Below are 111,887 nucleotides of genomic sequence, written 5' to 3' on the forward strand. Positions count from 1 at the left end.
GCTCTACGGCGCGCAGACGCAGCGCGCGGTGGAGAACTTCCCGATCTCGGGCAAGGGCCTGGAATCCACCCAGATCGCCGCACTCGCCCGGATCAAGAAGGCGGCAGCCCTGGCGAACAAGGAGCTCGGCACTCTCGATGCCGCGATCGCCGACGCGATCGCCGCCGCCGCCGACCAGGTCGCGTCCGGCGCGCACGACGGCGAGTTCCCGGTCGACACGTACCAGACCGGCTCCGGCACGTCCTCGAACATGAACATGAACGAGGTGCTCGCCACTCTCGCGACCGGCATCCTGGGCTCGCCGGTACACCCGAACGACCACGTGAACGCGTCGCAGTCCTCCAACGACGTCTTCCCGACCTCGGTGCACATCGCCGTCACCCAGGCGCTCATCGACACGCTCATCCCGTCGCTGGACCACCTCGCCGTCGCGCTGGAGGCCAAGGCGCAGCTGTGGAAGGACGCGGTGAAGTCCGGTCGCACGCACCTCATGGATGCGACGCCCGTCACCCTCGGCCAGGAGTTCGGCGGATACGCCCGCCAGGTGCGCCTCGGCATCGAGCGCGTGCAGTCGGCGCTCCCCCGCGTCGCCGAGGTCCCGCTGGGCGGCACCGCCACCGGCACCGGCATCAACACACCGCTCGGCTTCCCGCAGAAGGTCATCGCGCTGCTCGCCGCCGAGACGGAGCTGCCCATCACGGAGGCGAAGGATCACTTCGAGGCGCAGGCCAACCGTGACGGGCTCGTCGAGGCGTCCGGAGCCCTGCGCACCATCGCGGTGTCGCTGACGAAGATCAACAACGACCTGCGCTGGATGGGATCCGGGCCCAACACGGGTCTCGGCGAGCTGCACATCCCCGACCTTCAGCCCGGCTCCTCGATCATGCCCGGCAAGGTCAACCCGGTCGTTCCCGAGGCCGTGCTGATGGTCTGCGCCCGCGTGATCGGCAACGACGCGACCGTGGCGTGGGCCGGTGCCTCCGGCGCCTTCGAGCTCAACGTCGCGATCCCCGTCATGGGCACGGCTCTGCTCGAGTCGATCCGTCTGCTCGCGAACGCCTCGCGCGTGCTCGCGGACAAGACGATCGACGGCCTCCAGGCGAACACCGAGCGCGCCGCCGCATTCGCTGGCATGAGCCCGTCGATCGTCACCCCGCTGAACAAGCTCATCGGCTACGAAGCCGCCGCCAAGATCGCCAAGCACGCGGTCGCCAAGGGCATCACGGTGCGCGATGCCGTGATCGACCTCGGCTACGTCGAGCGCGGCGAGCTCACCGAGCAGCAGCTGGACGAGAAGCTCGACCTGCTGAGCATGACCCACCCGGGCTGACCCCCGCGGCCACCACTTCGGGGGCCGACACGCCACTTGTCGGACGTTAACCGCCTTTCGGTCCGACATCTGGCGTGTCGGCCCCCGTTCTGTTCGCAGCACGTCCCCTGCACAACGAACGTTCACAGCGTCTTGTCCACAGATCCCGCACAGACGGGCAGCCGCGGCTCCGCGCCCTGATCGAGGCGCGGCATGCTGTCGCCATGAACCCGCAACTGCTCCTCGACCACCTCGGCGGAATCGCCCACGGAACAACCCTCCAGAAGAACGGCGTCAGCCGGCCGCGACTGACGCAGGCGGTGCGGAAAGGCGAGGTGGAGCGCCTCCGGCCAGGCTTGTACGCCGCGGTCGGCGCGGACCAGGAGGCGCGTGACGCGGCGCTCCACGGCGGAGCATTGACCTGCGCCGCTGCCCTGCGCGCCCACGGAATCTGGGTTCTGACCGATGACGCGCGGCCGCACGTCTGGGTGGGACGGCGAGGCCGCGTCCACGAGCACAGCGGATGCCGTTGTGTCAGCCACTTCTTCCGGGGCGAGGTTCCCGTCGGGCTCGTCGACGTCGAGACCGCGCTGGCGCACCTGCACCGTTGCGAAGGCGACGAATCGTTCTTCGCTTCGCTGGAGTCAGCGCTGCGGTTGCGCAAGCTCTCACGCGCCGCGAGACTCCGCCTGCGTGGATCGCTTCCCGCGTACGCGCGCTGGCTGGTCGACTTCGCACGCGACGATGCGGACAGCGGGCTCGAATCGATCCTTCGTCTGCGCCTGCATTTCATCGGACTGATGCTTGCGACACAAGTGATGCTGGTCGGCGTCGGCATAGTGGACTTCGTGATCGACGGACGCCTGATCCTCGAAGTGGACGGCAAGGCGAACCACGACGGCGGATCGAAGCGGCATAAGGATCTCGTGCGGGATGCCGCGGCATCCGCTCTCGGGTACGAGACTCTCCGATTCGACTATGCGCAGATCATCTTCGACTGGCCGACTGTGCGCGCCGCGATCCTCGCCGGGATCGTCCGCGTGCGCGAACACGCGTGACGAGACAACGGGGGCCGACACGCCAGATGTCGGACCGTTCGTGAAGAAACGTCCGACAAGTGGCGTGTCGGCCCCCGAAGTGATGGGCAACGGGTCAGCTGAGCTCGCCGCCCTCCAGCAGCTCGGTCACGAGCGCTGCGATCGCCGAGCGCTCGGAGCGCATCAGCGTCACGTGTCCGAACAGGTCGTGACCCTTGAGCGTCTCGATCACGCTCGCGACGCCGTCGTGACGACCGACGCGCAGGTTGTCGCGCTGTCCGACGTCGTGGGTGAGCACGACACGGGAGTTCTGCCCCATCCGGCTCAGGACCGTCAGCAGGACGTTGCGCTCGAGCGACTGCGCCTCGTCCACGATCACGAAGGCGTCGTGCAGCGAGCGGCCGCGGATGTGCGTCAGCGGCAGCACCTCGAGCAGCCCGCGGTCCACGACCTCTTCCAGCACGTTGCCCGAGACCACGGAGCCGAGCGTGTCGAACACCGCCTGTCCCCAGGGGCCCATCTTCTCGCCCTGGTCGCCGGGGAGGTAGCCGAGCTCCTGACCGCCGACCGCGAACAGCGGGCGGAAGACGATGATCTTCTTCTGCTGCTGGCGCTCGAGCACCGCTTCCAGACCGGCGCAGAGCGCGAGCGCCGACTTCCCCGTGCCGGCACGTCCGCCGAGCGAGACGATGCCGACGTCCGGGTCGAGCAGCAGGTCGATCGCGATGCGCTGCTCGGCAGAGCGGCCGTGCATGCCGAAGACCTCGCGGTCGCCGCGCACGAGCTTGTACTCGCCGTCGCTCGTGACCCGCCCGAGAGCGGATCCGCGTTCGGAGTGGATGATCAGGCCGGTGTTCACGGGCAGCCCGATGGCCTCCTCGCTGGTTCCGACCTCGCTCTCGTACAGGTCGCTCATCTCGTCGCCCGACAGGTCCAGCGTCGAGATCCCGGTCCACCCGGAATCGACGGCCTGCTCGGCGAGGTACTCCTCCGCCCGCAGCCCGAGCGAAGCCGCCTTGACGCGCATCGGCAGGTCCTTGGAGACGATCGTGACATCTTCCCCGCCCTGTGACAGGTGCATCGCGACCGAGAGGATGCGGCTGTCGTTGTCGCCGAGCCGGATGCCGCTGGGCAGGATGTCTCCGCTGGTGTTGTTCAGCTCGACGCGGAAGGTGCCGCCCTCGCCGATGGGCACCGGGAAGTCCAGCCGCTCGTGCTCGATGCGCAGCTCGTCGAGATGGCGCAGCGCCTGCCGCGCGAAGTAGCCGATCTCCGGATCATGCCTTTTGCCCTCGAGTTCGGTGATCACGACCACCGGAAGGACGATCGAATGCTCGGCGAACCGGAAGAACGCCTGCGGATCGCTCAGCAGGACCGAGGTGTCGAGCACGTAGGTCCGCAGATCCGTTGCCGGCTGCTCCTCGGTGCTCTTGCGGGACTGCTGCTGCGCTGTACGTGTGGTCACGACCCACTCCCGACCCGGGACTGTCTCCCGGCTATTGCCTCGAGTCGACCTGGGCCACGAGTCGCGTACCTGAAGGCCGACTCGACCGGGCACCGTGCCCGATGCCTAGAAGGTACGACCGTGGAGCGGCATCCGACGCGCTCGACACGCGAAAGGCACGTTACGCGCTGGTGAACTTCTCGTTGCCGGCGGATGCGATCGCGTCGTCCAGCATCCGGAGGGTGTCGGCCGTGGTCCCCGCGTGCGGAGCCACGCGCACGGCGTCTCCGCGCGTCGTCGCGACGACGCCGGCGTTCACGAGCGCCGCGGACAGCGGCGCGGGGTGCTCGGGTGCCAGGGTCACGATGCCGGCGCGCCGTGCGCGTTCCCTGGGACTGCGGACCGGGATGCCGTGGCGATCCGCGATCTCCAGGATCGCGTCGACGTGCTCGGCGACCGCCTGTTCGATCCGAGCGACGCCGGCGTCGCGCACGTCGCCGAGTCCGACGGCCAGCCGCGCGACGGCGAGCTGATCGGGTCCGTTCACGGTGTAGGCGCTGGCATCGGATGCCGGGGCCGGCAGCTCGTCGACCGGCAGCGGACCTCCGACGCCGCCGAAGCCCGACAGCACGGGAGCGATCCGCTCGCGTGCGGCGGCGGAGAACCGTGCGAACCCGGTGCCGCGCCCGGCGCGGAGCCACTTGTAGCCATGACCCACCACGACGTCGGCGACGGAGTAGTCGTCCTCGACGATTCCGAGGGACTGCACGGCATCCACGATCAGCAGTCGATCCGGCCCGATCGCCTCGCGCAGGGCGGCCAGATCCGCACGGAAACCGGTGCGGAAGTCGACGTGGCTCACCGCGAGGGCGGTGACCTCGTCATCCAGCGCATCGGCGACGGCATCCGGCGTCACGTGGCCGCCATGCGGATCGATCCAGCGCGCCGCCAGTTCGCCGTGCGAGGCGTGCGCTGCCCGTTCCAGGGTGAGGGTGATGCTGGGGAATTCCGCGCGCGACGCGATCACCTCGCCGCCGAGGCCGAAGAACGCGTGCATGAGACCGTATGTCGCGGATGGCTGCACGGTGAGTTCCGTCGCGGGAACACCGAGAAGTTCGGCCGCGGTCTCCTTGGCCTGCGCGATCCGATCCGCCACCAGGGCGAGCGATGACGGGCGTCCGCTGCCGAGCAGATCGGCGTCGGCGAACACTTCTGCCCGCACGGAGGGCGACAACGGACCGTTCGCGGCCCAGTTCAGGTACCCGGGCTCCACGTCGAACGTGGCGAGGAAGTCTTCGAAAGCGCTCACCGGCTCATCCTGCCACGTGGACGCGCCGCGCGTCAGCGGCCGAACCGCCGGTCGCGTCCGGCGTAGTCGCGGATCGCGCGCAGGAAGTCGATCTCGCGCAGGTCGGGTCCGAGCGCTTCGACGAAGTAGAACTCGCTGTGCGCGCTCTGCCACAGCAGGAAGTCGCTCAGCCGCTGCTCGCCGCTCGTGCGGATCACGAGGTCGGGATCCGGCTGCCCTGTCGTATACAGGTGCTCGCCGATCATCTCCGGAGTCAGTTGGGATGCCAGGTCCTCGAGTGTTCCGCCCGAGGCGTTGTGCTGCGCGATGATGCTGCGCACGGCGTCGACGATCTCATTGCGTCCGCCGTAGCCGACCGCGAGATTGACGTGCAGCCCCGTGTGGTCCTTCGTGCGCTGCTCGGCATCCGCGAGGACGCGGGCCAGCTCGGCTGGAAGGATGTCAGCGCGCCCGACATGCTTGACGCGCCAGTTCGGCTCGCGTGAGAGCGCGTCGGCGAGTTCGGCGATGATCTCGATGAGATCGGCGATCTCGTTCGAGTCGCGCTTGAGCAGGTTGTCGCTGGAGAGCAGGTAGAGCGAGACGACCGGGATGCCGATCTCATCGCACCACCCCAGGAACTCCCGCATCTTCGCGGCCCCGGCGCGATGCCCGTCCGCGGGTGAGCCGAGCCCGAGCTGTCTGGCCCAGCGACGATTGCCGTCGATCATCATCGCGACGTGATGAGGAACCGGCGCCGCCTCGAGCTGCCTGCGCAGACGCCGGCCGTACAGCCGGTACAGCGGCCCCCGGCCTTCGCTCGCGCGTGCGTTCACGTCCCTACGCTACCGTGCTCGCCCTTGTTCAGCGCTGTGCGATCGCCCAGTGTATGTACTGCTCGCGGAATGGATCGCGGCCTAGAGTGAGCACGTGAGCAGACGCGCAGCCAAGACCCCCGACGTCCCCCAGCTGCCGTTGCTCGACGCCGCGGCGGTCGATGCCGACGTCGAGATCAAGCCGACCTGGCGGGGCTGGATCCATGCCGCGACGTTCCCCGTCGCGATCGCCGCCGGCATCGTTCTGATCGTGCTGGCGCAGGGCGCGCCGGCGAAGTGGTCGGCGGCGGTGTTCATGGCCACCTCTCTGCTCCTGTTCGGCAATTCTGCGCTCTATCACCGCTTCAACTGGGGTCCGAAGACCAAGATCGTGCTGAAGCGCATCGATCACGCGAACATCCTGCTGCTGATCGCCGGGACCTACACGCCGCTCGCGACGCTCGCGCTCGAACCGGAGAAGGGCGTGCTGCTGCTCTCACTGGTGTGGAGCGGCGCGCTGCTCGGCATCCTGTTCCGCGTCTTCTGGATCAACGCACCGCGCTGGCTGTACGTCGCGCTCTACCTGCTGCTGGGATGGGCTGCTGTGATGTACATGCCCGACCTGCTCAGAGCGAACGTCGCCATGATGATCCTCGTGATCGTCGGGGGCCTGCTGTACACCGGCGGCGCGATCGTCTACGCGCTGAAGAAACCGAACCCGTGGCCGGGGCACTTCGGGTTCCACGAGATCTTCCACGTCTGCACCGTGCTCGCGTTCCTGTGCCACTGGACCGCTTGCCTGCTGATCGCCCTGCAGCCGTACTCCCCTTCACTGGGTCTGCCCGGCTGAGCAGGCCCGCCCGGCTGAGCAGGCCCGCCCGGCTGAGCAGGCCCGCCCGGCTGATCGGCGCCCCCGGACACCGCGCGTAACACGATGTGAACTCCGGCCTTCGGCGGGATACCGTCGGGCCGGGCCCGATCCCGGCAATTGACCACAGAAGGAGAACACCATGGCCGAAGTCGAGAGCTTCACGCTCGATCACACCGCCGTCCACGCACCCTACGTGCGCCTGATCGCCACCGAGCGCGGCCCGAAGGGCGACGCGATCTCGAACTTCGACGTGCGCTTCGTGCAGCCGAACGAGGGCGAGATCCCCACCGCCGGCCTGCACACGATCGAGCACCTCCTCGCCAGCGTCCTGCGCGACCACCTGGACGGCGTCATCGACATCTCCCCCTTCGGATGCCGCACCGGATTCCACCTCATCACCTGGGGCGAGCCATCGGTCGCCGATGTCGTGTCGGCCATCAAGGCCGGGCTCGAGTTCATCGCCGAGAAGGCGGAGTGGGATGATGTCCCCGGCGTGTCCGCCGTCGAGTGCGGCAACTATCGCGACCACAGCCTGCACAGCGCGCGCGAGTGGTCCAAGCGCATCCTCGAGCAGGGCATCAGCCTCGACGCCTTCACCCGCACGGGAGTCTGAGTGTTCGACGAGCTCCGCGGTCGCGTCGTCCTCGTCACCGGCGGCGCGAGCGGCATCGGCGCCGGGATCGTCGACGCCTTCACCAGCGAGGGCTCCACGGTCATCAGCGCCGATCTGTCGCTGCCCGACGGGCTGCAGCACGACACGCAGGGCAGGTGGACCGTCCGTCTGGACGTGACGGACGAGGATGCCGTGGCCGCCGTCGTCTCAGAGATCGCCACACGCCTGGGCACGATCGACACGGTGGTGACGGCGGCGGGGACGTCGACGCTCGGCTTCGCGACCGAGACGACGTCGGCGCAGTGGGACCTCAACCTCGACGTCAACGCCAAGGGGTCCTTCCTCGTCGCCAAGCACGTCGCGGCGCGTCTGGTGGGCGAGGGGCGGACGGGCCGCATCGTCTTCATCTCGTCCCAGGCGGGCAAGAACGGGTATCGCGGCATGACCGCCTATGTCGCCTCGAAGCACGCGGTCCTCGGCGTCACGAAGACGATGGCGACCGAGCTCGCGGCGCACGGCATCACCGTGAATGCGATCTGCCCCGGGATCATCGAGACGCCGATGAAGCATCGCGAACGCATCGAGGGCGGAGCGATCCGCGGCATGACAGCGGACGAGGTGGCCGTGGAAGACCGCTCGCAGGTGCCGCTCGGGCGGACCGGGACACCCGAGGACGTCGCCGGTGTCGCGCTGTTCCTCGCCAGCGACCTGGCGGGCTACCTGACGGGCCAGGGCATCAACGTCACCGGCGGGATGACGATGCACTGAGCCGTGCAGCCATCAGGGCTTCGGGTCGCCGTCGTCGCTCTCGACGTCCGAATCGGCTTCCCGCTGCGCGGTGTCGGCTTCGGCTTCGCGCGCGGCCGCCTCTTCGGCGTCCAGCTCCTCGCGGACCTCTTCGCGATAGCGGACCTTGCGGATGCGGCGGTTCATGTCCCAGATCAGCAGCACGACCGCGATGAGCACGACGACGATCGCCGCGAACCCGACGAAACCGGGAGTCACATCGTCCGGATTCACCGTCATCGAAGGAGTCGGCATCGGGGTGTCTGAGCCGAACAGAACCAGCATGTGGCCGCCTTTCGTGCGCAGGTCGCATAACCTGTAGAGACCAGCCTAACGATCGAAAGACGCGCCCCGTGACGACCGCCCAGGAACTCGATGCCCGCTACGGACGCACCCGTCGACGTCGGCTGCCGTGGATCGTCGGCATCGTGCTCGCCGCGGTCGTCGTGGCGTACTTCGGATGGTCGACGATCACGCAGTCGATGAACTCCGTCGATGCGGACGATCTCGGATTCGAGGTGACGGATCAGTACGCCGTCGAGGTCCGGTTCCAGGTGAGCGGGGTGGCCGGGAAGGACATCGCCTGCGCCATCGAGGCGCTCGACGAGGAGTTCGGCGTGGTGGGCTGGAAGATCGTCGAGATCCCGGCATCCGAGCAGCACAGCAGGGCGATCACCGAGCAGGTGCGCACCGTCGCGGAGGCGACCACGGGTTTGGTCAACTCCTGCTGGGTCGCATAGACTCGCCTCAGACAACTGACGCCCCGGCACGATCGCCGGGGCGTCTTGGCATATCCCCGGTGCGCTCTGAAGGGCGCTGAACAAAGGAGCACGCTGTGTCCACAGACGCTCAGGTCCCGTTCCTCACGCAGGAAGCCTACGATCGACTCGTCGCCGAGCTCGAGCACCTCTCCACGGTCGGTCGCGAAGAGATCGCGAAGCGCATCGAAGCCGCACGCGAAGAGGGCGACCTCAAGGAGAACGGCGGCTACCACGCCGCCAAGGACGAGCAGGGCAAGCAGGAGGCGCGCATCCGCACGCTCGAGCAGCTGCTGAAGACGGCGAAGGTCGGCGAGGCTCCGGCCAGCCGCGGCATCGTCGAACCGGGAACCGTCGTCACCGCTCTCGTCGCCGGCGGCGAAGAGGTCTTCCTCCTCGGCAGCCGCGAGATCGCGGTCGGCAGCGACCTCGACGTCTACAGCGAGGCCAGCCCGCTCGGCCAGGCCATCCTCGGCCTCAAGGTCGGCGAGAAGACCAGCTACGAGGCTCCCAACGGCCGCGCGATCTCGGTCGAGATCACGGGTGTGGAGACGTACGCGGGTTGACCTGTTCGGGCCTAGTCCGGAACGACGATCGGGTCGTAACCGGCGCCGCGGAGCGTGTCGAGCGTGAGCTCGGTGTGCTCCGCGCCGCGCGTCTCGATGCTCAGCTGCAGGACGACCTCGTTGATCTGCAGTCCCTGGCCATGGCGGGTGTGCAGCACTTCCATGACGTTCGCGCCGGCCTGCGAGACGAGCTCGGAGACGCGCGCGAGCTGACCGGGGCGGTCGGGCAGCGGGATGCGGATCGTGAGGTAGCGTCCGGACGCCGCGAGACCGTGCGCCACGACCCGCTGCAACAGCAGGGGGTCGATGTTGCCGCCGGACAGCACGGCCATGGTCGTGCCGGTCGCCCGGATCTTGCCCGCCAGGATCGCGGCGACCCCGACTGCTCCCGCCGGCTCCACGACGACCTTCGCCTGCTCGAGCAGCACCAGCAGCGCACGGGCGATGTCGTCGTCGCTCACCGTGACGACCTCGTCGACGAGATCCTGGATGATCTCGAACGGCACTGCGCCGGGCTCGGCGACCAGGATGCCGTCGGCGATCGTGGGACGCGTCTCGATCGCCACGCGGTGGCCCGCATCGAGAGACGCGACGGTGGCTGCCGCGTTCTCGGCCTGGACGCCGATGATCCGGACGGTGCGTCCGGATTCGGCGGCCTTCGCCTTGATGGCCGACGCGATGCCGGCGATGAGCCCTCCCCCACCGATGCCGACGAGCACGGTGTCGAGGTCGGGCGCATCCTCGAGCAGCTCGAGTCCGAGCGTCCCCTGCCCGATCACGACGTCGCGATGATCGAAGGGGTGGATCATCACGGCACCGGTGCGCTCGGCGAACTCGGCGGCCAGCCGCAGCGATGTCGCGACGGTCTCGCCTTCGAGCACGACCTCGGCGCCGTATCCGCGCGTCGCGAGGAGCTTCGGCACCGGGACGCCGAGCGGCATGAAGATCGTGGCGGGGATCCCGAGCGCCTGCGCGGCCAGCGCCACGCCCTGGGCGTGGTTGCCCGCTGATGCCGCGACGACGCCACGGGCGCGCTCCTCGGCCGTCAGACGCGACAGCCGGTGCGCGGCTCCGCGGATCTTGAACGACCCGGTGCGCTGCAGGTTCTCCATCTTCAGCAGGACGGGTGCGCCGAACATGTCCGTCAGGGCTCGAGAGGGCAGGGTCGGAGTGTGTGTGATCACACCCGCCAGGCCCTGCGCGGCCTCTTCGAACTCGGCCAGGCTGGGGGCTGTGCTCATTGAATCCTCCGTCGCCGCTCGCGCGGCACTGTACTCCAGATCAGGTCTCCATGCGGATCATCGCCGGTGCGCCACGACCCGCTGCTGAGAGTCACGGCGACGACGTTGACGAATGCGGCCAGCGGCACTGCGAACAGGGCCCCGGGGATGCCGGCGATCATCGTGCCGCCGGCGACGACGAGCACGACGGCGAGCGGGTGCACCTTGACGGCCGAGCCCATCAGAATGGGCTGCAGGATGTGGCCCTCGATCTGCTGGACGCCGAGAACGACAACCAGCATCCAGAAGGCGATCCACGGGCCGTTGTAGACGAGGGCGAGGAACACCGCGACAGTGCCCGTGACCACGGCTCCGACGATCGGCACGAACGCGCCGAGGAAGACGAGGACGGCCACGGGGATCGCGAGCGGAACGCCGAGCAGAAAGGCGCCGAGGCCGATGCCGACCGCGTCGATCGTGGCCACGAGCAGCTGAGTTCTGGCATAGTTCACGACGGTGTTCCAGCCGTTGCTCGCCGCAGCCGCAGCCGCCGGCCGAGCACCGCGCGGGAAGATCTTGAGCGCCCAGCGCCAGATGCCCGCACCATCGGCGAGCAGGCAGATCAGGATGAACAGCGCGAGCACGGCACCGGTCACGACGTGGCCGGCCGTGGTGCCGATCGCGAGCGCACCCGACCACAGCAGGTCGACCTGCTGCTGGAGGAACGCGAAAGCCTGATCGATGTACGCCTGGATCTCGGCGGGCGAGAGATGCAGCGGGCCGTCGATGAGGTACTGGCGCAGCCGGTCGACGGAGGCGGCCGTGCTGTCGCGGACCTGCGCCCACTGGAGCGTCACCTGCCAGATCACGAGCCAGAGCAGGCCGGCGACGATCGCGAGCGTGCCGATCATGGCGATCACGATGGCCAGCCATCGCGGCACGCGGTGCCTGAGCATCCAGCCGACGGCCGGTGAGAGCAGAGCCGAGATCAGGATCGCGATCAGCAGCGGGATGACGAGCAGCTTCAACTGGATGACGACCCAGATGATCACGCCGGCGGCCGCCGCGATCAGCAGCAGGCGCCAGGCGTACGCGGCGGTGACCCGCAGACCGAACGGCACGGCCCGGCCGGTGTCCGTGCTGACGGTGCGGTCCGTCGGCATGCCGCCCCACAGAAGGTCCCGCTTGCGGGGGCGCTTCTCGTCGGTCATCCCGTCAGTCTACGCGCGGCGGTGTCCGACCCCGACGCTACGCTGACCCACGTGTCAGAGATTCTCAGCGCCACCCAGGCCCGGCGCATGGCGCTGGGCGCACAGGGCTTCACCCGGCGGCGGCCGGCGACCGTCACCGCGCGTCACGTGCACACCGCGATGGAGCGGATGGGCGTGCTGCAGATCGACTCGGTGAACGTGTTCGTCCGTTCGCACCACATGCCGCTGTACTCGCGACTCGGACCCTACGACCCGGCTCTGTTCGAGCGCATCTTCCACGCGCGCACCACCCACTACGTCGAATACCTCGCGCACGAGGCGACCTTCATCCCGGCATCCGATTGGGGCCTGTGGGACTTCCGGATGACGGACTTCCGGCGGCGCTGGGAACGCGACCCCGACTCCTGGCTCAACAGCAACCAGCGCACGATCGCCTGGGTCAAAGGCGAGCTGCGCACACGCGGGCCGCTGCGACCGGCCGACCTGCGCGAAGATGCACCGCGCGAACGAGGCACCTGGTGGGACTGGGACGATGTCAAGCTGGCGCTGGAGCACCTCTGGCGCACCGGAGACGTCGCCATCAGCGGGCGTCGGGGATTCGAGCGCAGCTACGCGCTGGCCGAACAGGTCATCCCCGCCGAGGTGCTCGCCCGCCCGATCGCTCGTGACGACGCGTTCCGCGAGCTGGTGCGCCGCGCGGCACGATCCTCAGGCGTCGCGACCGAGTCGGATCTCGCCGACTACCACCGGCTGCGCGACCGCCCAGGGGTCCGCCAGGCGATCACAGACCTCGTGGACACCGGAGAACTCGTCCCGGTCACCGTGCGCGGGTGGGAGCGCGCGGGGCGTCCGCTGCCGACGTGGCGGCACCGGGATGCCGTGCTCCCCCGCCGTGTCGAGACGGCGGCGCTGCTGACCCCGTTCGACCCGGTCGTGTGGTTCCGCGATCGCGCGCTTCGCGCGTTCGAGCTCGACTACCGGATCGAGATCTACGTGCCGGCGCACAAGCGCCGCTACGGCTACTACTCTCTGCCGGTGCTCGTGGACGACCGCATCGCCGCCAGGGTCGATCTCAAGGCCGATCGCGCGGCGTCCGCGCTGCGCGTGCAGTCCGCGTGGTGGGAGCCGGCAGCTCGGCCGGCGGATGCCGTGGCGATCGCCGAGGAGCTCGCCCGCGCGGCATCCTGGCAGGGCCTGGAGCGCATCACGGTATCCGGCTGGGGCGATGCGACGGATGCCGTGGCGGACGCCCTGAAGGCGATCGGCGGCGTCGCCTCAGACCGGCATGAGCACGAGCGGGAGGCCGCGTCCTAGAACTGCACGCGGGGCGGCTCGGAGATCGTCGTACCGTCGGCGACCTCGAAGAACTCGCGCTCGCTGAATCCGAGTCCGCGCGCGAAGAGGTTGTTCGGGAACACCTTGATCTTCGTGTTCAGTTCGCGAACGCCGCCGTTGTAGAACCGGCGCGCGGCCTGGATCTTGTCCTCCGTGTCGACGAGCGCGTGCTGCACCTGGAGGAAGTTCTGGCTGGCCTGCAGCTGCGGATACGCCTCGGCGACGGCGAACAGACTCTTGAGCGCCTGCTGCAGATGACCCTCGGCGATCCCCGCCTCACCGGGGCCGGACGCCGACAGCGTCTCGGCGCGGGCGCGCGTCACGTTCTCGAACACGGCCTTCTCGTGGGAGGCGTAGCCCTTGACCGATTCGATGAGATTCGGGATGAGATCGGCCCGGCGCTTGAGCTGGACGGTGATGCCGCTCCACGCCTCGTCCACACGGACATTCAGCTGCACGAGGGAGTTGTAGGTCGCCCATAGGTAGATGCCGACGATCACGATGACACCGACGACGATCAGTACCGGCACAAGCCATTCCCACATGGGAGGCCACCCCTTCCGCAGATTTCCTTCATCCTAGTCGGGCAGTCTGCGCATCGACTGGACGACGCTCAGTCTCCGAGCACTCGTCGCAGGTGCCGGTTCCCGAACCGGCGCTCGGGGTCCAAGCGGTCGCGCACGGCCAGGAAGTCGTCGAACCGTGGATACCTCGTGCGCAGCTGCGCGGCATCCAGCGTGTGCAGCTTGCCCCAGTGCGGGCGTCCTCCGTGGTGGAGGAGGACGTCTTCGACGGCGTTGAAGTACTCGGTCGGATCGGCGCGCCAGTACCGGTGCACGGCGATGTAGCCGGTAGCGCGACCGTGCGCCGTCGACAGCCAGAGGTCGTCCTCCGCGGCGAAGCGCACCTCGATCGGGAACTCGATCCGCCACCCGCGGCGGGCGATCAGCTCGCGCACCGCCCGGAATGCCGGGACGACGTTCTCGGCCGGCAGCGCGTACTCCATCTCGCGGAAGCGCACGGCCCTGCGCTGCGTGAACACGGCATGCGAACGGTCGGTGTACTCGCGATCGCCGGTGAGCTGGACGGCGAGGCGGTTGAAACGCGGCGTGATCGCCGGTGCGACCTGCCCGGCGGCGCACACGGCTCGATAGACGGTGTTCGACAGCAGCGTCTCATCGACCCAGCGCCCGAGCGCCGGCAGCGGCTGACGCCGGGTGGACTCCGGCATCCGCTCCTGGCGCTTGGCGAGCGCCACCTCCGTGTGCGGGAACCAGTAGAACTCGAAGTGGTCGAACGCGGCGACGCGATCGGCGAGCGTGGCCAGCACGTCCTCGAGCGGCGCGGGCTCGTCGATGGCGTGCACCACGAAGGCCGGGACGCACTGCAGGGTGACCTCCACGAGGATGCCGAGGGCACCGAGTCCCAGCGCGATCGCCGGGAGGAGGTCGGCGTTCTCGGTCTCGCTGACCCGGAGGAATTCTCCCGCCGCGGTGATCACGACCGCGGCGACGACCTGCGTCGCGATACCGCCGAAGCGAGCGCCTGTGCCGTGCGTACCGGTGGAGATGGCGCCCGAGATCGATTGGCGGTCGATGTCGCCGAGGTTCTCCATCGCCAGGCCGAACGGCGCCAGCAACGCCGGAATCCGGTGCAGTCGGGTCCCGGCGAGGAAGGTGGCGCGCCCGGTGCCGGGATCCGCGGAGATCAGGCCCTGCAGGTCACCCAGGTCCAGGAGCACGCCGGGGGCGACCGCGATGCCGGTGAAGCTGTGCCCGGCGCCGACCGCCTTGATCGGGAGGTCCTGCGCCACTGCGGCCTGGACCGCGCGCTGGACCCCTTCGGGCGACCGCGGTCGCTCCACACGGCTCGGGGTGACGGACGCCGAACGTGCCCAGTTCTGCCAGCTGCCACCGAGTCGTGTCACAGGAATGCCTTTCCCTCGCCGCGGTAGGTGCGCAGCTCGTCGATCACCGCGTCGCCGGACACGAGGTGATACGCGTCGATCCGTTCGGCCGGCTCACCACTTTTGGCGTGGCGGAACCAGACGCGATCGCCGATGCCCAGCGCAGCCGCCGCTCGTCCCTGCAACGGGGTCTGCACTTCTCCGGCCGCTTCCCTCGGCATCGTGTGCAGCCCGGACGGCCAGACCGGTCGCGGCTGCCGCGAGGCGACGGCCGGCCCGGAGGCGATCCATCCGCCGCCGAGGACCGTGACGATGTCGGCGGTGGGCCGGCGAACGACGTCGAAGGCGAATGCGGATGCCGGGGCCGGCTGGAACGAGCGGTAGCCGTCGAACAGGTGCCCGCCCAGCAGACCGCTGCCCGCGGTCGCCTCTGTGACGGACTCGTCGCTGCCGGTGAACTCGAGCGATCCGGTCCCGCCGCCGTTGAGGAACTCGAGCGGGGCGATGTCGAGCAGAGCGGTGGCGATCGCGGCTCGGCGGTGGCGCAGCTCCTCGCGCGAGCGCGCCTGGGCGAAGCGGATCACCGGTGCGTCGGGGCCGGCATCGTCGCCCTGCCCGGCGATCTGGGCTTCGTACATCTGCAGCCCGACCAGGCGGAAGCCGTCGCGCTGGACGATGGTCCGAGCGAAGCGGGCGACGTCGTCTGCGGTGAACAGCGGCGACCGGCGCACGCCGATGTGGCCCAGGGCGGCGGAACGCCAGGATGCGTCCGCATCGATCGCCACTCGGATCTCGGCACGCGCGTGCGGAGCCGCGACCGCGTCGATGAAGTCCAGGTGCGCGGGATCGTCGACCATGAGCGTCACGCGGGATGCCGCGAGTTCGTCCTGCGCGAGGCGCACGATGGCGTCCCGATCGACGCTCGGGTAGCCGACGACGATGTCGTCGTGGGTTTCGGCGAGCCAGAGCGCTTCGTCGAGCGTGAACGCGAGGATGCCGCGGTATCCTGGGATCCTCAGCACCGCGTCGAGGACGGCGCGGACGCGGACCGATTTCGATGCGACACGGATCGGGATGCCGCCGGCGCGCACGAGCAGATCCATGGCGTTGTGGCGCAGCGCATCGACGTCGATGACCGCGACGGGTGCGGGCAGGTGCGCGGTGACCTCGCTCAGGCGCGGCCACCAGCGCGCGGGATCCTCCCACGCGCGTGGGGAGGCGGTCGTCGGGCCGTCGATCAGATCGAGCACTCCCCCACCTTATGACGTCGTCGCCGGTGGCCGCCGTTAGGCTGAACCGAAAGCCCCCGTAGCCCAATCGGCAGAGGCAGGCGACTTAAACTCGCCTCAGTCTGGGTTCGAGTCCCAGCGGGGGCACAGTCATGTCGCGGGGCCCCGCCGGCGGAAACGAGGAAGGCCCCGTTCCGGAGAACGGGGCCTTCCTCGTGACATCACTTGGCGGCATTCGCCTTCTTGGCGGCGGGCTTGCGTGCCGGAGCCTTCTTGACGGACTTGTCGTCGGCGGCGTCGTCAGCGACCTTCTCAGCCTTGGCCGGAGCCTTCTCCGCCTTGGCGGGAGCGGCCGCGGCGGCGGGCGCAGCGTCTGCAGCGGGACGCGGACGCGACGCGAACTCCTCGAAGAACGCGCGCGGCTGCTGCACCTTCTCGAGGTTCACGATGTCGCGGTCGAGCCACAGGTTGTGCCACCAGCCCCACAGCACGCGCCACTTGCGCTCCCACGTCGGCATCGCAAGACCGTGGTACCCGCGGTGCGCGACCCAGGCGACGAAGCCCTTGAGCGCAAGCTTGCCGGACTGGAAGACTCCGGTGCCGAGGCCGAGGCCGGCGACCGCACCGAGGTTCTTGTGGATGTAGTCCACCGGAGCTTCGCCGCGCAGCGTCGCGACGAGGTTCTTGGCGAGGCGCTTGGCCTGACGGACGGCGTGCTGGGCGTTCGGCACGCAGAACCCGCCGACGCCGCCACCGGTGAGGTCGGGAACGGCCGAGACGTCACCGGCGGTCCAGGCACCCTCGACGACGTTGCCGTCGGCATCCACCACGCGCAGGTCCGCCTGGGCACGGATGCGACCGCGCTCCTCGACGGGAAGGTCACCCGCGCGAACGACCTGCGGGTTGGCCATGACGCCGGCGGTCCACACGATGATGTCGGTGGGGATGACCTGTCCGGTGGAGAGCTCGACGTTGCCGTCGACGGCGCCGGTGACCTGGGTGTCCAGGTGCACGTTGGCGCCGCGCTTGGCGAGGTCCTTCAGCACCCATTCGCTGGTGGGCAGCGAGACCTCGGGCATGATGCGCCCCATGGCCTCGATGAGGTGGAAGTGCGTCTCGTCGAACGTGAGCTGCGGGTAGCGCTTGAGAAGCGCGGACGCGAACGAACGCAGTTCCGCGAACGTCTCGATGCCGGCGAAGCCACCACCGACGACGACGACCGTGAGCAGTCGCTCGCGCTCGGGCCCTGCCGGGAGAGCCGCCGCACGATCGAAGTTCGACAGGAGCTTGTCGCGCACCCAGACGGCCTCTTCGATCGACTTCATGCCGATCGCGTTGTCCGCGATGCCGGGGATCGGGAACGTGCGGGAAACGGAACCGGCCGTCACGACGATCTGATCGTAGGCGAACTCGTACGAGTCGCCGTCCGCTGGCGTGATCGTCGCGACCTTGTTCGCGTGATCGATCTGGGTCACCTTGGCTGCGACGACGTTCGTGCGCTTCAGGTGCCGACGCGTCGACACCACCGCGTGACGCGGCTCGATCGAGCCGGCCGCCACTTCGGGCAGGAACGGAAGGTACGTCATGTAGGGCAGCGGGTCGACCATGGTGACCTCGGCCTCGCCCTTGCGAAGGTGCTTCTCGAGCTTCCACGCCGTGTAGAAACCCGCGTAGCCACCGCCGACGATCAGAATCTTGGGCACAGTGCTGTTCTCAACCACAGAGGGGGAACTCCTTGTCAGGGGGCAGGCGTGCGCTGCGCGCGCGCCGATCGGATACGCCGGGCAGCTGCGGTGACGCCTAGCGCAACCAGGATACCAGGGACCGTGAACATGATCAGCGGCAGGGTACCGTACAGCAGAGTCTGGGCACTGGGAAGAAGCGGAGAACCGGCCTCGCTGGGCGGGTCGGCGGCCGGCAGCGGGTCCACGGCGACGGGTCCGATCGTCGGCGTCGGCTGCGGAACGGTCTCGGCCCGCCGGAACACCCTGATCCATTCCTCGAGATCAGCCGCAGGGTCGGCGTCGACCGACGCGACCGGAGCGGTCACCGCGGCGTTCGCGTCGATGAGACCGTATCCGTACAGCGGATCGGGGACCCGGTCGACGCCCTCCACGGGGATGGCGGTCTTCAGGATCCGGTTGATGACGTTGCCCGCGCTGAGATCCGGATGAGCGGCCCTGACCAGGGCGGCGACACCGGCCACGATCGGCGCCGCGCCGCTGGTGCCGTCCCACTCGGCCATCCGGCCGTCGGCCGAGATCCCGAGAAGTCCCTCGCTCGGGGCGGAGATGCCGATGGTGATGCCCTGCGTCGATGCCTCGACGCTCGCTTCGCCGTGCTGGTTGACGCCGCCGACGGTGAGGACGCCGGGGATCGTGGCCGGGGCGCCGACGATCGACGTGCCGCTGCCCCGGTTGCCTGCCGCCACGACGACGACGACGTCGTGCTCGAACGCGTAGAGGAACGCGTCGTCCCAGCTGCCGTCCCAATCCAACGTGTTCGTCGTGAAGGAGAGGTTGATGACATCGGCACCGTGGTCGACCGCCCAACGCATCGCGTTCGCGATCTGCTCCGTGAACGGCACGGCGGCCGAGGCACCGAAATTGACGGAGATCGACAGCAGTTCGGCCTCCGGTGCGACCCCGATCATGCCCGTGCCATCGGCCTCCGGGCGCGCGGCGGCCAGCGACGCGACCCACGAGCCGTGATTGATGTCGATCGTTCCGACCGGAGTGCGTCCGTCCTCCGTGCCGGTTCCCGAGACATCGGTACCGCCGGAGACGGCGTCGCGGAAGGCGGGAGGCCCCTGCGCGATGCCCGTGTCGATCACCGCGATCTTCACCCCTTCGCCGCGTGTGGTCTTCCAGGCGTCATGAACGCGTGCGCCGTCGAGCCAGTACTCGGCGGCTCGGATCGGGTCGATCGGCTTCTCGACGGTCGGCGAGGGGGTCGGTGTCGGAGTCTCGGCCGGCGGCGTTGCTGCGCCAGTGAGCAGGACGGATGCCGCGATCACCGCGAGCGCGGCGATGCTGCTGGGCATCCTGCGACGTCTCATGCGATCGCAGCCCCCGGCTGCTCGCACTGGCACCGCTCGGGAGACCAGCTCGAGCGCGCCAGCGCGGCGTCGCCGATCGGGTTGACGCCAGGGCCGGCTGCCAGCGCGTGCCCGGCGAGGGCATGCAGACACTTCACGCGCGTCGGCATTCCGCCGGCGGAGATGCCGTCGATCTCGGCGACCTCGCCGAACTGCGCCCGGTCCTGGAGATACGCGGCGTGCGCTGCGTGATAGGCATCCGCGATGGCCTCGTCCTCATCGAGCAGGGCGGCCAGTTCCGGCATCACCTGCGTGGCCTCCAGCGTCGACATGGCTGCCGTGGCGGCCGGATGCGTCAGATAGTAGAACGTCGGGAACGGCGAGCCGTCTGGCAGCCGAGGCGACGTGGCGACGACCGTGGGATTGCCGCAGACGCATCGTGCGGCGATGCCGACGACCCCGCGAACGGGGCGTCCGAGCTGAGCCGACAGCACGTCGATCTCCGCAGGAGTGGGCAGGGCGAAAGGCGGTGTCGTCACCTCACCAGCGTACGGGAGGTGCGCCTGAACGAAGGCTCTACTCGCCCTCGGCCGCCGTCTGCGCGAGACCAGCCGCGGCGATCGTGCGCAGCAGCTGCGGCATCCAGTCCGAAGCGCTCTCCTCGAGTTCGGCGCTGACCGGCTTCTGCTCCTTGGGCAGAGCGGAAGCGTCCAGATCGTTGTCGATGAGATAGACGACTTCACCAGGCTTGACGTAGTAGAGCCGCTCGCGCGCCTGGGTCGTGATGTACGCGGGATCCTCCCAGCGCTGCTGTTCGAGCTCGAGGTCGGCGATCTCCTCCTTGGAGAGCTGAACGGCCTGCTCGAGGGCGGCGATCTGCTGACGCTGTTCGATGTACGTGCCAAGGGTGGGCATGAGAACCCACGCTCCCAGGACGACGAGCGAGAGCATGATCACCGAGAATGCGGACAGCCGGATCCCGGATGCCCATTCGCGCACGTCCACCGTGCGCGGGGACGACGAAGGGGAGGCCGCTCGTCTGGACATGGCCTCCCCTTCGCTCGTTGATCAGTCGGTGCGCAGGCTCACGCGGTGAAACGCGGGAACGCGGAGCGTCCGGCGAAGACCGCGGCGTCGCCGAGTTCCTCTTCGATGCGCAGAAGCTGATTGTACTTCGCGACGCGCTCGCTGCGAGCAGGAGCGCCGGCCTTGATCTGCCCGGAATTGGTCGCGACGACGAGGTCGGCGATCGTGGTGTCCTCGGTCTCGCCCGAACGGTGCGAGAGCATCGCCGTGTAGCCGGAGCGCTGAGCCAGGCTCACCGCGTCGAACGTCTCGGTGAGCGTGCCGATCTGGTTGACCTTGACCAGCAGCGAGTTCGCGACGCCGCGCTGGATGCCGTCGGCGAGACGCTCCGGGTTGGTGACGAACAGGTCGTCGCCGACCAGCTGCACCTTGGAGCCGAGAGCCTCGGTGAGGTGCTTCCAGTTGTCCCAGTCGTCCTCGGCGAGCGCGTCCTCGATCGTGACGATCGGGAAGTCGTTGACCAGGCCCACGTAGTACTCGGTCAGCGCCGCGGCATCCCAGTCCTTGTTGTCCAGGCGGTACACGCCGTCCTTGAAGAACTCGGTCGCGGCGACGTCCAGGCCGAGGGCGATCTCGGTGCCCGGCGTGAAACCGGCCTTCTCGATCGCCTTGACCAGGAAGTCCAGGCCCTCGCGGTTGCTGGGCAGGTCGGGGGCGAAGCCGCCCTCGTCTCCCAGGCCGGTCGCGTACCCGGCTGCCTTGAGCTCGCTGCGCAGCACATGGTAGGTCTCGACGCCCCAGCGGAGCGCCTCGGAGTAGGTCTCGGCGCCGATCGGTGCGAGGAAGAACTCCTGCATGTCGATGCCGTTGTCGGCGTGCTCGCCGCCGTTGATGACGTTGAACAGCGGAACGGGCAGGACGTGCGCGTTCGGTCCGCCGAGGTAGCGGAACAGCGGGAGGTCGGCGCTGTCGGCCGCGGCCTTGGCGACGGCCAGGCTGACGCCGAGGATGGCGTTGGCGCCCACGCGCTTCTTGTTCTCGGTGCCGTCGGTCTCGATGAGGATCTCGTCGACGATGCGCTGCTCGCTCGCCTCGACGCCTTCGATGGCCGGGCCGAGCTCGTCGAGGACTGCCTCGACGGCCTTCAGCACGCCCTTCCCGCCGTAGCGGCTCTTGTCGCCATCGCGGAGTTCGTATGCTTCGAACGCACCGGTGGATGCGCCGGAGGGGACGGCAGCGCGCTGCACGATGCCGTCATCGAGGAGCACCTCCACCTCGACGGTCGGGTTGCCCCGCGAGTCGAGAATCTCGCGTGCGCCTACAGCCTCGATCAATGCCACGAATGTGCTCCTTGCTCAGAGAAAAGGTTGTGGTGGAGCGTCGTCGATCCGCCGCCAGTCTAGCCCGCGGCGTCTCGGGCGCCGAAGCCGTTTCAGACCACGACGGCGATGGCCACGCCGTCCCAGCCCTTGAGGCCGACGGTCTGCAGCGCGGTCGCATCGAAACGGGGGTCCTCCCCCAGCATCCGCAGCCCGTCCCGGGTGCCGATGACGCGCGGATCCGCGGTGTCGTCATTCGCGATCTCGCCCTCGCGGCCGATGTTGTCCACGACGATGACGGTGCCCTTCCGGCCGAGCCGGGCGGCCCAGTCGAGGTAGATCGTGTTGGATTCCTTGTCGGCGTCGATGAAGACGAGATCGAACGGCTCCGTGCCGTCCAGACTCGGCAGCACCTCGGCGCCGCGACCGACGCGGATCTCGACCCGATCCCCCACTCCGGCGGCATCCAGATTCCGACGTGCCACCGCGGCGTTCGCGGACTCCGCCTCGACCGTGACCACGCTGCCTTCCGGACCGACTCCGCGCGCGAGCCAGATCGTCGAGTAGCCGCCGAGCGTCCCGATCTCGAGGACGCGACGCGCTCCGCTGAGGCGGACGAGCAGGTTCAGCAGCTTGCCGCTGACCGGCGCCACCTCGATGTCGGGGAGCCCGGCGGCGCGCTGAGCGGCGAGCGCGGCATCCAGCGTCGGGTCGGGACCCACGAGCAGATCGGCGAGGTAGGCGTCGGCGATGCGCCAGTTCTGGGGGTTCGATTCGGCCATGCCCTCAGCCAACTCGGCGGCGCCTCCGACGTCAAGGCATCCGGCCGATCACGCCAGATCAGCCGCCGTCGGAACGACGACGCCGTAGATGTCGCCGATCGTCGCGAGCGCGCTGTGATGCAGCTGCTCCGCCGAGACGCCGGCGACCGTGGTCTGCAGCGGACGAGTCGCACAGGCCTCCGCGACGACGGTCGGCGCGTTGCCGCGGAGGAATGCGCCCTCCGCGGTGAAGGTGACGCACATGTGCGTCATGAAGCCGATGACGATCACGTTCGTGTTGCCTGCGGCGTCCACGCGCTCGCCGAGATCGGTGCCGACGAACGAGTTCGGAGCAGTCTTGATCACGACCTGCTCGCCCTCGATGGGGGCGACCTTCGGATGGATCTCGCCGATCTCATCGCGGATGTCGTATGCCGAGCCCTCTCCGCCGTCGTGCTGGATGTGGATGATCGTCGTGCCGGCGGCGCGTGCCCGTGCGAGGAGGTCGGCGGCCGCATCCAACGCGGGCTCCCAGCCGTCGAGTTCCATCACGCCGCGCGTGTAGGTGTTCTGGTAGTCGACCAGCAGCAGGGTCGCGTCGGCGAGCGACGCGGGTGTCTGGTCGAGGCCGTTGAGGTCGCGCAGTGTGGTCGCGGGCATGAGGTTCCTTCCGAATGCGCCACCACGGGTTCGGCGGCAGAATCCACGCTACGGACCGCTGCTAATGTCGTCAACGACGTGTAACCTGCAGAAACCGACATCACGGGAACGGAGACAGACATGATCGAACGCCTGGTCCTCGTTGCCCTCTTCGATCAGGTCGATCTGCTCGACGTCACGGGACCTGCGGAGGTCTTCGAGCTCGTGCAGCGCGAAATGGACGAGCCGAGCGGCTACCGGGTCGCGCTGGCGGCGGAGAGCCTGGATGCCATCACGACGTCCGCCGGTGTGCGGATTCTGCCCGATGTGACGTTCGCCTCCGTCGCGGATCGCAGCATCGACACACTCATCGTGCCCGGTGCCGTGTCGCTCGGGCCCCAGCGCGATGTGCGGGCGGTCACCGACCCGGCGGTCGTCGATTGGGTCCGCCGGCTCGCAGCGAACACCCGCCGCGTGGCCTCGGTGTGCGTCGGAGCGCACGTCCTGGCCGATGCCGGGCTGCTGGCAGGCAAGCGCGCCACCACGCACTGGACGACGTCCGCCCAGCTCGCAGCCGAGCATCCCGACGTGATGGTCGACGCGGATCCGATCTTCATCCGCGATGGCGACGTATGGACGGGAGCCGGTCTGACCGCGTGTCTCGACCTGTCACTGGCGCTCGTCGCCGACGATTTCGGGCAGGAGCTCGCTCTGCGCGTGGCACGCCAGCTGGTCATGTACCTCAAGCGGCCGGGCGGTCAGAGTCAGTTCAGCGTGCCGCTGCAGCACGTGTCGACGAGTCGCCGCGTGGACGATGTGCGTCACTACATCACGACCCACCTGTCGGAGCCGCTCACAGTGCCGCACCTGGCCGAGCACCTGCATCTCAGCGACCGGCAGCTCACCCGCATCTTCGCGGCGGAGCTGGGCACGACCCCGGCCGCCTACGTCGAATCCGCTCGCGTCGAAGCCGCCCGCAATCATCTCGAAGCCGGCGACGACACGCTCGAGCGCGTGGCGCAGACGAACGGGTTCGGCACGGTCGACACGCTCAACAGGGCCTTCCGCCGACGCCTGAACACCACGCCCGCCGAGTACCGGAGCAGATTCCGCACCCGATGAGGATGCCGGTCTACTGCTCTCGCCGAGGCGAGAGCAGACGCCCCGGTGCGCCATCCAGCTCCGGCTGATTCCGGAACTGGCCGGTCAGGAGGAGCGCGACGATCACAAGGGCGCACGCGATCCATCCGGCGACGCCGAGAGGACCTGCCAGCGCCATGTCGAAGCTCGTCCCGGCGGCGTACACCAGACCCACCAGGGCGCCGGCGGCGTTCATCGCGCCGTGCGCGAAGACGGCCGGCCACACGGATGCCGACCTCAGGCGCAGCCAGCCGAGGAGGACACCCCACGCCACGCACCCGCCGACCATGAACAGCACGCCGGTGACGTCGGTGCGGCCGAAGTTGTATCCGAGCAGGATCACCGGCGCGTGCCACAGCCCCCAGATCGCCCCGCTGATGAGCAGAGCGGGCCACGTGCCGTACTGGCGCAGCGCCGGCACCAGGAAACCGCGCCACCCGAGCTCCTCGCCGAACGCCATCACAGCGTTGATCGTCGCCGCCGCGAACGGGATCGCGATCAGCTGAGACGCGATCACCAGCCCGGCAGGCGGCACCGGGACCCCATCAGGGAGGGAGGCCTCGAGCGTCTCGCTGAATCCGGAGAACTCGCCGAGGTCGAGCTGCACCCATCCGATCGCCGCCGCGACGACGATCGACAGGGCGATCACGACGATCGGACCGAACAACCCGATCACGCTCAGCCAGATGACGCGCTTCGCCGGACGCAACGGCCAGATGCCGAGGAAGCGCAGCCGCTCCCCCTTCGGCACCGGCCGGAGCACCAGGATCACGAGCACGGCGGCGAGCGCCGGCGTGAACATCATCACGGAGATGAGCACGCCCGCGAGCGGATGGTTCAGGCCGTCGCCCAGCCAGAGCGGCAGGGCGACGAGCCAGGCCAGACCGCAGGCCAGCACGACGAACGCGATCGTCGCGGTCAGCGGGATCCGGTTCCGCGTGCTGTCCTGCCCTGCGCTCATGATGCGTCTCCTGTCGTACGACGGGATGCCGCGGCATCCACGTATGCCTGCAGCAGTGCGGCGGCCTGTTCCGCACCGTCGATCGTGACGACGAACGTGCGCTTGCCTGGGCGCACGATCTCGATCGCCGGGCCCTGGTGCATGACGATGCCGGTGCGCCCGTCCAGGGAGATGCGCCAGCCCCATCCGCCGAACTCGCCGAACGGCGAGATCTCCACAGCCCGCGCGGACTCGATCTCGGCGAGCGGAATGTTCGTGCGCGGCACGCCGAGCAGCGATCTCGCAGCGAAACCCTCGGGGGTGATGCGCACCCGGAAGGCAGCCGTTGCCGGAAGCGCGACCAGGATGATCAGCATGATCCCGGCGCTGATCCACGCGGCTGACCCACCGCTGAGCGCAAGGGCGAAGGTGAGAGCGGTGACCAGGACGAGCGCTGCGCCCATGACGATCAACGGCGTACGCGGCATCGTCGTCGTTCCCACCCAGACGACGCGTTCGCCCTCTGCGACGTCGACCCGATGAGTCGGCTCGAGCGCGCGCTCCGGCGCGGCCGTGACGGCGGGCTGCGCGAACCACGCGGCCGCACCCGCGACCACGAGGACCGCGAACCCGAGCGCGACGACCCACCACACGTCGCCGACCGCCGAGGCATCCGACAGCCCGCGCTGGGGACCGACGGAACCGAGTGTCAGCACCAGCGCGAAGGCCGACATCCCGGCAGCCATCGCCCCCATGAACCGCGCGGTCGCACCCCAGTGCGCTCCCACACCCGCCAGCGTGACGACCGCCATGAACGCCGGCAGCACGAGGCCGACGCCCAGCAGGATCCAGACGTAGGCAGCCGGTGGACCGAATCCATCGGGTCCGGACTCGCCCCAGTGCGTCACGACGGGATCCGGGAGCTGCGGCATCCATGACCACAGCACGACCAGACCGATCGCGACGAGGACGAGCGGCACGATGATCGACACGATCAGGAACCGGATCCGCGCGCGACGCAGCTGTGCCGGTGGCGTGCGGGTGATGTCGTGCTCGGTCATGGGCGCTTCTCCATTCGAGGGCGGTCGGAGACGGCGGACGTCACGATCGCGGCGAGCGTCTCGGTCGAGACGCCGAGTGCGCCGGCTCTGGCGACCAGATCGGCGACGTCCTTGGCGAGTTCTGCCAACGGCGCCGCCGAGGCCGCGACGACCGCTCCTCGGCCGCGTCGCAGGTCGACCAGACCTTCTTCGCGCAGCTGCTGGTACGCATGCAGGACCGTGTGCAGGTTGATGTCGAGCGTCTCCGACACCTCGCGCGCCGACGGCAGCCGGTCGCCGGGGACCACGGATCCCGTCAGGATGTCGGAGCGCACAGAAGCGGCGACCTGCTCGAAGAGCGGTCGCGAACTGTTCGCGTCGATCCTGATCAGCATGAGCCTCCGATTTTCTACTAATTCTACTTGAACTAGAACAGTTGTAGCAAGCGTCCAGTCACTTTGTCCGTGCGCACGACGTCGGCCACACTGATCGACATGAAGGTCACTCCCCGCCGCCTCGCGATCGGAATGAGCCTGTGGGCGCCGAACCTCTTCAGCGGCATCCGCATCCGACGATTCAGCGATGACTGGACGCACGCCACGGTCGAACTGCACGTGAATCTCATCACGCGCAACTACGTCAAGACGGCGTTCGGCGGCTCGATGTCGGCGATGACGGATCCGTACTTCTTCATGCTCGTGATGCACCAGCTCGGCCGGGACTACGTCGTGTGGGACACCCGCGGCGAGATCGAATTCCTCAAGCCGGGGCGCGGTGTCCTCACCGCGGAGTTCCACGTCTCGAAGGAGCGCGCCGAGGAGATCCGCGCGCGGGCGCACGGCGGAGCCAAGGTGCTGGAGTGGTTCGAGACGGTCATCACGGACCGCGAAGGAGACATCGTCGCCAAGGTGCGCCGCGAGGTCTACATCCGCGAGAAGAAGCGCGTCACGACGGCGCGCGGCACGGATCGTTAACCGCAGGGTGGCACGATGATGCTGTGCCTCTCGCCCGACGCCTGACCCTCGCCGACGCCACCGCGATCGGGCTCGGATCGATGATCGGGGCGGGCGTGTTCGCCGTGTGGGCGCCGGCACTGGGAGCGGCCGGTTCCGGCATCCTCATCGCCCTCGCGGTCGCGGCCGTGGTCGCGTACTGCAATGCGACCAGCTCGGCGCAGCTCGCCGCGGTTCATCCGGTCGCGGGCGGGACGTACGCCTACGCGCGTGCCGAGATCGGCCCGTGGACGGGCTTCATCGCCGGATGGTGCTTCGTCATCGGCAAGATCGCCAGCTGCGCGGCGATGGCGTTGACCTTCGCGTCGTACGCGGCGCCGGCCGGCTGGGAGCGCCCCGTCGCCGTTGCGGCCGTCGCAGCCCTCGCCACCGTGAACTGCTTCGGCGTGACCCGCACCGCGCTGGCCACCCGCGCACTCGTGGTGCTGTCGCTGCTCGGCCTCGCGGCCGTCGTGGCCGCTGGTGTCGGCGGCGCACCGCACGCGCCTGCGCCCCTCGCCGACGCCACGGCGTACGGCGTGCTCCAGGGTGCCGGGCTGCTCTTCTTCGCCTTCGCCGGCTATGCCCGCATCGCCACGATGGGCGAGGAGGTGATCGACCCGGAGCGCACGATCCCGCGCGCGATCGTGCTCGCGCTCGGCGGCGCCGTGGTCGTCTACGTCGCGGTCGGGCTCACGGTGCTGTTCGTGCTGGGTGCGGATGCCGTGGCGAGCGCCGCGCCGCTCGCCGACGTCGTCCGAGCCGTCGGGTGGGAATGGGCGGAGCCGGTCGTTCGCGTGGCGGCGTCCGCGGCATCCCTCGGCGCCCTGCTCGCACTGCAGACCGGCATCGGGCGCACGACCCTCGCCATGGCGCGCGAAGCCGACCTCCCCCGCGGGCTGGCCGTCGTCGACGAGCGCCGGCAGGTGCCGCAGCGGGCGGAGATCGCCGTCGCGGCCATCGTGATCGCGATCGTGCTGATCGCGGATCTGCGCGGATCGATCGGCTTCTCCTCCTTCGGAGTGCTGCTGTACTACCTGATCGCGAACGCTGCGGCGTTCCGACAATCCGCGGATGTGCGGCGCTACCCGCGGTGGTTGCAGGCGCTCGGGGTCGCCGGATGCCTTCTGCTCCTGAGCACCCTGCCAGTGGTCGCGTCACTGATCGGCACCATCGTCGTGCTCGCCGGAATCGGGTATCGGATGCTGCGGCTGCGCCGCCTCGCTCACTAGCGCGAGCGGCAGTGCTCGCCCTCGATCGCCAGCGCGAGCGTGGTCCGTGCGGGACGCTGCTCCTCGATGAGGAGGATCGTCCCTGGACGCCGAACGGTAGGACGACGGCGTGAAACCGAGCACGGCACGGAAATCGTTGGTCAGGTGCGCGTGATCGGCATATCCGAGCTCGGCTGCGAGCGTCGCGAGGTCGATATCCGGATGCTCGCGCACGCGCTGCGCCGCCTCTTGCAGTCGACGGCGCCGGATCATCGCCGCGGGTGACAACCCGACGTACCTGTGGGCCAGTCGCTGCATCGTGCGCACCGACACGGACAGCCTTTCGGCGGCATCCTCATCGCGGAGGATCGCCGCATCCGACATCAGCATCGCCGCCATCGCGTTCGCGTCGAGCGCTCCCGGACTCGGCGTGCCGACGCGATCGACGAGCCAGTCGGCGAACACGGCGGTCGCGCGTGCGCGCCCGCCCTCCCCCATCTCCTGGACGACGTCGCGATGCAGATCAGGAGCATCGAACGTGCGAGATCCGTCCCGCAGCGCGCTCGGCTCATCGATGAGTGCCGCAACCGCCGCCGGTTTCAGCAGGGCTCCGATGGCCCAACCCCGACCGGTGAGGTCGCGGTGAGACGCACGAGTGGTGGGGCCGACGAGTTCGACGCCACCGGCGTCGACGACGAGATTGAGAGCAGGGTAGGCGACGACGTGCTGGCGCGACGTCCGCCCCGGTTCGATGTTCCATTCCGGGATCCAGAACCACTCGACGAAGTCCGCGGCAGCCGCCGGGGGCGCAAGACGGTGGAACTCCGGCATCCGTGCCGGATACAGCACTCCGCGGCGCGCATCGATCACTCTCGACACCATAGGGCCCGACGCCGACATCGTGTCGCGAATCTCCAAGCGTCGGCACCGCCGGCATCCGTAGCGTCGAAGACATGACGAACACAGGACTCACTGGAGCACACACCACGAACGGTCGCCCGAACAACGCGACCTCCCTCACCCCCTTCCTCGCCATCCCCCGTGCCGGAGACGCGATCGCGTTCTACCGCGACGTATTCGGCGCGACCGTGATCGACGTCACGGAGATGGGCGGCGTCGTCGTCCACGCGGACCTCGACTTCGGACTCGGTCTGCTGCAGATCGGCGAGCCGACGCCCGACTACCACCTCGTTCCGCCGCCTGCCGGCGAGGACGACTGCTACTCGCTCGGGCTCTACGTCACCGACGTCGATGCGATCGTCGAGGCGGCCACCGCAGCCGGCGCCGTCGTCCGCGAGGCGCCCGCCGACTTCGTGTCCGGGGACCGGTTCGCGTCGATCCGCGACCCGTTCGGCGTGCGCTGGTCGATCATGTCGCGTGTTGAGGACCTCTCCCCCGCCGAGAGCGCTCGACGCGTCGAGGAGTGGGCGGCGAGCTTCACCGCCGAGACCGCAGCGCCGTGACGACCGCGGGCAGCAGAGCCTCGGCCGTCCGACGATAGCCCGTCGCCGAGGGGTGGAACCGGTCGAGGCTGAACATCTCGTCGGGTTCGGCGTGGAACGTCGGCCCGACGAGATGCCGCAGATCGACGGGAACGGCGCCCGTCCGCCACGCGACGCGGGTCTGCTCCGCAGCAAGGCGACGCGACATCCTCGACAGCAGGGCGCGCAACGGCTGCGGCACGGGCCGCAGCGTCCCGAGGTCAGGACAGGTGCCGACCACGACCGGCGTCCCGGCATCCTGAAGCCGGAGGATGGCGCGCTCGAGCTGGGCGGATGCCGTCGACGCCGGAACCAGATGCGTCACGTCGTTGCCGCCCACGACGATCACGGCGACGTCGGCTCGATACTCGGAGGGAAGGCTGTCGAGCTGATGCTCGAGCGCGGACGACTCCGAGCCGACCACCGCAGCCGTGTGCAGCCGAACCGGTTGCTGCAGCTCCCACGCCACGGCCTTCGCGATGCGTCCGCCCAGGGTCTGCTTGCGATGTTCGGCACCGAGACCGGCTGCCAGAGAGTCACCGAGCACGACGAGCTCGACCGCATCGCCCGGGAGCGAGCTCCGCCACACCCGGTCCGCATCGATCGACTGCTCGCCCAGCGGCTTGCCGATCCGGCGCCGGGCGATGGCCGCTTGCCTGGCCAGGAGGATCCGGATGCCGAGAGCGCATCCGACCACGACGGACGCCAGGATCGTCGCGAAGCGCAGGCGTGTCACGGAAGCAGTCAAGCCCGAAGAAGTGAACCGCGGGTTACGGCCGGGCGTCCCGCAAAGAGCGGGAACGGTCAGCTGAGCGGCTTGACCTCGAGCGACCCGGCGGCCGCCCCGGTCGCCACGATGGCGAAGCCCGTGTAACCGTCGGCGGACGAGCGCTCCAGCAGCGCCTTCAGGTTCTTCGTGCGGCGTTCGAGCCGAACCCTCGACCCGGCGGCGATGAGCGCCGACTTGTGCGCCGCGAGCTCGGACACCGGAACATGGTCGTCGTGCACGAGGACGATGGCCGCGGCATCCGCGTCCTCCGCGACCTCGACGAGGTCCACCAGACGCTCGAAGCCGAGCGAGAACCCGACAGCCGAAACCTGCTGGCCGAGGAAGCGCCCGATCATGCCGTCGTAGCGTCCGCCGCCGCCCAGCGAGTATGGCACCGACGGGTGCGCGAGCTCGAAGATCGTGCCCGTGTAGTAGCCCATGCCGCGGACGAGGAACGGGTCGAACACCAGCGGGATCTCCGCCCCCTCGGCGGCCGATCCCGCCGCGGCCCCGGCCGCGACGGCCCCGCCGATGCCGACCAGGTGCTGGACGATCTCGTCCGGCGCTCCTTCTGGCAGCCCCTTGCGGATCTGCCGCTCGCCATAGGGGATGTACTCGCGCGTCTGGGGACGCCGCAGGAAGGCCTCGAACGCATCGACAGCGGAGGCCGTGGCCTCGCGCTCCCGCAGTTCGGCGACGATCCCGTCCGGACCGATCTTGTCGAGCTTGTCGATCGTGATCAGCACACCAGGGCGCTCCTCGGCGGCGAAGCCGAACGCATCCAGCATCCAGTCCAGAGCGCGTCGGTCGTTGATGCGGATGCTCGCATCCGAGAGGCCGAGAGCCGAAACGGCATCCAGCGAAGCCACGAGCAGTTCGGCCTCGGCGCGCGATGAGTCGTCGCCCATGATGTCGATGTCGCACTGCACGAACTGGCGGTAGCGACCCTTCTGCGGACGTTCCGCTCGCCATACCGATCCGATCTGGATCGAGCGGAAGACCGTGGGCAGCTGCGCCCGGTTCGAGGCGTAGAACCGGGCCAACGGCACTGTCAGGTCGTAGCGCAGCCCGAGATCCGACAGCGCGGCAGGGTCGTCCGCCGCCGCGCGGATGCCGTCGGCATCCAGTCCGCGGCGCAGGATGTTGTACGAGAGCTTCTCGTTGTCGCCGCCGATTCCGGCATGCAGCCGGTCGTACTCCTCGACGACGGGCGTCTCGATCTCGTCGAAGCCGTGCGCGCGGTAGCGGTCTCGGATGACGGAGAGGACGCGCTCACGGCGGGCCTTGTCGGCGGGGAGGATGTCGCGCATGCCGCGCGGCGGGTTCACGGTAGCCACCCGACGATTCTTCCAGGTCTGCGAGACGGCGTGCGTCAGTCGTCGACTCTGCGCTGTTCGATCAGCGCGGCGGTCATGTCGTTGAGCAGTCGTGCCACGGCGTCCAGATCCGCGTCCCGAGGGGCGACGGCTGCGATCGCGTCCGCCCATCCGTCCCGCAGACGCCGAAGATTCTCCGCAGCCAACGGCGTCGATCGGACGACGACGGCCCGACCGTCGCCGCCGTCGTGCTCACGTGTGACCAGACCCTTGGTCTCGAGCCCTCGTAGTGCCGTCGACAGGTTCGACCGTTGCAGGCCCAGTCGATCGGCCAGCTCACTGGGGGCGATCCCGCCCGCGCGGTCGATCACGCGCAGGGCGAGCCGCTCGTTGAGGGTGAGCGGGATCACGTCGTCGTAGCGATGCCGGAACTCGATCTCGCGACCGAGAGCGAGCACGCCGTCGGCCAGATCCGCCAGAGCCGCCCGTCTCGCCACCATTCCTCCATCGTAGATCCGGATTCGACATATGATTCTAGTTATATTACTATAACTACTCGTGACGACTCTCCGCGATCCCTCCACCGACTCCATCCCGACCACCCGTGCCGCTCTGACCACGGGGCTGCTCGGCATCCTCGCCCTGCTCTCGGCGGTCGCGCCGTTCGCGACCGACCTGTACCTGCCAGCCTTCCCGGCGATCGCGGCCGACCTCGGCACGGATGCCACCGGCGTGCAGCTGACCCTCACCGCGTTCCTCGTCGGCATCGCGGTCGGGCAGCTGGTGTTCGGACCGCTCTCCGACCGTTTCGGACGCCGCCCGCTGCTGCTCATCGGTGCGATCGTGTTCGTCGCCGCCAGCGCCGCGACCGTGTTCGCGCCCACACTCGAGGTGCTGATCGCCGCGCGCGTGCTGCAGGGCCTCTCGGGGGCCGCCGGCATGGTGCTCGGACGCGCCGTGATCTCGGACCTCGCGGTGGGTCCGGCCGCCGCGCGCGCCATGAGCTTGATGATGATCGTCGGAGGCGTCGCACCCGTCGTCGCGCCGCTGGTCGGCGGAGCCATCGCCGAGCCGCTCGGTTGGCGCGGTGTCCTGGCCGTGGTGCTCGGCATCGCGGTCGTCGTGCTCGTCGCCGTGGCAACCGGCATCCGCGAGACGCTCCCCCGCGAACGCCGCGCTGAACTCGCCGTCCTGAAGCGCGCGACCGGATCCCCGCTGCGCGCGCTGCTGTCTCGCGAGTACATCGGGTACACCCTGACGTTCGCCTTCGCCTTCACCGTGATGATGGGCTACATCTCCGCGTCGCCGTTCCTGTACCAGAGCATGATGGGGCTGAACGAGCTGCAGTACGGATTGCTGTTCGGCGCCAACGCGCTGGCGCTCATGGTCACGAGCGCCGTCTCGGCGAAGCTCGTCGAACGCGTCGCGCCGCGTCGCCTGATCGCGATCGGACTCGTCGCTCTGGGCGTCGGCGTGGCCGCGTTCCTGGCACTGGTCATGGCCGGCTCGCCTGTCTGGATGCTGGCCGTCGCCGTGTTCGTCATCGTCGCGTCACTCGGATTCGTGTTCGGCAACGCGACGGCCCTTGCGCTCGGCGCGGTCCCCGGCGCCGCCGGAAGCGCGTCCGCCGTGCTGGGCGCCCTGCAGTTCGGCCTGGCCGCTGCGGTGTCCCCTCTGGTGAGCATCGGCGGCGAGAACGACGCCATGCCCCTCGCGATCGTCATGACGGTCGCGACGGTCATCGCGGTGGGCGCGTTCCTGTCGTCCCGGCGCGGCTGACCCGGCATCCGCCGTGCCGGATCCCGGATAGTTCCGCGTCGTGACGGCGTGTCCTGGCTGCGACGCGCCGCGACACTCGCGAACCGTCTGGGATTCGGCACGGCGACGCCACTGGCGTCCTACCGCGATGAGACGGCGTGGTGGGACCGTGCAGCCGACGCCTGACCTCACGCCAGGAACTGTCCTCTGGATATGCCCCGACGCGACGGTCGGTCATGAGCAGAGCGGCCGTCGTCCGGCGGTGGTCGTCGCGGGCGCTCGCTACCTCGACGTCGTCGAATCCATGGCGATCATCGTTCCGGTCACCTCGACGGATCGCGGGCAGGTCAGGGCAGTGGCGCGCTCTCAGCTGCACGGCCATCTCGGACAGGCCGACGATGACGTGCTCGAACGGATCCGCCACTGGCTGCGCAAGTTCCTCGACCTGTAGCGGCACGGTGTGAGGTTCTTTCCTAGGCTGAGGCCATGCCCGTCGAAGATTCCGCCCGACCCATTCTGGCCGCACTCGCGAACCAGACGGCGCGCGACGCGTTCGCGAGAGTCGTGCTGGGCGAGTCACTGGAACACCCGACCGCCGCACAGCGTCGGGCGCTCACGCAGCTCGACGCCGCGGGCCTCATCTGCACGGTGGGCGACGGCTGGACGATCGACGAAGCCCACCTGCGTCGGCTGCTCCAGTCCGGAGCGCGCCCGCGACCGAAGTCCGGACCCGAGCGCTTTCTCACGTCGGACGGACGAATTGCTCGATATCCGTCGCAGCACCACGAGCGCGTGGAGTTCCTGACGTTCATCGCACCGCGCGCGATCCAGGCACACGAGACGCTGACCGAGGCCGAGATCAACGATCGCCTGTCGCTGCTCACCGCGGATGTTGCGCTGCTGCGCCGGATGCTGGTCGATTACCAGGTGCTCGACCGCGACCCGGCCGGGACGAACTACCGGCTGATGGCGTAGACCTCAGGCGGACTCGGCAACGCGGACCTCGTTCTCCAGGACGCGGATGCGTTCGCGGAGCGCTCGTTCGGCATCCCAGCCGTTGGCGCGCGCCTGCGAGACCAAGGCGAGCAGGGCATCGCCGAGTTCGGCTTCGGATGCCGGGAGTGCAGGCTCTTCAGCAGAACCGCGCTTCGACTCGCTCCGCTCGCTCAACGAACGGGGGCCGGCGGGCTCGGCGAGAACCGACGCCGCCCGCCCCAGCACCTTCTGGGCCCTGGCCAGCGACGGCATCCCGCTCGGAACGCCGTCCAGCACGCTGGTGCGCTCGTGCTTCTCCGCCGCCTTGGCCGCGTTCCAGTGCACGAGCACCTCCTCCGGCGTCGTGGCGACCGCGTTAGCGAACACGTGAGGATGCCGGCGCACCATCTTCTCCGTCAGCGTGCGCGCGACGTCGTCGATGTCGAACGGATCGTCCGGGTCCTGAGCCGCGATCGCGGAGTGGAACAGCACCTGCCAGAGCAGGTCGCCGAGCTCCTCACGCAGTTCCGCACGATCGCCGACCTCGACCGCGTCGATCACCTCGTGCGATTCCTCGATGAGATACGGGACGAGGTCCCGGTGGGTGATCTGCTGCGACCACACGCAGCGCTCGCGCACGGCCCGCATCGTCTCGGCCGCGTCCCGCAGCGCGTCGCTCATCGCAGCTCCCTCACTCGGCATCCGGAACAGCATCCGACGGGGCATCCGAATCCGCGCCCGACGCGGCATCCGGACCGGCGTGACGGCGGTACCAGGCCGCCCGCAGCGAGACGACGACTCCGGACAGCACCAGCGCGATGAGCGATCCGACCAGAACACCGAGGATCGCCTGATCGCGCAGGCCCCGATCGTCCGCGAACGCGAGGTTGGCGAGCAGCAGGGACACGGTGAAGCCGATGCCGCCCAGCGTGCCGGCCGCAAGGAGGTCCGGGAGCCTGAGCGCCGGCGGGCCGCCGCTCGAACCGACCCGCATCGCCAGCCAGCCGAACACCCCGATGCCGATGATCTTGCCGATCGGCAGCGCGAACGCGATGCCGAAAAACGCCGGCGAGAACTCCGACGGCGAGACCGCCGGGATGACGACGAACGCGGCGGTGAACGCGAAGACCGGCAGAATGCCCCCGTTCACGGTCGGCTCCAGCGCGTACCGGATCCGCATCGACGGCGCCTGGGCGACCGCGAGCCCGAGCATCACGCCGGCGATCGTGGCATGGACGCCCGATGCGGCGACGAGCCCCCACACGACCACTCCGACGATCCCCATCGCCACGCCGATGACGACCTGGTTGCGCTCGCCGAGCTGTCGGCTCAGGATGCCGAAGGCCAGGACGCCGACGAGTGCGAGCAGCAGCAGGAGCCAGTTCAGGTCGTGCGCGAAGAGGACCGCGATGAAGATGATCCCGATGATGTCGTCGAGGATCGCCAGCGCCAGCAGGAAGACCCGCACAGCCGACGGCAGACCGCGTCCGAACACGGCCAGCACGCCGAGCGCGAAGGCGATGTCCGTCGCCGTCGGGATCGGCCAGCCGGATGCCGTCTCCGGCGCGCCCGCGATCGTGAGGTAGATCACGATCGGCACGAGCACCCCACCGGCGGCGGCGATCGCGGGCTGCAGGGCCTTGCGCAACGAGTTCAACTCGCCGCCGGTGAGCTCGTACTGCAGTTCCATCGCGACGACGAAGAAGAAGATCGCCAGCAGCCCGTCGGAGATCCAGTGCTCGACAGACAGATCCAAGCCCGTCCCCGGAACCGGGATGTGCACACCGAGCACCGCTGCGATCGCGTCGTGCGCGATGGTGTTGGCGAGCAGGAGGCCGAGTCCTGCCGCTGCGAGCAGCAGGATCGCGGGGAACTGCGCCGAGCGCAGCGGATTGCGTGACGATGTCATCAGGTCCACCGTATCGAGCGCGTTAATGCTGTGTCACGCGGTCAGGGGTGGCCTTCGCTCCGGGATACGCTCGAATCATGTCTCCCGAGCCCACTCCCACGGAAGCCATTCGCGTCATCGGCCGCTTCGAAGCAGGCCAGGGCATCCCCGAATCCATGCGCGCTGACGTCCGCATGCTCGGCGCCCTGCTCGGCCAGGTGCTGCGCGAATCCGGCACCCCCGGCCTGTTCGAGGACGTCGAGCGACTGCGCCTCGCGACGATCCAGGCCTACGACGACGAGAGCGCCGAGGCGTTCGAGCGTGCGGCATCCATCGCCGATTCCTTCTCGATCGACCGTGCCGACGAGGTGGCGCGCGCGTTCACCGCCTACTTCCACCTCGTCAACCTCGCCGAGGAGCATCAGCGCGTGCGCGTGCTGCGCGAACGCGCCGGCCAGCCCGGTCGAGAGGGCGCGGCGGACACGGTCGCGACCGCGTACGCGCAGCTGCGCCGCGAGGTGGGCGACGCCGAAGCCGAGCGCCGCCTCGCCGGGCTCCGCTTCCACCCCGTCTTCACCGCCCATCCGACCGAGGCGCGCCGCCGCGCGGTGTCGACCAGCATCCGCCGGCTGTCCGACCTCCTCACCCAGCACGACTCCGCGAGCGAGGACGGCGCCGAACAGCGCCGCGCCCGTCGCCGGATGCTGGAGGAGATCGACACTCTCTGGCGCACGGCCCCGCTGCGCGCTCAGAAGCCGACGCCGGTCGACGAGGTCCGCACGGTCATGAGCGTGTTCGACGAGACGCTCTTCACGACCGTCCCGCACGTGTACCGCCGCATCGACGACGCCCTGCGCGGCGAGGAATCCGGTGCCAGCGCGCCCGTCGTCCCCGCGTTCGTCCGCGTCGGCTCATGGGTCGGCGGCGACCGCGACGGCAACCCGTTCGTCACGGCATCCGTCACGCGCGAGGCAGCGCAGATCGCATCCGACCACGTCCTGCAGGGGCTCGAGCGCGCTCTCACCCGCATCGGTCGCACTCTGACGCTGGATGCCGAGAGCACCCCGGTCTCCCCCGCGGCGGCAGCGCTGTGGGACGCCTTCGCCGCGGCGGAGCCCGAGGCCGCCGCCGACATCTCGACGCGCTCGCCCGATGAGCCGCACCGTCGCCTGCTGCTGCTGCTCGCACGTCGTGTCGCCGCGAAGCGCGCCGGCGTCGCCGGAGGTTACACGCATCCGGACGAGCTGCTCGCCGATCTGCGCACGGTGCAGGATTCGCTCATCGCCGCAGGGTCGCGCCGCCACGCGTTCGGCGGCGTGCAGCACCTGATCTGGCAGGTCGAGACCTACGGCTTCCACCTCACCGAACTCGAGGTGCGTCAGCACTCGCAGGTGCACCGACAGGCGCTGGCCGAACTGGATGCCGGAGGCGAGCGCAGCGAGAAGACGATCGAAGTGCTCGACGTCTTCCACGCGATCGCCGAGATCCAGCGCGAGTACGGCCCCCGCGCGGCCGGCCGCTACGTCGTATCGTTCACGCAGTCGGCCGAGGATCTCGCCAACGTTCACCGCCTCGCCCGCTACGCGCTCGGAGACGATGCGCCCGTGCTCGATGTCGTGCCGCTGTTCGAGACGTTCGCCGACCTGCAGGCGGCCCCGGCGATCCTCGCCGAGACCGTCGAGTTCCCGGAGTTCCGCACGCGCATGCTCGAGACGGGAAACCGCCTCGAGGTGATGCTCGGATACTCCGACTCGTCGAAGGACGTCGGTCCGGTCGCGGCGAACCTCGCGCTCTACGAGGCGCAGCAGAAGATCGCGCAGTGGGCGCAGGACTCCCGGATCGAACTGACCCTGTTCCACGGCCGCGGCGGCGCCCTCGGGCGCGGGGGCGGACCCGCGAACTCGGCGATCCTCGCCCAGCCGCCGCACTCCGTCGACGGGCGCTTCAAGCTCACCGAGCAGGGCGAGGTCATCTTCGCGCGCTACGGTGAGCCCGCGATCGCGATGCGCCACATCGATCAGGTCGCCGCCGCCACGCTGCTGGCCTCCTCCCCCAGTGTCGAGCAGCGCACCAGCGGCGCCGCCGAGCGTTTCGCCCCGATCGCCGCGACGATGGACACCGCCTCCCGCGCCCGCTTCTTCGAACTCGTGCACGCGGAGGGCTTCGCGCCCTGGTTCGGCACGGTGACGCCGCTGGAGGAGATCGGACTGCTCGCCCTCGGCTCGCGCCCGGCGCGACGCGGCCTGTCGGTCGAGTCCCTCGAGGACCTGCGCGCCATCCCGTGGGTGTTCGCCTGGACCCAGGCGCGCATCAACCTGGCCGGCTGGTTCGGTCTCGGCACCGCGCTCGAAGCCGTCGGCGACGAGGCTCTGCTCACCGCGGCCTACCGCGAGTGGCCGCTGCTGCACACGATGATCGACAACGTCGCGATGAGCCTGGCCAAGACCGACGAGCGCATCGCACGTCGATACCTCGCGCTCGGCGACCGCGACGACCTCGCCCAGCTGGTGCTGGACGAGCTCGCTCTCACCCGCGAATGGGTCATCCGCCTCACCGGCGGCTCAGGGCTGCTCGTGAACAAGCCGATCCTGCAGCGGGCCGTGCAGTTGCGCAGCCCCTACGTCGACGCTCTCTCGCTGCTCCAGCTGCGTGCGCTGCGCGAGCTGCGCGCGGGCTCCGAATCGGCGACCGGATCCGGAGCGGATGCCGAACAGCAGCGTCTCCTGCTGCTGTCCGTATCCGGGGTGGCGGCCGGCCTGCAGAACACCGGGTGACCCCGGCGTCAGCCTCACAATGCGCGTCGCGCTAAAGTGAGAACTCGTGTGCCCGACCGGCGCCTTCTCACGCGACACGATCGCCTCACCCGCATCCCCATAAAGAAAGCCGTTCCCCGCGTGACCGCAACTGACTTCCATCCCCTTGCCGACTCCGTTCAGCCCGTCTTCGACACCGTCCAGACGCGCAGCCCGTACGAGCCGGAGTTCCAGCAGGCCGTGCACGAGGTCCTGCACTCGATCGGCCCCGTGCTCGAGCGGAACCCCGAGTACGCAGACGCCGGGATCGCGGAGCGCATCGTCGAACCCGAACGCCAGATCATGTTCCGCGTCCCGTGGGTCGATGATGCGGGCAAGCTGCAGGTCAACCGCGGCTATCGCATCCAGTTCTCGTCGGTCCTCGGCCCGTACAAGGGCGGACTGCGCTTCCACCCCTCGGTGAACCTGTCGATCATCAAGTTCCTCGGGTTCGAGCAGATCTTCAAGAACGCGCTCACCGGCCAGGGCATCGGCGGCGCCAAGGGCGGCAGCGACTTCGACCCGCACGGCCGCTCGGATGCCGAGATCATGCGGTTCTGCCAGTCGTTCATGAGCGAACTGTGGCGTCACCTGGGCGAGCACACCGACGTCCCCGCGGGTGACATCGGCGTCGGCGGCCGTGAGATCGGCTACCTGTTCGGCACGTACCGCAAGATCACGAACCGCCACGAGTCCGGCATGTTCACCGGCAAGGGAACCGGCTGGGGCGGCGCCGAAGTGCGCACCGAGGCCACCGGGTACGGCGCGGTGTTCTTCGCCGAGGAGATGCTGGCTGTCAAGGGCGATTCGTTCGAGGGCAAGCGCGTCGGCGTCTCGGGTTCGGGAAACGTCGCGATCTACGCGATCCAGAAGGCCACGCAGCTGGGAGCGAAGCCGGTCACGGCATCCGATTCCTCCGGCTACGTCGTCGACGACGCGGGCATCGATCTGGATCTGCTGCGGCAGATCAAGGAGGTCGAACGCGGACGCATCGTGGAGTACGCCCGGCGGCGCCCCGGCGCGCGCTTCGTCGAGGGCGGTCGCGTCTGGGAGGTTCCGGTCGACATCGCGATCCCGTCCGCGACGCAGAACGAGCTCGAGTTGGCCGACGCGGAGGCGCTCATCGCGAACGGCGTCCGCGCCGTATCCGAGGGAGCGAACATGCCGTGCCTGCCCGAGGCCGTCGCGGCGTTCCAGTCCGCCGGTGTCCTGTTCGCCCCCGGCAAAGCGGCCAACGCCGGTGGCGTGGCGACCTCCGCGCTCGAGATGAGCCAGAACGCCTCGCGTCAGCGCTGGGCCTTCGCTGACAGCGAGCGCAAGCTGCGCGAGATCATGGGCGACATCCACCGGGCGTCCTTCGAGGCCTCGGAGCGCTACGGCGTCCCTGGCGATTACGTGGCCGGCGCGAACATCGCCGGTTTCGAACGGGTGGCGGCGGCGATGCTCGCACAGGGAGTCATCTGATCCGCACCCACTGAGCACCCGGCCGCGAGGCCGGGTGCTTCTTTTTGCCCTGATTCTTTCTACATCGTTGTACACATCGTCTACATCGTTGTAGATTGACGTTGACGGCCGCATCGGCGTTGACCGCGGCATCCGTCCATCCCGTCCATCGTCGAACTGGAGACACCCATGACGCGACGCCCCCGCGCGCGCCGAGCCCTTGCTGCCCTGGCGCTGAGCACGACGTCCCTTCTCGCCGCCGGCGCCCTGTGCGCTCCGGCAGCGATCGCCGCTCAGCCCGCCGATCCGCCCACGCCGACGTTCCAGGACGTCACCGTGCACGACCCGTCGATCATCGAAGCGGACGGCGACATCTGGGCGTTCGGGTCGCACGGCGCATCCGCGCACACCGAAGACCTCATGTCGTGGGAGCAGCACACCCTCGATCTGTCGCAGAACCCCGACAACGCACTGTTCGAGGACGTCTACACCGAACTCGCCGAGACGTTCACGTGGGCGAAGAGCTCGACGCTCTGGGCCTCCGACGTCATCCAGCTTCCGGATGGCCGTTTCGCGATGTACTACAACGCATGCGAGGGCTCGTCCCCCCGTTCAGCGCTCGGGATCGCGACCAGCGACTCCGTCGACGGCCCGTACGAGAACCAGGGCATCCTGCTGAAGTCCGGCATGGAGGGCGAGAGCGAGAACCCCGGCGAGATCTATGACGCCCGCATCCACGCGAACACCGTCGACCCCGACGCGTTCTACGACGCCGACGGCGACCTATGGATGGTGTACGGCTCGTACTCCGGCGGCATCTTCATCCTGAAGATGGATGCCGAGACCGGCGAGCCACTCCCGGGCCAGGGGTACGGCACCCACCTCGTCGGCGGGAACCACAGCCGCATCGAGGCTCCGACGATCCAGTACGACGCCGAGTCCGGCTACTACTACCTCTACCTGTCGTTCGGCGGGCTCGACGCCTCGGGCGGCTACGACGTGCGCGTCGCGCGCTCGAAGACTCCGGACGGCCCGTACCTGGATGCCCAGGGCAATGACATGGCGGATGCGAAGGCGGATCCGTCGCTGCCGCTGTTCGACGACGTCTCGATCCAGCCGTACGGCGTCAAGCTCATGGGCGGTCATCTGTTCACCCGCGAGCTCGGCGATCCCGGCACCGGCCTGGGCACCGGCTACGTTTCGCCCGGGCACACCTCCTGGTACCAGGACCCCGAGACCGGGCGCATGTTCATGGTGTTCCACGCACGCTTCCCCGGCACTGGCGAACTGCACGAGGTGCGCGTGCACCAGATGTGGATCAACGAACAGGGCTGGCCGGTCGTCTCGCCGATGCGGTACGCGGGTGAGACCGCTGGCAAGGTCAAGCGAGGCGACGTCGTCGGCACGTGGCAGCTCGTCGACATGGGCCACGACATCACGGCGACCGCCGCGACCTCGCAGGACATCAGCCTCGAGAAGAACGGCCGGATCTCGGGCGCGGTCGAAGGACGCTGGAAGCTGACCGGTCAGCACACCGCAACTCTGCAGATCGACGGCGACGAGTACGCCGGAGTGTTCGCGCCGGTCTGGGATCCCGACCTCGAAGAGTGGTCGACCGGACTGACCGCCGTCTCAGACGAGGGCGTCACCCTGTGGGGCCGGCAGAGCGTCGAGCTCACCGGCGCCGCCGCCGTGGACGCGGTCGTCGCCGATCTCGAACTCGGCGACACGAGCGCCGTGACGATCGACCTCGATCTGCCGTCCTCCGGCACGGGCGGCACCACGATCACGTGGGCGTCATCCGACGAAGCCGTGGTCACCGCTGACGGCACCGTCACACGCCCCGCCGTCGGCGAAGCCGACACGACCGCGATCCTGACCGCCACGATCACGAACGGCTCAGCGTCGGAACAGGTGCCGTTCGACATCACGGTGCTCGCCCGCACCCCCGGCGTGCTCGCCGGCGCATGGTCGTTCGAGAACGGGCTCGCCGACGCGCACAGCGCGTTCCCGGATGCCGTGGCGACCGGGAACCGTCTCGACGCGCCCGCGACCTCTCCGGCGGCGTTCGCGGCCGACGGCGTCTCCGGCAGTGCGCTTCACCTCGACGGAACCTCCGGTGTACGCCTGCCGGACGATCTGGTGCAGGGGACGTCGTACTCGGTCGGCCTCTGGCTGCGCCCGGAGCAGCTGACGGCGTACACGTCAGCGTTCTTCGCGGCGGGCAGCTCGACGAACTGGCTGAGCCTGCTGCCGAAGGGCCACAGCGGTGTCGGCGGATCGGCCATGCTGTGGGCCGGCAGCGAGCAGTGGTACGACGCCGGAACGGGACGGTTCCTGCCGACCGGCGAGTGGTCGCACGTCGCGTTCGTGGTCGACGGCACCGCGGCATCCGTCTACGTCGATGGCGAGCTGACCTATGAGGGAACCGGCTTCGGCGATGTCCTGTCCGGCGAGGACAACGTCTTCTCGATCGGCGTGAACTGGTGGGATGTCCCCTTCCAGGGCGACGTCGACGAACTCACGGTGTGGAGCTCGGCGCTCTCCCCGGAGGACGTCGCGGAGCTCGCCACGCGCTGACGCCGCGGGCCGAATTCCAGACGCCTCCGGCCCGCACCGGCGTGTCGCCCCCGAGACACGCCGGTGCGGAGTCGCACCCTCCGGGATTCCGCACGGGCGTCAGCGGACCCGGACGCCGTCCTTCCACACCCCTGCCACGAGCGGGACCCCCGGTCGGTAGGCCAGATGGATGCTGGTGGGCGCGTCGAGCAGCACGAGATCGGCCCGCATTCCCGGCGCGACGGATCCGATGTCATCGCGCCGCAGCGCCTTCGCACCACCGGCCGTCGCCGCCCGCACCGCCTCGGTCGGCGTCATCCCCATGTCGCGCACGGCGACGGCGATGCAGAACGCCATCGAGCTGGTGAAGCTCGATCCGGGGTTGGTGTCGCACGCGAGAGCCACGGTGACGCCGGCGTCGATGAGACGGCGCGCGTCCGGGTACGGCTGGCGCGTGGAGAACTCCACCCCGGGCAGGAGCGTCAGCACCGTGTCGGATGCTGCGAGGGCCGCGACATCCTCCTCGGTGAGGTACGTGCCATGATCCACAGACGCCGCACCCAGCTCGACCGCGAGGCGCACCCCCTCGCTCGGACCCAGCTGGCCGGCATGCACGCGCGGCATGAGGCCTCGCGCGATGCCCGCCTCCAGCACGCGACCCGACTGCGCGACGGTGAACGCTCCGGTCTCGCAGAACACGTCGATCCAGCGCGAGTGCGGGGCCGCGGCATCCAGCATCGGGCCGACCACGAGGTCGACGTACTCGTCAGCGCGCCCCTCGTACTCGGCGGGCACGACATGCGCTCCGAGGAAGGTGACTTCGGGCGTGACCTCGGCGGCGAGACGGACGAGCCGCTCCTCGTCCGCGACGCTCAGGCCGTAGCCGCTCTTGATCTCGACCGTCGTGGTGCCCTGGGTGAACATCTCGTCGAGGAATCCGCGCAGCCGTGCACGCAATTCGTCATCCGTGGCCGCACGTGTCGCTGCGACCGTGGCGCGGATGCCGCCCGCGGCATACTTCTGCCCGGCCATGCGCGCCTCGAACTCGGCGGCGCGGTCGCCGGCGAACACGAGGTGGCTGTGGCTGTCCACGAATCCGGGGATGACCGCCCGTCCGGCGGCATCCACGACGTCATGGTTCTCTGAGCCTGTCGAAGGGGACGGCACATCGGCGGCCGATCCCACCCAGGCGATACGATCGCCGTCGAGCAGGACGGCGGCGGCGCGCAGCGGGCCGTCGCCGACGTTGGTCGTCAGCTCGCCGATGTTCGTGATGAGCGTGCTCACAGCATCGGCACCTTCAGGCCGCGCTCGCGGGCGATGTCACGGGCGTGCTCGTAACCGGCATCCACATGCCGCATGACCCCGGTGCCTGGGTCGTTCGTGAGCACCCGCGTGAGCTTCTCGGCGGCGAGCACCGAGCCGTCTGCGACGGTCACCTGTCCGGCGTGGATCGAGCGGCCGATGCCGACGCCGCCGCCGTGGTGCAGAGACACCCACGAAGCGCCGGATGCCGTGTTCAGCAAGGCGTTCAGCAGCGGCCAGTCGGCGATCGCATCCGAGCCGTCCTTCATGGCCTCGGTCTCGCGGTACGGCGACGCCACGGATCCCGCATCGAGGTGATCACGGCCGATGACGATCGGCGCGGACAGCTCACCCGAGGCCACCATCTCGTTGAACTTCAGTCCGGCGAGATGACGTTCCTGGTAGCCGAGCCAGCAGATCCGGGCGGGCAGGCCCTCGAAGTGGACCTTCTCGCCGGCCTTGTCGAGCCAGCGGTGCAGCGCGGCGTCCTCCGGGAAGAGCTCGGCGATCGCACGGTCGGTCCTGCGGATGTCCTCCGGATCTCCCGAGAGCGCCGCCCAGCGGAACGGTCCGCGGCCCTCCTCGAACTGCGGGCGGATGTACGCCGGCACGAATCCGGGGAACGCGAAGGCCCGCTCGAACCCACCGAGCTGCGCCTCCGCTCGGATCGAGTTGCCGTAGTCGAAGACGGCGGCCCCGGCATCCTGGAACGCGACCATCGCCGCCACGTGCGCGGCCATGGATTCGCGGGCTCGTCGGGTGAACTCCTCCGGATCCCTGGATGCCTCGGCCTTCCAGTCCTCGAACGCGACGCCGAGCGGCAGGTAGGCGAGCGGGTCGTGCGCGCTCGTCTGGTCGGTGACGATGTCAATCGGCACACCACGGCGCAGGAGCTCGGGGAAGACCTCGGCGGCATTGCCGACGACTCCGACGGACAGAGCCTCGCCGGCATCCTTGGCGGCGAGGACGCGTGCGAGACCGGCATCCAGATCGGTCGTGTACTCGTCCAGGTAGCCGTGTGCGACCCGGCGCGCGAGACGGGACTCGTCCACGTCGACGATCAGCACGGCGCCGTCGTTCATCGTGACGGCGAGCGGCTGAGCGCCGCCCATGCCGCCGGCGCCGCCGGTCAGGGTCAGCGTGCCCTGGAGCGACTCGCGGCCGAGCGAGCGGGCCACGGCGGCGAAGGTCTCGTAGGTGCCCTGGAGGATGCCCTGCGTGCCGATGTAGATCCAGCTGCCCGCGGTCATCTGGCCGTACATGATGAGCCCGAGTTCCTCGAGCCGGCGGAACTCGGGCCAGTTCGCCCAGTCTCCGACGAGGTTGGAGTTCGCGATGAGCACCCGAGGCGCCCACTCGTGCGTGCGGAACACGCCGACCGGCTTTCCGGACTGCACGAGCAGCGTCTCGTCCGGCTCCAGCTCGTCGAGGGTACGGACGATCGCGTCGTACGCCTCCCAGCTGCGGGCCGCGCGTCCGGTACCGCCGTAGACGACGAGATCCTCCGGGTGCTCGGCGACCTCGGGATCGAGGTTGTTCATCAGCATCCGCTTGGCGGCTTCGGCGCCCCAGCTCTTGGCGGTGCGCTGGTTGCCGCGCGGTGCCCTGATCTCACGAGACATGTGCGTGCTCCTCTGCAGTGCGGGCGACGGCGCCCGATCGGACGAGTTCGGTGACGGCCTCCATGTCCGGCGACAGGAAGCGATCGGGACCGGGTCCCCCCGCGACGGTGCGCACGAGATCACGCACCGCCCCGGTCGCGGGTCCCGCCGCAAGCGGCGCACGCAGGTCGAGCGCACGGGCGCCGGTGAGGATCTCGATCGCGAGCACGCGGGTCAGCCCGTCGATCGAGCGGCGCAGCTTGCGCGCCGCCGACCAGCCCATCGAGACGTGGTCCTCCTGCATCGCGGACGATGGGATGGAGTCGACGGATGCCGGGACGGCCAGGCGCTTGAGTTCGGACACGATGCCGGCGGAGGCGTACTGCGCGATCATGAGCCCGGAATCGACGCCGACCTCGTGTGCGAGGAACGGCGGGAGGCCGTGGCTGCGGGCGGGGTCGAGGGCGCGGTCGGTGCGGCGCTCCGAGACGCTGGCGACATCGGCGACGGAGATCGCGAGGAAGTCGAGTACCGCGGCGACCGGCGCGCCGTGGAAGTTGCCGTTCGACTCGATCCGCCCGTCGAGGGTGATCACCGGGTTGTCGATGACGCTGGCGAGCTCGCGCGCCGCGATGGTGCCGGCGTAGGCGACGGTGTCGCGCGCGGCGCCGTGCACCTGCGGGGAGCAGCGCAGCGAGTAGGCATCCTGGACGCGGCCGTCCTCCGGGCCCTTGTGGCTCGCGACGATCGGGGAGGCGGCGAGGAACGCCCGCAGGTTCGCGGCGGACGCCGCCTGCCCGGACTGCGGGCGCAGTGCCATGAGGTCGGCGGCGAACACGGCATCCGTTCCGAGCTGGCTCTCCACCGACATCGCTGCGGCGACGTCGGCCGTGGTCAGCAGGACGTCCAGGTCGTGCAGCGCGAGCGCCAGCATCCCGAGCATCCCGTCGGTGCCGTTGATGAGTGCCAGCCCCTCCTTCTCCTCCAGGACCAGCGGCGCGATACCGGCGGCGGCGAGGGCCTCGGATGCCGGGACGAGACCGGCGTCGGTGCGCACGTCGCCCTCCCCCATCGCGGCGAGCGCGATGTGCGCGAGCGGGGCGAGATCGCCCGAGCAGCCGAGCGAACCGTATTCGCGGACGACGGGGACGATCCCGGCGTTCAGAACGTCGGCATAGGTCTCCGCCACGACGGGACGAACGCCGGTGCGGCCGGAGGCGAGGGTCTGCAGGCGCAGCAGCTGGAGGCCCCGGACGACCTCGCGCTCGACTTCGGCCCCCGTGCCGGCGGCGTGCGAGCGGATCAGGCTCGCCTGCAGCTGCCGGCGGCGGTCGGCGGCGATGAAGGTCGTCGCGAGCGCACCGAATCCGGTCGAGACGCCGTAGTGCGGGTGCGGGTCAGCGGCGAGCGCGTCGACGATGCCGCGGGACTCGGCGATGCGGTCGAGAGCCGCAGAGTCGAGTTCGACCTGGACTCCGTGGCGGGCGACGGCGACGACCTCGGCGACGGACAGCGGCTCGCGGCCGACGATAACGGGAGGATGCGCACTCATGATCCTGATTCCACACCTCGCGAGGGCCGTGCGACAGCGGTTCGTGAGAGGATCTGTCTGTGATCCCAGACACTGGCGGTGATCGCCCGCAGGTGCCCGCGGCGGATCAGACGCTGCGGATCCTCCGCCATCTCGCCGGGCGCCCCGCTCCCGTCGCGGCATCCGCGATCGCCCGCGAGCTGGACCTGCCGCGCTCGACCGTCTACCACCTGCTCACGACCCTCGCGGCGCACGGGTTCGTGCTGCATCTGCGTGAGGAGCGCCGCTGGAGTCTCGGCACCGCCGCGTCCGAACTCGCCGGCGGCTTCGCACGGCAGCAGCCTCTGGCACGACTCGGGCGGCCGCTCGTGGGCGCCCTGGCGGACCTGCTGGGCGAGAGCACGCACCTCGCGGTCATGAGCGGGTCGGACGTCGTCTACATCGTCGAGGAGCGCGCTCCGCGCCGGCCGGCCCTGGTGAGCGAGGTCGGCGTTCGACTGCCCGCGCACCTCACCGCGACCGGGCGCGCCATGCTCGCCGCGCTCCCCCGTGGGCAGGTGCGGGCTCTCTACCCCGACCGATCCGCCTTCGCGACGCGGATCGATACCGCTCCCTCCAGCCCTGGCGAACTGCGCGAGCTGCTGCGCGCGGTTCGGGCGCGCGGCCATGCCGTCGAGAACGGCGAGGTGACGCCGGGTCTCCGCTCTGTCGGCGCCGCGGTGCACGACGCCTCCGGATGGCCGATCGCTGCGGTCGCGGCGACCTGGTCGACGGACGGAGGGCCCGAGGAGCAGGTCGCCGCAACCGCCGTCGCCGCGACGGCGTCCGCATTGGAACGTCGTCTGCGGCGATGAGGCCGTCGTTCGACTCAGCCGGACGCGCCCTTGCGCGGCTTGAGGAACGCGGCCGGCTCCTGCTTATCGCGCTTGGCCGCTCTCTTCTCCTTCAGAGACAGCTTCGGCGCCTTCTTCCCGTCGCGTGCGTGCGGTGACTTGCCTGACATGTGAACTCGCTTCCCCTTCTTTCGGCTGGCGGGTGTAACCACCGACCATAGCCGGTTGCCCGAGGAAGTCAAATTTCTCGCTGAACGGGAAATTTTCTGCATGGATCCGCGCATCCGGTGCCGCTCGGAACTGTGATCGGGAGCACGTCCTGGCTGGCGTAGCGTGCGGCCATGACAGCACAGACGCACGAATGGTGGCAGGACGGCCCGGTCTTCTCGACGGCGCGTCGCGGAAGCCGGATCGTCGCGGTCGCACCGGATGCCGAGATCCCCCGCCTGCGGTGGACCCATGTCCTGGTGCTGCTGCTCGGCTCGGTCCTGTGCGGGATCTGCCTGACGGTCGTCCTTCCGGGCACGCTTCCGCCCCTGCTCGCGGTGCCCGGTTGGAGCGCATGGAATCTCATCTGGTGGATTCCGCTCGCGCTCGGGGCCGCATGGGTGCTGATCCTGCTGGTGCCGAGCACGTATTCCCTGTTCGAGGATGACTTCGGACGATCCGCCTCGGTCGGGATGCGCGCAGCCACGGCGCTCGTGAGCGCGGGGATCTCGATCGCGCTGCTGGTCTGGTCGTGGATCATCTCGGGGAGCGACGACCTGTTCATCGCCGCGCTGGCGCCGCTGCTGCACTGGGGAACCGCCGGCGCCGGAGCGGTAGCCGCGTGCTCAGCACTGTTGCTCCTGCTCGGCGTCCACGGTGTCCGCCGGGAGGTCGCCCGGATCCTTTCCCTGCGGGAAGACGCCCGCCGTGTCGCCGGCGAGATCGTGACCGTTCCCGATCCCACGCTTTGGATCCTGGCACGCCCGCAGTTCCGTATCGGTGTGCGGTTCTACGACGGCGCATCCCCGCGCACGATCGACGTCTGGATGAGCACCACGCCGGCACGCGTCCCCCGGCCGGGATCCGGCATCCTGGTGTACTTCCGCGGCAGCAGGACGCACGTCGAGATGGATCCGGCGAGCCCCGAGATGTTCGACAGCGACGTTTCGCGTTATACGGCGCCATCCGGCGGCGGCGGCAGCTGACCGGCGCGCTACGCTCGAAACGTGCTCGATACTCTCACCGGATTCGCCGTCGTGGGAGTCGCGATCGCCGTCGGCTACATCATCGGACGCATCGGTCTGCTCGGCGAACAGGCCAGGTACGTCCTGGGGCGATTGACCTTCTTCGTGCTGTCCCCGTTCCTGCTCTTCACGGTGCTCGCGCAGGCGGACGCGAAAGTCCTGTTCTCGTCTCTTCTACCGGTGTCCGCGATCGCGGCGGTCGTCGTCATCGCCGCATACGTCCTCGTCGCCCGGTTCGTGTGGAAGCGCGGCATCGGCGAGACGGTCATCGGAGCGCTGTCGGCCGGGCAGGTGAACTCGAACAACATCGGCATCCCGTTGTCGCTCTATCTGCTGGGCAGCGCGGCGTATCCGGCGCCGGTGATCCTGCTGCAGCTGCTGGTGTTCACGCCGATCTCACTGGCGATCCTGGATGCCGTGACGAGCGCGAAGACCTCGGTCTGGCGCCTGATCACGCGCACGGCGACGAACCCGATCATCCTGGGCTCCGCGCTCGGCACGTTGGTTTCGGTGCTCGACATCGACCTGCCGCCGATCGTGATGGAACCGGCCCTCCTCCTCGCGAATGCCTGCGTGCCCGTGCTGCTGATCAGCTACGGCATCTCGCTGTTCGGGCAGCGCGTGCTCGGCGCGTCGGGTCGCCGCCGGGACGTGCTGCTGGCATCGACGCTGAAGCTGCTCGTGATGCCGGTGCTCGCGTGGGTGTTCGCGCAGTTCGTCTTCGGGCTCAGCGCGCACGAAGTGCTGATCGTCGTCGTTCTCGCGGCACTTCCCACCGCCCAGAACGTCTTCAACTACTCGCAGCGCTACGACATCGGCGAGGCGATCTCGCGCGACACGGTGTTCATCACGACGATCGGGTGCGTCCCGGTGCTGCTGCTGGCGACATTCCTGCTCGGCTGATCGGCCGCTCAGGATGCCCGCAGCACGGCGGGGAGCACGATGTGCGCGTCCGGGATCATCCCCGGCGTGACGCGCCGGCGGAAGATCCAGTAGCTCCATGCCTGGTAGGCCAGGATCACCGGCAGCGCCACCACGGCGACCACGGTCATGACGCCGAGCGTGTACGCGCTGTTCGACGCGTTCCAGACGGTGAGATCGAACGCGGCATCCACGGTCGAGGGCAGTACGAGCGGGAACATCCCGGCGAACACCGCCCCCGCGCCGAACAGCCCGAACCCGGCGTAGCCGATGAACGCCCAGCCCTCGCGACGACGGCGTGCGGCGATCCATCCGCTCACGGCGCCGACCACAGCCAGCACGATGAACGTCCACGCCAGCGCGTTCCCGCCATGCGCGAGCTGCACCCAGATCGCCCAGACCGCGGCCGGTGCGAGGCACAGCGGCGCCCACGTCGCGGCGAACCGGTCGGCGCGCTCGCGCACGGGCCCGTCCGCCTTGAGGCCCAGGAACGTCGCAGAGTGCGCCAGCGCGAACCCGACGACCGCGAGCCCGCCGACGACGGCCGCAGGCGTCAGCCACACGAACGGACCGCCGACGCGGTCGCCGTTCGCGTCGATCGGCAGGCCGAGCGACGTCAGCGCGAGTGCCGCGCCGATGCAGAACGCCACCACGAGGGACCCGAGACCGATCATCCACGTCCAGAAGGTGCGCCACCGCTCGGTGTGGATCTTGCCGCGGTACTCGATGCCGACCGCGCGCACGATGAGCCCGACGAGCGTGATCGTCAAGGGGACGTACAGCGTGGAGAACAGCGACGCGTACCAGGCGGGGAAGGCCGCGAAGATCGCCGCGCCCGCCGTGATGAGCCACACCTCGTTGCCGTCCCAGACCGGGCCGATCGTGTTGAGCATGACGCGGCGGTCGCGCTCCGACCGCGTGGAGAAGATCATGTGGATGCCGACGCCGAGGTCGAAGCCCTCGAGCAGCAGGTACCCGATCCACAGCACGGCGATCGCGATGAACCAGACGACGGGAAGCGGTTCCATGGTGATTCCTCTCAGTGCGGATCGGTGTCAGTAGGCGAAGGCGAGCACGTCGTCCCGCTTGTCGTCGTCTGGTCGGTCGTCACCGGCATCCGGGTGGGGCGCCAGTTCCGGCATGGAGGCCGCGACGCCGCCGCGGATGTACTTCGTCATGAGGAACAGCTCGATCACGAGCATGACGCCGTACACCGCAGTCAACGTGATGACGGAGAACAGGATCTCGCCGGCAGTGACCCCCGGCGACACGGCCGCAGCGGTGAACATGAAGACGCCGTCGATGCCGGTGGCATCCGGATTCGGCGCGACCACGAACGGCTGCCGGCCCATCTCGGTGAAGATCCAGCCTGCGATGTTGGCCGCGAACGGCGCGACGATGCCGAGAAGTGCCAGCCGCATGATCCAGGGCGAGCGCATGACAGTACCCTTGCGGGTCAGCCACAGGGCGATCACGGCGCCGGCCGCGACGATGCCGCCCAGCCCGATCATCAGGCGGAACCCCCAGTACGTGACCCACATCACCGGCACGTACTCGACCTCGCTGCCGGCGCGGTCGCCGTACAGCTCGTCGTCCGGGATGGTCTCGCCGTACTGGTTCACGTACTCGGGCTCGAGGTCGCTGATGCCGGGCATCTCGGCACCCCACTCCCCCGTGCCGAGGAACCCGAGAACACCGGGGATCTCGATGAGGGTGATGACGTCGGCGCAGTCGCGCGAACCAGGGTCACCGAGCGAGAGCACCGAGAAGGCGGAGCCGGTGTGGCAGGCGGCCTCGGCCGCCGCCATCTTCATCGGCTGCTGCTCGTACATGAGCTTGCCCTGGATGTCGCCGGTGGCGACGGTGCCGGCGAACCCGAGGATCGCGACCACGGCGCCGAAGCGCAGCGACCAGATCCAGACACCGTGATCCTTCCGGTCACGTCCGGGCACGGCATCCGCTTCGCCGACGACGACGCGGCCCTTCTCATCCACGGTGTCGATGCCGTCGTGGCGGCGCCGCCAGAGGTGGTACCAGGAGATTCCGAGGAGGAACATGCCCGCCACCACGAGCGCACCGAAGATCGTGTGCGTGTACGCCGCGATCGCGGTGTTGTTGGTGAGCACGGCCCACACGTCCGTCATGACGGGGCGTCCGTCGTCGCCGAGTTCGACCCCGACCGGATGCTGCATCCACGAGTTCGCAACGATGATGAAGTAGGCCGAGATCCACGACCCGATCACCGCGCACCACAAGGCAGCGAGGTGCAGCCCCTTGCGCAGGCGCCCCCAGCCGAAGATCCAGATGCCGAGGAACGTGGACTCCACGAAGAACGCGAGCAGGCCTTCCATGGCGAGCGGCGCTCCGAAGACGTCGCCGACGAAGCGGGAGTACTCGCTCCACGCCATGCCGAACTGGAATTCCTGCACGAGACCGGTGGCGACGCCGACGATGAAGTTGATGAGGTAGACCTTGCCCCAGAACTTCGTCATGCGCAGGTACTTCTCGTCCCCGGTGCGCACCCACCGCGACTGCATGATCGCGACGGACATGCCGAGGCCGAGAGTGAGCGGCACCATCAGGAAGTGGTACACGGTCGTGATGCCGAACTGCCATCTGGCGAGGTCGAGAACGTCCACTGCTGCTCCTTGCGGGTCATGGGATCGTTTGAATTCTACACATGGTAGAACTTCTTCGACAGAGCATAGAACAATTTCGACCGGGGGTAGAATAGAACCGGCCGTGGGAAATCCCGACGCGGTCAGGAGGTTGATATGGGCACCCTGGGGGAACTCGAACGCACCGTGATGGATGCGATCTGGGATGCCGCGACTCCCGTCTCGGCATACGACGTCAAGGACCAACTGGACGCCGATGGTCGCGCGCTCGCCGTGACGACGCTGCTCACGGTGCTCTCGCGCCTGGAGAAGAAGGGCTTCGTCGCGTCGGACCGCTCAGCGCGGCCGCACCGCTACACGGCGATCGCGTCGCGCGCAGATCACGTCGCCGAACTGATGCACTCCGTGCTCGGCGACGCCGGCGACCGCACGGCAGTGCTGGAACGATTCGTCGGCGGCGTCTCCCCCGAGGATGCCGCCGTCCTGCGCCAGCTGCTCTCCGGCGCGGCCTGATCGTCGCAGCATGACTCCGCTGCCTGCCGCGAGCGACGAGGCGCTCGTCGGCGCACTCGTCATCCCGCACGGAGTGATCGCGGTTGCCGCGCTGGTGCTCGGCGTAGCGGCGATCTCACTCGCCTGGCCCGTTCCGGTCGCGCTCTCGCGTGCCACGTGGCCGATGCGGATGCCGGTCATGGCACTGCTGCTCTGGCAGGCGATCGGCCTCGCCGGCGGCCTGTCGATGATCGGCGCCCTCGCGCTCGCCGGATACGCGATCGCACCGCGGCATCCATGGCTCGCTCTGATCCCCGCCGCGACGTTCACGCTCTACCTGCTGGCTCATCTCGCCGTCACGATCGTGCAGGTCACGCGCCAGCGCCACCGTCACCTCGCGCTGCTCGACATGCTCACGTCGCCCCACCCCACGAGGGCACGGACGCGCGTGATCGACGACGCCGTCCCGGTGGCGTACTGCCTGCCGAACGGCGCCAGGTCGGTCACGGTGCTGTCTCAGGGTCTGCTGGACCGGCTGGATGCCGATGAGCTCGTCGCCGTGATCGCGCACGAGCGGGCGCACGTCGAGCAGCGCCATGACCTGCTGCTGCTGGCCTTCCGCGCGTGGCGTTCCGCGCTGCCCTGGTTCCCGATCGCAGCGCGCGCCGAGGCCGAGGTCGCCGCGCTGGTCGAGATGCTGGCCGACGACCACGCCAGACGCGAAGTACGCGACGAAGTGCTGGCGCGGGCGATTCTGGCGGTCGGGGCGAGCGGCGTGCCAGGTGCCGAACTCGTCGTCTCGGGCTCGACGCGCGTCAGCGATCGGTTCCGCCGGCTCGCCGCCTGAGCCGCCCTCGCTCCGCTCGCTCAACGAGCGAACGGAACTCACCGCGCGAGAGACACCGCGTCGTCGGCCTGCTCCCGGTCGGCCGAACGATGCGAGACGAGCAGCACGACGCGGTCGGCGGTCGCCTCCCGCACATCCGCCATCATCGCCGCGGCGGTCGGCTCGTCGAGGTGCGCGGTCGGTTCGTCGAGCAGGATGACGTCCGCGCGCGTCAGCAGGGCCCGCGCCACAGCGAGCCGCTGGCGCTCGCCGCCGGACAGTGCCGACCCTCCGGGTCCGACTCTCGTGTCCAAGCCGTCGGCCAGGCCTGCGAGCAACGATCCGAGCCCGGCCCGCTCGAGCGATGACCGCAGGGTGTCGTCGTCCGGAGCATCCGCACGCGTGCGCGCGAGCAGAAGGTTGCCGCGCAGCGTCGAGTCGAAGACGTACGCGTCCTGCGGGCACCAGGCCACGCTGCTCCGCCACTCGCGCTCGTCGAGATGGGTGATCGGCGTGCCGTCGGCCTCGACGGCCCCCCGCTCGACGGGGAGCGCCCCCATGACGGCCGAGAGGACCGTGGACTTCCCGGATCCCGATGGTCCGTCCAGGACGAGCCAGCGCCCGCGACGCGCGGTTCCGCGCACGTCGGTGACAGCGGGGCGCTCGATGCCGGGATAGCGGATCGTGACGTCGTCCAGCTCGAGCTCTCGGGTCGCCGCATCGATCGTCCGCGTTCCCCACTCCGGCGCAGGTGCCGGCCGCAGGATCGGGTCCAGCCGGGCCAGCACCGCACGCAGTGCCGGAATCCGCTGGGCGGCGGCGACCAGCCCCGTGAGCGGTTCGATCAGGGCGAGAGCGAGCAGTGCGATCACGGATGCGTACTCGGCCGGCAGCTGCGGCGACAGCGGCGCGATGACGACGGCCAGAACGGCGAGGGGCCCGGTGATCAGCGCGGATCCGAGCCCCGCCGACCAGGCCGCGCGCCGTTCGGCATCCGCGAGGCGGCCGGCCGCGGCATCCAGGACCTCCATGGCCGCGGGCGTTGCTGCGTTGCCGCGCAGATCGTCGGCGGCGACCGCGAGGGCCGCGGTGCCGCGCACGATGTCGGAGCGGGCGGCGACCCGTGCGGCCCCGGCGCCGCGCTCGGTCGCGATGGCCAGAGCGGATGCCGCCGCCACCGCGAGCACCAGCACGAGCACGACGAGCATCGTGAGGTGCGGTGCGATGAATCCGGTGGCGACGATCGCGGCCAGTGCGACCAGCACGCCGGCGCCGATCGGCGGCAGGACACGGGGCAGTTGATCGCGCAGGTCATCGGCGAGCGTCACGAGGTAGTCCAGCGGTGCGCCGCCCTCGAGCAGACGGCGCGACCCGGCCCCCCGCGCCGCGATCGCTCCCCACAGCCGAAGACGCAGCGCATCGACGACCTGGAACGCGGCGCGATGGGTGACGAGACGCTCGGCGTAGCGGCCGACCGCACGGCCGATGCCGAACGCGCGGACGCCGACGATGGCGACGAGGAGATACATGATGTACTCCTCGACGCTCGCCCGCACGATGAGCCAGCCGGACACCGCCGTGAGGGCGATGCCGAGCCCGGCGGCGAGAGCTGCGAGCAGGATCGAGCCGGCCCATGCCCAGCGATGCGGCCGCAGCAGGGCGCGGAACGTGAGTCGGTGCGCGGTGGTCGCATCTGGCCGCTTCCCCTCACGCGACCCGGCGAAGCGCGCCGCCTTCCGCGCTGCGGAGACCTCGCCTGCAGCGCCAGAGGACCCCGAAGGTCGCGTCGCGCTCTCCGAAGCGACCACCTGCGCCCCCTCGCGAGCGGATGCCGCCCCGACCGCGATCTCCCCCGTTGCGAGGGCGAGCGTCTCGGGCTCATGGCTGGCCAGCACCACGACGCAGCGATCGGCGCGGCGCAGGATCGCTGCCCGTACGCGATCCGCCGATGCCTGGTCGAGATGCGCCGTCGGTTCGTCGAGCACGAGCAGCCGGGCCCCGGCATCCACTCGCGCGAGTGCCCTGGCCACCGCCAGCCGGCGCTGCTCCCCCGGACTGAGTTCGGCGACCGCGGCATCCGCCAGCGCGGCGATGCCCAGTTCGTCCAGCGCGTCGAGACCCGCCCCGTACAGCGCCACCTCGTCACGCGCAGTGTCGGCGAAGGCATGGGGCGCCTGCGGCGCCCAGGCCACGGCATCCGGCTCCACACCCGTCACGCGACCCGCGACCACCGCATCCGCAGGCAGGACGCCGGCGAGCGCCGCCAGCAGGGTCGATTTGCCCGCACCGCTGGGTCCGGTGACCGCCGTGATGCCGCGCAGCTCGCCGTCGACGGCATCCAGAGCGGGGCGCTCGCGCCCTGCGTAGCGCACCGACAGGGAGTCGATCCGCGGCGGGCCGTCGGCCGCCTCCCGCACGTCGCGACCGGCTCCGCGCCCGAGCAGAGCCCGCACCCGATCGAGCACGGACAAACCGTCCTGCGACGCGTGGAACGCGGTCCCCACCTCCCGCAGAGCTGTGAAGCACTCCGGGGCGAGGATGAGCGCCAGCAGCGCCGGCTCGAGCTCCATGGTTCCGTTCAGCAGGCGCAGCCCGAGGAACACGGCGACGATCGCGACCGAGATCGTCGCGATCAGCTCGAGCGCGAGAGCCGACAGGAATGCCCACCGCAGCGTCTCCTCCGTGCGCGCGCGGTAGCGCGTCTGGATGTCGTCGAGCGCCGTGGTCTGCTCGTCGACACGACCGAGGCCGACGAGCACGGGAAGCCCTCGCGCGAGTTCGGCGAGGTGGTCGGCCAGCCGGGTGAGCGCGGCGAGCGCGGCGTCCGTGCGCTGCTGCGTGTGCTTGCCGATCAGGATCATGAACAGCGGCACGAGCGGCACCGTCAGCACGATCACGAGCGCGCTGAGCCAGTCGGCGCCCAGGATGCGCAGCCCGACGATGAGCGGCACCACGGCCGCCGAGATCACGGCGGGGATGGTCTGCACGAAGTAGTCATCCAGGTCGTCGAGGCCGTCGGCGGCGAGCACGGCGGTTCCGCCGCCAGCTGCATCGCCGTCGGCGATCCGACGCCAGAGGCGCCGCCGCAGGTCGCGCTTCACCTGTGCGGCCACCCGCCTCGAGAGGACGGATGCCCCCCACTCGCCCCCGGCGCGCAGGAGCGCACCGACGAGACCGAGCAGGACGAGGAAGCGGACGTGGTCGATGCCGCCGCCGGCGAGCGCGCCGATGCCCCGCGCGACCGCTTCGGCGATCAGCACGAGCCCCAGGGCCCGGGATGCCGCGAGCGCACCGAGCGCGTACAGCGAGCCCTTCGGAACCGCGGACAGGTCGGGGCGACGGAAACCAGGGGCGCGCGCTGCGCGCTCGGCTTCGAGCACCCACGGATCGTTCGGGACCTCGGCTCGGCTCACCCTTGAATTCTACAATGCGTAGAAGTGCCGCATGACCGATCCCGGATGAGAGGCTGGAGCTCAACGCAAGGAGCAGATCTTGGTACAGAACATCCTCGTCATCGGCGCTTCCGGGCTCATCGGGTCGGCGGTCGCCGACGCCCTCGAGACCCGCGGACACCGCGTCATCCGTGCGTCGCGCAGCACGGGCGAACGCGTCGACATCCGCGATGCCCACTCATTGACCGCGCTGTTCGCACGCGTCGGCCCTCTGGATGCCGTGGTCATCGCCACCGGATCCGTGCCGTTCCGGCCGGTGGACGAGTTGACGCTGGACGACTTCCGCGCAGGGTTCGAGGACAAGACGCTCGGCCAGATCTCCGCGGCGACGATCGCCGCCTCGCATCTGCGCGACAACGGTTCCATCACGGTGACCACCGGCATCCTGAGCGACCGCCCCGTACCGACCGGAGCAGCGGCCTCCGTCGCCAACGGTGCACTGAACGCCTACGTCCGCGCCGCGGCGCCCTCCCTGCCCCGGGGCCTGCGCATCAACGCCGTCAGCCCCAACGTGCTGATCGAGGCACCGGGCTACCACGCGAGCTTCCCCGGGTTCACGCCCGTCGCGGTCGCCGATGTCGCGCGCGCCTATGCGGACGTGATCGAGGGCGACAGCACGGGCGCCGTCATCTCCGTCTGAGAACGAGGGAAGCCCCTCCGAGTCTGACTCGGAGGGGCTTCACGATTCGGTGGACCTAAGGGGATTCGAACCCCTGACCTCCTCGATGCGAACGAGGCGCGCTACCAACTGCGCCATAGGCCCGTGAACCTCCGTTAGATTATCACGATCTTCCGGGTCCGATTCTCCACCGGCTCAGCCGGCGGCCCGACGCGCGAGCATCTGACGGACGTGATCCTCGATCTCGGCATCGTCGACGAAGCCCATCCGGGAGTACGGCGAATCGGTGGCGGCAGGCGCCTCTCGGGGTGCGAGCCTGACCGGCTCCTCCGGTGCCATGCTCGCCGCGCGCTCGCGCAGTTCGGCGAGACGTGCCGCCCGCCGCAGCTCTTCCTTCGCCTCGATCTCGGCGCGGGCGACCTGCGCACGGGATCCGGCCAGCGACGTCAGCGGCTCCGGCAGCGGTCGGGGGGTCCAGGAGGCGGTGCCCTGATCGTGCAGCGGCGGAGAGACCCGCGGCGCTGCGACTTCGGCGACCACGGCGGGACGACGGGCGGCCCGCGATGCGACTCGCGCCATCCGCTGCAGCACCAGCAGCGACACGAGGGCGACCGCGGCGCCGACCCAGATGAGCGTCTGAACGCCCGTCGTCGCGAACTGCCACACACCCGCTCCGGCGAAGGCGAGACCTGCGAGCATCAGCGCGAACGCGGTCATGCGCACCCGCCGGCGCGCACGCGCCTGCTGCAGCGCCGGATCGGCCTGCGCCGCGGCGAGCTCCTCGCGCAGACGCACGAGCTCCGCGGCCTCCTTCTCGGACTGCACGCGCTTGGCGAGCTTCTGCTGCGCCAGCGCCGTCCTGGCGTTCAGTTCCAGGCGCACTTCGTCCGGCGTCTCGCTGGTCTCGGCGAGGATGCGCAGTGCCTGGTTGAGCCGGACCGCGTTCCGCTCGGCGGCGTTGTACTGATACCGCCCACGCCAGCTCGGCAGCAGGTACAGCATCCACAGGAGCACGGCGACGAGGACGATCACGCCCCCACTCAGCACCGGCCCATCCATACGCTCAACGGTAAGGGCACCGGAGCCCCCGGCCGCGGAGTCCGGGCGCGTGTCGCCGGCGAATCAGATCGACAGGCGATCGGACGGCGGAATCGCCGCCGCATCCTGCGGAGCCTGCCCCTCCACCCAGCGGGCGAGCACGCCACGCGGAACGTCCTCCCTCGTCAGCGCGAACGCGTAGTGGTCGCGCCAGTCGCCGTCGATATGGATGTACTTCCGGCGCAGCCCCTCATACCGGAAGCCGAGCTTCTGGACCACCCGCAGACTGGCCGCGTTCTCGGGACGGATGCAGATCTCCATCCGATGCAGTCCGTACTCGGTGAAGCTCGCGTCGGTGGCCAGAGCGACCGCGGTCGGCGTGATCCCCCGGCCGGCGAACCGCTCGCTGACCCAGTACCCGATGGTCGCCGAGCACAGGGATCCGCGCGAGACGCCCCAGATGTTGAGCTGACCGGTGATCTCGCCGTCGTACAGCATCACGAACGGATACCCCGCGCCGTCACGGTACTGCTGCAGCAGGCGCCGGATGCCGACGCGCATGTCGAACGACGCGACCCCGTTCGGGATCGTCGCCTCCCACCGCTGCAGCCACGCGCGATTGCTCAGCAGCTCCTGCTGCAGGGCGCGCGCATCGCGGGTGCGGATGAGCCGGAGCTCCACCTTGCCGTGCCGGTGCCCCGTCAGCAGTTCCATCGCCGCCTCGCTTCGCGGCCTAGAGGCGCTCGGCGAACTCCTTCAGCCACGGCCGAAGGTCGGCGCCGAGATCGTCCCGATCGGTCGCGAGCTGAACGATCGCCTTGATGTAGTCGACGCGGTCGCCGGTGTCGTATCGACGCCCCCGGAAGATCACGCCGACGACGCCTGGTCCGCCGTCGCGCGTGGCCAGTTCCTCGAGCGCATCGGTCAGCTGGATCTCGCCGCCCTTGCCCGGCGCCGTGTGCTCGAGCACGTCGAAGATGCTCGCAGGCAGCACGTAGCGGCCGATGATCGCGAGGTTGGAGGGCGCGTCCTCCTGCGCGGGCTTCTCGACGAGGCCGGTGACCCGCACGACGTCGTCGCGGTCAGTCGGCTGGACCGCTGCCGCGCCGTACATGTGGATGCTGGCTGGGTCCACCTCCATCAGCGCGACGACGGCGGAGCCGGTGGCCTCGTGGACCTCGAGCATCGTGGTCAGCAGGGCGTCGCGCTCATCGATCAGGTCGTCACCCAGCAGGACGGCGAACGAGCTGTCGCCGACGTGCGTCCTGGCGCGCAGCACCGCGTGCCCTAGGCCCTTGGGCTCGCCCTGTCGGACGAAGTGGATGTCGGCGAGGTCACTGGACTGCACGACGCGGGCGAGACGGCCCGTGTCGCCCTTCTCCATCAGTTTGACCTCGAGCTCGGGAACGGAGTCGAAGTGGTTGGAGATGGCGTTCTTGTTGCGCCCGATGATCACGAGGATGTCATCGATGCCCGCAGCGGCCGCCTCTTCCACCACATACTGGATCGCCGGCTTGTCGACGACGGGCAGCATCTCCTTCGGCATCGCCTTCGTCGCCGGCAGGAACCGCGTACCGAGTCCTGCGGCCGGAATGACGGCCTTGATCTTGTGATTCGCCATTGGGCCAGCTTAGCGGGCGGCCAGGATGACGCCCACGAGCGGCCGTCTAGACTCGGAAACATGTCGAACGACATCGAGCACGCCAAGCGGGCGCTGCGCGCGGAACTCCGCGAGCGACGCCAGCTCCTCTCCGACGCGCAGCGGGATGCCGCGGCATCCGCGATCGCGGCCCGTCTGGACGAGCTCATCGAATCGCTCGGCGCCCGATCGATCTCCTGCTTCCTGTCGACGACGACGGAACCGGGCACGCGAGAATTCGTCGCGCGGGCGGTGCGCCGCGGCATCCGGGTGCTGCTGCCCGTCACCCGAGCCGACGGCCTGCTCGACTGGGCCGTCGCCGACGACACCGACGAGGTGGCGGAGGGGCTCTTCGGGTTGCCGGAGCCCACGGGTGAAGTGCTCGGGCCGATCGCCGTCAACGACGTCGACCTCATGATCATCCCCGCAGCGGCCGTCGACGAGACCGGAATGCGGCTGGGCTGGGGACGCGGCTACTTCGACAAGACCATCGGGTCCATGGAGAAATGCCCGCCCGTCTACGCGGTGATCTATGATTCCGAAGTACTCGAATCCCTTCCGAGGGAGGTACACGACCAGCCTGTCACCGGCGTCGTGACCCCCCACCGGACACTCACGCTGTCGCCATCGCGACGCTGATTCAAGGAAAACAGCCATGCCCACCTATGCCTATGCCTGCACGCAGTGCGGCCATCAGTTCGACGCGGTCCAGAGCTTCTCGGATGCCGCACTCACCGCCTGCCCCGAGTGCGGCGGCACCTTGCGGAAGCAGTACGGGTCGATCGGCGTGACCTTCAACGGATCCGGTTTCTACCGCACCGATTCGCGCAGCGGGAGTGGTGGAAAGCCGGAATCGTCGGCATCATCGAAGACGGAAACGTCGACGAGCGCCAAACCGGCACCCGCGGCGACACCGGCCTCGAACTGAGGTCCGAACCGAAAAAGGGGGGATCTTCGTGATCCAGGGATTCAAAGAGTTCATCACCAAGGGCAACGTCATCGACCTGGCAGTCGCCGTGGTCATCGGTGGCGCTTTCACCGCCATTGTCAACGCCGTGGTGTCCAGCATCATCACGCCGTTGGTCTCGCTGTTCTTCGACGCGAGCGCTACGGGCGAGATCGGCATCCAGATGTACGGCATCTACGGTCAGCAGGTCACGTTCCCGATCGGCGAGCTGATCTCCGCGATCATCAGTTTCCTTGCCGTCGCACTCGTCGTCTACTTCGTGTTCGTCGTCCCGATGAACAAGTACAAGGAGCGCCAGGCCGCTCTGAACCCCGCGGTCGAAGAGGAGACGCTCCCGAGTGAGCAGGAACTTCTCATCGAGATCCGGGACCAGCTGCGCAAGAGCAACGCAGCCTGACCCAGTCTGCCGAGAGGGCAGTTCCGCACAGTTTTTGTCTTTCAAACCGTGCTGAACTGCCCTCTCGACGCGAGCAGCACCCGCACCTGATCCAGCAGCGCCGCCCGGCGTGCGGGATCGGACAGGTCGTCGGCATTCACGCGGATCACCGTCCACCCCGCCTCCTGAAACGCGCGCACCCGCTCGAAATCTCCGCGCCACTGGGTGCGATTGCGCCGATGCTGGTCGCCCTCGTACTCCAGCAGCACGCGGTGCGCCGGAAAGGCGAGATCCGGCGTCAGCAGGCCGAGCCTGGTGCGGATGCGGTGTCCGATCACGGGTTCGGGAAGCCCCGCCTCCAGCACCACGAGCCGCAGCTCGGTTTCCTTCGCGGATGCGGGTCCGACGCGCACGAGCTCGACCGCGCGCGCCAGCATCCGAGCGCCTCTCCCCCGACCGTGGCCGGCGACGGCCGCACGCAGGTCGTCGATCGTGCAGATCGGTGGATGCCGGAATCCGCCGACCGCTCGACGGCCCGTGACGAGGAAGTCTCCGACGGAGACAAGGTCGATCAGCGTGATCGGATGCCCTGGTAGGGCTTGTCCCGCTAACTGGCACCAGGCCGATGCCGGTGCAACGGCGCGCAATCCGTCTGGCGTGAAAGCGCTCGGAACGCCGACCGGCAGACGATGACCGGTCACGCCCGCGCGCCGCATCCGCGTGCTCCCGATGGTTCCGATGTGAATCGTCGACGATGGCAGCCCCAGACCCGCGGGAAGCGGCGCACGCCAGAGCGCGAGCACAGTACTGTGCGAGAAGAGGTCGGCCTCGTCCATCAGCACGGCCACGGCGAGGCACCGGGCGACGACGTCGCGATCGAGATCCAGCCCCGACGACCGCACCCCGCGGAACGGCGTGTCCACGTCCGAGCTTCGCAGGCGGCTGCGGGTGATGCCGAACGCTGCCGCCTCTGAGACCCGGATCGCGTTCTGATGCAGGATGCCGGGCAGCGGGCGACGGTGACTCACCCGCTGAGCATCGCGCACCTTCGGCATCCGCTGCGGAAGTTCTCCACAGCCAGCATCGCGAGAGGGCAGTTCGGCACAGTGTTTCTCATTCACACCGTGCTGAACTGCCCTTCCGAGCGGAAGCAGGGCCGCGTCAGTAGTGCGGCGGGACGTCCTGTCGCAGGCGCGCATCGTTCGGCCCCTGCTCCTTCGCGGGGACGGATGCCGCGGCATCCTTCGCCGCGACATCCGGCGACGGATCCGTGCCCGGGGCCGGCGTCAGGCGCGCGCGCCGCGACCCGGCGACCCGCTCGACGTGCTGGCGGGCGTCGTCAGACATCGCCCCGCTCGATGGGCTGAGTGTCCTGGTCGACGCGCTGCGTCTCGGCGGAGAGGCCGAGCACCTCGGCGATGCGGTTCGCGGCCGTCGCCGGATCGCTGTAGAGGTCGAATGCGTGCACGCGGACGTAGTGCCAGCCGAGACGGCGCAGCACGTTCGGGCGCAGCCGGAGCGACTCGCGCAGCGACTCCTCCCGGGACTCCGGGTCCGACTCGATGACGACCGCGCGGCCGTTGTGCTGCGCCACGATCGGCAGCAGGCCGCGGTAGTCGACGTCGACGGACGCTCCGACCCGCCGCAGCTCGCGCGCGAGAGCGAGCGTGAGCGGATCGGCGAGGTCCTCCAGACGGGCGTCGCGCGATCGTGCCGCAAGACCGCCGAGAATCGTCATCAGCGTGGCGGCGCCGTGCTCGAGGCGCCCTTCGTCGAACGCCGAAGGACGGATCGAGGAGACCAGCACCATCGACCGGCGAGCCCGCGTCATCCCGACGGTCAGCAGACGCTCGCCATCCGCCGTCGACAGGTCGCCGAAGTCGCTCAGCACCCGCCCGTGCTTGGTGAGACCGAATCCGAGTGAGAAGATCACGCGGTCGCGACTCTCGGCCACCGATTCCTCGAGTGTGAGCACCGCGAACGGCTCGGCCGTGTCGCGCGAAACGAAGGCGGCCACATCGCTGCGGCCGGCGAACGCGTTGGCCACGGCGGCGCGGACCCGCTCGGCATGCCGGGTGCTCGCGGTGACCACCATCAGCGATTCGGTCGGACGGTGCACCGCATGCTCGACGACGAGCGTCACGACGCGGGAGACCTCGGCATCCGGGCTCTCGACCGCTCCGGAGATCGGATCAGGCGCTCCGACGCCGCCCTCGACGTAGTCGACGGTGAGGCTGCCGCGCCCGAGGTACGACCCGGCCCACGGCAGCGACTGGATCTCGCCGCCGTAGAACGCGTCGTTGATGAGCTCTGCGAGGTCCTCTCCGCCGGCGCGATAGCTGCGTGTGAGGGTCGCGACCGGCAGCAGATCCGCCAGACGCTCGAACACCGACACCGAGTCGAACGCGACCTCCGGCTCCCAGTCCTCGTCGCCCGCGACGGCGACGCGGAACGGCGTCGGGCGCTGGGTCACGGGGTCGCCGAACGCGACCACCTGTCGTGCACGCCGGATCGCCGGTGCAGCCTCGGCGAGGTTGATGGCCGCGGCATCCACCAGCAGGACCGTGTCGAACTCGACGCTGTCCGGGATCTCGGGCACCTGGTACGGCGACGCGATCCACGCGGGCGCGAGCACGGACATCAGAGCGGGTGCCGCCTCGACGATCTCGGCAGCGGTCGGCGTTCCCTGCGTCAGTGCACGGCGCAGATTCTGCGACTGCGTGGGTTCGTCGACGATGGCGATCTTCCACTGGTTGGCCAGTTGCCAGGCCAGCAGGGGTCCCGCCATCGCCGCGTGCGCCTCGTCCACGAGACGGAAGTCGCGCTCGAGGCGGTCGACCACGGCGGTGTTGGCGCCGAGCAGAGCCCGGTCGTCCTGCAGCGCCCGCTCGAGAAGCGACTGCCACCAGGCGAACTCGAGCTCGTCGGCCACCCGGTTCTCGGCCACATGACGCACCGACAGCTCAGCCAGCAGCGGACCGAGTCCGAGCTTCGCGAGCTCGTCGCGGATCGTGGCGCGCTCGACGAGGTTCTCGAACACGTCCGACTTCGCCGCGAGCCCGGCGAGTGTGCGGACCAGCCGCGCCAGCGGAAGCGTGGCGAGCGGCTCCCGGCGTCCGAGCGCGGCATCCAGTTCGGCGAGCTCGGCGTGAACCCGTTGCCAGGAGGCGTACACATCGGACAGGCCGAGCGGGATCTCGGGAGCGACGCCGGCGTCGACGAAGCGCTGCCATTCGGTGCGCTGCTGCTGGATCCGCAGCAGCGCCTCGTGCATGTCGAGGATGTGCACGCCGGGGCGCACGTACTCCTTCGCGAGTTTCTTCAGGCGGCGCCGGTTCGCACCGGACATCCCCGGCGCATCGCGTCGTGAGCCGTGGGCCTGGATCAGCTCGCCGAGGGGACGCTCGAAGACGCTCGGACTGAAGCGGTCGAGCGAGTCGCGCATCCCCTGCAGCAGCCGCAGGTACTCGCCCAGTTCCTCGATCGTGGCGAACGGACGCATCCGGGTCTGCGCGATGAGCTCGTACGCGCGCTCGAGCAGCGCGGGAACGCTCGACGAGTGCAGGCGACCGGCGAGCTCGTGGGCGGCACGAGCGGCCTCGGTGCTCTCGAAGCTGACGCCGTACCAGGGGGAATCGTCCGGGCCGAAGCGGAACTCGCCGAGCCGAGCGGCCTGCACGAGCTTCCCTGCGGCCGCATTGCGGTCGCCGGCCAGACGGGCCAGTGCGTCCGTGCCGAGGCGCGCGGTCGTGGACGGCGGATGCTCGAGAGATGCCAGTCGGGTGAGATGCCTGGTCGCATCCAGCACCGACGCGCCGGTGCCCGCGACGGGGCTGGTGAGGGCGTGCCGGTAGTCGCGCAGCACGGTGCGCAGCCGCACCAGAGCGTCATCGACTTCGCCCGCCTTCGGAGCGGTGGCCTTCTCGTTGCGCCCGATCGCGTGCACGAGGTCACGACGGATGGATGCCGGACCGACCGCGAGGCTGTCGAGTCCGATGCCGCTCAGCCGGTGCCGGACGCCGTCGAGAGTGGAACGGCGCGCGGAGACGACGAGCACGCGCTTGCCGGCGCGGATCAGTTCCCCGAGCGCGTTGATCACGGTCTGCGTCCCGCCGGTTCCCGGCAGGGTGGCGATCGCCATGGACTGACCGGCCGCGATGCGAGCGAGTACGGCCTCCTGCTCGGAATCCGCATCCAGGAGGAGGTTGTCGGATGCCGGGGCGCGATCGTCCGGACTCGTGACGTTCGGCGCGGGACGCTCTGCGGTGAAGCGCTCGCGGTCGTCCACGTGACCGGCGAGCGCATTGAGCACCGGGTGGTCGAGGTCGCGGCTGTCGGACGCCATGGCCGACGCGACATCGGCGAACACCGAGACGACCAGCCGCGGCTGCACGGAGAACGTGTCGATGGAGCGCGTCAGCGCTCGCAGGCTGTCGATCACCGGCTGCGGCTTGAAGATGCCGCCGTCGTAGGCGAGGGCGGCGAGGGCCTCCGCATCGATCGTGATGCCGAAGTGCTCGCGGGCGATGCGCACGAGCTGCGGGTTGACCGAGAACGACCCCTGCAGCTTGAGCTCGAAGTCGGAGTGATGGCGGCGTATCGCGAGTGGACGCAGCAGCACGGGGGCGGAGAACTGCACGCCTCCGATCCGCCAGCCGGCCAGTCCGACCGCGAGGTGCACGGCGTCGATGCCGCGCACCGTGCGCAGCTCGGTGTGCTTGGCGGTGATCCGCTCGGCGGCGAGTCGCGCGGTGCGCAGCCCGACCTCGTCGCGGAACAGGTTCGACAGCAGCGTCGATCGTCCGGTGATGAACTGCGGCAGGCTCCCCGGATGCGCCTTGGAGATGTCGATGCCGCCTTCGACGCCGTCGTGATAGCGCACCAGCGGCGACGGGCCGCCGAGATCCGCGGCTTCCTTCTTCAGACGCGCGCGCTCCGCTTCGGCGGCATGCGGCAGGTCGACGCCGGTCGACGTCTCGCCCAGTGCGCCGAGCGTCACTGCGGCCGTCGTCTCCGCGTCATCCGCAGACTTGTCCGTTCGTCGCCACACATATCACAGACTAGGCGTCCCGCGGCAGGAGATCCTGCACGCCAGGCGGGTTTGCGTCGGATTCGTACGCTGCGGAGTTCGGATTCGGATGCCGAGGCTCTCGCCCTGCACAGGCCTGCCCGTCGAACGAGTTCTCCCCCGGTTGCGGCTTTCCCTGGCTCGTCGGCCGTGCGCGGAGAGCAGGATGGAGCCATGACATTCCGCTACGACTTCGTTCCCACTCCGCTGGGCGACGCCCTCGTCGTGTTCTCCGACGACGGCGTCGTGAGCTTCGACCTCTCCGAGGGGCAGGACCCGACCGTCCCCTGGTTGCTGGAGGGCGTCGCCCGGCGGCTGCATGCCGTGCCCGACCCCGACCCCGGCGCGGCCGACGAACTCGCGCACCTCGTCGCCGAGTACTTCGACGGTGCACCGATCCGGTTCGACGAGCACGTGCGACTGGACTGGCGGCTCATCGAGGGCTTCCATCGCGACGCACTCCAGACGATCTGCGAGATCCCCTGGGGCGAGACGCTCGGGTACGGCGAGGTGGCCGTGCTCGCCGGCAGCCCCGGGGCCGCGCGCGCAGTCGGCACGGCATGCCGGCTCACACCGTTCTCGATCATCGTGCCGGTCCACCGCGTCGTGCGCGCCGACGGCTCCGCCGGCCAGTACGGCGCGCACCCCGAGCACAAGCGCTACCTCATCGATCTCGAGGCGTCCGCGGCCGCGGCGTCCACCGCCCCCGCGCACGCCGCCATGACGTGACGAGGACCCCGGCCGGTAGGCGGTCGGGGTCCTCGTCCGATATGCGCGTCGTCAGCGCGCCGACGCACTCAGTGCTCGACCGCCTTCTCCGCTCCGAATCCGGTGAGCGAGCGCACGTCCATCTCGGCGGCCAATGCGCGCGATTCCGTGCTGCGCGCGGTGACCGTGCCGAGCCATCCGAGCAGGAATCCCAGCGGAATCGACACGATCCCCGGGTTGTTCAACGGCCAGATCGCGATGTCGATCGACGGGATCATGGCCGTTTCCGATCCGGAGAAGACCGGCGACAGCACGATCAGCAGGATCGCCGATCCCAGCCCGCCGTACATGCTCCACACCGCACCACGGGTGTTGAAGCGACGCCAGAAGAGCGAGTACAGGATCGTCGGCAGGTTCGCCGACGCCGCCACGGCGAACGCCAGAGCGACGAGGAAGGCGATGTTCTGCCCCTGCGCCCCGATGCCGCCGAGAATCGCGAGGATGCCGATCACGACGACCGTGCGGCGCGCCACCTTCACCTCGGCGTTCGGGTCGGCATCCACCGGCGTCCCGTCCGGCTTCTTGCGCCCCTTCTGGATCACGTTGGCGTAGATGTCGTGCGCGAACGAGGCCGCGGCCGTGATCGTGAGCCCGGCGACGACGGCGAGGATCGTCGCGAACGCGACGGCGGAGATGAACCCGAGCAGCAGCGGTCCGCCGAGCTTCTCGGCCAGCAGCGGCGCCGCCGAGTTCACACCGCCGGGGGCTGCCGCGATCACATCGGGACCGACCAGAGCGCCGGCACCGTAGCCGAGCACGAGCGTGAGCAGGTAGAACCCGCCGATGAGCCAGATCGCCCAGACGACCGAGCGGCGCGCCTCCTTCGCCGTCGGAACCGTGTAGAACCGCATCAGCACGTGCGGGAGGCCGGCGGTGCCGAGCACGAGAGCCATGCCGAGCGAGAGGAAGTCCCACGGGTTGGCGCCGTACTGCAGCCCGGGTGCGAGGATCGCATCCCCCTTCGGAGATGCCGCGACCGCGGACTCCAGCAGGGTGTTCAGACTGAAGCCGTTCAGCGCGAGCACCCAGATCGCCATGGCCAGCGCGCCGATGATGAGCAGGAACGCCTTGACGATCTGCACCCAGGTCGTGCCCTTCATTCCGCCGATCAGCACGTAGACGATCATGAGCGCACCCACGACGGCGATGACCAGGGACTGACCGATCTTGGCGTCGATCCCCAACAGCAGCGAGACGAGTCCGCCGGCACCGGCCATCTGCGCCAGCAGGTAGAAGAAGCACACGGCGAGTGTCGTGATCGCCGCCGCCAACCGGACCGGACGCTGCTTCAGGCGGAACGACAGCACATCCGCCATCGTGAACTTGCCGGTGTTGCGCATCAGTTCGGCCACCAGCAGGAGAGCGACGAGCCACGCGACCAGGAACCCGATCGAGTAGAGGAAACCGTCGTATCCGTTGACGGCGATGGCACCGCAGATTCCGAGGAAGGATGCCGCGGAAAGATAGTCGCCCGCGATCGCGAAGCCGTTCTGCGGCCCGGTGAACGAGCGCCCAGCTGCGTAATAGTCGGCAGCCGTCTTGTTGTTGCGGCTCGCGCGGATCACGATGAACAGCGTCACCGCGACGAACGCCGCGAAGATCGAGATGTTGAGAACGGGGTTGTTCTCCCCCGTGGGCGCGGTCTCGAAAGGAATGAGATTCATGCCTGAGCCTGCGCCTTCTCGAGTTCGTCACGGATCTCTGCGGCGACCGGATCGAGCCGCCTGTTCGCGAACGCGACGTACGCCATTGTGATCGCGAACGTCGACACGAATTGTCCGAGCCCGAACAGGAGCCCGATCGTGATGTCACCCCATACCCGTTGCCCCATGAAATCCGGCGCGAATGCGGCGAGCAGCACATATACGAAATACCAGATCAGAAAGAGCGCGGCGAGCGGGAAGATGAACGATCGCTGCGTGCGTTTGAGCGTTTGGAACTTCGGCGATTCCTCGACGGCGATGTAGTCGATGGGCCCGGCCGATTCGCCCTGAATCCGGTCAGTCATGAGGCCTCCTTGCCACATGTGGGGCCCACGCGGAGGCATCCGCATGGGTGGTAGGGTCGACGCTACGAAACGGGACACAGAGCCGTCACCCCCGAAAGTAGGTATCCCCGCCGTGTCCACCGAAACCGAGGCAGACCTCGTCGCCCAGGCCGTGCGAGAGCTTGCCAGGCGCACCCGCTTCCCAGTGGCCTTCGGTGGACTCCTCGAGGACGGCGAGGTATCGGTCACCAGCATCGTCGGCAGCCGCACGCACTCCCTTGAGGGTCTGCGCGTGCGCCCCGAGCGCGGGCTCGGCGGCCGGGCGATGACCGAGCAGCGCCCGCGGATGACCAGCGACTACCGGACCTCGCAGCAGTTCACGCACGACTACGACGGCTTCGTGCTCGGCGAGGGATTGCGCACGCTCCTCGCGATCCCGATCCTCGTCGAGGGCCGCTCTCGCGGTGTCCTGTACGCGGGAGCTTGGGAACAGGCTCCCGTGGGTGGCGTGACCACTGCTCCGGCGATGAGCATCGCGGATGCCGTGAGCACCGAGCTGCGCATCCGCGACGAGGTCGGTCGACGCCTCGCATCGATGGCCCCGCCCGAACGCGGGTTCTCCGCTTCGCACCGGGAGGAGCTGCGGGAGAGCTTCGCCGAGTTGCGCAGCATCTCGGCATCCGTGGCGGATGAGGAATTGCGGGCCCGCCTGAGCGACCTCGAACGTCGATTGCTGCATATCGCCGAGGAGCCGGTTCCGGCCACGACCGGTCCGATTTCACGCATTCATCTTTCCCCGCGCGAGACCGATGTGCTCGCCTGCGCCGCACTGGGCGCCACGAATGCCGAGATCGGAGCCCAGCTCGGATTGCGCGAAGGAACGGTGAAGGCGTATCTGGGTACGGCGATGTCGAAGCTCGATGCGTCGACGCGTTTCGCCGCAGTGGCCCGTGCGCGGCGCATGGGTCTGCTTCCCTGAATCGCGCGCCATTCTTGTCGTCAAGGAATGCGTGCGAATAGGATGGCGAAATGGCCCGACGAATTGTACATCAGCTGGTTGACGACATCGATGGATCGCTTCTCGAGGTGGGCGAGGGCGAGACCGTGCATTTCTCGCTCAACGGCATCTCCTACGAGATCGACCTGACCGCGGAGAATGCACAGGAACTGCGCTCTGCTCTGGAACCGTACATCGTCGCCGGTCGCCGTTCGTCGGTGGGCAGCGCGGCTCGTTCCGGTTCCACTCGCAAGCGCACCGCCGGCCGCAATCCCGAAACGACGGCGATCCGCGAATGGGCGAACGCGAACGGCCACAAGGTGTCCGAGCGCGGTCGCATTCCGGAGTCGGTGCTCACCGCGTACCGCGCCGCGCACTGACCCCTCGGCGGCAGGCGCGCTCCGGCGCTCCTGCCGCGCTTCCGTCCAGAAGACGCGTCACGGCACTGCCGCCGCATGCTCCCCGTCCTGCGCCCACGACTCATCGCGCAGAGTGATCTCCTCCGTCATATCGAGCAGGAAGCGGGTCACCACCTCGCGCTCCGCCGGGGTGAGACGTGCCGCGGCGTTGAATCTCTTCGCCTGCTGACGCCCGACCGTCTCCATCGCCGCGCGGTGCGTCTCCGGAGAGATCGTGATCGCGAGCGCCCGTCGGTCGGTGGGGTGCGCCGAGCGCACGATGTGCCCGCCGCGCTCGAGTCGATCGAGAAGCTTCGTCGTCGACGCGCTGGAGATCGACAGATGCTGAGCGATCCCCCCCGGAGTGGCGATGACGCCGCGATGCGTGCAGACGATGAGGTAGTGCAGCGCACGCATGTCCGTCTCGTTCAGCTGCATGAAGCGACGGGATGCCTCCGAGAGCCGCTGCTCGGCCTCGCGCAATCCACCGAGGGCCTTCATGATCCCGGTGATCTGACGGACGTCCTCGTCCGCCATGCCTGATCGGTCGACGAGCGTCTGGCGGGGATCCGACGAATCGACGTCGTAGATCGCCCCGCTGTCCAGTCCGTCGCGCGTCGTGGACGCCGAGCCGGCGGCCGCATCAGCCGATTCGTTCACGCGATCATCCATGGACACCTCGTTACTTTACTCCTGGCAATTCTTCATGCTAGCTTTATTTCTCGCCCGGCTAGCAATATACGCCTCTAGAGGAAGAAGACGCCGCATGGATCTCGTGACCCTCCTCGACGAGGCCGGCGCCGCGATCGGCACCGCGCCCAAGGACGACGTCCATACGGCGGCGACGCCGTTGCACCTCGCCTTCTCCTGTTACGTCCTCGATCACGAGGGCCGAGTGCTGATCACCCGCAGAGCTCTGTCGAAGCGCACTTGGCCCGGGGTCTGGACCAACAGCTTCTGCGGTCACCCGCGTCCCGGTGAAGACATGATCGAGGCAGTCGTCCGCCGCGGCACCGAAGAGATCGGAGCCCGCCCCCGCGATGTGAACGTCGTGCTCCCGCTCTTCCGCTACCGCGCCGTCGACGCCAGCGGAATCGTCGAGCACGAGATCTGCCCTGTGCACGTCGCGCGGATCGACGGCGCCGTCGTACCGGACCCATCGGAGGTCATGGAGTTCATCTGGGTGTTGCCTGACCGCCTCGGCTCGGCGGTCGAGAACGCGCCCTTCGCATTCAGTCCCTGGTTGCGCGAGCAGTTGCCGCTCCTGCGCCACGAGGGGAGGATCTGAGAATGACCACCACCCTGGTCAGGGAGGACCTGCACGCCCGGATCGAATCACGCGTGCAGCGGGTCTTCGATGATCGCGCCGCGCGATCATCGCCCTACGGGACGGAATACACCGCGCTCTGGGCGGCCGCGGCCGCGAGTGCACGGGGAGGGAAGCTACTCCGTCCGCGACTCCTCGTCGAGATGCACGCCGCGTTGCGCGATGATCGAAGCGCACGCTCCCCCATCGACGGCGACACCGTGGTCGAGATCGCCGCAGCGATCGAGATCCTGCACTATGCCTTCCTCCTGCATGACGACGTCATCGACGGCGATCTGCATCGCCGCGGCCAGCCGAATCTCATCGGCCTGCTGCGTGACGCCCGCCCAGACCTCGGTGCGAAGGCGGCTCACCACTGGGGCACCACCGGCGCGATCCTCATGGGCGATCTGCTGCTCTCGACGGTGCACCAGATGTTCGCGCGGGTGGATGCGGATCAGGTCACGCGAAGCCGACTGCTCGATCTGCTGGATCACACGATCACCGAGACCGTCGCCGGCGAGTATGCGGACGTCGCGCTGAGCGATCGTGCGATCGCACCGGATCTGCAGACGATCCTGACGATGACCGCGCAGAAGACCGCGACCTACACCTTCGAGTTCCCCCTCCGCGTGGCCGCGGTCGCCGCCGGTGCGCATGGTGACGCCGAGGCCGCCCTCGCCGTGGTCGGACAGCATCTCGGAGCCGCCTTCCAGCTCCAGGACGACGCCCTGTCGGTGTTCGGCGACGCCGCGGAGCACGGGAAGGAACCGTACTCCGACCTCAGGGAGGGGAAGGAGACCGCGCTGATCGCGTACGCACGCCTGACCAGCGCGTGGAACGCGATCCAGCCGCGGTTCGGTGATGCCGGCCTCACGGCGCAGGACGGCGCGGAGATCAGCGACCACCTGCGGCGGTGCGGCGCCGATTCCTACGTCCGGCACCTCATCGATGGGCGGATCGCCGCGGCGCGGTCAGCCATCGTGGATGAAGCCGCCCCTCTGCCGACAGCGGCGCGGCAGACGCTGACGACGCTGACCGATCGCATCGAGGGGCGTCTGTCGTGAATGCGCCGTCGCCCCCGGACCGCACCCCGGCGCTCACCCGGTTCACGCGCACGGCCGAGAGCGCATCGACAGATGTGATCCGCGCCTATTCGACGTCCTTCGGTCTCGCCACGCGTCTGCTCGGCCGACGCCATCGTCAGCACATCCGCAACGTCTACGCCATGGTGCGCATCGCCGACGAGATCGTCGACGGCGTCGCCGGCGAGGCCGGCCTCGATGCCGATGCCCAGCGCGCCGCGTTGGATGCCTACGCCGACGAAACCCATCGAGCCATGCGGACGGGATACAGCAGCAACATCGTGGTCCACGCCTTCGCGCGCACCGCGAGCCGATGCGGCATCGGCACGGATCTGACGGAACCGTTCTTCGCCTCGATGCGCACCGACGCGACAGGCGCGGCCGGGGCGGATGATGCGGTGCACGTCTATGACGCCGACGCGCACGACCGCTACGTCTACGGCTCGGCCGAGGTCGTCGGACTCATGTGCCTCCGGGTCTTCCTGCAGGATTCCGATCCGTCCAATGAGCAGCGGGATCGGCTGGAATCCGGTGCACGCCAACTCGGCGCCGCCTTCCAGAACGTGAACTTCCTCCGCGACCTCGGCGACGACACCGATCGACTCCAGCGCGGCTACCTCAGCACCGAGCGCCTGACCGACGCTGGTCGGGACGAGTGGGTCCGCGTGGTCCGGACGCAGCTGGATGACGCGCGCGCTGCCATCCAGCTCCTGCCGCGCGACGCGCGCGCCGCGGTCCGCAGCGCGCTGTCGCTGTTCGACGCCCTCGCCGACCGTGTCGGCCGCACTCCCGCCGCAGAGCTCTACGAACGCCGCATCCGCGTTCCCGATCCCGTCAAACTCGCGCTCACCGCGCGCGCAGTCCTCGTGACCTGGCTGGGGCCTCGGCGATGAGCCGGGCGATCGTCATCGGCGGCGGGATCGCAGGGCTGGCCACGGCCGGGCTGCTGGCGCGGGAGGGATATCGGGTCACCGTGCTGGAACGCAACGACCGGACCGGCGGCCGCGCCGGCACGCTCACCAAGGACGGGTTCCGCTTCGACACCGGGCCGTCCTGGTACCTCATGCCCGGCGTGTTCGACCACTTCTTCGAGTTGATGGGGACCACCACCGCGGAGCAACTCGATCTCGTCCACCTGGACCCGGCCTACCGGGTCTTCTCCGAGCCGGCAGCGGGCAGCACGTCCTCGGCCGTCACCGTGCCCGCGGGAGCCGCACGCGTGCGTGCGCTCTTCGAGCAGCTGGAGCCTGGGTCCGGTGCTCAACTCGACGACTACCTGGCCTCCGCGTCCGAGGCCAACGACATGGCGGTGCGACGCTTCCTGTACAACCCCTTCACCCGTCTGTCCGAGCTGGCGACTCCGGATGTCCTGCGCCGGCTGCCACGGCTGGCCATGCTTCTCACGCGCCGGCTCGATGCCTTCGCGGCCCGGCGATTCCGGCATCCTGTGATCCGTCAGATCCTCGGCTACCCCGCCGTCTTCCTCGGAACGGACCCTCGACGGGCGCCGGCCATGTACCACCTGATGAGCACGCTCGATCTCGATGAGGGCGTGCAGTACCCGCGGGGCGGGTTCTGGGGTGTCGCCGAGCGCATCCGCGCGCTGGCGGAGGAGGCCGGCGCCGATGTCGTCCTGGATGCCGAGGTGACCGCGATCCTCACCGAGCCGTCCGCCGGTAGGGAGCGCGCGTACGGCGTGCGCTGGCGCGACGCGTCCGGCGCCGAACATCTCGAGCTCGCGGACATCGTGGTGTCCGGAGCCGACCTGCATCACACCGAGACCGCGCTGCTGCCCGAGCGTCTCCAGACCTATCCCGCGCGCTGGTGGCGTCGCCGCACGAGTGGACCGGGGGCCGTCATCGTCATGATCGGCGTTCGCGGATCGCTGCCCGAACTCCCCCACCACTCTCTGTTCTTCGCCCGGGACTGGGACACGAACTTCGACGCGATCTTCGGCTCCTCGCCACGTCTCCCCGATCCGGCGTCGCTGTACGTCTGCAAGCCGTCGGCCACCGACCCCGACGTCGCACCGGACGGGCACGAGAACCTCTTCGTGCTGATCCCCGTACCCGCGGACGTGGAGATCGGGTCTGGCGGGTCGGACGGGACCGGCTCGGCGCTCGTCGAGCGCGCCGCGGATGCCGCGATCGATGCGATCTCCCGGTGGGCGGGGATCGAGGACCTTCGCGACCGCATCGTCGTGCGCGAGACCCTCGGCCCGGACGACTTCGCCCGCGACTATCACTCCTGGCGGGGCGGGATGCTGGGCCCTGCGCACATCCTCTCGCAGAGCGCGATGTTCCGGGCTCAGAACGCATCGCGCACGGTCGACGGTCTCTACTACGCCGGCGCGACGACCGCGCCGGGCGTCGGCGTGCCCATGTGCCTGATCAGCGCCGAGCTCGTGCTGAAGCGGATACGCGGCGATCACAGCACGGGTCCCACCTCGCCGCGGGCCGCCGCCGTCACCCGGAAGACGAGCTGATGGGCGTCGTCTATCTCCTCGCGCTGCTCGCGAGCCTCGGGTGCATGCTCCTCATCGACCGCCGATTCCGGCTGTTCTTCTGGCGCGATGCCCGTTCAGCGATCGCCGTCACGCTCATCGGCCTGGCTTTCTTCCTCCTCTGGGATGCCGCAGGAATCTGGCTGGGCATCTTCTTCCGCGGCGGGAGTGCGCTCGCCACCGGCATCCTGCTCGCCCCTGAGCTGCCGATCGAGGAGCCGGTGTTCCTCGTCTTCCTGGTGGTGTGCACCATGGTCCTGTACACAGGGGCGGCGCGTGTCCTCGAGCATCGACGACGTCAGGAGGCCTCGTGACGTACTCCGTACTCGCCGTCGCCTTCCTCGCGCTAGCAGCGGCCGGCGCCTTGGCGGCGGCGCTCGTCGCCCGGCGCCGACCGGATCTCGGCGCCGTCGGGGTCGCGCTGGCGGCCCTCCTGCTGCTGACGGCGGTGTTCGACACGATCATGATCGGCGCCGGTTTCTTCACCTACGCCGATGCGCACCTCCTGGGCGCACGGATCGGGCTCGCGCCGATCGAGGACTTCGCGTATCCGCTCGCCGGCGTAATCCTGCTTCCGGCGATCTGGACGCTGCTGCGCACTCGCCGATCACGGGCGGCCGGAGCCAGAAGGGCCGATCGGTGAGCACGATCCGCACGCTTCTGCTGGCCTCCCGTCCGATCAGCTGGATCAACACCGCGTTCCCGTTCGGCGCGGCATACCTGCTGACCACCCGCGAGATCGATCTCGTGTTCGTCGTGGGTGTGCTGTACTTCCTCGTCCCGTACAACCTCGCCATGTACGGCATCAACGACGTGTTCGACTACGCATCCGATCTGGCGAACCCCCGCAAGGGGGGAATCGAGGGAGCCCTGCTGCCGCCGGGGCTGCACCGCGCGACCCTGTGGACGGCGGCCGCGACCAACGCACCCTTCCTCCTGTTCCTCTTCGCAGTGGGGAACGCCGCGTCGGCGGCCTGGCTCGTCGTGAGCGTCTTCGCCGTGATCGCCTACTCCGCGCCGCCGATGCGCTTCAAGGAACGACCGGTGCTCGACTCGATCACCTCGAGCACCCACTTCGTCAGCCCTGCGCTCGTCGGGCTCGCGATCGCCGGCGCCGCCGTATCGGCCGACACCGTGCTCCTCATACTCGCGTTCTTCCTCTGGGGCATGGCCGCTCACGCGTTCGGCGCCGTCCAGGACATCCTCCCCGATCGGCAGGCGGGGATCGGCTCGATCGCCACGGCGCTCGGCGCCCGGATCACGGTTCGACTGTCGATCATCGTGTGGGCGGTCGCCGGCGCGGTCGTCCTGCCGACGGGCTGGCCCGGCGCGTGGTCCGCCGTGCTCGTGATCCCGTACATCGTCAACGCGGCACCGTGGTGGAACGTGACGGAGGACACCGCGGCATCCACCAACCGCGCCTGGCGGCGTTTCATCGCTCTGAACTACGCGGCCGGCTTCCTCGCCACCCTCATCCTCATCCTCGCCTGGCTGGGCTGACGCCACCCGACGTCCCCACACCGACGACTCCTGCGAAAGGCTCTCATGTCCCGCTCCACCGCCCCCGTACCGCCGACCCGCACCCGGGTCCGCAAGCACTCCTGGGCGCGCGTGCTCCTTCCCGTCGCGCTGATCCTGATCTGGCTCGTCGGCGCGTCGCTGGGTGGCCCGCTCTTCGGCAAGGTCGACGAGGTCTCGTCGAACGACCAGACCAGCTATCTGCCGGAGAGCGCGGACGCAACGACGGTGCAGGAGCTTCTCGGTGAGTTCAACGACACCGATGCGATCCCGGCCATCGCCGTCTTCGTCGGCGATGCGGAGCTCACCGACTCGGACGTCGAGCAGATCTCGGATGCCGTGGCCGCAGCGTCGGACGTCGAAGGCATCGGCGAGGACGTCTCCCCGGCGCTGGTGTCCGACGACGGGCTCGCCGCCCAGGCGTTCATCCCCGTGCTCAGCGATGCCGATCTCGGCGACACCGTCACCGCGCTCGAGACCGAGTTGCAGAAGGAGTCGCCGCCCGGCGTCACGGTCTACGTCACGGGGCCGGCCGGCTTCAGCGCGGATCTCGTCGCCGGCTTCGCGGGCATCGACGGACTGCTGCTGGGCGTCGCGCTGCTCGCCGTTCTCGTGATCCTCGTGCTCGTGTACCGCTCGTTCCTGCTGCCTGTCGTCGTGCTCGCGACGAGCCTGTTCGCGCTGTGCGTCGCGCTGCTCGTGGTCTGGTGGCTCGCGAAGGCGGAGATCCTGCTGCTGAGCGGTCAGACCCAGGGGATCCTGTTCATCCTCGTGATCGGAGCGGCCACCGACTACGCCCTGCTGTTCGTGGCGCGGTTCCGCGAGGAGCTCCGCTCGACCAAGGACACCGGCACCGCGGTGCTGCAGGCCTGGAAGGGGTCCTTCGAACCGATCCTCGCCTCCGGCGGAACCGTGATCGCCGGGCTCCTGTGCCTGCTGCTGAGCGATCTGAAATCGAACAGCACCCTGGGACCGGTCGCCTCGATCGGCATCGTGTTCGCGATGCTCTCGGCGCTCACGCTCCTGCCGTCGCTGCTGCTGCTGTTCGGGCGCGCGGCGTTCTGGCCGCGGCGCCCTTCGTTCGAGCCCGATGTGGTGGCCGCCGAGAACGGCATGCCCCGCACGGGTCTCTGGGTGCGCCTCGCCGGACTCATCAGCCGTCGCCCCCGTGTCATCTGGATCGTCACGACGCTCGTCCTGCTCGTCGGCGCGCTCGGGGTGAGCCAGCTGAACGCCTCCGGCGTCCCCCAGTCCGACCTCGTGCTCGGCTCCTCCCAGGCGCGCGAGGGTCAGGATGTGCTCGGCGAGCATTTCCCCGGTGGATCCGGCAGCCCGGCGTACGTGATCGTCGCGGAGGATTCGCTGCAGGATGCCGCAGATGTCCTCCTCTCGAACGACGGCGTCGAATCGGTGTCCGTGACATCAGCGGATTCTCCCAGCGGTTCAGCCCCGGTCACCGAAGACGGCATCCAGGCCGTCGGCGCCCCGGGCACTCCGGTCCCCACCCCGACGACGGTCGACGGCGATGTCCTGCTGCAGGCGACGCTTTCGGATGCCGCGGACTCGGATGCCGCGGCATCCACCGTCCGAGAGCTGCGCACCGAGCTCGACGACATGGACGCCCTCGTCGGCGGCGTGACCGCGACGGCGATCGACACGAATGACGCCTCGATCCACGACCGCAACCTCATCATCCCTGTGATCCTCGTGGTGATCATGCTGATCCTCATGCTGCTGCTGCGCTCGATCCTGGCGCCGGTGCTGCTGATCCTCACCACCGTGCTGTCGTTCGGAACGGCGATGGGCGTATCGGCGCTCGTGTTCAACGGGATGTTCGACTTCCCCGGCGCCGACCCGGCCGTACCGCTGTACGGGTTCGTGTTCCTCGTCGCGCTCGGGATCGACTACAACATCTTCCTGATGACGCGCGTGCGGGAGGAGTCGCTGAAGCACGGCACGCGCGACGGCATCCTGCGCGGCCTCGCGATCACCGGCGGTGTGATCACGTCGGCGGGCCTCGTGCTCGCGGCGACGTTCGCCGCACTGTCGGTCATCCCGATCCTGTTCCTCGTGCAGCTCGCGTTCATCGTCGCGTTCGGTGTGCTCCTGGACACGTTCGTCGTGCGCACGCTCCTCGTGCCCGCACTGACGTACGACATCGGTCGGGCGATCTGGTGGCCGTCGAAGCTCAGCCGCGGCGAGCGCTGACGGGCATCAGACCACGGCACGACGACGGGTTCGGGCGCTCCACCGCCCGTCGTCGTGCGCGACGTCGATCGGATGCCGGAACGCCTCCGTGATGATCTCGGAGGTGATCGTCTCGGCGGCGGGCCCGGCGGCGACGACCCGCCCCTCCGCGATGACCATGGCGTGCGTCGTCGACTCCGGCAGCTCCTCGAGGTGATGCGTCACCAGCACCGAGGCCAGGTCTGTGTGCGTGTGGAACAGCGCGTCGATCGTTTCCAGCAGTTGTTCGCGAGCGGCGACGTCCAGCCCCGTCGTCGGCTCGTCGAGCAGCAGGAGCGCAGGGTCCGGCGCCAGCGCCCTCGCGATGAGAGAGCGTCCGCGCTCCCCCTGGGACATCGTGGGCCAGCTGAGGTCAGCCCGTCCGTCGAGACCGACCATGTCGATCAGCATCCCCGCGCGCTCCCGCTCGGCTGCTGTCGGACTCCACCGGAGGGCCTGATCGACAGTCCCGGTGAAGCCCGTGAGCGCGACCTCCAGGGGCGAGAGCGGCATGCGGATCGGATGCCGCGGGTTCACGTGCCCGATGTGCCGGCGCAGCTCCTGCATGTCGACGCGCCCCAGCCGACGCTCCAGCACGTCGACCGTCCCCGAGGTCGGGTGCTCCTGCGCGCCGCAGAAGCCGAGGATCGTGCTCTTGCCCGCACCGTTCGGCCCCAGCAGCGCCCAGTGCTCGCCTCGGCGAACGACGAGATCGATTCCGTGCAGGATCTCCGTGCCGTTGCGCCGGAACGTCACGCCATCCAACCGCAGGACGTCGTCCGTCATCGCAGAGCCTCCTTCAGACGGCGCAGGTGCGCCCTGCTCTCGGACGCAGCGGTCGCCGCATCCTTGGACGAGACGGCGTCGGCGAGCCGCGCATGACGCTCGTGGTCGCCCGGTCCACCGTGGTCGGATCGGAGGCGCAGCATCTCGATCATCGCCTGGCGCAGGCGCGGCGTGAAGCCGTCGAACAGCTCCAGCAGGATCGGATTGTGCGCGGCGACGATGATGCAGCGGTGGAAGGCGGTGTCGGCATCGACGTGCGCCTCGATCCCGTCGGCGTCGTTGTCCCGCGCGGCGAGCGCTCGCCGGATCGCCCGCAGGTCCGCCGCCGTCCGGCGCTCGGCCGCGAGCGCTGCCGCTTCCGCCTCGATCGCGATGCGCGCCTCGATCACGGCGACGATGTCCGCGCGGCGCAGCACGGCATCCCAGTCCTCCGGCGCGTCGAGAGCGGTGACGAACACGCCGGAGCCCTGCCGCGTGGCGAGTACGCCGCGCCCGGCCAGTTGGCGGATCGCCTCCCGTACTGTCGACCGTCCGACGCCGAGCTGCGGCGCGAGCGTCGTCTCGCCCGGCAGCTTCTGTCCGAGCCGCCACTCCCCGGAGCGGATGCGTTCGAGCAGGAGATCGGCAGCCTGGTCTGCGAGCGGGGTGCGCTGGATCCGTGCCATGCCAGCATCCTAACTTGTCAACTTGTCTGAGGAGTTGCTACGGTGTCATCCATGCGCACCGGACTCCTCCTCCTTCTCCGCCGCGGCGAGGTCTAGTCAGACCGGTTCCTCGTCGTGGCGCAGTCGAGCGCCGGTCGATCCGCTTCGATCTCAGAGGAATCCATGTCCCACGCCTTCTCCACGTTGTCCACACCCGCAGGGCCCGTCCCGGACGGTGCACCCTCCTGGAACCGCCAGCGCCGCTCGCAGATGCCGTCGCACCGCTACACGTCGGTGTTCGACCGCGTCGCCGTCCCCCTCGCCGAGCGCACCTGGCCGACCAGGCAGCTGACGCAGGCGCCGTTGTGGGTGCCCGTCGATCTGCGCGATGGCAACCAGGCCCTCGCCGAGCCGATGGACCCGCAGCGCAAACGCCGCTTCTTCGAGCTCCTCGTCGCCATGGGATACAAGGAGATCGAGGTCGGATACCCCTCGGCATCCGCCACCGATTTCGACTTCGTCCGACTGATCGCCGAGACCGACCTCGCTCCGGAGGACGTCACGATCGTCGTGTTCACTGCGGCACGCCGTGACCTCATCGAACGCACGATCGCGTCGATCCGCGGCATCCGCAATCCGGTCGTCATCCACGTGTACACCGCCACAGCGCCGATGTGGCGCGACGTCGTCCTCGGGCGCGGTCGCGATGAGCTGAAGCATCTGATCCTGGACGCCGGACGCGACGTGCTCGAATTCGCCGGGGATCTGCCGCACGTGCGCTTCCAGTTCTCGCCAGAGGTCTTCAACCTCACCGAGCCGGACTACGTCCTCGAGGTGTGCGATGCGATGACGGCGCTGTGGGATGCCGTGCCCGAGCGCCCGGTGATCCTCAACCTCCCGGCGACGGTCGAAGTCGCCACCCCCAACGTGTACGCCGACCAGATCGAGTACATGCACCGCCACCTCGCCCGCCGCGACGGCGTGATCCTGTCCGTCCACCCGCACAACGACCGCGGCACAGGCATCGCATGCGCCGAGCTGGCGGTACTCGCCGGCGCGCAGCGCGTCGAGGGGTGCGTGTTCGGCAACGGCGAGCGCACGGGCAACGTCGACATCGCCACCCTCGCGCTGAACCTGCACGCACAGGGCATCGATCCGATGATCGACTTCTCCGACATCGACGAGATCCGGCGGACTGTCGAGTACTGCAACCGAGTCGACGTGCACCCCCGGCATCCCTATGTCGGCGACCTCGTGCACACGGCGTTCAGCGGGACGCACCAGGATGCGATCCGTAAGGGCCTGGCCGAGCACCGCGCGCGGGCCGCAGCCGAAGGCGTCGCCGCCGCCGATGCGGCCTGGCGGGTGCCCTACCTGCCCGTGGACCCGGCCGACCTCGGCCGCGACTACGACGCGGTGATCCGGGTGAACTCCCAATCCGGCAAGGGCGGCATCGCGTACCTGCTGGAGACCGCGTACGGCCTGGCGCTCCCCCGCCGGATGCAGATCGACTTCGCCCGTCACGTGCAGAAGCGCACCGACGCCGGAGGCGACGAGGTCACGGCCGCGCAGCTCTGGGAGCTGTTCATCGAGACCTACCTGATCGAGCACGAACCGCCCGAGTCCGACGTGCTGTCTCGGTGGGATGCGCGCACGACCGATGGGGAGGCATGGGCGCTCGTCGAGTTCCGTGCGCCTGACAGCATCCGGTGGTGCGCTGTGCGCAGGCCGAAACATCTCGGAAACGCGGACGACGTCGCGACGCAAACCAGGCCGGACAGGATGGAGGCCATCCCGCAGAACTGAATGTCCGTGTGGGTGACACGGACGAGGATGACCGGAGTCGCAATGCCCCTCACCACGCGCACCGTCGCACTCCTGCATCTGCGCACGCGCCGCCCGCACGCCGCCGGGTACCAGGCCGAGCTCGATGCCCTGAACGCGTCGGCGGCGCGGACCGTCATGCGGCTGGGCTGGGAGCCCGTGCTCGTGCCCACGGCCGAGCTGCCGACGGCCGACACGCACGCGGCGGCGCGAGCGGCGGACCTCATCGTCCTGATGGGCGGCGAGGACGTCGATCCGCGACTCTACGGCGTGCGCGTCGACTATCCCGGTTCCGGGCACCACGAGCCGCGCACGGACAGTACGCACATCGCCGTCGTCCTCGAAGCGATGCAGCACCACAAGCCGGTGCTCGGGATCTGCCGGGGGATGCAGGTGATCAACGTCGCTCTCGGCGGGACGCTCGTGCAGCATCTGCCCACGGTCGAACGTCACCGCGGCGCAGCCGGATCCGATCCGTTCGTGCGGACCGCCGTGCGGATCGAGTCCGAGACGGACCTGGATGCCGATGTCGATGTGGCGCAGACGGTGCGATGCACGCATCATCAGGCTGTCGACGCGCTCGGCACCGGGTTGCGTGTCGCCGCGCATGCCGCGGACGGCGTCATCGAGGCGGTGGTGCACGAGTCGGCGCCGCTCACCGGAGTGCAGTGGCATCCGGAGCATCCCGCGACCGCCGACGCGCAGCTCGCTCCGCTGCTGCGGAGACTCGAACGGCAGGCGGAGAGCATGCCGGCACGAGCAGGTCGCTGAGCGAGAGCCTGCGATAACGTTCAGGAATGCAACACAGACGCCGCTCCGACACATGAACGCGGTCGATATCGTCGGCACGATCGGCGAGCTGATCTCGTGGATCGGCCTCATCGCCGGATTGCCCCTGGTGATCATCGGACTCATGATCCGAGTGGCGGAGGGACCCTATGCGCCCGTGAGCGTGACGATCGTCGACGGGATCGACGACCGTCAGTTCGCCCTCTGGAGCACGGACGGCCGCACCTGCTCCCGGGTGCTGAGTCCGCACGAGCAGACGACGCGATCCGACAACGCGTCGGTCACCGGCTACGTGTCCACGCGGGATCCGGAGCGCATGCGACTCGATCGGCGCTCTCCCGCCGTGCGGATCTGCTTCGTGCTCGCAGGCGTCATGCTGGGGGCGGCCGTGATCGGTTTCATCGCCTCGCTCCTGCCGCTCATGGTCTGAGACCGCAGTGCTTGGCGCGTTAGTTCCTGGTTTCTCACGTTCATGCATGTTCATGCTCTAGCCTGAGAGCATGCTCACGACTCGCCCAGGCATCGACGTTCCCGACCACCGCGGCCGCGTCGGCCTCGACCAGCAAGGACGTTCGCTCGACGGCAATCCGGATGTCGCCGTCCGCGATGTCGAACTCGTCTCCGATGGCTGGCACGTGCTGCGCCGGACCACGCTCGACTACCGTCGGCGCGACGGGAGCTGGTCGACGCTCCAGCGCGAGACCTATGATCGCGGCGACGGGGCGACGATCCTGCTCCACGACGATGCCCGATCCACCGTCCTCCTGACACGGCAGTTCCGCTACCCCGCATACGTCAACGATCACCCGGATGGCATGCTCGTCGAGACGGCCGCCGGGCTGCTGGACGACGACGATCCGGTGACCGCGATCCGGCGAGAAGTCGCCGAGGAGCTCGGTGTCGAGGTCGGACCCGTCACGCACGTCTTCACGGCCTACATGAGCCCCGGATCGGTCACCGAGAAGGTGCACTTCTACGCGGCACCGTATGGTCCCGGCGATCGGATCGGCGCCGGCGGCGGTGTCGCCTCGGAAGGCGAGGACATCGAGGTCGTCGAACTGGCGATCGACGACGCTCTCGCGATGATCCGCGACGGGCGCATCGTCGACGGCAAGACGATCATGCTGCTCCAGTGGTGGGCGCTCGAGCGGTCGCCTCGGCATCCGGTCCTCCTCTGAGCGGTCGCGCCCGCGAGCGCAAGCCCCTCCCGTTCCCGTCGCACCGAGCACTAACTTGGTCGGCGATCGTCACGGAGAGGGGACGGACATGCCAGCCGACCACATCGAGCACGCGTCGATGCGCACCGCCTTCTGGGCATGGACGGTGATCATCGTCGGTGGTCTCGCGATCATGATCTGCCTTCCGCTGGTGGGGAGGTGAGCTCGATGCGCTATCTCCGCAGCACGAGCCTCAGTCTCGCCTTCCTCCTGATCTTCGTGCTCGCACTGATCGGCCAGTCCGTGACCGGGTTCCTGTACAACAACGAGGAGCTCGTGCAGCACGGCCGGCCGACGATCTCCTACGGCGAGTTCATCACCTCATCCGAGTTCATCGTCGATGTCGCCGAGAACTGGCAGTCCGAGTTCCTGCAGTTCTTCCTGTTCATCCTCGCCACCATCTGGCTGATCCAAGTGGGCTCGCCCGAGTCGAAGAAGTCCGGTGACGAGGGCGTCGGGAGCGACGCGGAGCAGCGCACCGGCGTACATGCGGGACCCGACTCGCCCCGCTGGGCGAAGGTGCGCGGCATGCGGCTCTGGCTGTACTCGAACTCCCTGCTGCTGGTGATGGGGTCCGTGTTCGTGCTGTCCTGGCTCGCGCAGTCACTGGCAGGTCATGTGGTGGCGAACGAGGAGAACGCGATGCACGGGCTGCCGCCAGAGAACTGGATCGACTACGTGCTGTCGCCCGAATTCTGGAACCGCACGCTCCAGAACTGGCAATCCGAGTTCCTCGCCGTCGGCGCGATGGTCGCCTTCTCCATCTACCTGCGCCAGCGCGGATCGGGCGAATCGAAGCCGGTCGGTGTGCCGCATCACGTCAGCAGCGTCGAGTCGGACTGAGAGACGCCCTGCCAGCGCATCCCTCGCCAGCGGCCGGCGAACGGTCGACGCCGGGTCATCGACGCGCCGAACCGGGTCTCGGTGCCCCTGGAGGGACTCGAACCCCCAACCGTTTGCTTAGGACGCAACTGCTCTTCCATTGAGCTACAGAGGCTGGCCCGACAAGTCTACCCAGGCTTCGCACCCGTGCCTCACGCCGCGAGGGCGAGGTACGGCTCCCACCGCGGGTCGCTGCGCTCTGTCCCGCGCACGGTCCAGGCGGTGTTGTGCGGAGGGCGCGGCGTGAATCGCAGTTCCCACCCCATCTCCTGCGGCGTGCGGTCGCTCTTGACGTTGTTGCAGCGCAGGCAGCAGGCGACGAGGTTCTCCCAGGAATCCGCTCCCCCGCGTGATCGCGGCAGGATGTGGTCGATCGTCGAAGCCGCCTTGCCGCAGTAGCCGCATCGGTGGTTGTCCCGACGCAGGACTCCGCGTCTGGTCACCGGCACCCTCCTGCTCGACGGCACGCGCACGTAGCGGCTCAGGATGATCACCACCGGACGGTCGAATCTGCCGTGGCTCGCCCAGACGGGATCCCCCTCGACATGCTCTATCACGGTCGCCTTCTCGTTCATCACGAGCACGAGGGCTCGCTTGAAGGACACCACCGCGAGCGGCTCGTAACCGGCATTCAGAACCAGTGTGCGCATCATCTTCCTCTCGATACGCCGGGACGGCTTCCCGGCACTCTCGACTCACACGACGCCGCACGGGCGGAGGAATTCTGCACGCAGGGACGAAAAAAGGCGCCGTCTCTAGAGACAGCGCCTTTCGCGCACGGCTGCACCGTGGCATCCCTGCGGGCAATGCCGAAGCACCAGAAGGCCGAGCGCATCCATGGTTCGGATGCCCGGTATTCGGTCCATCAGCGACTCCCGCCTGTGCGACAACGGGATCAGGCTAACCCATCCACCTGGGTGCGGGCGAAAACACCCGGTGAACGGCGGACGGCGTGTCGACGACGGATCAGGCCGGGGCGCCGTTCGCGTTGAGCCAGCCGATCGGCTCGACGAGGCTGCCGCCGATGCGGACCTCGAAGTGGAGATGGTTCGCGGTCGAGCGCCCGGTGCTGCCCATGAAACCGATGAGCTGGCCGGCCTGGACGGTCTGACCCGGCTGGACCTGGCGCGAACCGTAGATCATGTGACCGTAGAGCGTGGAGACCTGCTGGCCGCCGAGCACGTGGTCGATCACGACGCCGACGCCGTATCCGTAGTAGCTGTCGGTGGAGATGCGGACTGTTCCGGCCGCGGCCGCGTAGAGAGGCGTGCCTGCGTCTCCGACCATGTCGGCGCCGTTGTGGCTGCCGCTGAGCGTGCGGCTCACGTAGTAGCCGCCGCCGACGGGGTTGCGGACCTCTCCGGATCCTGGAGCGACGAGAGCGACACCGGCGGTGCTGTACCCGCCGCCGCCACCACGAGAGGCTGCGGCCTTCGCCGCGGCTTCGGCGCGGGCTGCGGCCGCTTCTTCCGCCTTCTTCTGGGCGATCTCGTCCGGCGTGGTGGCCGAGTAGTTGCCTCGGTCCATCGGAGCGGCGGTTGCTTCGGACGCCACGACGAGCGACTGCGCGTCGTCCATGGCGACCTGCTGCAACGTCGTCGCGACCTCTGTCGTCGGCGTGGTCGACGCGTACGCCGGCAACGCGACGGCGGCGACGAGTGCGCCGACGGCGCCGAAGATGGCGATCGAGCGCAGTGGCTTCTTCACGGACAGCTTTCGCCCGCTTCGACCCGCGCCGCGACGGGCGAGGGTGCGATCTTCAGATGTCTTCTCGGGCGATTCGATGTCTGTGGCCAAGATCAGTGATCCTCCTGCGCCTCGCGCTCGGGTTGCGCTGGCTCGTCGGCACTCTGCTATCGGGGCACGTTTAGCTTCGGGCTTGTGCGATCGTCTCCCGCGAAGACGACGAGCCGATGAGGCGATCTTCGCGGTCATCGCCTACGGGCTTCCTTCGCGGGCGACTTGACCGAGGTTACCGGAAGATAACGATTCTGTCACCCTGTCAACCTGGCAATCCTCCGAAGGCGGATGCCGCGGCATCCGGAACCGCAGCAGATCAGGCCTCGTCGCGCACCAGGAAGATGTGCGAAGCGAGCTCGACAGGGAGCTCGAGTCCTTCGTCGTTGCCGTCCATCTCGATCAGCACGTACCCCTCGTTGTAGCGGTACCGACCGCGCGCACCTGGCACGACACCGGCGTCGCGCAACTGCTGCAGGAGTTCGGGGTCGACCTGCGCCGGCTCCGCGAGGCGACGCACCGTACCCTCGGTGGACTCCTCTGCGGCGTTCAGCTTCTGCACCAGACCGATGACACCCTCATCGAACGTCCGCGCCGGCACGTCGCCGAGTTGATCGAGTCCGGGGATCGGATTGCCGTAGGGCGACTCGGTGGGGTGCCCGAGGAGTTCGACGAGGCGGCGCTCGACCTGCTCGCTCATGACGTGCTCCCAGCGGCACGCCTCTTCGTGGACGTACGCCCAATCCAGACCGATCACATCGGACAGCAGGCGCTCCGCGAGACGGTGCTTGCGCATGACATCGACGGCCTTGCGGCGTCCGGCATCCGTCAGCTCGAGAGTGCGGTCTTCGGAGACCACCACGAGCCCGTCGCGCTCCATGCGCCCGACCGTCTGCGAGACGGTCGGGCCGGAGTGGCCGAGGCGCTCGGAGATGCGCGCGCGCAACGGAACGATGTTCTCCTCCTCGAGTTCGAGGATGGTGCGGAGATACATCTCCGTGGTGTCGATCAGGTCGGTCATCTGGCCCTCCGAAGTTTCTTAGGCAAGCCTACATTCCTGCGCGGACATCAGCGCCGTCATGCGGCGAAACGGCCGAGCACCCCGGGCCTAGAATCGACGCATGGCGATCGAGATTCCCCGTGACCTCCTGCCCGTCGACGGCCGTTTCGGCTGCGGTCCTTCCAAGGTGCGCCCCGCACAGCTGGAAGCGCTGGTCGCCTCGGGCGGCTCGATCCTCGGGACCTCGCACCGACAGGCTCCGGTGAAGAACCTCGTCGGCAGCGTCCGCGAGCAGCTCGCGGCTCTGTTCCGGCTTCCGGAGGGCTACGAGATCATCGTCGGCAACGGCGGCTCGACCGCGTTCTGGGATGCCGCGGCATTCGGCCTGATCCAGAACCGCTCGCAGAATCTCGTCTTCGGCGAGTTCGGCGGGAAGTTCGCCAAGGCCGCCGCCGCCCCGTGGCTGCATGCGCCGGACGTCCGCAGCGCCGAGCCAGGATCGCGCGCCTCCGCCGAGATCGTCGACGGCATCGACGTGTACGCGTGGCCGCACAACGAGACCTCCACTGGTGTCGCCGCCCCCGTCGAGCGCATCGCCGCGGACGGCGCCCTCACCGTGATCGACGCGACGAGCGCCGCCGGCGGCATCGATTTCGACGTGACGCAGGCCGACGTGTACTACTTCGCGCCGCAGAAGAACCTCGGGTCGGACGGCGGCCTGTGGTTCGCCGCCGTCTCGCCCGCCGCGATCGAGCGGATCGAGCGCATCGCGGCATCCGATCGCTACATCCCCGAGTTCCTGAGTCTGAAGAACGCCGTCGACAACTCGCGTCTGAACCAGACGCTGAACACCCCGGCGCTGACGACGCTGCTCCTGCTCGACGACCAGCTGCGCTGGATCAACGGCAACGGAGGCCTCGCCTGGGCCGGGGCGCGCACCGCGGAGTCCTCCCAGGTTCTGTACGACTGGGCCGAGGCATCGGATGTCGCGACGCCGTATGTCGCCGATGCGGCGCACCGCTCCCCCGTGGTCGCGACGATCGACTTCGACGACAGCATCGACGCGGCTGCGATCGCCAAGACCCTGCGCGCAAACGGCATCGTCGACACCGAGCCGTATCGCAAGCTCGGCCGCAACCAGCTGCGCATCGCGACCTTCGTCTCGATCGAGCCGGAGGACGTGCGCCAGCTCATCCGATCGATCGACTACGTGCTCGCGAACTCCGAGGCGTAGGCCCCGCAACCAGAACTGCCCCGCATCTCCTTCGAGAGGCGGGGCAGTTCTCGTTCGCAGGCAGGCGACGCGGCGTCACTCCTCTTCGTCGGAGTCGCCTTCCGCGTCGTCGTCGGAGTCATCCTCCGCGTCGTCGTCGTCGGAGTCGTCGTCGTCGGAGTCGTCGTCGGAGTCGTCATCCTCGGAGTCGTCCTCCGCGTCGTCGTCGTCCTCGGAGTCGTCATCCTCGACATCATCCGTGGCGGAGTCGTCGAGTTCATCGATGTCGACGCCGTCGAGATCGCCGGCGTGCAGTCTGGGCGAGACGACGGCATCCTCGTCGTCGTCCTCATCGTCTCCGTCGAAATCATCGTCATCCGACTCGGCATCCTCGTCGTCGGCGTCCTCTTCCGCGTCGTCAGCGACGATCGCATCGGATGCCTCGGCGGCCGCCTGCTCGGCGAGCTCCACCTGGTGGGCGCGGTATTCGGCGAGACGCTCGGCCCACGGAACCCAGTCCGGCGCCAGCAGCGCACCGCCGCCGGGGAGCAGTTCGACCTCGAGCACCGTCGGGTCGGCGCCGTCGACGGCGGCGACCGTCACGGTCCAGTACCACCCCGGATAGCCGCCGAGCCGATTCTCGAACCGCAGCGACACCGAGCCGTCGTCCTCGGCCGTGTAACCGGCAGCCGGGCCGACGGTCGATGCCGGTGTGATCTCATGCAGCGCGGCGAGCGCGAGATCACGGGCGTCGATCAGACGCGCATCGGGCTCAGGCATCGAGGTCATCAGCCACCTTGCGCAGCACTGCCGCGATCTTGCGACCGTGACTGGAGGAGGGATAGCGGCCGCGGCGCAGATCGCCGCCGATGCCGTCGAGGAGCTTCACGAGATCCTCGATGATGATCGCCATGTCGTCGGCCGGCTTGCGCTTGGCCTTCGCCAGGCTCGTCGGCGCCTCGAGCACGCGCACCGAGAGCGCCTGCAGCCCGCGCTTGCCGTCGGCGACGCCGAACTCGACGCGACTCCCCGGCTTCACGGTGGCGCCCGTCGGCAGGGCGGAGGCGTGCAGGAAGACGTCCTGGCCGTCATCGCTGGCGATGAAGCCGAACCCCTTCTCATCGTCGTAGAACCTGACCTTGCCGGTGGGCATGGAGAACCTCGCTGTATTGCTGGCGGAAACTTCGGGTGCGTCCGCGCGCACCTGCCTCCAGCCTACCGGGGAACGAGGGACTAAGCTGAGACGGATGAGCACGCAGAGTTCCGGATCGGACATCACGATCCGCGCGGTGGATCGGATCCTCGCCTTCACCGCGCTCGCGCTGGCCGCACTCTCGGTCATCTGCTTCTTCGCGATCATCATCGGCACGGCGTTCGGGATGGGTCACGAGGACTTCGGGACCGGTGCGTGGCCCGTCGTCGCCGCCGTCCCGCAATGGGGCCTTCCGGTCGCCTTCGTCCTCATCCTCACCCTGCTCATCATGAGCTTCATCCGGAAGGGCCGCGCGAACAAGCGCTCCTGACGATGAGCACGCACGCCCGCCCGCTCGCCGTGTGGCTGGCCGCTGCCGCGGATGCGGAACTAGAGCTGCTGTTCACCGAGCGCGGCGTCCGTCCGGATGCCGCGTGGAACGACTTCTTCGACGCCGCCGAGGCGCTGCTCGACCCCGCGTCGGTGGAACGCGCGGTCTCCGCGCTTCCGCGGGACGATGCGTCCGCTCTCGCCCGCGCCGCCGCCGGTCAGGATGCCGGGCGGAACCGGGATCGGCTCACCGCGCTGGCGCTGCTCGACCAGGACGGAGCACTCTTCGGCCCCGTCGCCGACGCCGTCGCCGGCCGGGAGGTGGCTGCCGCATCCGACCTCGCACAGCCGCCGTCCGCCTCCGACGACGCCTCTGCCGGCGCAGCCGAGCAGGCCTTCGCGACGGTCGCCCGGCTCGCCGATCTGCTTCTCGCCGCGCGCGAGTCGCCGCTGGCTCTGCTCGCGACGGGTCTGCTCGCCGCCGGCGAGAAGAAGCGACTGGCCGAGGCCGGCATCGACCCCGAGCACGCCGACGATCTGCGCGCGCTCGCCGCGGATGCCGCACTCGTGCGCACCCAGGAGCGGCGCGTGATCCCCACCGCGGCCGGCGAGGAATGGCTCCGGCTCGGGTTCGCCGACCGCTGGACGCGACTGGTCACCGCTTTCCGAGCGGCGCTGCCCACCGGCATCCGATCGGGCGACGGCTGGCTCCCGCCTATGTCCTGGAGCGGGGCCTATCCATGGGATGCCGCGTGGCCGGCCGCCGAGCAGCATCTGCAGCGGCGCGCTCATCTGCTGGGCCTGATCGCGGACGGCGGCACGGAACCGGGGTGGGCGGAACGTCTTCGACGCGGTGCGGATGCCGACGCGGAGCCCCTCACCCGTTTCGTCCCTGTGGAAGTCGACCGCGTGTTCCTGCAGAACGACCTCACGGCGATCGCTCCCGGCCCACTCGTGCCGGCACTGGAGGTTCGTCTGCGCGGCATGGTCGAACGCGACTCCGCCCAGTCGTCGTCGTACCGGTTCACTCCGGAGTCGATCACGCGCGGTCTGGTCGAGGGCGAGACCGAGGCATCGATCGTGGAGTTTCTCACTGCGCTGTCTCTGACGGGGATGCCGCAACCGCTCGCCTACCTGGTCGCGCAGACCGCGCAACGCCACGGCCTGGTCCGCGTGTGGACGTCCGAACACGGCACGACGGTCACGAGCAGCGACTCGCACCTCATCGAGACGATGAACGTCGATCGCGCCCTTCGTCCGCTGTCTCTGACCGCCGAGGACGGCATGCTCACCTCGCGGGTGCGCGCGGATACGGTCTACTGGGCCCTCGTCGATGCGCGGTATCCCGCGACCCTCGTCGACGTCGACGGGCAGGCGGTGTCCACCCAGCGCACCCCGGTGCCCGAAGAATCCGCTGTGCAGAAGTCCCCGTCCTACGAGACGCTCATCGCACGCCTGCGCGAGCACCAGGGACCGGATGCCGATGCCGCCTGGCTCGACCGGGAGCTCGAGGCGGCCGTCCGACAGCGCGCGGTCGTCGTGGTCGAGGTCGGGATGCCGGACGGCTCGTCGCGCGAACTGACGCTCGAGGCCAGCGGTCTCGGCGGAGGGCGGCTGCGTGGCCGTGACCGTGCCGCCGATGTCGAACGGACGCTCCCGGTCTCCAGCATCCGATCCGCGCGCATCGTCGATGCCGGCGATCGCTGACTCCGGCGCCGCGCGGAGACGAGCGCAGTAGACTGGTCAGCTATGTCTGATGGCCCCCTGATCGTCCAGAGCGATCGCACAGTCCTGCTCGAAGTCGCGCACCCTGATGCTGAGAGCGCGCGCCACGAGCTGGCCATCTTCACCGAGCTGGAACGCGCCCCCGAGCACATCCACACCTACCGCATCACGCGCCTCGGGCTGTGGAACGCCCGTGCCGCCGGCCACACCGCCGAGGACATGCTGGAGACGCTCGACCGCTGGTCGCGCTTCCCCGTTCCCCCGTCGGTGGCCGTCGACCTCAAGGAGACGGTGAACCGCTACGGTCGGCTGACGATCGAACGCGACGACGAAGGAACTCTCATGCTGCGCTCGATCGACCCGGCCGTTCTCACACAGGTCGCGGGCAACAAGCGCATCCAGCCGCTGCTGGTCGGGCACCCCGCTCCGGACACGTATGTCGTGGACGCGTGGGCGCGCGGCCAGATCAAGCAGGAGCTGCTGAAGATCGGCTGGCCGGCAGAGGACCTCGCCGGCTACACCCCTGGGACTCCGCACGAGATCGACCTGGCCGAGGACGGCTGGCACATCCGCCCGTATCAGCAGGATGCCGTCGATGCCTTCTCGAAGGACGGCTCGGGCGTCGTGGTGCTGCCCTGCGGCGCAGGCAAGACGATCGTCGGCGCCGGGGCGATGGCCGCCACGAAGACCACGACGCTCATCCTCGTGACCAACACGGTCTCCGCGCGCCAATGGCGCGATGAGCTCCTCAAGCGCACATCCCTGACCCCCGAGGAGATCGGCGAGTACTCCGGTCAGGCCAAGGAGGTCAAGCCGGTCACGATCGCGACGTACCAGATCCTCACGGCGAAGCGGAAGGGTCAGTACGCGCATCTCGCGCTGCTGGATGCCCTGGACTGGGGCCTCATCGTCTACGACGAGGTGCATCTGCTTCCCGCTCCGGTGTTCAAGCTGACCGCCGACCTGCAGGCGCGGCGCCGCATAGGTCTCACGGCGACGCTGGTGCGCGAGGACGGCCGAGAGGGCGACGTGTTCAGCCTGATCGGGCCCAAGCGCTTCGACGCGCCGTGGAAGCAGATCGAGGCGCAGGGCTTCATCTCCCCCGCCGCCTGCTACGAGGTGCGCGTCGACCTGCCGCCGAGCGACCGCCTGGAGTACGCCGCGGCCACGGACGACGACCGGTACCGGCTGGCGGCGTCCGCGCCGGCGAAGATCGACGCGGTCCGCGAGCTGATCGCCAAGCACCCGGGCGAGCAGATCCTCGTCATCGGGCAGTATCTCGACCAGCTCGAGACGCTTGCTGAGGCCCTGGACGCGCCTCAGATCACCGGTGCGACTCCCGTGGATGAGCGCGAGCAGCTGTATCGCGCGTTCCGCGAAGGCGATATCTCGCTGCTCGTCGTCTCGAAGGTCGCGAATTTTTCGATCGATCTGCCCGAGGCATCCGTCGCCATCCAGGTGTCAGGGTCGTTCGGCTCCCGGCAGGAGGAGGCGCAGCGTCTCGGGCGCCTCCTGCGGCCCAAGCAGTCCGGGCACACGGCGAGCTTCTACACCCTCATCGCTCGCGACACCGTCGACCAGGACTACGCGCAGAATCGGCAGCGCTTCCTCGCCGAGCAGGGCTACAGCTACACGATCCTCGACGCCGACGAGCTCGCCGCCGCCTGATCAGGCGGCCGGATCGGCGCGTTCGAACCAGTCCAGCGCGAGCCCGATGACGTCGTGCGGCGCATCGTCCGTGATGAAGTGCGCCGCGTCATCGACGAAGGCGAGTTCGAATCGGTCGGCGTGTTCCGCGTGCTTCCGGCAGATGCGCCGAGCGGTGGGCTCCGCAAACGGCCCGTCCTCGCGTCCGAAGACGACCAGGGTCGGCGGATGCAGCCGCATCCGCTTGTAGACGCCGCTCATGAGGCGGAACGAGACCGGGATCACGAGACCGCGGTACAGCTCTCGCACCGACCGCTCCACCTCGGGGCGCCGGTGCGGCCGCAGATAGGCTTCGATCGTCTCCTCGGGCATGGGCTGCGCCATGTAGCGCGGACCGAAGAGGTAGCGCAGCGATCGGCCGGGCCGATGCCGGAGCAGGGCAGGCATGTGCGCGAAGGCGGGCATCATCCTCGGGCTGAATTCCATGAACCCCGGAGGCACCGCGAGCTGGACCATCGTGCGCACCCGCTCCGGCTGCCGGTAGGAGATCTGCATCCCCGAGATCGCCCCCATGTCGTGGCAGACGAAGTGGGCCCGCTGGATGCCGAGCGCATCGAGCACCGCGATGACGTCGTCCCGCTGCGAATCAGGGCCGAAGCGCGCGTCGGCCGCTTGCGTCCAGCCGGAACCGCGCAGATCGGGACAGATCACCCGGTACCCGCGCGCCGCGATCTCGGGGGCGATGATCCGCCACTGCCACCAGTGCCCTGGGAAGCAATGCAGCAGCACGACCGGATCCCCCTCCCCGATCGAGGCGATGTGCGTGCGCAGCCCTGGGGTCTCGACGATGGCATGCTCGAATCCCGCGGCTTCGGGAAGCGGCGGCGCCCACGCACTTCGGACGGATTCCTGCGGGTCGGCATCCATGGCGACCTCCTTCCCGCAGGATACTACGTTCGTAGTGTTTTGTCACTAGGTCTATAGTTCTTCCCCATGAGCAGCACCCGTCGCCGTGCCCTGGAGGCCGCCGTGAACCTCATCGGCACCGAAGGCATCCGAGCGCTCACGCATGGCCGGGTGGATGCCGCGGCATCGCTCCCCCCGGGGTCGACATCCAATCACTTCCGCACTCGAGCCGCCCTCCTGGCCGGTGTGATCGACTGGATCGCCGAGAGCGAGCGCACAGAAGGCGGATTCCCCGCGTCGGTCGACTCGGAGCAGGCGCTCACGGAGATGCTCGTCCGAGTGGCGGAGATCGAATCCGGCCCGAGAGCCGCGCGCACTCGCGCTCGCTACGCGCTGTTCCTCGAAGCCGTCGATGATGAAGCGGTCCTGCCGCTGCGCCGCCAGCGACGCATCTTCGAGGAGTGGACGCGGTCCCTGCTCGATGACATCGGCGGCCCGGAGGCCGCGGCTCGCGCGCCGATGCTGATGGCCGCCTGCGACGGGCTTCTGCTGCACCGGATCACCGTCGATCCCGAAGCGCCGATCGCGGCATCCGTGGCTCTGGCCGTCGCCGCCGCCGTGCACGGACCGGCCGCCTGAAACCGCCGCTCCGACAGATAGTCAGCAACTGCATCGATGAAGTCACCATAATGGGGGCATGACTGATGCGCGCATCCTGGTCGTCGATGACGAGCCGAACATCCGTGACCTGCTGTCCACGGGTCTGAGCTTCGCCGGATTCCAGGTGAAGACCGTCGGGAACGGAGCCGCCACGATCTCGGCGGTCCTCGAGGAGGAGCCCGACCTCATCATCCTCGACGTCATGCTCCCCGACATGAACGGCTTCAGCGTCACCAAGCGCCTGCGCGGTGCTGGTTTCACGGCGCCGATCCTCTTCCTCACCGCCAAGGACGACACGCAGGACAAGATCGAAGGCCTGAATGCGGGCGGCGACGACTACGTCACCAAACCCTTCGCCCTCGATGAGATCGTGGCCCGAGCGCAGGCCATCCTGCGCCGCACGATGCAGGCCGATGAGGAGTCGATCATCCGCGCCGGCGAGCTGTCCATGGACCAGGACACGCACGACGTGTACGTGGGCAAGGTGCCGATCGAGCTCAGCCCGACCGAGTTCAAACTGCTGCGCTATCTCATGCTCAACCCCAACCGCGTCCTGTCGAAGGCGCAGATCCTCGACCACGTCTGGGAGTACGACTTCAACGGGGATGCCGGGATCGTGGAGAGCTACATCTCCTACCTCCGCCGCAAGATCGACCCGCACACCGAGGAATCGCTCATCCAGACCAAACGCGGGTTCGGCTACATGCTGAAGGTCGGCGGCAAGTCCGCCTGAGCACCGCTCACTGCACGCCGTTCAAGGGAGGGACCGCATGGTGCACAAGCCCGACGCGGTCACCAGCTGGTGGCGGCGCATCAGCCTGCGGGCCAAGGTCACCGGTGTCACGGTCGCGGTGCTCGCACTCGGCCTGCTCGTCGCCGGCATCGGCACGGTGCCGATCATGCGCACGGCGCTGATCGGCAACATCGATGCCCAGCTGCAGCCGTTGGCCAGTACGGACATGGCCGATCGCTTCTTCGACGTCACCTCGGACGGCAACGGCGGGCTCGTCTTCACTCCGCGTGAGGATGCCGTCCGCAGCGAGGCCTTCGTCGCGTTCTACGACGCCGGCGGTGCGTTCATCGCGCAGGCCGGCGGGCCGCAGGACGCCGTGGCGCCGGCCTTCCCCGAGACCTACCCGCTGACCGAGGCCAAGGCCGACGAGGAGACCGTCGCGCCCCTCACCGGCGTCGACGGCAAGACGGCGTTCCGCGGTGCCGTCGGCACGAAGGAGGGGCCGGATGGCATCGTCTACGTGCAGTACGTTGCACTGCCGCTCGAAGAGGTCGACCGCATCATCGGGTTGTACTTCGGCGTGTACACGACCGTCGCCCTGTTCACGATCCTCATCGCCGCGCTGCTGACCCGCGGACTCGTGACGCTGACGTTCCGCCGCCTCGGCCATGTCGAGACCACGGCCATGGAGATCGCCTCCGGAGATTTCAGCCAGCGCATGACGGACCTCGAGCCGACGACCGAGGTCGGACGGCTCAACCTCGCGATCAACACCATGCTCGATCGCCTCGACCGCTCGATCGCGGAGCGGGATCGCACAGTGCAGCACATGCGCCGGTTCATCGGCGACGCAAGCCACGAGCTGCGCACGCCGCTGGTGAGCGTGCGCGGATACGCCGAGCTGTACCGGATGGGTGCCATCCGCGGCGATGAGGACACCGCGCGCGCGATGGAGCGGATCGAGAAGGAGGCGATCCGGATGGGCGTGCTCGTCGAGGATCTCCTGGCTCTCGCGCGCCTCGACGAAGAGCGCGAACCCGAGATCGCTCCCCTGGACCTGCGCCCCATCGCCAGGGATGCCGCGCTGGACGTCCGCGCTGCGGCTCCCGGCCGCACCGTCACCGTGGTCGACACGACGGCCGATCGGCCCGCGCTCAGGCCTCCCACGTTGCCGGTTCCGATCGATCCGCATCGGCCGCCTCAGCCTCCGCGCGGCCGCGCGGGCGCCACACTGGCACGGCTGCGACGACGTCCGCGTGCACCCCAGGCCGACGCGGTCTCCGAGATCGACTTCAGCGAGGTCATCGACAACCCGGTGAGCACGCCGCCGATCGTGCTCGGCGAGGAGAACAAGGTCCGCCAGGTCGTGGCGAATCTGCTCGGCAACGCCCGTCGCTTCTCGAGCGAGGAATCGCCGATCGAGATCATCGTCGGCGCCGATCGGGCAGCGGGGGTCGGCACGATCTCGATCGCCGATCACGGCGAAGGCGTCCCCGAGCAGATCCGCGAGCAGATCTTCCAGCGGTTCTGGCGTGCCGACACGTCGCGAGCCCGCGAGACCGGTGGATCCGGACTCGGCCTGGCGATCGTCGCGTCCATCGTCGCGGCCCTGCACGGGACGGTCTCGGTTTCCGAGACGCCAGGTGGAGGCGCCACCTTCACCGTCACCCTGCCACTCGCGCCGGCCAGAGCGATCCCGGAGCACCTGCTCCAGGACACGCAGCCCATCGAGCCGCTCGAGCTCTGACGCACCCGCCCTGCACAGCCGCGCCCGATCGGCGGGCTCTCCACACCTGCCGTGGACATCGCCGGTCCGAGGGGACGCGGCGAGTCGGCGCACGCCTAATCTCGGAGCTCCCGGCGGGCGACGCCGGGCAACGAGAGGAGTCCTCATGTCCGTCTTCAGCGTCGACACCGAAGCCGTCAACGCCGTCACTGCGGCCACCCGCGGCACGGTCGAGCGCCTGCAGGCCGAATCCACGGCGCTCGCCGCGCAGCTCACGCAGTTGCAGTCCTCGTGGACCGGCAACGCATCGGCCGCGTTCCAGTCCTGCGGCGAGCAGTGGCGCGCCGCGCAGATGCATGTCGAGCAGGTGCTCGCGTCGATCAGCATCGCGCTCGGCAACGCCTCGCGCAACTACGACGACGCGGACGCGTACTCCGCGAGCCTGTTCCGCTGACCCCCCGCTGCGGAACGCAGAAACGCCCCGGCCGAAGCCGGGGCGTTTCTGTGTGGAACCTCTGGTTCCTGAGCCGGGGCCCCCGCGCCCAGAGGCTCCGGGCAACGCGCCAGCGCTGTCTGGAGTGGGGCGTGGGGAGCGAAGGGTCAGAAGTCCATGCCACCCGACGGGTCGCCGACCGGAGCCGGGTTCTTCTCGGGCTTGTCGGCGACGACGGCCTCGGTCGTGAGGAACAGACCGGCGATCGACGCGGCGTTCTGCAGAGCGGAACGCGTCACCTTGGCCGGGTCGATGATGCCCGCGGCGAACATGTCGACGTACTCGCCCGTGGCCGCGTTGAGGCCCTGACCGATCGGCAGCTCCGCGACCTTCGCCGCGACGACGCCCGGCTCGAGACCTGCGTTGAGGGCGATCTGCTTCAGCGGAGCCGAGATGGCCACGCGAACGATGTTCGCGCCGGTCGCCTCGTCGCCGTCGAGCTCGAGCGCATCCAGAGCCTTGGTGCCGGCCTGGATGAGCGCGACGCCACCACCGGGGACGATGCCCTCCTCGACGGCCGCCTTGGCGTTGCGAACGGCGTCTTCGATGCGGTGCTTGCGCTCCTTGAGCTCGACCTCGGTCGCGGCACCCGCCTTGATGACGGCGACGCCACCGGCGAGCTTCGCCAGACGCTCCTGCAGCTTCTCGCGGTCGTAGTCGCTGTCGGTGTTTTCGATCTCGCGACGGATCTGGGTCACGCGGCCCTCGATGGCGTCGGTCTCACCGGCACCCTCGATGATCGTGGTCTCGTCCTTGGTGATGATGACCTTGCGGGCACGGCCGAGCAGGTCGAGCGTCGTGTTCTCGAGCTTCAGACCGACCTCTTCGGTGATGACCTGACCACCGGTGAGGATCGCGATGTCCTGCAGCTGCGCCTTGCGACGGTCGCCGAAGCCGGGAGCCTTGACGGCAGCCGACTTGAAGATGCCGCGGATCTTGTTGAGCACGAGAGTCGCGAGGGCCTCGCCCTCGACGTCCTCGGCGATGATGACGAGCTCCTTGCCGTCCTGGATCACCTTGTCGACGACGGGGAGAAGATCCTTGATGTTCGAGATCTTCGAGTTCGCGATGAGGATGTAGGGCTCCTCGAACACGGCCTCCTGGCGGTCGGGATCCGTGACGAAGTAAGGGTTGATGTAGCCCTTGTCGAAGCGCATGCCCTCGGTGAGCTCGAGCTCGGTGCCGAAGGTCTGCGACTCCTCGACGGTGACGACGCCCTCCTTGCCGACCTTGTCGATCGCCTCGGCGATCAGCTCGCCGATCGAGGCGTCAGCGGCCGAGATGGACGCGGTGGCCGCGATCTCTTCCTTGGACTCGATCTCCTTGGCGCTGGAGAGCAGCTCCTCGGTGATGGCTGCGACGGCCTTCTCGATGCCCTTCTTCAGCGAGATCGGGTCGGCGCCGGCTGCGACGTTGCGCAGTCCCTCGCGGACCAGAGCCTGAGCGAGGACGGTCGCGGTGGTGGTTCCGTCACCTGCGACGTCGTCGGTCTTCTTGGCGACCTCCTTGACGAGCTCCGCGCCGATCTTCTCGTACGGGTCGTCCAGCTCGATCTCCTTGGCGATGGACACACCGTCGTTCGTGATCGTGGGGGCGCCCCACTTCTTCTCGAGCACGACGTTGCGACCACGCGGGCCGAGGGTCACCTTGACAGCGTCGGCGAGGATGTTCAGGCCGCGCTCGAGACCGCGACGGGCCTCCTCATCGAAAGCGATGATCTTTGCCATGAGTTTTGTCGTCCCTCCTGGACGTATACGTTCGGTTTAGCACTCGGAGTGATCGAGTGCTAACGCCCATTCTGGCACTCGACCCCATCGAGTGCAAGCCGCGTACGCGCAGAGAGAAACAGTCGCGGAACGAACCGGACGCTACTCGCCCGTGGACTCCTCGTCCGCGTCGTCCAGGCCGATCACGACGGCGAGCTGCGACTGGTCGGTGTCGTTCATGGCCGCGTAGTAGTCGCTCTGCTCGACGGCTGCTCCGCCGATCAGGTTCGCGAGCCCGATGGCGGCCTCGGCATCCTCTTCGGCGACGTAGTACACCGTGGTCTCCGGGAAGTCCTGCGACGATGCGGGACTCGTGAGCACGAGAGCGGGGTCGAAGCCCTCGTTGATCAGCTGTTCGCGCATCACCTCGTCCGCACCGTCCTCGGGCGTGGCGTTGAGGATCAGCACGGAATAGGACGTGTCCACGATCCCGGTGTCCTCCGGAACCGGCGCGACCGACGCCTCGGGAGTAGGGAACAGCACGATGCGCCCCATGACGATGAGCGACACGAAGACGCCGACGACGAGCAGGACGAGCGCGGCGACGACGGACCAGAGCAGGACCATCCAGCCGTTGCTTCCGGGGTTCTCAGCGCGATGAGCGCCTACGCGTCCGGACGTGCGGGGGACATCGTCGAAACGATCACGAGCGGGCTTGGACACCCCTCGATGCTAGGGCATGCTTCTCGGCATCCTCTTCAGGGATGTTCAGGATGCCGTGCCACCGATCTCAGCCGACGAAGCCCTGCATGCGCACGGTGCGCTGCGCGCCGCGGGCGTCGCGGATCCGGCGCAGCCGCCGGACCAGCAGCGGGTCGTGCGCGAGCGCCTGCTCGGTGTCGATCAGACGCCAGAGCAGTTGGTAGTAGCGTGCGGGGCTCATGCCGAGCTGCGTGCGGATCGTCTCTTCCTTCGCACCGCTGTGCCGCGGCCAGGAGACCTCCAGCGCGAGTATCGCGCGATCGCGGTCCGTCAGATCTCCGAGCATGCCCGAAGCCTACGCCGCGACTCGCTCCGCACTCGGGAGCGACTCCCGACGAGATCCGAGCCCGCCCCCACGAGCGCAACCACGCTCTGCCAGTTCCCAGCCCGCGCGCGCCGGCACGCGCTCCGGCGCGAGAGAATGGCTTGTGACGACTCAGGAGGTCCGGATGTCCTACAGCGTGAACAAGTCCGATGAGCAGTGGCGTGCGGAGCTCGGCGACCAGCAGTACGCCGTGCTCCGCCAAGCAGCGACCGAGCGGGCGTGGACCGGCGAGCTGCTCGACGAGGAGCGCGCGGGGCTGTACACCTGCGGCGCGTGCGGTGCCGAACTGTTCAAAAGCGGCACGAAGTTCGATTCGGGCTGCGGTTGGCCGAGCTTCTACGAGTCGGTCCGCCCCGACGCGGTCGAGCTCATCGAGGACACGACCCTGGGGATGGTGCGCACCGAGGTGCGCTGTGCCAGCTGCGGTTCGCACCTCGGCCACGTCTTCCCCGACGGATTCGGCACGCCGACCGGCGACCGCTACTGCATGAACTCGCTCGCGCTGAACTTCACGCCCGAGACGTCCGACGCGCCGGCGACCCCGCAGTCGTGAGCGCCCTCGACGCGGTCCTCGCCCGCCAGTCCTGGTCGAAGGTCACCGATCAGGCGCCGACGCACGAGGAGCTGCTCCCCCTCGTCGCAGCGGCCGGACGCGTCGCCGATCACTCCTCGCTGCAGCCCTGGCGGCTGATCGAGCTGCGCGGCGCGGACCGCGAGGCGCTCGGCGCCGCCATCGCGAAGGCGCAGGGCGACAGGCATCCATCGTCCAAGCCGCTGCGCGCGTCGCTTCTCATCGCCGTGGTAGCGAGCTATCGCAAGAGCGACAAGGTGCCCCGGTGGGAGCAGGAGGCCGTCGCCTCCGGCGTCGCGCACACTCTCAGCCTGCTTCTCGACGAGGCCGGCTGGGGCGTCATCTGGCGCACCGGTCACTACACGCGGTCGAAGGCGGTCGCGAAGGCGCACGGTCTGAAGAAGAACGAGGAGCTCCTCGGCTGGCTCTACGTCGGCGGCAAGCCCGCGAAGAAGCCGGGACGCCGCAGACCCGTGGATGCCGAGTCCCTGTTGACCCCGATGCCGGCCGGGAAGACCAAGAAGAAGTAACTCAGCGCCGGCGCGGACGGATGACCGCCACGAGAACGCTCATCACGGCGACCGCCACCATCGCGATGGTCTGCCAGAGCGCTGGGCCGGCCTCGGCGGGCCAGAGCGCATCGATGATCACGGCCGTCACCAGCTGTCCCAGCACCGATCCGAGGCCGAGCAGCAGCACCCCGGTCTGCGCGACCAGCCGCGCGCCGAGGAAGATGTAGGCGACCCCGAGGAGACCGCCCAAGTACATCCACGGCTCGTCGGGCAGCGGGTTCGGCGGCCCGTTCACGGCGACGCTCGCACCCGTTCCGATCGCGAGGACGATCGTCCCCGCGATGAAGCTCGTCGTCGTGGCGATCATGGGAGATTCGACGCGTTGCGCGAGACGGCCGTTCGCGGCCTGCTGCCAGGCGATGCCGACACCGGCCGCGAACGGCAGCAGCAGCATCCACAGCGGGGCCGAGGCGAGCACGTCGCCGCCGAGCGAGATGCCGACCGCGAGGAGCGCCAGCGCTCCTCCGGCGACGCGCCCCATGGTGACGGCCACGACGCCGGCAGGACCGAACCCGATCCGGTCGAGGACCAGCCCGTGCAGCGTCTGCCCTGCGACGACGCCGACCGTGAACAGAGAGACCCCGAGGACGGCGCCGGTCAGACCCTGCGTCGTCACGGTCAAGGCCCCGCAGGCGCCGCCCAGCAGCATCCAGACCGGGATCGTCCTGGACCGGATGCCGCGCCACAGCCGTGCCATTCCGGCACGTCCCGAGGGGAGCACGCCGACCAGGACGACGAGCAGCAGGAGACCGGAGGCGAATGAGACGAGTCCAGCGACGATCCCATCGCCGAGTCGGACGCCGAGGACGCCGTTGATGCGCGCCTGGATCGCGGTCATCGCTCCGATCGAGACCGCGCCGCCGATAGCGACGAACGCGGGCAGTCGGCGGGTACGAGGCACTCCTGCCACGCTACCCGACCGCATGTCGGACGTCGGGGATACTCTTGCGGCATGTGCGCGAGCTATGGACTCGATCCTCGATTCACCGATGCGGAGCTGCTGGCCGAAGCGGATGCCGACATCCTCGACGGTCTGCGGGAGTGGGCCGAACGCAATGCCGGGGAGACGCTGCGACCGACCGGTAAGAATCTGCGCAATCTCAACCCGATCGTCCTCGCCACGGACGGGGACACGACGCTCGAGCCGGCGTGGTGGGGATTCCTCGTGAACGGCGAACCGGCTCGGTTCCCCTCGATCAACACCCGCTCAGAGCGCCTGCAGGATCAGCCGGGGAAGGCCCGGTCGCGCGCGATCGTCCCTGCGACCGGATGGTTCGAGCTGCAGAAGCCCGATCGGGTGTGGCACGAGTTCGGTCTCGACACCGGGGCGCTGTTCGGCATGGCCGCGGTGACGCAGCGGGGCCGGACCGCGGACGGCGAATGGTTCACGTGCTTCTCGATCGTCATGCGCCCGGCTCCCGAGCACCTGGCCGGCATCCACGATCGGATGCCGGTGCTGATCCCGACCGACTACGCGCACGAGTGGCTGCTGGGCGAGGGCGGGCGCGAAGTGATCGACGAGGCGCTCGCGGCCGCGGCATCCCTGGACGAACGCGTCATCGCGACCCCGCGCAGCAACGACAAGGGCGTCGCGGAGAAGCTGTTCTGATGGATGACGAAACGTTGATGCAGACTGCCGCCGCACGAGCGGACGAGCTGCCCGGCGCCGGGCTCGAGCATCCGTTCGGCCCGGAGTGGGATGTCTTCAAGGTGCGCGGCAAGGTGTTCATGCTGCAGACGCTGTACTCCGGCCGTGCCATGGTGACCGTGAAGTCGCACCCCGAGGATGCCGAGGCGCTCTGCGCGACCTTCGCCGACATCGCGCCGGGCTATCACATGAACAAGAGGCACTGGATCTCGGTGACCCCGGGCCCGTCCATCGAGCCGGGCCTCGTGGAAGAGCTCGTGACCGAGTCCTACCGACTCGTCGTCGAGAAGCTCCCCCGCGCTCAGCGTCCGGTCGATCCGAACGTGTTCGGGGTCGCGTCACCTCACCAGGCGTAGGCCTCCGGGGCCTGGCCGCCCGGGCCGGGGAAGATCTCGTCCAGCGCGCGGAGGTCGTCTGCGCTGAGCTCGATGTCGAGCGCGGTGACGGCCGACTCCAGCTGCGCGACGGTCCTCGGACCGATGATCGGCCCGGTGACGCCCGGCTGGTGCAGCAGCCACGCGAGCCCCAGAGCCGCCGGCTTCCAGCCGCGTTCCTGCGCGAAGCGCTCGTACGCCTCGACCTGGTCCTCGTGCTCGGCACGGGTCTCGGCGGCGCGACCGGTGTTGGAACGCGCGTTCGCGTCGGAGGAGCCGCCGCTCAGAAGCCCGCCGCTGAGCGGCGACCAGGGCAGGATGCCGAGCCCGTAATTCCGAGCCGCAGGGATGACCTCGAGCTCGATCGTGCGGTGCGCGAGGTTGTAGAGCGACTGCTCGCTGACCAGGCCGAGGAAATGCCGCTGCTTCGCGATCTCGTTCGCCTGCGCGATGTTCCAGGCGGCGAAGTTCGAGCTGCCGGTGTAGATCACCTCGCCACTCGAGACGAGGATCTCCATGGCCTGCCACATCTCGTCCCACGGGATGTGACGGTCGATGTGGTGGAACTGGTAGAGGTCGATGCGGTCGGTCTGCAGGCGGCGGAGAGAACCGGCCGCCTCGCGGCGCACCTGCCAGGCCGATGAACCGCGGGCGTTGACGACGTCGCCGCCGACCATCGGCGAGTGCACCTTCGTGGCGAGCACGATGTCGTCGCGAACCCCTGGGCGAGCGGCGAACCAGCGACCGATGATCTCCTCGGTCGCGCCGCGGCCCGCACTTCCGCCGTAGGCGTTGGCGGTGTCGAAGAAGTTCACGCCGAGCTCGAGCGCGCGATCCATGATCGCGAACGAGTCCTCCTCCGAGGTGCGATCGCCGAAGTTCATCGTCCCGAGGACGATGCGAGAGACCTGCGTGCCGGTGCGTCCGAGATGCGTGTAGTCCATAGCAGCCATCCTGACACGACGGCGCGGAGGTGAGGGCGGAATGGAGCCGACTGCGGGACTCGAACCCGCGACATCCTGTTTACAAGACAGGTGCTCTACCAGCTGAGCTAAGTCGGCGTACGGCGCCGAGGCACCGCATCAGAGATTCTATGGCACCGCACCGAACGGTCGACGACCGGCCGGCGGAGGGTCACTCGGCAGGTGTCTCGGTGGGCGTCTCGGTCGTGACCGGAGTCTCGGTCGGAGCGGGAGTCGGCGTCGCCGTCTCCGCCGCCTCGTAGTAGGCGTCGCTGGAGACCGTGAGCACGAACTGCGAGAACTCGGCGGGGTCGTCCAGCGAGCCGACGTACGCCTGGCCGTTGACGACGACCATCGGCGCCGCGCTCAGTGCGAGATCCTCGGAACCGGGCAGCGGGCCTTCGAGAGCACGAGCGGTGGCATCCTTCGCCCAGGACACGAAGTCCTGGCCTTCGATGCACGAGCGGACCTTCTTGCCGTCATCGACGCCCACGGCGACCGCGAGGTCCGCGAGCTCGACGTCCGAGCGTCCGTCGCTGTCGACCTCGGGCTGCCCGACGAGCAGCTCGTGGTTGAACGCGTAGAACTGGGTCGGCGAATACTCGGCGACGCACGCCGCAGCCGCAGCGGCGCGCAGCGAGTACTTCGTGCCATTGGAGTTCGCGGTGAGCAGCGAGACCGGGTGGTACGTGACGGTCGCCGCGCCCTCTGTGATCCAGCCCGACAGCTGGAGGGCGTTGGCGCGCTCGAACTCACCGGCTCCCGGCGACAGGTAGTCGACGTAGATGTGGATGTCGACGGCTCCGGCCGCAGTCGGCTCGGGCGTCGGAGTCGCCTCTTCGCCGGCCTCGGTGGGCTCAGCCGTGGGCGTCGCGGGGATCTGGGCACTGCTGACCGTGGCCCCCGTGATCTCATGGACGACGACACCGTCGTCGTCCAGTCCGCCCGGGTTCAACGTGGGCTCGGAGACCGACGAGTTGACCGCCATCGCGACGGCGGTGCCGACAGCGCCGACGGCGACGACCGCCACCAGTCCGACGATGATCCGACGCACGATGCGCGCGCGGGACTGCTTGGCATTGACCTGCTGGGCCTTCTCCCGAACCGCCTCGCGGGTATTGCGGGTGGCGGGGACGTTCGGCGTTTCGTCGCTCGACATCGTTCCTCTTGAAAGTCTGCGGGGACGGGTTCCCCCAAATGGCCGCCAGATGAAGCAGCACTGGTGTCGATGCTAACGAGGCAGGCTGGGAAATACCCAGATGCCGCAACTCATGGCATACTGAACTCGGCCCAACGGTGGGCCACGGCGGGTGCAACCCGCCGCTTCCATCACAACGGATCGTCCGGCACGTACCTGCCGGTGAAGGAGAAATGCAATGGCATCTGTCACTTTCGATGACGCCACCCGCCTGTACCCCGGCGGAACCCGTCCCGCTGTCGACAAGCTCAACCTCGAGGTGGGAGACGGCGAGTTCCTCGTCCTGGTCGGCCCCTCCGGTTGCGGTAAGTCCACGTCGCTGCGCATGCTCGCCGGCCTCGAAGAGGTCAACGCCGGACGCATCCTCATCGGCGACCGCGACGTCACCGACGTCCCGCCGAAGGACCGCGACATCGCGATGGTCTTCCAGAACTACGCCCTGTACCCGCACATGACGGTCGCCGAGAACATGGGCTTCGCGCTCAAGATCGCCGGCGTCGGCAAGGATGAGCGCGCCGCTCGCGTGCTCGAGGCTGCGAAGCTCCTCGATCTCGAGGACTACCTGACCCGCAAGCCGAAGGCCCTCTCGGGTGGTCAGCGTCAGCGCGTCGCCATGGGTCGCGCCATCGTGCGCCAGCCCCAGGTGTTCCTCATGGACGAGCCGCTGTCGAACCTCGACGCCAAGCTCCGCGTCCAGACCCGTACGCAGATCGCGTCGCTGCAGCGTCGCCTCGGCGTCACGACCGTCTACGTCACGCACGACCAGACCGAGGCCCTCACCATGGGTGACCGCATCGCGGTCCTCAAGGACGGCATCCTGCAGCAGGTCGGCTCGCCGCGCGACCTGTACGAGAAGCCGAACAACGTGTTCGTCGCCGGCTTCATCGGCTCGCCTGCGATGAACCTGTTCGCCGCAGACCTCGCCGACGGCGGAGTGCAGTTCGGCTCCGAGGTCGTTCCGCTGGACCGCGACACGGTCGGCCGCGCGAACGGCTCGCAGGTCACGGTCGGCGTCCGCCCCGAGGACATCACCGTCGGCCCCGCCGACGGCAAGGGCCTCGCGGTCACGGTCGACCTGGTCGAGGAGCTCGGCGCTGACGGCTACCTGTACGGCCACACCGACATCAACGGCAAGCGCTCCGACATCGTCGCGCGCGTCGACGGCCGCAACCACCCGAACGCGGGCGAGACGGTCACGCTGGCTGCGAACCCGGGCCACGTGCACGCCTTCGACATCGAGTCGGGTGAGCGTCTGAACGACAAGCCGATCGTCTCGGCGGCGTAAGCGCACCACACACGCGGCGCGGGCTGACCTTCTGGTCGCCCGCGCCGCGTCGTTTCCCCCGACCGCGGACCATCGAGGAGCATCATGCAGGACGCACTGCGCATCACCGCGAGCGCCGTGGATCCGGGGCTGCTCGGTCTGCCGTGGTCGACGACGTTGGCGAAGTGGCCGTCCGAGCACATCGTCTCGCTCCCCAAGGGCCTCTCCCGGCACCTGGTGCGCTTCGCCGACCTCTCCGGACGCGTCGTCGCCGTCAAGGAGACGACGGCCGAGATGGCCCGCCGCGAGTACGAGATGCTCGGCAGCCTCGCCAGGCTCGATGTTCCGTGCGTGGCCAGGGTGGCGGTCATCGACGGCAGGACGGATGCCGACGGCGAAGCCCTTCCGGCGGCTCTCGTCACGTCGCACCTGCGCTTCTCGATGCCGTACCGCGCCCTGTTCACGCGGGTGCTCCGACCGGACACCGCCACCCGCCTCGTCGACGCGCTGGCGCTGCTGCTGGTCCGGCTGCACAACGTCGGCTTCTACTGGGGCGACGTCTCGCTGTCGAACACCCTGTTCCGCCGAGATGCCGGAGCCTTCGCCGCCTACCTCGTCGACGCCGAGACCGGCGAACTGCACGAAGAGGGCCTCACCGACGGTCAGCGGGCGTACGACCTCGATCTCGCCCGCACGAACATCGCCGGTGAGATCATGGATCTGGCAGCCGGCGGACGCCTCGAACACGGTGTGGATGCCGTGGCGATCGCCGACGGCATCGTCTCGTCCTATCGCGCACTGTGGGATGCCCTCACCGCTCACGAGTCCTTCTCGGCGAACGAGACCTGGCGCATCACCGAACGCGTCGAGAGCCTGAACGCCCTCGGCTTCGACATCGACGAGATGTCGATGTCGACCACTGCGGACGGCACGCTGGTCGAGATCCAGCCCAAGGTCGTGGATGCCGGGCACCACCAGCGCCGCCTCATCCGGCTGACCGGTCTCGACGTCGAGGAGAATCAGGCGAGACGTCTGCTGAACGACCTGGACGAGTTCCGCGCACGGTCGAAGAAGAATTGGGCCGATGAGGAAATGTACGCGCACGAGTGGCTCACGCGCGTGTTCGAACCGGTCGTGCGGGCGATCCCCTACGACCTGCGCGCGAAGCTCGAGCCCGCGGAGGTGTTCCATCAGGTGCTCGAACACCGCTGGTATCTGTCGCAGGCGCAGGGACGATCAGTGCCTCTGGCCGAGGTGCTGACGAGCTACATCAACGAGGTGCTGCGCCACCGGCGCGACGAGGCCACCATCATGGGTCCGCCCACCGAGACGACGGCGATCCCCGTCATCACCGACGCGGTCCCGGTGTCGGACGACACCGCCGCGATCGACTGGCGCGACCTCGTCTGAGGGCTCACGCGCCCGGAGGCTCGAGACAGCGCGAAGCGATGTCTTGAGTGGGCGTGGGGACTAGTAACCGACGGTGAACCGTTCGCGGTGGTGGTTCCCCTGCTCGATCTCGTCGACCACGGCGATCGCGAAATCCGCACCTGAGATGAACGACTTCCCCTCGGCGTCGCGCACGAGGACGTCGCCGCCATCGCGGTAGTGACCGGTCCGCTCCCCCTCGGCCCACGGTCCGAACACCTCGGCGGGGTGGACGAAGAACCAGTCGAGACCGGCATCCGAGTCCTCCAGCAGCGCGAGCGAGTCGATGCCGACCTGCGCCTCGTGCTTGTACTCCTCGGGGAAGTCCTGATCGAACAGACGGGGGCCACCCGGTGCCACCAGGCTGCCGCCAGCGCCGCCGATGACGCCGAGGCGCGTGGACGTTCCGCTGAGCTTCGCGATGAGTCCGCGCAGCGCGCCGAGCACACCATCCGTCATATCGCCGCGGGGTGCGAGGGCGGACACCACGGCATCCGCACCGTCGAAGACGTGGCCGAGGGACTCGATGTCGAGGACCGAGCCCTGGACGGCCAGCGCCCCATCGACCGGATTCGCAGGCTTCGAGCGCGAGACCGAGATGACTTCGTGTCCGCGGCTCACCGCCTCCTGGACGATGTGGCGTCCGGCGTAGCCGGTTCCTCCGATGACGACGATGCGAGCCATGTGCTTCCCCTCTGCTACTTCAGCGCGTTTCGGACGGTGGAGACCTGGTACAGGGCGACGGAGGTCGCGATGCCGGCGTTCAGCGATTCCGTGGCGGTCGAGATCGGGA

The 111,887-nt window shown here is 69.0% G+C and carries 114 protein-coding genes and 4 tRNA genes (2 of these 118 only partly in view); 58 read left to right on the forward strand and 60 right to left on the reverse strand.

The features are described 5' to 3' along the window. Together M2317_RS03090 and M2317_RS03095 are read left to right on the forward strand one after the other, a co-directional pair. Positions 1 to 1,330, forward strand: the 3' portion of a protein-coding gene (locus M2317_RS03090; RefSeq protein WP_429457201.1) for a class II fumarate hydratase. 65 nt of this gene lie to the left of the window's left edge; only the last 1,330 of its 1,395 coding nucleotides appear in the window; its start codon lies off the left edge, out of view; the stop codon is at positions 1,328 to 1,330. Between the two features lie 203 nt (positions 1,331 to 1,533). After that, entirely contained in the window at positions 1,534 to 2,367 is an 834-nt protein-coding gene (locus M2317_RS03095) for a DUF559 domain-containing protein (RefSeq protein WP_429457203.1), read from the forward strand. A 94-nt stretch (positions 2,368 to 2,461) separates the two neighbouring features. On the opposite strand, the gene M2317_RS03100 is transcribed toward M2317_RS03095, so the two are convergent. The 3 genes from M2317_RS03100 to M2317_RS03110 form a co-directional block, all read right to left on the reverse strand. Then, the gene (locus M2317_RS03100; protein WP_429457205.1) at positions 2,462 to 3,811 is read right to left on the reverse strand and encodes a PhoH family protein; all 1,350 of its coding nucleotides are present in this window, start codon (positions 3,809 to 3,811) and stop codon (positions 2,462 to 2,464) included. 160 nt (positions 3,812 to 3,971) lie between these two features. Next, positions 3,972 to 5,099: an aminotransferase class V-fold PLP-dependent enzyme gene (locus tag M2317_RS03105; protein ID WP_429457207.1), complete on the reverse strand. Its 1,128-nt coding sequence runs from the start codon at positions 5,097 to 5,099 to the stop codon at positions 3,972 to 3,974. Between the two features lie 32 nt (positions 5,100 to 5,131). Further along, complete coding sequence (locus tag M2317_RS03110) at positions 5,132 to 5,914, reverse strand: isoprenyl transferase (protein WP_429457209.1); 783 nt, start codon at positions 5,912 to 5,914, stop codon at positions 5,132 to 5,134. A gap of 94 nt (positions 5,915 to 6,008) precedes the next feature. On the opposite strand from M2317_RS03110, the gene trhA reads away from it, so the two are divergent. The 3 genes from trhA (at position 6,009) to M2317_RS03125 (ending at position 8,145) form a co-directional block, all read left to right on the forward strand. Continuing rightward, entirely contained in the window at positions 6,009 to 6,743 is a 735-nt protein-coding gene (gene trhA, locus M2317_RS03115) for a PAQR family membrane homeostasis protein TrhA (protein WP_429457211.1), read from the forward strand. A 160-nt stretch (positions 6,744 to 6,903) separates the two neighbouring features. Further along, positions 6,904 to 7,377, forward strand: coding sequence for an S-ribosylhomocysteine lyase (locus tag M2317_RS03120; protein WP_429457213.1), 474 nt, complete (start codon positions 6,904 to 6,906; stop codon positions 7,375 to 7,377). Further along, positions 7,378 to 8,145, forward strand: a complete 768-nt coding sequence (locus tag M2317_RS03125; RefSeq protein WP_429457215.1) for an SDR family NAD(P)-dependent oxidoreductase — start codon at positions 7,378 to 7,380, stop codon at positions 8,143 to 8,145. 12 nt (positions 8,146 to 8,157) lie between these two features. Here the strand turns inward: M2317_RS03125 and M2317_RS03130 are convergent, their stop codons facing one another. Beyond that, a complete protein-coding gene (locus tag M2317_RS03130; protein ID WP_429457217.1) occupies positions 8,158 to 8,448 on the reverse strand; it encodes a hypothetical protein in 291 nt (96 codons plus the stop codon). A 68-nt stretch (positions 8,449 to 8,516) separates the two neighbouring features. On the opposite strand from M2317_RS03130, the gene M2317_RS03135 reads away from it, so the two are divergent. After that, positions 8,517 to 8,903 carry a DUF4307 domain-containing protein gene (locus M2317_RS03135; RefSeq protein WP_429457219.1) on the forward strand — a complete coding sequence of 129 codons (387 nt, stop codon included), beginning with the start codon at positions 8,517 to 8,519 and terminating at the stop codon, positions 8,901 to 8,903. A gap of 95 nt (positions 8,904 to 8,998) precedes the next feature. Further along, positions 8,999 to 9,487 (forward strand): transcription elongation factor GreA, encoded by a 489-nt coding sequence (gene greA, locus M2317_RS03140; protein ID WP_429457221.1) that lies wholly within the window; start codon positions 8,999 to 9,001, stop codon positions 9,485 to 9,487. An 11-nt stretch (positions 9,488 to 9,498) separates the two neighbouring features. Here the strand turns inward: greA and ilvA are convergent, their stop codons facing one another. Continuing rightward, positions 9,499 to 10,728 (reverse strand): threonine ammonia-lyase, encoded by a 1,230-nt coding sequence (gene ilvA, locus M2317_RS03145; protein WP_429457222.1) that lies wholly within the window; start codon positions 10,726 to 10,728, stop codon positions 9,499 to 9,501. After that, entirely contained in the window at positions 10,725 to 11,918 is a 1,194-nt protein-coding gene (locus M2317_RS03150; protein ID WP_429457224.1) for an AI-2E family transporter, read from the reverse strand. The genes ilvA and M2317_RS03150 overlap by 4 nt, the downstream gene beginning before the upstream one ends. A 51-nt stretch (positions 11,919 to 11,969) precedes the next feature. Between M2317_RS03150 and M2317_RS03155 the strand changes: the two genes are divergently transcribed. Further along, entirely contained in the window at positions 11,970 to 13,232 is a 1,263-nt protein-coding gene (locus tag M2317_RS03155; RefSeq protein WP_429457226.1) for a winged helix-turn-helix domain-containing protein, read from the forward strand. Here M2317_RS03155 and M2317_RS03160 read toward each other — a convergent pair. The 3 genes from M2317_RS03160 to M2317_RS03170 form a co-directional block, all read right to left on the reverse strand. Further along, a complete protein-coding gene (locus tag M2317_RS03160) occupies positions 13,229 to 13,798 on the reverse strand; it encodes a LemA family protein (RefSeq protein ID WP_429457229.1) in 570 nt (189 codons plus the stop codon). The genes M2317_RS03155 and M2317_RS03160 overlap by 4 nt on opposite strands. Before the next feature lie 68 nt (positions 13,799 to 13,866). Then, complete coding sequence (locus M2317_RS03165) at positions 13,867 to 15,180, reverse strand: D-arabinono-1,4-lactone oxidase (protein WP_429457230.1); 1,314 nt, start codon at positions 15,178 to 15,180, stop codon at positions 13,867 to 13,869. Further along, complete coding sequence (locus M2317_RS03170) at positions 15,177 to 16,409, reverse strand: alanine racemase (RefSeq protein ID WP_429457232.1); 1,233 nt, start codon at positions 16,407 to 16,409, stop codon at positions 15,177 to 15,179. The genes M2317_RS03165 and M2317_RS03170 overlap by 4 nt, the downstream gene beginning before the upstream one ends. 52 nt (positions 16,410 to 16,461) lie before the next feature. Here M2317_RS03170 and M2317_RS03175 point away from each other — a divergent pair. Next, a tRNA-Leu gene (locus tag M2317_RS03175) sits at positions 16,462 to 16,535 on the forward strand. Between the two features lie 74 nt (positions 16,536 to 16,609). On the opposite strand, the gene M2317_RS03180 is transcribed toward M2317_RS03175, so the two are convergent. The 7 genes from M2317_RS03180 to M2317_RS03210 all read right to left on the reverse strand — a co-directional run bounded on the left by M2317_RS03180 (position 16,610) and on the right by M2317_RS03210 (position 23,191). After that, positions 16,610 to 18,091 carry an NAD(P)/FAD-dependent oxidoreductase gene (locus M2317_RS03180; protein WP_429457234.1) on the reverse strand — a complete coding sequence of 494 codons (1,482 nt, stop codon included), beginning with the start codon at positions 18,089 to 18,091 and terminating at the stop codon, positions 16,610 to 16,612. Positions 18,092 to 18,126: 35 nt separating this feature from the next. Next, positions 18,127 to 19,431 (reverse strand): S8 family peptidase, encoded by a 1,305-nt coding sequence (locus M2317_RS03185; RefSeq protein ID WP_429457236.1) that lies wholly within the window; start codon positions 19,429 to 19,431, stop codon positions 18,127 to 18,129. A gap of 11 nt (positions 19,432 to 19,442) precedes the next feature. Beyond that, positions 19,443 to 19,964 carry a DUF501 domain-containing protein gene (locus tag M2317_RS03190; protein WP_429457238.1) on the reverse strand — a complete coding sequence of 174 codons (522 nt, stop codon included), beginning with the start codon at positions 19,962 to 19,964 and terminating at the stop codon, positions 19,443 to 19,445. Positions 19,965 to 20,001: 37 nt separating this feature from the next. Beyond that, the gene (locus tag M2317_RS03195) at positions 20,002 to 20,472 is read right to left on the reverse strand and encodes an FtsB family cell division protein (protein WP_429457240.1); all 471 of its coding nucleotides are present in this window, start codon (positions 20,470 to 20,472) and stop codon (positions 20,002 to 20,004) included. 38 nt (positions 20,473 to 20,510) lie between these two features. Continuing rightward, entirely contained in the window at positions 20,511 to 21,791 is a 1,281-nt protein-coding gene (gene eno / locus M2317_RS03200) for a phosphopyruvate hydratase (RefSeq protein ID WP_429457241.1), read from the reverse strand. Between the two features lie 92 nt (positions 21,792 to 21,883). Next, a complete protein-coding gene (locus M2317_RS03205) occupies positions 21,884 to 22,552 on the reverse strand; it encodes an O-methyltransferase (RefSeq protein ID WP_429457243.1) in 669 nt (222 codons plus the stop codon). Positions 22,553 to 22,600: 48 nt separating this feature from the next. After that, positions 22,601 to 23,191 (reverse strand): isochorismatase family protein, encoded by a 591-nt coding sequence (locus tag M2317_RS03210; RefSeq protein ID WP_429457245.1) that lies wholly within the window; start codon positions 23,189 to 23,191, stop codon positions 22,601 to 22,603. Positions 23,192 to 23,311: 120 nt separating this feature from the next. Between M2317_RS03210 and M2317_RS03215 the strand changes: the two genes are divergently transcribed. Beyond that, positions 23,312 to 24,292, forward strand: coding sequence for a GlxA family transcriptional regulator (locus M2317_RS03215; RefSeq protein ID WP_429457246.1), 981 nt, complete (start codon positions 23,312 to 23,314; stop codon positions 24,290 to 24,292). Positions 24,293 to 24,302: 10 nt separating this feature from the next. Here the strand turns inward: M2317_RS03215 and M2317_RS03220 are convergent, their stop codons facing one another. Genes M2317_RS03220 through M2317_RS03230 form a run of 3 tightly spaced genes read right to left on the reverse strand, consistent with a single transcriptional unit; the run spans position 24,303 to position 26,685 of the window. Further along, positions 24,303 to 25,271 (reverse strand): CPBP family intramembrane glutamic endopeptidase, encoded by a 969-nt coding sequence (locus tag M2317_RS03220; protein ID WP_429457248.1) that lies wholly within the window; start codon positions 25,269 to 25,271, stop codon positions 24,303 to 24,305. Beyond that, positions 25,268 to 26,311, reverse strand: a complete 1,044-nt coding sequence (locus tag M2317_RS03225) for a DUF1648 domain-containing protein (protein WP_429457249.1) — start codon at positions 26,309 to 26,311, stop codon at positions 25,268 to 25,270. Before M2317_RS03225 ends, M2317_RS03220 begins: the two co-directional genes overlap by 4 nt. Next, positions 26,308 to 26,685 carry a GntR family transcriptional regulator gene (locus M2317_RS03230; protein ID WP_429457251.1) on the reverse strand — a complete coding sequence of 126 codons (378 nt, stop codon included), beginning with the start codon at positions 26,683 to 26,685 and terminating at the stop codon, positions 26,308 to 26,310. The genes M2317_RS03225 and M2317_RS03230 overlap by 4 nt, the downstream gene beginning before the upstream one ends. A gap of 99 nt (positions 26,686 to 26,784) precedes the next feature. On the opposite strand from M2317_RS03230, the gene M2317_RS03235 reads away from it, so the two are divergent. After that, positions 26,785 to 27,264 carry a PaaI family thioesterase gene (locus tag M2317_RS03235; protein ID WP_429457253.1) on the forward strand — a complete coding sequence of 160 codons (480 nt, stop codon included), beginning with the start codon at positions 26,785 to 26,787 and terminating at the stop codon, positions 27,262 to 27,264. Positions 27,265 to 27,344: 80 nt separating this feature from the next. Next, positions 27,345 to 28,514, forward strand: coding sequence for an APC family permease (locus tag M2317_RS03240; protein WP_429457653.1), 1,170 nt, complete (start codon positions 27,345 to 27,347; stop codon positions 28,512 to 28,514). On the opposite strand, the gene M2317_RS03245 is transcribed toward M2317_RS03240, so the two are convergent. After that, positions 28,440 to 29,363 (reverse strand): helix-turn-helix domain-containing protein, encoded by a 924-nt coding sequence (locus M2317_RS03245; RefSeq protein ID WP_429457255.1) that lies wholly within the window; start codon positions 29,361 to 29,363, stop codon positions 28,440 to 28,442. The two genes, M2317_RS03240 and M2317_RS03245, sit on opposite strands and share 75 nt — an antisense overlap. An 83-nt stretch (positions 29,364 to 29,446) precedes the next feature. On the opposite strand from M2317_RS03245, the gene M2317_RS03250 reads away from it, so the two are divergent. Continuing rightward, positions 29,447 to 29,956, forward strand: a complete 510-nt coding sequence (locus M2317_RS03250; protein ID WP_429457257.1) for a VOC family protein — start codon at positions 29,447 to 29,449, stop codon at positions 29,954 to 29,956. Here the strand turns inward: M2317_RS03250 and M2317_RS03255 are convergent. From M2317_RS03255 to M2317_RS03265, 3 genes are all read right to left on the reverse strand, one after another. Next, positions 29,931 to 30,710, reverse strand: coding sequence for an SGNH/GDSL hydrolase family protein (locus M2317_RS03255; RefSeq protein ID WP_429457259.1), 780 nt, complete (start codon positions 30,708 to 30,710; stop codon positions 29,931 to 29,933). The two genes, M2317_RS03250 and M2317_RS03255, sit on opposite strands and share 26 nt — an antisense overlap. A gap of 68 nt (positions 30,711 to 30,778) precedes the next feature. Beyond that, complete coding sequence (locus M2317_RS03260; RefSeq protein ID WP_429457655.1) at positions 30,779 to 32,053, reverse strand: histidine--tRNA ligase; 1,275 nt, start codon at positions 32,051 to 32,053, stop codon at positions 30,779 to 30,781. A gap of 62 nt (positions 32,054 to 32,115) precedes the next feature. Then, positions 32,116 to 32,559, reverse strand: coding sequence for a MarR family winged helix-turn-helix transcriptional regulator (locus M2317_RS03265; RefSeq protein WP_429457261.1), 444 nt, complete (start codon positions 32,557 to 32,559; stop codon positions 32,116 to 32,118). Positions 32,560 to 32,617: 58 nt separating this feature from the next. Between M2317_RS03265 and M2317_RS03270 the strand changes: the two genes are divergently transcribed. From M2317_RS03270 to M2317_RS03280, 3 genes are all read left to right on the forward strand, one after another. After that, on the forward strand, positions 32,618 to 33,838 hold the full coding sequence (locus tag M2317_RS03270) for a multidrug effflux MFS transporter (protein ID WP_429457263.1): 1,221 nt from the start codon (positions 32,618 to 32,620) through the stop codon (positions 33,836 to 33,838). A 148-nt stretch (positions 33,839 to 33,986) separates the two neighbouring features. Then, positions 33,987 to 34,268, forward strand: a complete 282-nt coding sequence (locus M2317_RS03275) for a type II toxin-antitoxin system PemK/MazF family toxin (protein ID WP_429457265.1) — start codon at positions 33,987 to 33,989, stop codon at positions 34,266 to 34,268. Positions 34,269 to 34,303: 35 nt separating this feature from the next. Continuing rightward, a complete protein-coding gene (locus tag M2317_RS03280) occupies positions 34,304 to 34,792 on the forward strand; it encodes a DUF2087 domain-containing protein (protein ID WP_429457266.1) in 489 nt (162 codons plus the stop codon). A gap of 3 nt (positions 34,793 to 34,795) precedes the next feature. Here M2317_RS03280 and M2317_RS03285 read toward each other — a convergent pair whose 3' ends face one another. Together M2317_RS03285 and M2317_RS03290 are read right to left on the reverse strand one after the other, a co-directional pair. Next, positions 34,796 to 35,473 (reverse strand): MazG family protein, encoded by a 678-nt coding sequence (locus tag M2317_RS03285; protein ID WP_429457268.1) that lies wholly within the window; start codon positions 35,471 to 35,473, stop codon positions 34,796 to 34,798. A 10-nt stretch (positions 35,474 to 35,483) separates the two neighbouring features. Next, entirely contained in the window at positions 35,484 to 36,701 is a 1,218-nt protein-coding gene (locus M2317_RS03290) for a Na+/H+ antiporter NhaA (RefSeq protein ID WP_429457269.1), read from the reverse strand. Between the two features lie 77 nt (positions 36,702 to 36,778). Here M2317_RS03290 and M2317_RS03295 point away from each other — a divergent pair, with 77 nt between their 5' ends. The 3 genes from M2317_RS03295 to M2317_RS03305 all read left to right on the forward strand — a co-directional run bounded on the left by M2317_RS03295 (position 36,779) and on the right by M2317_RS03305 (position 43,495). After that, a complete protein-coding gene (locus M2317_RS03295; protein WP_429457271.1) occupies positions 36,779 to 39,454 on the forward strand; it encodes a phosphoenolpyruvate carboxylase in 2,676 nt (891 codons plus the stop codon). 120 nt (positions 39,455 to 39,574) lie between these two features. Continuing rightward, positions 39,575 to 40,936: an NADP-specific glutamate dehydrogenase gene (gdhA, locus tag M2317_RS03300; protein WP_429457273.1), complete on the forward strand. Its 1,362-nt coding sequence runs from the start codon at positions 39,575 to 39,577 to the stop codon at positions 40,934 to 40,936. A 168-nt stretch (positions 40,937 to 41,104) separates the two neighbouring features. Next, complete coding sequence (locus M2317_RS03305) at positions 41,105 to 43,495, forward strand: LamG-like jellyroll fold domain-containing protein (protein ID WP_429457274.1); 2,391 nt, start codon at positions 41,105 to 41,107, stop codon at positions 43,493 to 43,495. 99 nt (positions 43,496 to 43,594) lie between these two features. On the opposite strand, the gene hutI is transcribed toward M2317_RS03305, so the two are convergent. Genes hutI through hutH form a run of 3 tightly spaced genes read right to left on the reverse strand, consistent with a single transcriptional unit; the run spans position 43,595 to position 47,932 of the window. Beyond that, on the reverse strand, positions 43,595 to 44,761 hold the full coding sequence (hutI, locus tag M2317_RS03310; protein WP_429457276.1) for an imidazolonepropionase: 1,167 nt from the start codon (positions 44,759 to 44,761) through the stop codon (positions 43,595 to 43,597). Then, positions 44,758 to 46,401, reverse strand: a complete 1,644-nt coding sequence (gene hutU / locus M2317_RS03315; RefSeq protein WP_429457278.1) for a urocanate hydratase — start codon at positions 46,399 to 46,401, stop codon at positions 44,758 to 44,760. Before hutU ends, hutI begins: the two co-directional genes overlap by 4 nt. Then, positions 46,391 to 47,932: a histidine ammonia-lyase gene (hutH, locus tag M2317_RS03320; RefSeq protein ID WP_429457280.1), complete on the reverse strand. Its 1,542-nt coding sequence runs from the start codon at positions 47,930 to 47,932 to the stop codon at positions 46,391 to 46,393. The genes hutU and hutH overlap by 11 nt, the downstream gene beginning before the upstream one ends. A gap of 53 nt (positions 47,933 to 47,985) precedes the next feature. Between hutH and M2317_RS03325 the strand changes: the two genes are divergently transcribed. Then, positions 47,986 to 48,765 (forward strand): IclR family transcriptional regulator, encoded by a 780-nt coding sequence (locus M2317_RS03325; protein ID WP_429457657.1) that lies wholly within the window; start codon positions 47,986 to 47,988, stop codon positions 48,763 to 48,765. 14 nt (positions 48,766 to 48,779) lie between these two features. Here M2317_RS03325 and M2317_RS03330 read toward each other — a convergent pair whose 3' ends face one another. Further along, complete coding sequence (locus tag M2317_RS03330) at positions 48,780 to 48,914, reverse strand: hypothetical protein (protein ID WP_429457282.1); 135 nt, start codon at positions 48,912 to 48,914, stop codon at positions 48,780 to 48,782. 171 nt (positions 48,915 to 49,085) lie between these two features. Here M2317_RS03330 and M2317_RS03335 point away from each other — a divergent pair, with 171 nt between their 5' ends. Next, positions 49,086 to 49,937 (forward strand): hypothetical protein, encoded by an 852-nt coding sequence (locus M2317_RS03335; RefSeq protein WP_429457284.1) that lies wholly within the window; start codon positions 49,086 to 49,088, stop codon positions 49,935 to 49,937. Positions 49,938 to 49,958: 21 nt separating this feature from the next. After that, complete coding sequence (locus M2317_RS03340; RefSeq protein WP_429457285.1) at positions 49,959 to 50,879, forward strand: AEC family transporter; 921 nt, start codon at positions 49,959 to 49,961, stop codon at positions 50,877 to 50,879. Between the two features lie 8 nt (positions 50,880 to 50,887). Here M2317_RS03340 and cydB read toward each other — a convergent pair whose 3' ends face one another. Together cydB and M2317_RS03350 are read right to left on the reverse strand one after the other, a co-directional pair. Then, entirely contained in the window at positions 50,888 to 51,925 is a 1,038-nt protein-coding gene (gene cydB / locus M2317_RS03345; RefSeq protein ID WP_429457287.1) for a cytochrome d ubiquinol oxidase subunit II, read from the reverse strand. A gap of 27 nt (positions 51,926 to 51,952) precedes the next feature. Continuing rightward, complete coding sequence (locus tag M2317_RS03350; RefSeq protein ID WP_429457289.1) at positions 51,953 to 53,536, reverse strand: cytochrome ubiquinol oxidase subunit I; 1,584 nt, start codon at positions 53,534 to 53,536, stop codon at positions 51,953 to 51,955. Positions 53,537 to 53,671: 135 nt separating this feature from the next. Here M2317_RS03350 and M2317_RS03355 point away from each other — a divergent pair, with 135 nt between their 5' ends. Then, entirely contained in the window at positions 53,672 to 54,028 is a 357-nt protein-coding gene (locus M2317_RS03355; protein ID WP_429457291.1) for a BlaI/MecI/CopY family transcriptional regulator, read from the forward strand. 10 nt (positions 54,029 to 54,038) lie between these two features. Next, a complete protein-coding gene (locus M2317_RS03360) occupies positions 54,039 to 54,854 on the forward strand; it encodes a M56 family metallopeptidase (protein WP_429457293.1) in 816 nt (271 codons plus the stop codon). 38 nt (positions 54,855 to 54,892) lie between these two features. Here M2317_RS03360 and cydC read toward each other — a convergent pair whose 3' ends face one another. Further along, positions 54,893 to 58,246, reverse strand: a complete 3,354-nt coding sequence (cydC, locus tag M2317_RS03365; protein ID WP_429457294.1) for a thiol reductant ABC exporter subunit CydC — start codon at positions 58,244 to 58,246, stop codon at positions 54,893 to 54,895. Positions 58,247 to 58,325: 79 nt separating this feature from the next. Between cydC and M2317_RS03370 the strand changes: the two genes are divergently transcribed. After that, the gene (locus tag M2317_RS03370; RefSeq protein ID WP_429457296.1) at positions 58,326 to 58,925 is read left to right on the forward strand and encodes a short chain dehydrogenase; all 600 of its coding nucleotides are present in this window, start codon (positions 58,326 to 58,328) and stop codon (positions 58,923 to 58,925) included. 50 nt (positions 58,926 to 58,975) lie between these two features. Here M2317_RS03370 and M2317_RS03375 read toward each other — a convergent pair. From M2317_RS03375 to galU, 4 genes are all read right to left on the reverse strand, one after another. Further along, positions 58,976 to 59,048: transfer RNA gene (locus M2317_RS03375), tRNA-Ala, on the reverse strand. Positions 59,049 to 59,099: 51 nt separating this feature from the next. After that, the gene (locus M2317_RS03380; protein WP_429457298.1) at positions 59,100 to 59,963 is read right to left on the reverse strand and encodes a hypothetical protein; all 864 of its coding nucleotides are present in this window, start codon (positions 59,961 to 59,963) and stop codon (positions 59,100 to 59,102) included. Between the two features lie 63 nt (positions 59,964 to 60,026). Beyond that, positions 60,027 to 60,656, reverse strand: coding sequence for a GNAT family N-acetyltransferase (locus M2317_RS03385; RefSeq protein ID WP_429457300.1), 630 nt, complete (start codon positions 60,654 to 60,656; stop codon positions 60,027 to 60,029). A 19-nt stretch (positions 60,657 to 60,675) separates the two neighbouring features. Further along, positions 60,676 to 61,563: a UTP--glucose-1-phosphate uridylyltransferase GalU gene (gene galU, locus M2317_RS03390; protein WP_429457301.1), complete on the reverse strand. Its 888-nt coding sequence runs from the start codon at positions 61,561 to 61,563 to the stop codon at positions 60,676 to 60,678. Positions 61,564 to 61,623: 60 nt separating this feature from the next. On the opposite strand from galU, the gene M2317_RS03395 reads away from it, so the two are divergent. Genes M2317_RS03395 through mscL form a run of 3 tightly spaced genes read left to right on the forward strand, consistent with a single transcriptional unit; the run spans position 61,624 to position 62,945 of the window. Next, positions 61,624 to 62,220: a 5-formyltetrahydrofolate cyclo-ligase gene (locus tag M2317_RS03395; protein ID WP_429457303.1), complete on the forward strand. Its 597-nt coding sequence runs from the start codon at positions 61,624 to 61,626 to the stop codon at positions 62,218 to 62,220. Between the two features lie 16 nt (positions 62,221 to 62,236). Further along, complete coding sequence (locus tag M2317_RS03400; RefSeq protein ID WP_429457305.1) at positions 62,237 to 62,509, forward strand: FmdB family zinc ribbon protein; 273 nt, start codon at positions 62,237 to 62,239, stop codon at positions 62,507 to 62,509. 28 nt (positions 62,510 to 62,537) lie between these two features. After that, entirely contained in the window at positions 62,538 to 62,945 is a 408-nt protein-coding gene (gene mscL, locus M2317_RS03405; protein ID WP_429457306.1) for a large conductance mechanosensitive channel protein MscL, read from the forward strand. Between the two features lie 41 nt (positions 62,946 to 62,986). Here mscL and M2317_RS03410 read toward each other — a convergent pair whose 3' ends face one another. The 3 genes from M2317_RS03410 to M2317_RS03420 form a co-directional block, all read right to left on the reverse strand. Further along, on the reverse strand, positions 62,987 to 63,952 hold the full coding sequence (locus tag M2317_RS03410; RefSeq protein ID WP_429457308.1) for a hypothetical protein: 966 nt from the start codon (positions 63,950 to 63,952) through the stop codon (positions 62,987 to 62,989). Between the two features lie 133 nt (positions 63,953 to 64,085). Continuing rightward, positions 64,086 to 64,271 carry a hypothetical protein gene (locus M2317_RS03415; protein WP_429457310.1) on the reverse strand — a complete coding sequence of 62 codons (186 nt, stop codon included), beginning with the start codon at positions 64,269 to 64,271 and terminating at the stop codon, positions 64,086 to 64,088. Further along, positions 64,264 to 67,974, reverse strand: coding sequence for an AAA family ATPase (locus tag M2317_RS03420; RefSeq protein ID WP_429457312.1), 3,711 nt, complete (start codon positions 67,972 to 67,974; stop codon positions 64,264 to 64,266). Before M2317_RS03420 ends, M2317_RS03415 begins: the two co-directional genes overlap by 8 nt. 192 nt (positions 67,975 to 68,166) lie before the next feature. Between M2317_RS03420 and M2317_RS03425 the strand changes: the two genes are divergently transcribed. Continuing rightward, entirely contained in the window at positions 68,167 to 68,721 is a 555-nt protein-coding gene (locus M2317_RS03425; protein WP_429457313.1) for a methylated-DNA--[protein]-cysteine S-methyltransferase, read from the forward strand. Between the two features lie 68 nt (positions 68,722 to 68,789). Here the strand turns inward: M2317_RS03425 and M2317_RS03430 are convergent, their stop codons facing one another. Further along, on the reverse strand, positions 68,790 to 70,424 hold the full coding sequence (locus tag M2317_RS03430; protein ID WP_429457315.1) for a solute symporter family protein: 1,635 nt from the start codon (positions 70,422 to 70,424) through the stop codon (positions 68,790 to 68,792). Then, positions 70,421 to 70,768 (reverse strand): DUF485 domain-containing protein, encoded by a 348-nt coding sequence (locus tag M2317_RS03435; protein ID WP_429457317.1) that lies wholly within the window; start codon positions 70,766 to 70,768, stop codon positions 70,421 to 70,423. The genes M2317_RS03430 and M2317_RS03435 overlap by 4 nt, the downstream gene beginning before the upstream one ends. 112 nt (positions 70,769 to 70,880) lie before the next feature. Between M2317_RS03435 and M2317_RS03440 the strand changes: the two genes are divergently transcribed. Together M2317_RS03440 and M2317_RS03445 are read left to right on the forward strand one after the other, a co-directional pair. Next, a complete protein-coding gene (locus M2317_RS03440) occupies positions 70,881 to 71,726 on the forward strand; it encodes a LuxR C-terminal-related transcriptional regulator (protein WP_429457319.1) in 846 nt (281 codons plus the stop codon). Positions 71,727 to 71,776: 50 nt separating this feature from the next. Continuing rightward, positions 71,777 to 72,124, forward strand: a complete 348-nt coding sequence (locus M2317_RS03445; RefSeq protein WP_429457321.1) for a histone-like nucleoid-structuring protein Lsr2 — start codon at positions 71,777 to 71,779, stop codon at positions 72,122 to 72,124. A 57-nt stretch (positions 72,125 to 72,181) separates the two neighbouring features. Here the strand turns inward: M2317_RS03445 and M2317_RS03450 are convergent, their stop codons facing one another. After that, complete coding sequence (locus M2317_RS03450) at positions 72,182 to 72,814, reverse strand: MarR family winged helix-turn-helix transcriptional regulator (protein ID WP_429457323.1); 633 nt, start codon at positions 72,812 to 72,814, stop codon at positions 72,182 to 72,184. Between the two features lie 94 nt (positions 72,815 to 72,908). On the opposite strand from M2317_RS03450, the gene idi reads away from it, so the two are divergent. Genes idi through M2317_RS03490 form a run of 8 tightly spaced genes read left to right on the forward strand, consistent with a single transcriptional unit; the run spans position 72,909 to position 80,762 of the window. After that, positions 72,909 to 73,430, forward strand: a complete 522-nt coding sequence (idi, locus tag M2317_RS03455) for an isopentenyl-diphosphate Delta-isomerase (protein WP_429457325.1) — start codon at positions 72,909 to 72,911, stop codon at positions 73,428 to 73,430. Between the two features lie 2 nt (positions 73,431 to 73,432). Then, on the forward strand, positions 73,433 to 74,515 hold the full coding sequence (locus tag M2317_RS03460; protein WP_429457327.1) for a polyprenyl synthetase family protein: 1,083 nt from the start codon (positions 73,433 to 73,435) through the stop codon (positions 74,513 to 74,515). Beyond that, positions 74,512 to 75,426, forward strand: a complete 915-nt coding sequence (locus M2317_RS03465; protein WP_429457329.1) for a phytoene/squalene synthase family protein — start codon at positions 74,512 to 74,514, stop codon at positions 75,424 to 75,426. Before M2317_RS03460 ends, M2317_RS03465 begins: the two co-directional genes overlap by 4 nt. Beyond that, entirely contained in the window at positions 75,423 to 77,018 is a 1,596-nt protein-coding gene (crtI, locus tag M2317_RS03470; RefSeq protein WP_429457330.1) for a phytoene desaturase family protein, read from the forward strand. Before M2317_RS03465 ends, crtI begins: the two co-directional genes overlap by 4 nt. After that, positions 77,018 to 77,350 (forward strand): lycopene cyclase domain-containing protein, encoded by a 333-nt coding sequence (locus M2317_RS03475; protein WP_429457331.1) that lies wholly within the window; start codon positions 77,018 to 77,020, stop codon positions 77,348 to 77,350. Before crtI ends, M2317_RS03475 begins: the two co-directional genes overlap by 1 nt. After that, entirely contained in the window at positions 77,347 to 77,679 is a 333-nt protein-coding gene (locus tag M2317_RS03480) for a lycopene cyclase domain-containing protein (RefSeq protein ID WP_429457333.1), read from the forward strand. The genes M2317_RS03475 and M2317_RS03480 overlap by 4 nt, the downstream gene beginning before the upstream one ends. Further along, entirely contained in the window at positions 77,676 to 78,536 is an 861-nt protein-coding gene (locus tag M2317_RS03485) for a prenyltransferase (protein WP_429457335.1), read from the forward strand. Before M2317_RS03480 ends, M2317_RS03485 begins: the two co-directional genes overlap by 4 nt. Before the next feature lie 45 nt (positions 78,537 to 78,581). Continuing rightward, positions 78,582 to 80,762, forward strand: coding sequence for an MMPL family transporter (locus M2317_RS03490; protein WP_429457337.1), 2,181 nt, complete (start codon positions 78,582 to 78,584; stop codon positions 80,760 to 80,762). Between the two features lie 6 nt (positions 80,763 to 80,768). On the opposite strand, the gene M2317_RS03495 is transcribed toward M2317_RS03490, so the two are convergent. Beyond that, complete coding sequence (locus tag M2317_RS03495) at positions 80,769 to 81,566, reverse strand: ABC transporter ATP-binding protein (protein WP_429457339.1); 798 nt, start codon at positions 81,564 to 81,566, stop codon at positions 80,769 to 80,771. Further along, positions 81,563 to 82,231, reverse strand: a complete 669-nt coding sequence (locus M2317_RS03500) for a FadR/GntR family transcriptional regulator (RefSeq protein WP_429457341.1) — start codon at positions 82,229 to 82,231, stop codon at positions 81,563 to 81,565. The genes M2317_RS03495 and M2317_RS03500 overlap by 4 nt, the downstream gene beginning before the upstream one ends. A 162-nt stretch (positions 82,232 to 82,393) precedes the next feature. On the opposite strand from M2317_RS03500, the gene M2317_RS03505 reads away from it, so the two are divergent. The 5 genes from M2317_RS03505 to M2317_RS03525 all read left to right on the forward strand — a co-directional run bounded on the left by M2317_RS03505 (position 82,394) and on the right by M2317_RS03525 (position 86,883). Next, positions 82,394 to 84,016, forward strand: a complete 1,623-nt coding sequence (locus M2317_RS03505) for a 2-isopropylmalate synthase (protein WP_429457342.1) — start codon at positions 82,394 to 82,396, stop codon at positions 84,014 to 84,016. A 42-nt stretch (positions 84,017 to 84,058) separates the two neighbouring features. Then, positions 84,059 to 84,805 (forward strand): gamma-glutamyl-gamma-aminobutyrate hydrolase family protein, encoded by a 747-nt coding sequence (locus M2317_RS03510; protein WP_429457344.1) that lies wholly within the window; start codon positions 84,059 to 84,061, stop codon positions 84,803 to 84,805. A gap of 52 nt (positions 84,806 to 84,857) precedes the next feature. After that, a complete protein-coding gene (locus tag M2317_RS03515; protein ID WP_429457346.1) occupies positions 84,858 to 85,253 on the forward strand; it encodes a hypothetical protein in 396 nt (131 codons plus the stop codon). Positions 85,254 to 85,323: 70 nt separating this feature from the next. Continuing rightward, positions 85,324 to 86,001, forward strand: a complete 678-nt coding sequence (locus tag M2317_RS03520; protein ID WP_429457348.1) for an NUDIX domain-containing protein — start codon at positions 85,324 to 85,326, stop codon at positions 85,999 to 86,001. Between the two features lie 207 nt (positions 86,002 to 86,208). Continuing rightward, on the forward strand, positions 86,209 to 86,883 hold the full coding sequence (locus M2317_RS03525; protein ID WP_429457350.1) for a DUF6766 family protein: 675 nt from the start codon (positions 86,209 to 86,211) through the stop codon (positions 86,881 to 86,883). Positions 86,884 to 86,965: 82 nt separating this feature from the next. Here M2317_RS03525 and M2317_RS03530 read toward each other — a convergent pair. From M2317_RS03530 to M2317_RS03545, 4 genes are all read right to left on the reverse strand, one after another. Continuing rightward, positions 86,966 to 87,037: transfer RNA gene (locus M2317_RS03530), tRNA-Arg, on the reverse strand. Between the two features lie 37 nt (positions 87,038 to 87,074). Then, a complete protein-coding gene (locus M2317_RS03535) occupies positions 87,075 to 87,572 on the reverse strand; it encodes an HNH endonuclease (RefSeq protein WP_406249363.1) in 498 nt (165 codons plus the stop codon). A 316-nt stretch (positions 87,573 to 87,888) separates the two neighbouring features. Further along, positions 87,889 to 88,629, reverse strand: coding sequence for a M23 family metallopeptidase (locus M2317_RS03540; RefSeq protein ID WP_429457352.1), 741 nt, complete (start codon positions 88,627 to 88,629; stop codon positions 87,889 to 87,891). 349 nt (positions 88,630 to 88,978) lie between these two features. After that, positions 88,979 to 89,680: a metal-dependent transcriptional regulator gene (locus M2317_RS03545; protein WP_429457354.1), complete on the reverse strand. Its 702-nt coding sequence runs from the start codon at positions 89,678 to 89,680 to the stop codon at positions 88,979 to 88,981. Between the two features lie 100 nt (positions 89,681 to 89,780). Here M2317_RS03545 and serC point away from each other — a divergent pair, with 100 nt between their 5' ends. Continuing rightward, the gene (gene serC / locus M2317_RS03550; RefSeq protein ID WP_429457356.1) at positions 89,781 to 90,893 is read left to right on the forward strand and encodes a phosphoserine transaminase; all 1,113 of its coding nucleotides are present in this window, start codon (positions 89,781 to 89,783) and stop codon (positions 90,891 to 90,893) included. Between the two features lie 75 nt (positions 90,894 to 90,968). Here the strand turns inward: serC and M2317_RS03555 are convergent, their stop codons facing one another. Together M2317_RS03555 and M2317_RS03560 are read right to left on the reverse strand one after the other, a co-directional pair. After that, a complete protein-coding gene (locus M2317_RS03555) occupies positions 90,969 to 91,661 on the reverse strand; it encodes a DUF3027 domain-containing protein (RefSeq protein ID WP_429457358.1) in 693 nt (230 codons plus the stop codon). Beyond that, positions 91,645 to 92,025: a cold-shock protein gene (locus M2317_RS03560; RefSeq protein WP_429457359.1), complete on the reverse strand. Its 381-nt coding sequence runs from the start codon at positions 92,023 to 92,025 to the stop codon at positions 91,645 to 91,647. The genes M2317_RS03555 and M2317_RS03560 overlap by 17 nt, the downstream gene beginning before the upstream one ends. Before the next feature lie 94 nt (positions 92,026 to 92,119). Between M2317_RS03560 and M2317_RS03565 the strand changes: the two genes are divergently transcribed. Genes M2317_RS03565 through M2317_RS03575 form a run of 3 tightly spaced genes read left to right on the forward strand, consistent with a single transcriptional unit; the run spans position 92,120 to position 95,787 of the window. Further along, positions 92,120 to 92,395, forward strand: a complete 276-nt coding sequence (locus M2317_RS03565) for a multidrug ABC transporter ATPase (RefSeq protein WP_429457361.1) — start codon at positions 92,120 to 92,122, stop codon at positions 92,393 to 92,395. 2 nt (positions 92,396 to 92,397) lie between these two features. After that, complete coding sequence (locus M2317_RS03570) at positions 92,398 to 94,101, forward strand: helicase-associated domain-containing protein (RefSeq protein WP_429457363.1); 1,704 nt, start codon at positions 92,398 to 92,400, stop codon at positions 94,099 to 94,101. Positions 94,102 to 94,143: 42 nt separating this feature from the next. Next, entirely contained in the window at positions 94,144 to 95,787 is a 1,644-nt protein-coding gene (locus tag M2317_RS03575; RefSeq protein ID WP_429457365.1) for a DNA repair helicase XPB, read from the forward strand. On the opposite strand, the gene M2317_RS03580 is transcribed toward M2317_RS03575, so the two are convergent. Next, entirely contained in the window at positions 95,788 to 96,693 is a 906-nt protein-coding gene (locus M2317_RS03580; RefSeq protein ID WP_429457367.1) for an alpha/beta fold hydrolase, read from the reverse strand. A gap of 66 nt (positions 96,694 to 96,759) precedes the next feature. Here M2317_RS03580 and M2317_RS03585 point away from each other — a divergent pair, with 66 nt between their 5' ends. The 4 genes from M2317_RS03585 to M2317_RS03600 all read left to right on the forward strand — a co-directional run bounded on the left by M2317_RS03585 (position 96,760) and on the right by M2317_RS03600 (position 100,245). Beyond that, positions 96,760 to 97,311 (forward strand): TetR/AcrR family transcriptional regulator, encoded by a 552-nt coding sequence (locus M2317_RS03585; RefSeq protein ID WP_429457369.1) that lies wholly within the window; start codon positions 96,760 to 96,762, stop codon positions 97,309 to 97,311. 58 nt (positions 97,312 to 97,369) lie between these two features. Further along, positions 97,370 to 98,065, forward strand: a complete 696-nt coding sequence (locus tag M2317_RS03590) for a response regulator transcription factor (protein WP_120229555.1) — start codon at positions 97,370 to 97,372, stop codon at positions 98,063 to 98,065. Positions 98,066 to 98,102: 37 nt separating this feature from the next. Beyond that, positions 98,103 to 99,812, forward strand: a complete 1,710-nt coding sequence (locus M2317_RS03595) for a sensor histidine kinase (RefSeq protein WP_429457371.1) — start codon at positions 98,103 to 98,105, stop codon at positions 99,810 to 99,812. A 145-nt stretch (positions 99,813 to 99,957) separates the two neighbouring features. After that, positions 99,958 to 100,245, forward strand: coding sequence for a WXG100 family type VII secretion target (locus M2317_RS03600; RefSeq protein WP_429457373.1), 288 nt, complete (start codon positions 99,958 to 99,960; stop codon positions 100,243 to 100,245). Between the two features lie 146 nt (positions 100,246 to 100,391). On the opposite strand, the gene groL is transcribed toward M2317_RS03600, so the two are convergent. The 3 genes from groL to M2317_RS03615 form a co-directional block, all read right to left on the reverse strand. Beyond that, positions 100,392 to 102,011, reverse strand: a complete 1,620-nt coding sequence (gene groL, locus M2317_RS03605) for a chaperonin GroEL (protein ID WP_429457375.1) — start codon at positions 102,009 to 102,011, stop codon at positions 100,392 to 100,394. 141 nt (positions 102,012 to 102,152) lie between these two features. Next, positions 102,153 to 102,713 (reverse strand): LytR C-terminal domain-containing protein, encoded by a 561-nt coding sequence (locus M2317_RS03610; protein WP_429457377.1) that lies wholly within the window; start codon positions 102,711 to 102,713, stop codon positions 102,153 to 102,155. Between the two features lie 67 nt (positions 102,714 to 102,780). Then, entirely contained in the window at positions 102,781 to 103,038 is a 258-nt protein-coding gene (locus tag M2317_RS03615; RefSeq protein ID WP_429457379.1) for a DUF3263 domain-containing protein, read from the reverse strand. A 163-nt stretch (positions 103,039 to 103,201) separates the two neighbouring features. Between M2317_RS03615 and msrB the strand changes: the two genes are divergently transcribed. Together msrB and M2317_RS03625 are read left to right on the forward strand one after the other, a co-directional pair. Further along, positions 103,202 to 103,630 carry a peptide-methionine (R)-S-oxide reductase MsrB gene (gene msrB / locus M2317_RS03620; RefSeq protein WP_429457381.1) on the forward strand — a complete coding sequence of 143 codons (429 nt, stop codon included), beginning with the start codon at positions 103,202 to 103,204 and terminating at the stop codon, positions 103,628 to 103,630. Beyond that, complete coding sequence (locus tag M2317_RS03625; protein WP_429457383.1) at positions 103,627 to 104,178, forward strand: nitroreductase family protein; 552 nt, start codon at positions 103,627 to 103,629, stop codon at positions 104,176 to 104,178. The genes msrB and M2317_RS03625 overlap by 4 nt, the downstream gene beginning before the upstream one ends. Position 104,179: 1 nt before the next feature. Here M2317_RS03625 and M2317_RS03630 read toward each other — a convergent pair whose 3' ends face one another. Next, positions 104,180 to 105,121 (reverse strand): DMT family transporter, encoded by a 942-nt coding sequence (locus tag M2317_RS03630; protein ID WP_429457385.1) that lies wholly within the window; start codon positions 105,119 to 105,121, stop codon positions 104,180 to 104,182. A 51-nt stretch (positions 105,122 to 105,172) separates the two neighbouring features. Between M2317_RS03630 and M2317_RS03635 the strand changes: the two genes are divergently transcribed. Together M2317_RS03635 and M2317_RS03640 are read left to right on the forward strand one after the other, a co-directional pair. Beyond that, positions 105,173 to 105,829: an SOS response-associated peptidase family protein gene (locus M2317_RS03635; protein WP_429457386.1), complete on the forward strand. Its 657-nt coding sequence runs from the start codon at positions 105,173 to 105,175 to the stop codon at positions 105,827 to 105,829. Then, the gene (locus tag M2317_RS03640; protein WP_429457388.1) at positions 105,829 to 106,224 is read left to right on the forward strand and encodes an MmcQ/YjbR family DNA-binding protein; all 396 of its coding nucleotides are present in this window, start codon (positions 105,829 to 105,831) and stop codon (positions 106,222 to 106,224) included. Before M2317_RS03635 ends, M2317_RS03640 begins: the two co-directional genes overlap by 1 nt. Here M2317_RS03640 and M2317_RS03645 read toward each other — a convergent pair. From M2317_RS03645 to M2317_RS03655, 3 genes are all read right to left on the reverse strand, one after another. Further along, positions 106,212 to 107,186 (reverse strand): aldo/keto reductase, encoded by a 975-nt coding sequence (locus tag M2317_RS03645; RefSeq protein WP_429457390.1) that lies wholly within the window; start codon positions 107,184 to 107,186, stop codon positions 106,212 to 106,214. The two genes, M2317_RS03640 and M2317_RS03645, sit on opposite strands and share 13 nt — an antisense overlap. 41 nt (positions 107,187 to 107,227) lie before the next feature. Next, a tRNA-Thr gene (locus tag M2317_RS03650) sits at positions 107,228 to 107,303 on the reverse strand. A 73-nt stretch (positions 107,304 to 107,376) separates the two neighbouring features. After that, positions 107,377 to 108,363 carry a DsbA family protein gene (locus M2317_RS03655; protein ID WP_429457392.1) on the reverse strand — a complete coding sequence of 329 codons (987 nt, stop codon included), beginning with the start codon at positions 108,361 to 108,363 and terminating at the stop codon, positions 107,377 to 107,379. A 217-nt stretch (positions 108,364 to 108,580) separates the two neighbouring features. On the opposite strand from M2317_RS03655, the gene M2317_RS03660 reads away from it, so the two are divergent. After that, complete coding sequence (locus tag M2317_RS03660; protein WP_429457394.1) at positions 108,581 to 109,687, forward strand: ABC transporter ATP-binding protein; 1,107 nt, start codon at positions 108,581 to 108,583, stop codon at positions 109,685 to 109,687. A gap of 84 nt (positions 109,688 to 109,771) precedes the next feature. Next, positions 109,772 to 111,076, forward strand: a complete 1,305-nt coding sequence (locus M2317_RS03665; RefSeq protein WP_429457396.1) for a DUF4032 domain-containing protein — start codon at positions 109,772 to 109,774, stop codon at positions 111,074 to 111,076. 60 nt (positions 111,077 to 111,136) lie between these two features. Here the strand turns inward: M2317_RS03665 and M2317_RS03670 are convergent, their stop codons facing one another. Further along, positions 111,137 to 111,778 carry an NAD(P)-dependent oxidoreductase gene (locus M2317_RS03670; RefSeq protein WP_429457398.1) on the reverse strand — a complete coding sequence of 214 codons (642 nt, stop codon included), beginning with the start codon at positions 111,776 to 111,778 and terminating at the stop codon, positions 111,137 to 111,139. Positions 111,779 to 111,792: 14 nt separating this feature from the next. Next, positions 111,793 to 111,887: the end of a 23S rRNA (guanosine(2251)-2'-O)-methyltransferase RlmB gene (gene rlmB / locus M2317_RS03675; RefSeq protein WP_429457400.1), read on the reverse strand. It continues 922 nt past the right edge of the window; the window shows 95 of its 1,017 coding nt (coding positions 923-1,017); the start codon falls outside the window, past its right edge; its stop codon occupies positions 111,793 to 111,795.

This window comes from Microbacterium sp. ZKA21, from assembly GCF_050434165.1.
Classification (GTDB): domain Bacteria; phylum Actinomycetota; class Actinomycetes; order Actinomycetales; family Microbacteriaceae; genus Microbacterium.

What these genes read in the sequence shown, in the direction of transcription:
- M2317_RS03230 (WP_429457251.1), bottom strand. Translation starts at nt 26,685, where the DNA reads ATGCTGATCAGGATCGACGCGAACAGTTCGCGACCGCTCTTCGAGCAG.
- M2317_RS03475 (WP_429457331.1), top strand. Translation starts at nt 77,018, where the DNA reads ATGGGCGTCGTCTATCTCCTCGCGCTGCTCGCGAGCCTCGGGTGCATG.
- M2317_RS03195 (WP_429457240.1), bottom strand. Translation starts at nt 20,472, where the DNA reads ATGTCCAGACGAGCGGCCTCCCCTTCGTCGTCCCCGCGCACGGTGGAC.
- M2317_RS03130 (WP_429457217.1), bottom strand. Translation starts at nt 8,448, where the DNA reads ATGCTGGTTCTGTTCGGCTCAGACACCCCGATGCCGACTCCTTCGATG.
- M2317_RS03520 (WP_429457348.1), top strand. Translation starts at nt 85,324, where the DNA reads ATGCTCACGACTCGCCCAGGCATCGACGTTCCCGACCACCGCGGCCGC.
- M2317_RS03250 (WP_429457257.1), top strand. Translation starts at nt 29,447, where the DNA reads ATGACGAACACAGGACTCACTGGAGCACACACCACGAACGGTCGCCCG.
- galU (WP_429457301.1), bottom strand. Translation starts at nt 61,563, where the DNA reads ATGGCGAATCACAAGATCAAGGCCGTCATTCCGGCCGCAGGACTCGGT.
- M2317_RS03590 (WP_120229555.1), top strand. Translation starts at nt 97,370, where the DNA reads ATGACTGATGCGCGCATCCTGGTCGTCGATGACGAGCCGAACATCCGT.
- M2317_RS03225 (WP_429457249.1), bottom strand. Translation starts at nt 26,311, where the DNA reads ATGACCGAGCACGACATCACCCGCACGCCACCGGCACAGCTGCGTCGC.
- groL (WP_429457375.1), bottom strand. Translation starts at nt 102,011, where the DNA reads ATGGCAAAGATCATCGCTTTCGATGAGGAGGCCCGTCGCGGTCTCGAG.
- M2317_RS03425 (WP_429457313.1), top strand. Translation starts at nt 68,167, where the DNA reads ATGACATTCCGCTACGACTTCGTTCCCACTCCGCTGGGCGACGCCCTC.
- serC (WP_429457356.1), top strand. Translation starts at nt 89,781, where the DNA reads ATGGCGATCGAGATTCCCCGTGACCTCCTGCCCGTCGACGGCCGTTTC.
- M2317_RS03450 (WP_429457323.1), bottom strand. Translation starts at nt 72,814, where the DNA reads ATGGATGATCGCGTGAACGAATCGGCTGATGCGGCCGCCGGCTCGGCG.
- M2317_RS03460 (WP_429457327.1), top strand. Translation starts at nt 73,433, where the DNA reads ATGACCACCACCCTGGTCAGGGAGGACCTGCACGCCCGGATCGAATCA.
- M2317_RS03575 (WP_429457365.1), top strand. Translation starts at nt 94,144, where the DNA reads ATGTCTGATGGCCCCCTGATCGTCCAGAGCGATCGCACAGTCCTGCTC.
- M2317_RS03220 (WP_429457248.1), bottom strand. Translation starts at nt 25,271, where the DNA reads ATGAGCGCAGGGCAGGACAGCACGCGGAACCGGATCCCGCTGACCGCG.
- cydB (WP_429457287.1), bottom strand. Translation starts at nt 51,925, where the DNA reads ATGGAACCGCTTCCCGTCGTCTGGTTCATCGCGATCGCCGTGCTGTGG.
- M2317_RS03645 (WP_429457390.1), bottom strand. Translation starts at nt 107,186, where the DNA reads ATGGACTACACGCATCTCGGACGCACCGGCACGCAGGTCTCTCGCATC.
- M2317_RS03560 (WP_429457359.1), bottom strand. Translation starts at nt 92,025, where the DNA reads ATGCCCACCGGCAAGGTCAGGTTCTACGACGATGAGAAGGGGTTCGGC.
- M2317_RS03595 (WP_429457371.1), top strand. Translation starts at nt 98,103, where the DNA reads ATGGTGCACAAGCCCGACGCGGTCACCAGCTGGTGGCGGCGCATCAGC.
- M2317_RS03505 (WP_429457342.1), top strand. Translation starts at nt 82,394, where the DNA reads ATGTCCCACGCCTTCTCCACGTTGTCCACACCCGCAGGGCCCGTCCCG.
- M2317_RS03655 (WP_429457392.1), bottom strand. Translation starts at nt 108,363, where the DNA reads ATGTCGAGCGACGAAACGCCGAACGTCCCCGCCACCCGCAATACCCGC.
- M2317_RS03400 (WP_429457305.1), top strand. Translation starts at nt 62,237, where the DNA reads ATGCCCACCTATGCCTATGCCTGCACGCAGTGCGGCCATCAGTTCGAC.
- M2317_RS03150 (WP_429457224.1), bottom strand. Translation starts at nt 11,918, where the DNA reads ATGACCGACGAGAAGCGCCCCCGCAAGCGGGACCTTCTGTGGGGCGGC.
- M2317_RS03495 (WP_429457339.1), bottom strand. Translation starts at nt 81,566, where the DNA reads ATGACGGACGACGTCCTGCGGTTGGATGGCGTGACGTTCCGGCGCAAC.
- M2317_RS03160 (WP_429457229.1), bottom strand. Translation starts at nt 13,798, where the DNA reads ATGTGGGAATGGCTTGTGCCGGTACTGATCGTCGTCGGTGTCATCGTG.
- M2317_RS03415 (WP_429457310.1), bottom strand. Translation starts at nt 64,271, where the DNA reads ATGTCTGACGACGCCCGCCAGCACGTCGAGCGGGTCGCCGGGTCGCGG.
- M2317_RS03570 (WP_429457363.1), top strand. Translation starts at nt 92,398, where the DNA reads ATGAGCACGCACGCCCGCCCGCTCGCCGTGTGGCTGGCCGCTGCCGCG.
- M2317_RS03580 (WP_429457367.1), bottom strand. Translation starts at nt 96,693, where the DNA reads ATGGATGCCGACCCGCAGGAATCCGTCCGAAGTGCGTGGGCGCCGCCG.
- M2317_RS03185 (WP_429457236.1), bottom strand. Translation starts at nt 19,431, where the DNA reads ATGCCCAGCAGCATCGCCGCGCTCGCGGTGATCGCGGCATCCGTCCTG.
- M2317_RS03565 (WP_429457361.1), top strand. Translation starts at nt 92,120, where the DNA reads ATGAGCACGCAGAGTTCCGGATCGGACATCACGATCCGCGCGGTGGAT.
- M2317_RS03385 (WP_429457300.1), bottom strand. Translation starts at nt 60,656, where the DNA reads ATGGAACTGCTGACGGGGCACCGGCACGGCAAGGTGGAGCTCCGGCTC.
- M2317_RS03535 (WP_406249363.1), bottom strand. Translation starts at nt 87,572, where the DNA reads ATGCGCACACTGGTTCTGAATGCCGGTTACGAGCCGCTCGCGGTGGTG.
- M2317_RS03265 (WP_429457261.1), bottom strand. Translation starts at nt 32,559, where the DNA reads ATGGTGGCGAGACGGGCGGCTCTGGCGGATCTGGCCGACGGCGTGCTC.
- M2317_RS03640 (WP_429457388.1), top strand. Translation starts at nt 105,829, where the DNA reads ATGGATGACGAAACGTTGATGCAGACTGCCGCCGCACGAGCGGACGAG.
- M2317_RS03290 (WP_429457269.1), bottom strand. Translation starts at nt 36,701, where the DNA reads ATGACATCGTCACGCAATCCGCTGCGCTCGGCGCAGTTCCCCGCGATC.
- M2317_RS03525 (WP_429457350.1), top strand. Translation starts at nt 86,209, where the DNA reads ATGCGCTATCTCCGCAGCACGAGCCTCAGTCTCGCCTTCCTCCTGATC.
- M2317_RS03120 (WP_429457213.1), top strand. Translation starts at nt 6,904, where the DNA reads ATGGCCGAAGTCGAGAGCTTCACGCTCGATCACACCGCCGTCCACGCA.
- M2317_RS03395 (WP_429457303.1), top strand. Translation starts at nt 61,624, where the DNA reads ATGTCGAACGACATCGAGCACGCCAAGCGGGCGCTGCGCGCGGAACTC.
- M2317_RS03430 (WP_429457315.1), bottom strand. Translation starts at nt 70,424, where the DNA reads ATGAATCTCATTCCTTTCGAGACCGCGCCCACGGGGGAGAACAACCCC.
- M2317_RS03205 (WP_429457243.1), bottom strand. Translation starts at nt 22,552, where the DNA reads ATGGCCGAATCGAACCCCCAGAACTGGCGCATCGCCGACGCCTACCTC.
- M2317_RS03490 (WP_429457337.1), top strand. Translation starts at nt 78,582, where the DNA reads ATGTCCCGCTCCACCGCCCCCGTACCGCCGACCCGCACCCGGGTCCGC.
- M2317_RS03635 (WP_429457386.1), top strand. Translation starts at nt 105,173, where the DNA reads ATGTGCGCGAGCTATGGACTCGATCCTCGATTCACCGATGCGGAGCTG.
- M2317_RS03355 (WP_429457291.1), top strand. Translation starts at nt 53,672, where the DNA reads ATGGGCACCCTGGGGGAACTCGAACGCACCGTGATGGATGCGATCTGG.
- M2317_RS03515 (WP_429457346.1), top strand. Translation starts at nt 84,858, where the DNA reads ATGAACGCGGTCGATATCGTCGGCACGATCGGCGAGCTGATCTCGTGG.
- M2317_RS03510 (WP_429457344.1), top strand. Translation starts at nt 84,059, where the DNA reads ATGCCCCTCACCACGCGCACCGTCGCACTCCTGCATCTGCGCACGCGC.
- M2317_RS03330 (WP_429457282.1), bottom strand. Translation starts at nt 48,914, where the DNA reads ATGTCAGGCAAGTCACCGCACGCACGCGACGGGAAGAAGGCGCCGAAG.
- M2317_RS03670 (WP_429457398.1), bottom strand. Translation starts at nt 111,778, where the DNA reads ATGGCTCGCATCGTCGTCATCGGAGGAACCGGCTACGCCGGACGCCAC.
- M2317_RS03585 (WP_429457369.1), top strand. Translation starts at nt 96,760, where the DNA reads ATGAGCAGCACCCGTCGCCGTGCCCTGGAGGCCGCCGTGAACCTCATC.
- M2317_RS03445 (WP_429457321.1), top strand. Translation starts at nt 71,777, where the DNA reads ATGGCCCGACGAATTGTACATCAGCTGGTTGACGACATCGATGGATCG.
- M2317_RS03665 (WP_429457396.1), top strand. Translation starts at nt 109,772, where the DNA reads ATGCAGGACGCACTGCGCATCACCGCGAGCGCCGTGGATCCGGGGCTG.
- M2317_RS03335 (WP_429457284.1), top strand. Translation starts at nt 49,086, where the DNA reads ATGACAGCACAGACGCACGAATGGTGGCAGGACGGCCCGGTCTTCTCG.
- M2317_RS03295 (WP_429457271.1), top strand. Translation starts at nt 36,779, where the DNA reads ATGTCTCCCGAGCCCACTCCCACGGAAGCCATTCGCGTCATCGGCCGC.
- M2317_RS03360 (WP_429457293.1), top strand. Translation starts at nt 54,039, where the DNA reads ATGACTCCGCTGCCTGCCGCGAGCGACGAGGCGCTCGTCGGCGCACTC.
- M2317_RS03615 (WP_429457379.1), bottom strand. Translation starts at nt 103,038, where the DNA reads ATGCTCGGAGATCTGACGGACCGCGATCGCGCGATACTCGCGCTGGAG.
- hutH (WP_429457280.1), bottom strand. Translation starts at nt 47,932, where the DNA reads ATGAGTGCGCATCCTCCCGTTATCGTCGGCCGCGAGCCGCTGTCCGTC.
- hutU (WP_429457278.1), bottom strand. Translation starts at nt 46,401, where the DNA reads ATGTCTCGTGAGATCAGGGCACCGCGCGGCAACCAGCGCACCGCCAAG.
- M2317_RS03215 (WP_429457246.1), top strand. Translation starts at nt 23,312, where the DNA reads ATGATCGAACGCCTGGTCCTCGTTGCCCTCTTCGATCAGGTCGATCTG.
- M2317_RS03555 (WP_429457358.1), bottom strand. Translation starts at nt 91,661, where the DNA reads ATGACCTCGATGCCTGAGCCCGATGCGCGTCTGATCGACGCCCGTGAT.
- ilvA (WP_429457222.1), bottom strand. Translation starts at nt 10,728, where the DNA reads ATGAGCACAGCCCCCAGCCTGGCCGAGTTCGAAGAGGCCGCGCAGGGC.
- M2317_RS03285 (WP_429457268.1), bottom strand. Translation starts at nt 35,473, where the DNA reads ATGAGCGACGCGCTGCGGGACGCGGCCGAGACGATGCGGGCCGTGCGC.
- M2317_RS03305 (WP_429457274.1), top strand. Translation starts at nt 41,105, where the DNA reads ATGACGCGACGCCCCCGCGCGCGCCGAGCCCTTGCTGCCCTGGCGCTG.
- M2317_RS03500 (WP_429457341.1), bottom strand. Translation starts at nt 82,231, where the DNA reads ATGGCACGGATCCAGCGCACCCCGCTCGCAGACCAGGCTGCCGATCTC.
- M2317_RS03380 (WP_429457298.1), bottom strand. Translation starts at nt 59,963, where the DNA reads ATGGATGGGCCGGTGCTGAGTGGGGGCGTGATCGTCCTCGTCGCCGTG.
- M2317_RS03280 (WP_429457266.1), top strand. Translation starts at nt 34,304, where the DNA reads ATGCCCGTCGAAGATTCCGCCCGACCCATTCTGGCCGCACTCGCGAAC.
- M2317_RS03235 (WP_429457253.1), top strand. Translation starts at nt 26,785, where the DNA reads ATGAAGGTCACTCCCCGCCGCCTCGCGATCGGAATGAGCCTGTGGGCG.
- M2317_RS03095 (WP_429457203.1), top strand. Translation starts at nt 1,534, where the DNA reads ATGAACCCGCAACTGCTCCTCGACCACCTCGGCGGAATCGCCCACGGA.
- M2317_RS03660 (WP_429457394.1), top strand. Translation starts at nt 108,581, where the DNA reads ATGGCATCTGTCACTTTCGATGACGCCACCCGCCTGTACCCCGGCGGA.
- crtI (WP_429457330.1), top strand. Translation starts at nt 75,423, where the DNA reads ATGAGCCGGGCGATCGTCATCGGCGGCGGGATCGCAGGGCTGGCCACG.
- M2317_RS03210 (WP_429457245.1), bottom strand. Translation starts at nt 23,191, where the DNA reads ATGCCCGCGACCACACTGCGCGACCTCAACGGCCTCGACCAGACACCC.
- M2317_RS03435 (WP_429457317.1), bottom strand. Translation starts at nt 70,768, where the DNA reads ATGACTGACCGGATTCAGGGCGAATCGGCCGGGCCCATCGACTACATC.
- M2317_RS03545 (WP_429457354.1), bottom strand. Translation starts at nt 89,680, where the DNA reads ATGACCGACCTGATCGACACCACGGAGATGTATCTCCGCACCATCCTC.
- M2317_RS03600 (WP_429457373.1), top strand. Translation starts at nt 99,958, where the DNA reads ATGTCCGTCTTCAGCGTCGACACCGAAGCCGTCAACGCCGTCACTGCG.
- idi (WP_429457325.1), top strand. Translation starts at nt 72,909, where the DNA reads ATGGATCTCGTGACCCTCCTCGACGAGGCCGGCGCCGCGATCGGCACC.
- msrB (WP_429457381.1), top strand. Translation starts at nt 103,202, where the DNA reads ATGTCCTACAGCGTGAACAAGTCCGATGAGCAGTGGCGTGCGGAGCTC.
- M2317_RS03240 (WP_429457653.1), top strand. Translation starts at nt 27,345, where the DNA reads ATGATCGGGGCGGGCGTGTTCGCCGTGTGGGCGCCGGCACTGGGAGCG.
- M2317_RS03260 (WP_429457655.1), bottom strand. Translation starts at nt 32,053, where the DNA reads ATGCGCGACATCCTCCCCGCCGACAAGGCCCGCCGTGAGCGCGTCCTC.